General features: G+C 38.2%; 100 protein-coding genes and 1 tRNA gene. 48 read left to right on the plus strand and 53 right to left on the minus strand.

The features are described 5' to 3' along the window. Positions 1-196: 196 nt before the first annotated feature. Positions 197-2194, minus strand: coding sequence for a conjugal transfer protein MobC (gene mobC / locus DRF67_RS17195; RefSeq protein WP_115929630.1), 1998 nt, complete (start codon positions 2192-2194; stop codon positions 197-199). A gap of 179 nt (positions 2195-2373) precedes the next feature. Here mobC and DRF67_RS17200 point away from each other — a divergent pair, with 179 nt between their 5' ends. Beyond that, positions 2374-3381, plus strand: coding sequence for a PDDEXK nuclease domain-containing protein (locus DRF67_RS17200; protein ID WP_115929538.1), 1008 nt, complete (start codon positions 2374-2376; stop codon positions 3379-3381). A gap of 18 nt (positions 3382-3399) precedes the next feature. Here DRF67_RS17200 and mobB read toward each other — a convergent pair whose 3' ends face one another. Together mobB and mobA are read right to left on the minus strand one after the other, a co-directional pair. After that, on the minus strand, positions 3400-4683 hold the full coding sequence (mobB, locus tag DRF67_RS17205; protein ID WP_115929539.1) for a conjugal transfer protein MobB: 1284 nt from the start codon (positions 4681-4683) through the stop codon (positions 3400-3402). Positions 4684-4690: 7 nt separating this feature from the next. Continuing rightward, on the minus strand, positions 4691-5122 hold the full coding sequence (gene mobA / locus DRF67_RS17210; RefSeq protein ID WP_115929540.1) for a conjugal transfer protein MobA: 432 nt from the start codon (positions 5120-5122) through the stop codon (positions 4691-4693). Between the two features lie 608 nt (positions 5123-5730). Between mobA and DRF67_RS17220 the strand changes: the two genes are divergently transcribed. The 3 genes from DRF67_RS17220 to DRF67_RS17230 are packed head-to-tail and all read left to right on the plus strand — an operon-like array spanning position 5731 to position 7521. Next, complete coding sequence (locus DRF67_RS17220; RefSeq protein ID WP_115929542.1) at positions 5731-6498, plus strand: ParA family protein; 768 nt, start codon at positions 5731-5733, stop codon at positions 6496-6498. A 10-nt stretch (positions 6499-6508) separates the two neighbouring features. Further along, entirely contained in the window at positions 6509-6907 is a 399-nt protein-coding gene (locus DRF67_RS17225; protein WP_115929543.1) for a DUF3408 domain-containing protein, read from the plus strand. A gap of 2 nt (positions 6908-6909) precedes the next feature. After that, complete coding sequence (locus tag DRF67_RS17230; protein ID WP_115929544.1) at positions 6910-7521, plus strand: conjugal transfer protein TraD; 612 nt, start codon at positions 6910-6912, stop codon at positions 7519-7521. 1 nt (position 7522) lies between these two features. Here the strand turns inward: DRF67_RS17230 and DRF67_RS17235 are convergent, their stop codons facing one another. Together DRF67_RS17235 and DRF67_RS17240 are read right to left on the minus strand one after the other, a co-directional pair. Beyond that, the gene (locus DRF67_RS17235) at positions 7523-9265 is read right to left on the minus strand and encodes a UvrD-helicase domain-containing protein (RefSeq protein ID WP_115929545.1); all 1743 of its coding nucleotides are present in this window, start codon (positions 9263-9265) and stop codon (positions 7523-7525) included. Then, entirely contained in the window at positions 9258-11384 is a 2127-nt protein-coding gene (locus tag DRF67_RS17240) for an ATP-dependent nuclease (RefSeq protein WP_115929546.1), read from the minus strand. Before DRF67_RS17240 ends, DRF67_RS17235 begins: the two co-directional genes overlap by 8 nt. A gap of 197 nt (positions 11385-11581) precedes the next feature. Here DRF67_RS17240 and DRF67_RS17245 point away from each other — a divergent pair, with 197 nt between their 5' ends. The 11 genes from DRF67_RS17245 (at position 11582) to DRF67_RS17295 (ending at position 20551) form a co-directional block, all read left to right on the plus strand. After that, positions 11582-11887: a DUF4134 domain-containing protein gene (locus DRF67_RS17245; protein WP_115929547.1), complete on the plus strand. Its 306-nt coding sequence runs from the start codon at positions 11582-11584 to the stop codon at positions 11885-11887. Positions 11888-11898: 11 nt separating this feature from the next. Further along, positions 11899-12231 carry a DUF4133 domain-containing protein gene (locus DRF67_RS17250; protein ID WP_115929548.1) on the plus strand — a complete coding sequence of 111 codons (333 nt, stop codon included), beginning with the start codon at positions 11899-11901 and terminating at the stop codon, positions 12229-12231. Continuing rightward, complete coding sequence (locus DRF67_RS17255) at positions 12228-14738, plus strand: TraG family conjugative transposon ATPase (RefSeq protein WP_115929549.1); 2511 nt, start codon at positions 12228-12230, stop codon at positions 14736-14738. Before DRF67_RS17250 ends, DRF67_RS17255 begins: the two co-directional genes overlap by 4 nt. A 20-nt stretch (positions 14739-14758) precedes the next feature. Next, a complete protein-coding gene (locus DRF67_RS17260; protein ID WP_115929550.1) occupies positions 14759-15391 on the plus strand; it encodes a DUF4141 domain-containing protein in 633 nt (210 codons plus the stop codon). Position 15392: 1 nt separating this feature from the next. Beyond that, entirely contained in the window at positions 15393-16385 is a 993-nt protein-coding gene (gene traJ / locus DRF67_RS17265; RefSeq protein WP_072960872.1) for a conjugative transposon protein TraJ, read from the plus strand. Between the two features lie 15 nt (positions 16386-16400). Continuing rightward, the gene (traK, locus tag DRF67_RS17270; RefSeq protein ID WP_115929551.1) at positions 16401-17024 is read left to right on the plus strand and encodes a conjugative transposon protein TraK; all 624 of its coding nucleotides are present in this window, start codon (positions 16401-16403) and stop codon (positions 17022-17024) included. Positions 17025-17034: 10 nt separating this feature from the next. Then, positions 17035-17313 carry a hypothetical protein gene (locus tag DRF67_RS17275; protein WP_123912771.1) on the plus strand — a complete coding sequence of 93 codons (279 nt, stop codon included), beginning with the start codon at positions 17035-17037 and terminating at the stop codon, positions 17311-17313. After that, positions 17310-18602 (plus strand): conjugative transposon protein TraM, encoded by a 1293-nt coding sequence (gene traM, locus DRF67_RS17280; protein ID WP_115929553.1) that lies wholly within the window; start codon positions 17310-17312, stop codon positions 18600-18602. Before DRF67_RS17275 ends, traM begins: the two co-directional genes overlap by 4 nt. Positions 18603-18623: 21 nt before the next feature. Beyond that, on the plus strand, positions 18624-19523 hold the full coding sequence (gene traN / locus DRF67_RS17285) for a conjugative transposon protein TraN (RefSeq protein ID WP_115929554.1): 900 nt from the start codon (positions 18624-18626) through the stop codon (positions 19521-19523). Positions 19524-19587: 64 nt separating this feature from the next. Further along, a complete protein-coding gene (locus DRF67_RS17290; protein WP_165851823.1) occupies positions 19588-20079 on the plus strand; it encodes a conjugal transfer protein TraO in 492 nt (163 codons plus the stop codon). 13 nt (positions 20080-20092) lie between these two features. Then, complete coding sequence (locus DRF67_RS17295; RefSeq protein ID WP_115929556.1) at positions 20093-20551, plus strand: DUF3872 domain-containing protein; 459 nt, start codon at positions 20093-20095, stop codon at positions 20549-20551. Positions 20552-20818: 267 nt separating this feature from the next. Here DRF67_RS17295 and DRF67_RS17300 read toward each other — a convergent pair whose 3' ends face one another. The 3 genes from DRF67_RS17300 to DRF67_RS17310 all read right to left on the minus strand — a co-directional run bounded on the left by DRF67_RS17300 (position 20819) and on the right by DRF67_RS17310 (position 22849). Continuing rightward, on the minus strand, positions 20819-21262 hold the full coding sequence (locus DRF67_RS17300; protein ID WP_115929557.1) for a JAB domain-containing protein: 444 nt from the start codon (positions 21260-21262) through the stop codon (positions 20819-20821). A gap of 63 nt (positions 21263-21325) precedes the next feature. Next, positions 21326-22399 (minus strand): DUF932 domain-containing protein, encoded by a 1074-nt coding sequence (locus DRF67_RS17305; RefSeq protein ID WP_115929558.1) that lies wholly within the window; start codon positions 22397-22399, stop codon positions 21326-21328. 39 nt (positions 22400-22438) lie between these two features. Then, on the minus strand, positions 22439-22849 hold the full coding sequence (locus DRF67_RS17310) for a single-stranded DNA-binding protein (protein ID WP_115929559.1): 411 nt from the start codon (positions 22847-22849) through the stop codon (positions 22439-22441). Between the two features lie 380 nt (positions 22850-23229). Here DRF67_RS17310 and DRF67_RS17315 point away from each other — a divergent pair, with 380 nt between their 5' ends. Together DRF67_RS17315 and DRF67_RS17320 are read left to right on the plus strand one after the other, a co-directional pair. After that, a complete protein-coding gene (locus tag DRF67_RS17315; RefSeq protein WP_115929560.1) occupies positions 23230-23499 on the plus strand; it encodes a helix-turn-helix domain-containing protein in 270 nt (89 codons plus the stop codon). Positions 23500-23501: 2 nt separating this feature from the next. Continuing rightward, complete coding sequence (locus tag DRF67_RS17320) at positions 23502-23780, plus strand: hypothetical protein (protein ID WP_115929631.1); 279 nt, start codon at positions 23502-23504, stop codon at positions 23778-23780. 79 nt (positions 23781-23859) lie between these two features. On the opposite strand, the gene DRF67_RS17325 is transcribed toward DRF67_RS17320, so the two are convergent. Further along, a complete protein-coding gene (locus DRF67_RS17325; protein ID WP_165851824.1) occupies positions 23860-25089 on the minus strand; it encodes a site-specific integrase in 1230 nt (409 codons plus the stop codon). A gap of 271 nt (positions 25090-25360) precedes the next feature. Beyond that, positions 25361-25445 (minus strand) — tRNA-Ser (locus DRF67_RS17330). A gap of 460 nt (positions 25446-25905) precedes the next feature. Here DRF67_RS17330 and DRF67_RS17335 point away from each other — a divergent pair. After that, complete coding sequence (locus DRF67_RS17335; RefSeq protein WP_123912772.1) at positions 25906-26730, plus strand: pepsin/retropepsin-like aspartic protease family protein; 825 nt, start codon at positions 25906-25908, stop codon at positions 26728-26730. A gap of 166 nt (positions 26731-26896) precedes the next feature. Here DRF67_RS17335 and trxB read toward each other — a convergent pair whose 3' ends face one another. The 3 genes from trxB to holA all read right to left on the minus strand — a co-directional run bounded on the left by trxB (position 26897) and on the right by holA (position 29988). Further along, entirely contained in the window at positions 26897-27838 is a 942-nt protein-coding gene (gene trxB / locus DRF67_RS17340; protein ID WP_115929562.1) for a thioredoxin-disulfide reductase, read from the minus strand. Between the two features lie 194 nt (positions 27839-28032). Next, positions 28033-28848: a hypothetical protein gene (locus tag DRF67_RS17345; protein ID WP_115929563.1), complete on the minus strand. Its 816-nt coding sequence runs from the start codon at positions 28846-28848 to the stop codon at positions 28033-28035. 102 nt (positions 28849-28950) lie between these two features. Continuing rightward, positions 28951-29988: a DNA polymerase III subunit delta gene (gene holA, locus DRF67_RS17350; RefSeq protein ID WP_115929564.1), complete on the minus strand. Its 1038-nt coding sequence runs from the start codon at positions 29986-29988 to the stop codon at positions 28951-28953. 7 nt (positions 29989-29995) lie between these two features. On the opposite strand from holA, the gene DRF67_RS17355 reads away from it, so the two are divergent. The 3 genes from DRF67_RS17355 to DRF67_RS17365 all read left to right on the plus strand — a co-directional run bounded on the left by DRF67_RS17355 (position 29996) and on the right by DRF67_RS17365 (position 32009). Further along, on the plus strand, positions 29996-30427 hold the full coding sequence (locus DRF67_RS17355) for a type I restriction enzyme HsdR N-terminal domain-containing protein (protein ID WP_115929565.1): 432 nt from the start codon (positions 29996-29998) through the stop codon (positions 30425-30427). A 172-nt stretch (positions 30428-30599) separates the two neighbouring features. Continuing rightward, the gene (locus tag DRF67_RS17360) at positions 30600-31220 is read left to right on the plus strand and encodes an HAD family hydrolase (protein ID WP_115929566.1); all 621 of its coding nucleotides are present in this window, start codon (positions 30600-30602) and stop codon (positions 31218-31220) included. A gap of 144 nt (positions 31221-31364) precedes the next feature. Continuing rightward, on the plus strand, positions 31365-32009 hold the full coding sequence (locus DRF67_RS17365; protein ID WP_115929567.1) for a dienelactone hydrolase family protein: 645 nt from the start codon (positions 31365-31367) through the stop codon (positions 32007-32009). Positions 32010-32135: 126 nt separating this feature from the next. On the opposite strand, the gene DRF67_RS17370 is transcribed toward DRF67_RS17365, so the two are convergent. The 9 genes from DRF67_RS17370 to DRF67_RS17410 form a co-directional block, all read right to left on the minus strand. Next, a complete protein-coding gene (locus DRF67_RS17370; RefSeq protein WP_115929568.1) occupies positions 32136-32516 on the minus strand; it encodes a peptidase associated/transthyretin-like domain-containing protein in 381 nt (126 codons plus the stop codon). 261 nt (positions 32517-32777) lie between these two features. Next, positions 32778-33149, minus strand: a complete 372-nt coding sequence (locus DRF67_RS17375; RefSeq protein ID WP_115929569.1) for a cupin domain-containing protein — start codon at positions 33147-33149, stop codon at positions 32778-32780. Beyond that, positions 33146-33673 (minus strand): GNAT family N-acetyltransferase, encoded by a 528-nt coding sequence (locus DRF67_RS17380; protein ID WP_115929570.1) that lies wholly within the window; start codon positions 33671-33673, stop codon positions 33146-33148. Before DRF67_RS17380 ends, DRF67_RS17375 begins: the two co-directional genes overlap by 4 nt. 3 nt (positions 33674-33676) lie before the next feature. Continuing rightward, the gene (locus DRF67_RS17385) at positions 33677-34279 is read right to left on the minus strand and encodes a DUF2911 domain-containing protein (RefSeq protein ID WP_115929632.1); all 603 of its coding nucleotides are present in this window, start codon (positions 34277-34279) and stop codon (positions 33677-33679) included. Between the two features lie 29 nt (positions 34280-34308). Next, the gene (locus DRF67_RS21990) at positions 34309-35352 is read right to left on the minus strand and encodes a bifunctional transcriptional activator/DNA repair enzyme AdaA (RefSeq protein WP_115929571.1); all 1044 of its coding nucleotides are present in this window, start codon (positions 35350-35352) and stop codon (positions 34309-34311) included. A gap of 2 nt (positions 35353-35354) precedes the next feature. After that, a complete protein-coding gene (locus DRF67_RS17395) occupies positions 35355-36119 on the minus strand; it encodes an isocitrate lyase/PEP mutase family protein (RefSeq protein WP_115929572.1) in 765 nt (254 codons plus the stop codon). A gap of 90 nt (positions 36120-36209) precedes the next feature. Then, the gene (locus DRF67_RS17400; RefSeq protein WP_115929633.1) at positions 36210-36722 is read right to left on the minus strand and encodes a methylated-DNA--[protein]-cysteine S-methyltransferase; all 513 of its coding nucleotides are present in this window, start codon (positions 36720-36722) and stop codon (positions 36210-36212) included. Between the two features lie 41 nt (positions 36723-36763). Next, the gene (locus tag DRF67_RS17405) at positions 36764-37312 is read right to left on the minus strand and encodes a DinB family protein (protein WP_115929573.1); all 549 of its coding nucleotides are present in this window, start codon (positions 37310-37312) and stop codon (positions 36764-36766) included. Between the two features lie 55 nt (positions 37313-37367). Beyond that, complete coding sequence (locus tag DRF67_RS17410; protein ID WP_115929574.1) at positions 37368-37886, minus strand: Crp/Fnr family transcriptional regulator; 519 nt, start codon at positions 37884-37886, stop codon at positions 37368-37370. A 67-nt stretch (positions 37887-37953) separates the two neighbouring features. Between DRF67_RS17410 and DRF67_RS17415 the strand changes: the two genes are divergently transcribed. Beyond that, positions 37954-38808, plus strand: a complete 855-nt coding sequence (locus DRF67_RS17415) for a hypothetical protein (protein WP_115929575.1) — start codon at positions 37954-37956, stop codon at positions 38806-38808. 25 nt (positions 38809-38833) lie between these two features. Then, positions 38834-39859 carry a hypothetical protein gene (locus DRF67_RS17420; RefSeq protein ID WP_115929576.1) on the plus strand — a complete coding sequence of 342 codons (1026 nt, stop codon included), beginning with the start codon at positions 38834-38836 and terminating at the stop codon, positions 39857-39859. A gap of 154 nt (positions 39860-40013) precedes the next feature. On the opposite strand, the gene DRF67_RS17425 is transcribed toward DRF67_RS17420, so the two are convergent. The 5 genes from DRF67_RS17425 to DRF67_RS17445 form a co-directional block, all read right to left on the minus strand. Further along, complete coding sequence (locus DRF67_RS17425; protein ID WP_115929577.1) at positions 40014-40511, minus strand: hypothetical protein; 498 nt, start codon at positions 40509-40511, stop codon at positions 40014-40016. 238 nt (positions 40512-40749) lie between these two features. Further along, positions 40750-41466 carry a hypothetical protein gene (locus tag DRF67_RS17430; protein WP_115929578.1) on the minus strand — a complete coding sequence of 239 codons (717 nt, stop codon included), beginning with the start codon at positions 41464-41466 and terminating at the stop codon, positions 40750-40752. Between the two features lie 70 nt (positions 41467-41536). Beyond that, complete coding sequence (locus tag DRF67_RS17435) at positions 41537-41962, minus strand: DUF1801 domain-containing protein (protein ID WP_115929579.1); 426 nt, start codon at positions 41960-41962, stop codon at positions 41537-41539. A gap of 103 nt (positions 41963-42065) precedes the next feature. After that, a complete protein-coding gene (locus DRF67_RS17440) occupies positions 42066-42905 on the minus strand; it encodes a carboxylesterase family protein (RefSeq protein WP_115929580.1) in 840 nt (279 codons plus the stop codon). A gap of 139 nt (positions 42906-43044) precedes the next feature. After that, the gene (locus DRF67_RS17445; RefSeq protein WP_115929581.1) at positions 43045-43839 is read right to left on the minus strand and encodes an SMI1/KNR4 family protein; all 795 of its coding nucleotides are present in this window, start codon (positions 43837-43839) and stop codon (positions 43045-43047) included. Between the two features lie 274 nt (positions 43840-44113). On the opposite strand from DRF67_RS17445, the gene DRF67_RS17450 reads away from it, so the two are divergent. Beyond that, positions 44114-44701 carry a DJ-1/PfpI family protein gene (locus tag DRF67_RS17450; RefSeq protein WP_115929582.1) on the plus strand — a complete coding sequence of 196 codons (588 nt, stop codon included), beginning with the start codon at positions 44114-44116 and terminating at the stop codon, positions 44699-44701. Positions 44702-44795: 94 nt separating this feature from the next. Here DRF67_RS17450 and carB read toward each other — a convergent pair whose 3' ends face one another. From carB to DRF67_RS17470, 4 genes are all read right to left on the minus strand, one after another. Then, positions 44796-47978, minus strand: coding sequence for a carbamoyl-phosphate synthase large subunit (gene carB, locus DRF67_RS17455; protein WP_115929583.1), 3183 nt, complete (start codon positions 47976-47978; stop codon positions 44796-44798). A 55-nt stretch (positions 47979-48033) separates the two neighbouring features. Beyond that, positions 48034-48384 carry a four helix bundle protein gene (locus DRF67_RS17460; RefSeq protein WP_115929584.1) on the minus strand — a complete coding sequence of 117 codons (351 nt, stop codon included), beginning with the start codon at positions 48382-48384 and terminating at the stop codon, positions 48034-48036. Positions 48385-48445: 61 nt separating this feature from the next. Beyond that, the gene (locus DRF67_RS17465; protein ID WP_115929585.1) at positions 48446-49519 is read right to left on the minus strand and encodes a carbamoyl phosphate synthase small subunit; all 1074 of its coding nucleotides are present in this window, start codon (positions 49517-49519) and stop codon (positions 48446-48448) included. Between the two features lie 211 nt (positions 49520-49730). Next, positions 49731-50621, minus strand: a complete 891-nt coding sequence (locus DRF67_RS17470; RefSeq protein WP_115929586.1) for an aspartate carbamoyltransferase catalytic subunit — start codon at positions 50619-50621, stop codon at positions 49731-49733. A gap of 242 nt (positions 50622-50863) precedes the next feature. On the opposite strand from DRF67_RS17470, the gene DRF67_RS17475 reads away from it, so the two are divergent. After that, positions 50864-51325 carry an Lrp/AsnC family transcriptional regulator gene (locus DRF67_RS17475; protein ID WP_115929587.1) on the plus strand — a complete coding sequence of 154 codons (462 nt, stop codon included), beginning with the start codon at positions 50864-50866 and terminating at the stop codon, positions 51323-51325. A 304-nt stretch (positions 51326-51629) separates the two neighbouring features. Here the strand turns inward: DRF67_RS17475 and argH are convergent, their stop codons facing one another. The 8 genes from argH to DRF67_RS17515 form a co-directional block, all read right to left on the minus strand. Continuing rightward, on the minus strand, positions 51630-52934 hold the full coding sequence (gene argH, locus DRF67_RS17480; protein ID WP_115929588.1) for an argininosuccinate lyase: 1305 nt from the start codon (positions 52932-52934) through the stop codon (positions 51630-51632). Between the two features lie 273 nt (positions 52935-53207). Beyond that, a complete protein-coding gene (locus DRF67_RS17485) occupies positions 53208-54290 on the minus strand; it encodes a M20 family metallo-hydrolase (protein WP_115929589.1) in 1083 nt (360 codons plus the stop codon). Then, a complete protein-coding gene (gene argB / locus DRF67_RS17490) occupies positions 54265-55059 on the minus strand; it encodes an acetylglutamate kinase (protein ID WP_115929590.1) in 795 nt (264 codons plus the stop codon). The genes DRF67_RS17485 and argB overlap by 26 nt, the downstream gene beginning before the upstream one ends. Positions 55060-55088: 29 nt before the next feature. After that, positions 55089-56060 carry an N-acetylornithine carbamoyltransferase gene (locus DRF67_RS17495; protein ID WP_115929591.1) on the minus strand — a complete coding sequence of 324 codons (972 nt, stop codon included), beginning with the start codon at positions 56058-56060 and terminating at the stop codon, positions 55089-55091. 36 nt (positions 56061-56096) lie between these two features. Further along, a complete protein-coding gene (locus DRF67_RS17500) occupies positions 56097-57236 on the minus strand; it encodes an aspartate aminotransferase family protein (RefSeq protein ID WP_115929592.1) in 1140 nt (379 codons plus the stop codon). 118 nt (positions 57237-57354) lie between these two features. After that, positions 57355-58320 carry an N-acetyl-gamma-glutamyl-phosphate reductase gene (gene argC, locus DRF67_RS17505; RefSeq protein ID WP_115929593.1) on the minus strand — a complete coding sequence of 322 codons (966 nt, stop codon included), beginning with the start codon at positions 58318-58320 and terminating at the stop codon, positions 57355-57357. Between the two features lie 52 nt (positions 58321-58372). Continuing rightward, entirely contained in the window at positions 58373-59569 is a 1197-nt protein-coding gene (locus DRF67_RS17510) for an argininosuccinate synthase (protein ID WP_115929594.1), read from the minus strand. Beyond that, complete coding sequence (locus tag DRF67_RS17515) at positions 59541-60137, minus strand: GNAT family N-acetyltransferase (RefSeq protein ID WP_228435842.1); 597 nt, start codon at positions 60135-60137, stop codon at positions 59541-59543. Before DRF67_RS17515 ends, DRF67_RS17510 begins: the two co-directional genes overlap by 29 nt. 160 nt (positions 60138-60297) lie before the next feature. On the opposite strand from DRF67_RS17515, the gene DRF67_RS17520 reads away from it, so the two are divergent. From DRF67_RS17520 to nhaA, 12 genes are all read left to right on the plus strand, one after another. Then, the gene (locus DRF67_RS17520; RefSeq protein WP_115929595.1) at positions 60298-60714 is read left to right on the plus strand and encodes an IS1/IS1595 family N-terminal zinc-binding domain-containing protein; all 417 of its coding nucleotides are present in this window, start codon (positions 60298-60300) and stop codon (positions 60712-60714) included. Between the two features lie 286 nt (positions 60715-61000). Further along, positions 61001-62380: a porin gene (locus tag DRF67_RS17525; RefSeq protein WP_115929596.1), complete on the plus strand. Its 1380-nt coding sequence runs from the start codon at positions 61001-61003 to the stop codon at positions 62378-62380. A gap of 185 nt (positions 62381-62565) precedes the next feature. Continuing rightward, positions 62566-64146 carry an MFS transporter gene (locus tag DRF67_RS17530; RefSeq protein ID WP_115929597.1) on the plus strand — a complete coding sequence of 527 codons (1581 nt, stop codon included), beginning with the start codon at positions 62566-62568 and terminating at the stop codon, positions 64144-64146. Between the two features lie 43 nt (positions 64147-64189). Next, a complete protein-coding gene (locus tag DRF67_RS17535; protein ID WP_115929598.1) occupies positions 64190-64417 on the plus strand; it encodes a DUF6814 family protein in 228 nt (75 codons plus the stop codon). Positions 64418-64496: 79 nt separating this feature from the next. Continuing rightward, the gene (locus DRF67_RS17540) at positions 64497-64691 is read left to right on the plus strand and encodes a hypothetical protein (protein ID WP_115929599.1); all 195 of its coding nucleotides are present in this window, start codon (positions 64497-64499) and stop codon (positions 64689-64691) included. Further along, entirely contained in the window at positions 64684-67386 is a 2703-nt protein-coding gene (locus DRF67_RS17545) for an ATP-binding protein (RefSeq protein WP_165851827.1), read from the plus strand. The genes DRF67_RS17540 and DRF67_RS17545 overlap by 8 nt, the downstream gene beginning before the upstream one ends. 9 nt (positions 67387-67395) lie before the next feature. After that, positions 67396-67755: a response regulator transcription factor gene (locus DRF67_RS17550; protein WP_115929601.1), complete on the plus strand. Its 360-nt coding sequence runs from the start codon at positions 67396-67398 to the stop codon at positions 67753-67755. Between the two features lie 77 nt (positions 67756-67832). Further along, a complete protein-coding gene (locus DRF67_RS17555; RefSeq protein ID WP_115929602.1) occupies positions 67833-69719 on the plus strand; it encodes an AMP-binding protein in 1887 nt (628 codons plus the stop codon). Positions 69720-69776: 57 nt separating this feature from the next. After that, the gene (acs, locus tag DRF67_RS17560) at positions 69777-71684 is read left to right on the plus strand and encodes an acetate--CoA ligase (protein ID WP_115929603.1); all 1908 of its coding nucleotides are present in this window, start codon (positions 69777-69779) and stop codon (positions 71682-71684) included. 373 nt (positions 71685-72057) lie between these two features. Beyond that, complete coding sequence (locus tag DRF67_RS17565; RefSeq protein ID WP_115929604.1) at positions 72058-72423, plus strand: hypothetical protein; 366 nt, start codon at positions 72058-72060, stop codon at positions 72421-72423. 111 nt (positions 72424-72534) lie between these two features. Further along, positions 72535-74745, plus strand: a complete 2211-nt coding sequence (locus DRF67_RS17570) for a RelA/SpoT family protein (RefSeq protein WP_115929605.1) — start codon at positions 72535-72537, stop codon at positions 74743-74745. Between the two features lie 2 nt (positions 74746-74747). Next, positions 74748-75926: a Na+/H+ antiporter NhaA gene (gene nhaA, locus DRF67_RS17575; protein WP_115929606.1), complete on the plus strand. Its 1179-nt coding sequence runs from the start codon at positions 74748-74750 to the stop codon at positions 75924-75926. On the opposite strand, the gene DRF67_RS17580 is transcribed toward nhaA, so the two are convergent. Both DRF67_RS17580 and DRF67_RS17585 read right to left on the minus strand, forming a co-directional pair. Then, positions 75923-76936: a YihY/virulence factor BrkB family protein gene (locus DRF67_RS17580; RefSeq protein WP_115929607.1), complete on the minus strand. Its 1014-nt coding sequence runs from the start codon at positions 76934-76936 to the stop codon at positions 75923-75925. The genes nhaA and DRF67_RS17580 overlap by 4 nt on opposite strands. 245 nt (positions 76937-77181) lie before the next feature. Beyond that, on the minus strand, positions 77182-77631 hold the full coding sequence (locus tag DRF67_RS17585; RefSeq protein WP_115929608.1) for a DUF1569 domain-containing protein: 450 nt from the start codon (positions 77629-77631) through the stop codon (positions 77182-77184). A 118-nt stretch (positions 77632-77749) separates the two neighbouring features. Here DRF67_RS17585 and DRF67_RS17590 point away from each other — a divergent pair, with 118 nt between their 5' ends. Together DRF67_RS17590 and DRF67_RS17595 are read left to right on the plus strand one after the other, a co-directional pair. After that, positions 77750-78736, plus strand: a complete 987-nt coding sequence (locus tag DRF67_RS17590) for a GlxA family transcriptional regulator (RefSeq protein ID WP_165851825.1) — start codon at positions 77750-77752, stop codon at positions 78734-78736. Positions 78737-78820: 84 nt separating this feature from the next. Beyond that, positions 78821-79294: a 23S rRNA (pseudouridine(1915)-N(3))-methyltransferase RlmH gene (locus DRF67_RS17595; RefSeq protein WP_115929610.1), complete on the plus strand. Its 474-nt coding sequence runs from the start codon at positions 78821-78823 to the stop codon at positions 79292-79294. Positions 79295-79341: 47 nt separating this feature from the next. On the opposite strand, the gene DRF67_RS17600 is transcribed toward DRF67_RS17595, so the two are convergent. From DRF67_RS17600 to DRF67_RS17615, 4 genes are read right to left on the minus strand one after another with little or no spacing between them, the layout of a single operon-like run. Continuing rightward, positions 79342-79917 carry a hypothetical protein gene (locus DRF67_RS17600; RefSeq protein WP_115929611.1) on the minus strand — a complete coding sequence of 192 codons (576 nt, stop codon included), beginning with the start codon at positions 79915-79917 and terminating at the stop codon, positions 79342-79344. Positions 79918-79950: 33 nt separating this feature from the next. Beyond that, positions 79951-80763 (minus strand): tetratricopeptide repeat protein, encoded by an 813-nt coding sequence (locus tag DRF67_RS17605; RefSeq protein WP_115929612.1) that lies wholly within the window; start codon positions 80761-80763, stop codon positions 79951-79953. Further along, positions 80760-81326 carry a phosphatase PAP2 family protein gene (locus DRF67_RS17610; protein ID WP_115929613.1) on the minus strand — a complete coding sequence of 189 codons (567 nt, stop codon included), beginning with the start codon at positions 81324-81326 and terminating at the stop codon, positions 80760-80762. The genes DRF67_RS17605 and DRF67_RS17610 overlap by 4 nt, the downstream gene beginning before the upstream one ends. A gap of 3 nt (positions 81327-81329) precedes the next feature. Beyond that, positions 81330-81665, minus strand: coding sequence for a Sec-independent protein translocase subunit TatA/TatB (locus DRF67_RS17615; RefSeq protein ID WP_115929614.1), 336 nt, complete (start codon positions 81663-81665; stop codon positions 81330-81332). A 238-nt stretch (positions 81666-81903) separates the two neighbouring features. Between DRF67_RS17615 and DRF67_RS17620 the strand changes: the two genes are divergently transcribed. After that, complete coding sequence (locus tag DRF67_RS17620; RefSeq protein ID WP_115929615.1) at positions 81904-82848, plus strand: hypothetical protein; 945 nt, start codon at positions 81904-81906, stop codon at positions 82846-82848. 72 nt (positions 82849-82920) lie between these two features. On the opposite strand, the gene DRF67_RS17625 is transcribed toward DRF67_RS17620, so the two are convergent. The 5 genes from DRF67_RS17625 to secD form a co-directional block, all read right to left on the minus strand. Further along, positions 82921-83721, minus strand: a complete 801-nt coding sequence (locus DRF67_RS17625) for an arylamine N-acetyltransferase family protein (protein WP_115929616.1) — start codon at positions 83719-83721, stop codon at positions 82921-82923. A gap of 99 nt (positions 83722-83820) precedes the next feature. Further along, positions 83821-85041 (minus strand): TCR/Tet family MFS transporter, encoded by a 1221-nt coding sequence (locus tag DRF67_RS17630; RefSeq protein WP_115929617.1) that lies wholly within the window; start codon positions 85039-85041, stop codon positions 83821-83823. Positions 85042-85269: 228 nt separating this feature from the next. Next, complete coding sequence (locus DRF67_RS17635) at positions 85270-86529, minus strand: hypothetical protein (protein ID WP_115929618.1); 1260 nt, start codon at positions 86527-86529, stop codon at positions 85270-85272. A gap of 80 nt (positions 86530-86609) precedes the next feature. After that, a complete protein-coding gene (locus DRF67_RS17640; protein WP_115929634.1) occupies positions 86610-87182 on the minus strand; it encodes a hypothetical protein in 573 nt (190 codons plus the stop codon). 249 nt (positions 87183-87431) lie between these two features. After that, on the minus strand, positions 87432-90326 hold the full coding sequence (gene secD / locus DRF67_RS17645) for a protein translocase subunit SecD (protein ID WP_115929619.1): 2895 nt from the start codon (positions 90324-90326) through the stop codon (positions 87432-87434). Between the two features lie 217 nt (positions 90327-90543). Here secD and DRF67_RS17650 point away from each other — a divergent pair, with 217 nt between their 5' ends. Beyond that, positions 90544-91914 carry a PQQ-dependent sugar dehydrogenase gene (locus DRF67_RS17650; protein ID WP_115929620.1) on the plus strand — a complete coding sequence of 457 codons (1371 nt, stop codon included), beginning with the start codon at positions 90544-90546 and terminating at the stop codon, positions 91912-91914. A 250-nt stretch (positions 91915-92164) separates the two neighbouring features. Here the strand turns inward: DRF67_RS17650 and hemN are convergent, their stop codons facing one another. The 3 genes from hemN to DRF67_RS17665 form a co-directional block, all read right to left on the minus strand. Further along, the gene (gene hemN, locus DRF67_RS17655) at positions 92165-93523 is read right to left on the minus strand and encodes an oxygen-independent coproporphyrinogen III oxidase (RefSeq protein WP_115929621.1); all 1359 of its coding nucleotides are present in this window, start codon (positions 93521-93523) and stop codon (positions 92165-92167) included. A 175-nt stretch (positions 93524-93698) separates the two neighbouring features. After that, positions 93699-94712, minus strand: coding sequence for a WD40/YVTN/BNR-like repeat-containing protein (locus DRF67_RS17660; protein WP_115929622.1), 1014 nt, complete (start codon positions 94710-94712; stop codon positions 93699-93701). Positions 94713-94755: 43 nt separating this feature from the next. Then, the gene (locus DRF67_RS17665) at positions 94756-96273 is read right to left on the minus strand and encodes an amino acid permease (RefSeq protein WP_115929623.1); all 1518 of its coding nucleotides are present in this window, start codon (positions 96271-96273) and stop codon (positions 94756-94758) included. A 166-nt stretch (positions 96274-96439) separates the two neighbouring features. On the opposite strand from DRF67_RS17665, the gene pnuC reads away from it, so the two are divergent. The 7 genes from pnuC to DRF67_RS17700 form a co-directional block, all read left to right on the plus strand. After that, positions 96440-97102, plus strand: a complete 663-nt coding sequence (gene pnuC / locus DRF67_RS17670) for a nicotinamide riboside transporter PnuC (protein ID WP_115929624.1) — start codon at positions 96440-96442, stop codon at positions 97100-97102. A gap of 5 nt (positions 97103-97107) precedes the next feature. Next, the gene (locus DRF67_RS17675; RefSeq protein WP_115929625.1) at positions 97108-97773 is read left to right on the plus strand and encodes a hypothetical protein; all 666 of its coding nucleotides are present in this window, start codon (positions 97108-97110) and stop codon (positions 97771-97773) included. A 93-nt stretch (positions 97774-97866) separates the two neighbouring features. Next, positions 97867-98634, plus strand: coding sequence for a diaminopimelate epimerase (gene dapF / locus DRF67_RS17680; RefSeq protein WP_115929626.1), 768 nt, complete (start codon positions 97867-97869; stop codon positions 98632-98634). 32 nt (positions 98635-98666) lie between these two features. Further along, the gene (gene mltG, locus DRF67_RS17685; protein ID WP_115929627.1) at positions 98667-99692 is read left to right on the plus strand and encodes an endolytic transglycosylase MltG; all 1026 of its coding nucleotides are present in this window, start codon (positions 98667-98669) and stop codon (positions 99690-99692) included. A 132-nt stretch (positions 99693-99824) separates the two neighbouring features. After that, positions 99825-102431, plus strand: a complete 2607-nt coding sequence (locus DRF67_RS17690; RefSeq protein ID WP_115929628.1) for a TonB-dependent receptor domain-containing protein — start codon at positions 99825-99827, stop codon at positions 102429-102431. 22 nt (positions 102432-102453) lie between these two features. Next, positions 102454-103026, plus strand: coding sequence for a helix-turn-helix domain-containing protein (locus DRF67_RS17695; RefSeq protein WP_165851826.1), 573 nt, complete (start codon positions 102454-102456; stop codon positions 103024-103026). Between the two features lie 41 nt (positions 103027-103067). After that, the coding region (locus DRF67_RS17700; protein ID WP_133297683.1) for an IS3 family transposase at positions 103068-103289 on the plus strand (222 nt) is incomplete at its 3' end.

Below are 103289 nucleotides of genomic sequence, written 5' to 3' on the forward strand. Positions count from 1 at the left end.
TGTACTCAACCAATTTATGCTTATTTTTGAAAAAAGGCTCAGATTATAAAATCTAAGCCCTAACTTTTTAACTTACACACTTTACGGGATAGTGTCAAAAAAAAATTATTTACAGTAAATTTGCATCTGATTCTCATGTTTAATTTGAGTTTTCATGGTTATTAGTTTTTATCCCCGGAGACCGGGGATTTTTACTTTATTCTTTTGGTATTAAATGCTGTAGCTCAGGGTGAGCTTTTATACGCTCAATTTCATTTTCAATGATCCTCATAACGTCCTGTTTAACATTTCTGTAATTCTCTTCAATAATTGATGTGAACCGGTCTTCTCCACTATCATCTACAAATGATAAAATCTCCGGTATCCGCTGATAGGATTTAGTTTCTTCAGCTACTTTTTCATTATCCACTACTATTTCTGCATGAAACATTTTTTGTTCAATTCTTTCATCAAAATTATCAGATACAGCCCCTACAAACATTCCCTGACTTAACGTTGAAATTTTGGAAGCCGGTATCAGACTATCCAGCTGGGTGGATATAGAAGTGGACGTATCATTTCTGTTGATGGTCATACTTTGTCTTTTCTGCAGGACTTTTCCAAAACGTTCGGAAAGATTTTTAGCCGTGTCTCCCACGACCTGACCACTGAATATATTCCCCACTGTATTCTGAATCACTTTACTTTCTTTATCTCCATAATCTCTTGTCAACTGGGAGAAATCCTGAAACCCTAAGCAGACAGCTACTTTATTACTTCTTGCGGTTGCAATCAGATTATCCAATCCCCGAAAATAAATCGTGGGTAGTTCATCAATAATCACTGAACTCTTTAGTTGTCCTTTTTTATTGATGAGTTTTACGATTCTGGAATTATAGAGCCCAAGTGCTGCTGAATAGATATTCTGCCGATCCGGGTTATTTCCTACACATAATATTTTCGGTTCTTTCGGATTGTTGATATCCAATGAAAAATCATCTCCGGTCATGACCCAATATAGCTGAGGAGATATCATTCGTGACAAAGGAATCTTAACAGAGGCGATCTGCCCCTGAAGCTGGTCCTGTGCGCCACCTTGCCACGCGTCCATGAAAGGGGAAAGATAGTTCTCAAGATCAGTATAAGAAGTTAAAATCCTGAAAACATCAGAGTATTTTTTATTGAGCAGTTCAATGGCATGAGGAAAAGTACAGTATTTACCATTTTCATATATTTTCAGGAACCAGATAATAGCAGCTAAAAGAATAATGGGAGATTCCACGAAGAAGTCTCCTTGCTTTTGAATCCAGGTTCTGTTTAAATTGAGCATGATGGTATAGGCTGCTTCATAGGCATCTGAAATATCCGTCATAAAATCAGGATTTAAAGGATTGCACCGATGGCTTCTTCGGGGATCATCAAAATTAATAACATAAAACTTCGGTTTTACTTTGTATTTATCCTGGTGTTTCAATACATGATTATAAGCAATTGTTGAAAGATCATCAAACTTAAAATCATAGATGTACATGGAGAAACCCTTCTCAATCTGCTGTTTGATATAATTATTGACAATAGCATATGACTTTCCTGATCCCGGAGTTCCCAGTACAATGGTTGCTCTGAATGGATTGACAATATTGATCCAGCCCTGATTCCATTTCCCTCTGTAATAGAATTTAGTGGGAAGGTTCACAGAGTATTCATTTTCCATCAATTGGGTTTCCTGCATAAAACTTTCATTCTCATTATTGAATACATCATCCATCAGATTATGTTTTAACAAACGGCTCATCCATACCCCTGATACCATTAGGAAGATATATCCTACCGACATTGAAAGCATATATAAAAGAATGCCTGTCCCGCCCCATCTCAGCAAAATAGTATTGAAGAAAAACAATAATGTTCCGACTGTCATGAAGCCGATAATCTGAGACCAGGTTATCTTCTCATCTTTTACTCCTTTTGTTCCCAGGCAGCTTAGAGAGAGTAATACAATGGTGAAAACTTTTGTATAGAGACTGTGAGAGAACAACCCTGCTGTTCTTTGGAAATTCAGCAGTATTCTGTTAATGATTTCCAATGTCCATCCTTTTTCATGAAAAAATGGATAACAATACCAGTAATAATGCATCAGTACCATTAAAATACTGACGGCACGCATAAAAGCCATAATTTTAGCTAAGCCCCGTAGATCATCTTCACCCTGCATATCATTTATTTTTAGAGTTAGGATGATGAATTTATCGGGTAACAGAAGTCTGCTTTCTACACTGGCAGTGTCAGGCATTATAAGGAAGCATTTGGCACAGTACTGAAACTTATTTTCTCATGAATCATAGCAGTTGTTGACCAAGGAATTTTTTACATTTGTCTTATAACAAAATATCAATGAAACCTGTACAATCAAAATACACTGAATTACTGGACAGTATCGGATCCGCTATTGAGGTTGCAAGACAAAATGCGGTTAAGGCTGTTAATACTGAGCTGGTGAAAGCCAACTGGGAAATTGGCAGGCATATCGTGGAATACGAGCAGCATGGTGAGGAACGTGCAGAATACGGAAGTAACTTACTGGCAACACTTTCCAAAGATCTGAGGCAGCGTTACGGCAAAGGATTTGGCAGGCGTAATATTTTAGATATGCGCAGATTTTATCTGACCTATCAGAAATGGCAGGCAGTGCCTGCCAAATTAAGCTGGACTCATCTGGTTACTTTGCTCGGTATTTCTGATGATACGGCAAGGAAGTTCTATGAAAAACAGGCCGTGCTGGAAAATTGGGGCTATCGCGAACTGGAAAGGCAGATCAACTCTTCCCTTTTTGAAAGACTGGCATTGAGCAAAGATAAAAAGGGCGTACTGCAACTTGCGGAAAAAGGTCATATCGTGACCGATTCCACAGAGGCTATAAAAGATCCATATGTACTGGACTTTCTCAAATTACCTCAAAGTCATCGTGTTACCGAAAAAGCATTGGAACAGAAGATTATTGACAATCTGCAGATGTTTCTTTTAGAACTGGGAAAGGGTTTTACATTTGTCGGAAGACAGTATAAGATATCACTTCGTAACAGGCATTTTTATATTGATCTTGTATTCTATCACCGTATCTTAAAGTGTTTTGTGCTGATTGATTTAAAAATAAAACAGGTTCAGCACAATGATATAGGACAAATGAATTTATATCTGAACTACTTTAAATCTGAAGAAAATGTTGTGGATGATAATGAGCCTATAGGCATAATCCTTTCTGCGGAAAAAGATGAAGTATTGGTGGAATATGCAACAGGTGGTATTTCTAATAAAATATTTGTTTCCAAATACCAGTTGTATTTACCTGATAAAAAGGAATTACAGCAAAAAGTACAGGCAATTATGCAAAAAGAAGGCTAAGGGTAAGAAATCATCAGACTATCTTTTTCTTTTCTTTTTCCACTTTCGCATTTGCTGTGAAAAAATCTGTTCTTCATCGTCTTCTCCCTGCACTGTTGGCAACAATCCGGGAAATGAGTCCACTGATTCAGTGTCACGTAAATCATCATTGTCATCATTTAAAAATCCAAATAAGGGATGAAGTTGAAGGGATAAAAATTGATTTCTTGGGAGTGATTTCGCTTCTGCCTGTTTTGCATCAGAGGATTTATTTAAATGCTCCTGGTTCTTCCATAAATCATTAAAAACAGCAGCGGAATATTCTTTTCCCAAATTTGAACCATTCCATACTGTTCGGGTGTTATGATCGATAAACGTGATTCCATAAATCCGTCCACCTTCATTTCTGCGGATTACCGTATTAACACCCACAGACTTTAATTTCTCCACAAAATCTTTTTCATGATGACTCACTTTGAGGGCATTATCAATCCAGCCCTTTATTTCAGTTTTATTCGATTGAGGAATAGATTCTTTACTTTTAAAAAAATGAGATTCCAGTGCAGGTAAGAGTGCAGCTTTTCCAATCCTTGAAGCTTTCAATGGGTTTCCAATTTTATGTTTGTTTGTATCCAATGCAAAATATACCAACCCCCGCTGTGGTTTTCCATGCAATTCACCTTCAATTTTTTCAACTGCTATATTGAAAAGTGAAAGCAGCGCATTGTACTCTCCAAGTGTTTTAAAGGAATACACATCAGCTATATTCCTGATGACAGAGGCGATCTGATGTCTAATATTTCCGGTCTGATAATCAACCGGTTTGAAAACCATGTTATTTTTCACCTTCTGCCCTTCTGCAGCTGGCCATAAATCATAGGTATTTTCGAGTTGTCTGCACATATTCATCGATCGCCTTTTCTCAAATCGATCTGATATTTTCCTGCCATTTTCATCAACACATACAGACACAATATGAATATGGGTACGGTCGATATCAGTGTGTTTAAAAACTATGTAAGGCTGTTCACCGTACCCCATTCCATTCATATACTCTTCTGTCATCTTCACAAAATCCTTATCACTGACCTTATCATTCGGATCTGGATTAAGCGATATATGTAAAGTATGTTTTTCCGTCTTTTGATTGGCAGCAAGATAAGGATCGAAAGATCTCATGAGCTGGGGTATAGTATATTTCCCATCTGTGGATTCCACCATTTTATTCATCAACAAAATTTGTCCTTGTCCCTTTTCCACCTTATGATGATTATAGGCTAAGGCTCCATATAAATTACTGCTTCTGCCAATTTTTACAATCATTGAACCATCATTTTTCTATATTCCCGTTAGTAAATTCATTAGCCAATTCAATAATTTTCCGGCATAAAGCTGAAAGTTCAGCAGTATGTTTCTCCAATTGATACAGAAATGCCGCAGCTTTTTTTTCGGTAAAATGAGTATATAATAACTTAACTACCTGATTGTAATTCACGCCCACTGCTCTGAACTGGGAATAAAAGGAAGTCAGCCTCATGTAAAAATCAACAGTACCTTTATCAATTTTTACTGTTTTTATTTCTTTTGAAAACAATACAGAAGTTATAAATTTAGCTTTATTATCTATTCCAGAGGCTTCAAATAAAGACAGAAATTTGCTATTGTCTTCATCATCCAGCCTAAAAACATACCGGTGATTACAAGGGTTTATCTTTGGCTTTCGCCCACCTTTACTTCTCTTATTATTTTTCTGATCATTCATTAGATTTCGATTTAAAGTTTATAAACCTCGACTTCGGAGAGCGTTTCAAAGCTCCCGGCAGGGCAAGTTGTTTTGAGGCACAAAAAACAGTTATGAGGCACTCAAAACACAACTTGCCGTGTTCAGGTGAACACCATATTTATCGTATTACAAAAACTATTGTAACAAGAGATCAACATCTTTCAGATGTTATAATAAACACCAACTCTTCTTAAAATTGTATACAACAAGATAAACAGAAACAACCGGATATCTACAATAATCCCCCCTTCCAATAACTGCCAAATAACACCAGGTATCACCTGAAGATCAGCACTGGTTTTAAAAACTCTTTCCTTTACAGCAACACATAAAGTTGGTGATGGAACGGGTAAATCATAAAAATGTAAAGTTTTAAAACTATAAAAGCGCAAAAGCAGAAAAGCAGTTACAGATATTCAAAAAAAGGTATTCTTTCAACAAAGCAGTTGCAGATATGCCCTGTAAAAATGATGTAAATGTATACATCTTTAGATTTTTAAGATAATACAGGAGTACACCTAAATACAAATCAACTTATACAGATTCTTACCATTCAACATTATAAAACAACAATAAATACATGCATCATGAAAGCAACAAAAAAAACTTTAAAAGTAAGTTTCTCCACTCAAAAAGGAGGTGTGGGAAAATCGACGATTACCATATTACTTGCCGGCGTATTACATTACCGATTGGGATACAATGTTTTAGTCATGGATTGTGATTTTCCACAATACAGCCTAAGCAATATGAGGGAACGTGATAAAAAAGCAATTATGCTGAACGAGTACCATAAAAAAGCTGCTATGAAACAATTCCAACTGATCAATAAGAAAGCATATCCGATTATACGCTGTAAGGCAGAAAATGCAATAGAAGAATCTACCCGATATATTAAACAAACTACCCTAGTTCCGGATATTATCTTTTATGATCTGCCTGGTACCGCCAATACCAAAGGGGTGTTGACGACCTTGAAATCCATGGATTTTATTTTTGCTCCCATGACTGCTGACCGTTTGGTTGTAGAAAGTACGTTAGGATTTACCAAAGCTTTTATGGCGCTTCCTTCCGGTGAGCATGATTTTCCGCAACAAGCGTTATGGCTATTCTGGAATCAGATTGATGGACGGGAAAAGACAGGGTTATACGAAATCTACGAAAAAGCGATTGCGACTCTTCAGATGAATATAATGGATACGCGAATCATGGACAGTAAACGATTTCGTAAGGAATCCGACCATATTGGAAACAGTATTTTCAGATCAACACTTCTACCAGCAGACTATCCGCTTTTAAAAGCGACAAGAATGGATCTGTTTGTTAAAGAATTTCTAAGAATCACAAACTTATAAAACCCGAAAGATGGCTACAAACAATGACAACAAAGATTTAGAAAAGACTACCGTTGATGAAGAATATTTAATGCAGGTCATCAGTGGTGAACAAACCGCTCTTGATGAACAAAATCATGTAACCAAACAAGTCGTTCAAAAATCTAAAGAAAAAACCAAAACCAATTCTTCTAAAAAACTGAACTATGAAGAGATCTTTTTAACGAATCGCTTTCCTTCAGGACGTAATGGTAAAGTGGTCTACATACGTCCAGAGTACCATGAAAGATTATTGCGAATTGTACAGCTTACCAGAAAAGAAAGGACAACTCTCTATTCCTATATTGACAATATTCTCGAACAGCATTTTCTGGAATATGGAAACGAGATTACGGAGTATTTTAACAATCATTTTAAACCCATTTTATAACTATGGAAACTCTCATCATCATTTGTCTTCTGGCCATAATTCTGCTATTACTCCATGACAAAATTATCCGAAAACAATCCCATTTTCACAAAACTGAAGACCAAGTAAATAATAAAAACCAACCCAATATTATGGGTGAAGCAAAAACTTCACTCCATTCTATGACAATGACTTCCTCTGAAAGACAAGAAAATGAACTTGGTTTTGATCCCTCTAATTTAGACATAGAATATGATATCAGCGAAAATATCAGTCTATTAAATCCGCAGGAAGAGCCGGAATATGGTTTTAATAGTGAACATGATTTTATTGAAGAGGAAGAAGAATGGAAAAAGTATAGAATAATCGGTGAGGATAACAGTTTAGCCCAAGGGGTTACCTTTGAAGAACTGAGCTCTGTGGAGATGTTTGTGAAACAAAAAAGTTTTACCGCATCTCAAAAGGAAACAGCAGCAGCGATCGTTCAGAAAACTTATGGAACCGAATTATATATCTTACTTGAGAATTCTATCGAAAATGCTTCCCATAAAATAACTGAACTATTGGATAAGAGTTTTGACAGCACAGGAACAAAAGGTTCGACAAGTAATTTTAACATTAATGGTTTGCTATGAACTAGTCGTAATTATAGACAACCGTAGTCAATTGATTTGTTGGACAGTACTGTCTACCGGACTGTGTAGTTCTTCCTGTTTCCGAAAATAAATATAAAGCTCTTTTAGATCTTGAACATATTACATATAATAGCTTTTTTGCAGCAATATCATTATTTTCATTCCAATTAGGTACTTTACCATGCAGTAACCCAAATGCAATAACAGTATCGAACTCTTCTCCTTTTATACCATGACAGGTATTTACGACAACACCTTCTTCATGTTTAAACATTTTACGAAAACTATGAATATCTTTAGCCATATCAAAGTCAGGATTATTCAATCTTTTTTTTGCTCCGTCAATAAACGAAGTAAGTTGCTCATTTAGCAATTTATTGGAAACTAAATTAATTTGTAATCTATCAAGTAGCTGACTAAAACAATCTTCAAGATGCTCTATACCATCTGTATTAGTAGAAGAAATAGAATTAATAACTTTTAATAATTTCTTTGACCTAAAGTTAAGATTTTCAAATAGTGTTATTCCAAAACTTTCCAGTTCTAGTAACAGTTCACTGCTCCATCGTTTTCTTATAATAAAGCTTGTGGGTGAAGGAGAAACAAGAAAAAGTCTAGCAATTTTAAACCAAATATTTTCTCTATTTTTCTGCAATGGCGAAAGACCAACCGCATCAAATTTCACATTTGGCAATAAAGTCTTTAATCTTCTTCCCATTGGTATTACTAAATACCAATTGGGTGCAAGTACGCAGATTTCATTTTCTGGTATACCTTCACCTATTTTCTCTTCAATAATACGAGCAATTTCTACTACCAGATTGTCTTTATCTATTTCTGTATCATATTTTATGATAGCTCTATCTTGAGCATTTGATCCTAGTGCAAGAATGTCGACATCAGTAATTTGAAAGTTTTTATTATAATTTATTATTTGCTGATTTGAGCGATAATTTCCCGTTAATTCTTTACTGAGAAAAGTTTCTTGGAACTCATATTCTATTTCCTTGTGATTTTTAGCAACACCTCCTAAAGATCCGTATATTGCCTGATCAGAATCTCCAACAATAAACATTTTACAACTTCCTCCTTCTGCTTTTATTATGCTGCTAAGAATTGAGTATTGTAATTGCTGTGTATCTTGATACTCATCAACACAAATTAAATGAAACATTTTTTTTAAAATCGAAGCAATTTTTGGATAGCTTGAAATTAGCTTATATGAATAATGTAAAATTTGATCAAAATCAATTAGTTTATCCTTAGCTAAAATTTCATGATATTCATCCAGTAATTCTCTAAAAGTAACTTCTTCCTTTTCTCCAGTAGGCAAATATCTCGTAGAAACATTATCAAAAAAACGCAATCCATATTCTGTCTTCAGATTATTAATAATTCTCTCTGAATTATATTCATCAGATATTGAAAATCCATTTTTAAGTTCATCTAGATAGCACCTATATGGTCGTATTATCCATTCCAAACAAAACGCATGAATTGTACCTGCCCATAAAGTACGATCATCCATATTAAAATCCCTAATTCTTCTCTGAATTTCTTCAGCAGCTCTATTGGTAAATGTTACAGCAATAATAACTTTTTTAGACTCAACACTTTTTTCAAGTTCGTACGCAATTTTGTGTGTTAATGTTCTTGTTTTACCACTTCCTGGACAAGCTGTTAATAAAATATTACCTACAGCTTCAATAGCTGTAACTTGTTGTTTATTTAATCCCTTAAGCATTTTTTAAAACCAGTATTTCTGATAAAACATCATTTGGTAATTCTTTTTTATAATAGTTTAATGCTTCTGTTCCATCATCAAAAGCATTAAAATTTGCAAAAATTTCAGAGTAGTTTAAATTATCAATATTGACATTTATTAGTTTACTAATTCTGTATTTTGCGATATAAATAAGAATAGATTTTTTAATGTCTGGACAAGCAAATATCAATGCTTCCAAGATATATTGAGGGATGTATGTGAGATGATTTATATTTTCTGAAATCATAATTGAAAACCATCCTTTCCCAAATTTTTTCGCAAGTCTTAAAATCTCCTTTCCTGAAATTGCAACATTATCATTAACAATAAGAGACCCAATACTTTCAATACTCTTCTTTTGTTTATAGGCTTTTTTAACCGTCTCTTTTATTTCATGAGAATTATACTCCAATAAAAAATCAACCTCAAATGTATGTTTTGCATAAAATGCTTTAACATAATCATTATTTTCACAGAAACTATCTAGATCTTGCTTTCTATTTTTTCCAGAAATCTCTGAATTACGACAATCTCTCTGATATTGATCATCATCTTTTTCATCTTTTGGTAAAGGAACTATAGAAATATCGTTATCTGTCAAAATACTACATCTTCTTCTTACCCTCTCTTCATGAAAAAGTTGAGCTACATTTTCAAAACCAGTACTTCCAATATTTATTATAGAGATTCCTAATTCATCTAAACTTACACCTAATACCTTCTTTATTAATACCGGAATTAAAATATGTTCGGCGTCACCTTCAACCAATATAACTCCTTTTGCAAATAACAAATTAGTTCTATTTGCGTCCAAATATCTTTCTAATTTGATAACCTCATTAGGTTCAAGATTATTAGAAGGATTAAAAACTTCAGCCTTTTTCTTACCCCTTGCGAGAATATTTATTGAACTAATTGCTGATACAGAAGATATATGAGTTGAGTGGGTCGAAATAAATACCTGAGTGCTTTCCTTATCTAACTTTTGGAAAAGTGTTTTTTGAATATGATTGTGAATATGTGCTTCAGGTTCTTCAATCAGAATAAAATTTGCAATTTTCTCATTTTTTTTTATTCTTTCAAACTCTAATAATTTAAGCGATATATATATTAAATTAGCTCCACCTAAGCTCAACTCTCCAAGCCTTCCGTCATAATCTTCTTCATCTGGGTCTCCCACCCAAAGTTTTAGAGACTGTAACAACCTCTCCATATTGGCAGGAAGTTCAGACTTGATATTTACATTTGGAGCATAAGTTTCTCCAACAGTATCCCTCATTGTTTGTGAAATACCTGATGACACACTTTTAACCTCATCTAATGCTGAAATTGACTTATTCAACTCTTCAATCTGATTTTCTAGTTCGCTTTTTTTCTCAATTGGAATATTCTTTTCTTTATCTCTTAAAAGATTTATAAGGGGATTATCTTTAAATGATCTTAAATCTGCCTCAACATCTCTTAAAGCCTTAGCAAAAGTGCATGCAAACTCATTAGGTATTGATATTCCATAGATTTTAATTCCATAAATGTCCACTCTTTCCTCATCAGGATCTGGAAATGTCATCGATTCGAAGTCTCCAATATAGGACGAATAATTATCATCTATTGAAAAATCAATATTTCCTCTTCCCGTATAGACAGTTTCATAATCATTTAAACTTATCTGTGACAGAATTTCAGATAATTCTTCTTGCGTTTTAGCTTCTTTTTCTGAAAATTCAAACAAACTTCGTCTAATGTCAATTCTGGGACGAAAAAATAAAGAGTAAGTTCCCCTTGAACTATCAAAGTTTTCAGCATCTGCCATTTTATGCATTGCAATTGATTGAGCCTCCTCACCATTGTCTAAATCATCAAAAATTATTTGAATTACTATCCAGTGTCCAGCCCAATCTCCGATAGAACGATTGAAATCATTTTCGTAAAATCTGATTGACCTAGGCATACTATCATCAATCATTATTCTTAATGCATGGAAAAGATTTGATTTTCCAGCTCCGTTTTCACCGATAATAGTGTTGACTCCTTTTGTAAAACCTAATGATGCTGAATTAAAATTTCTAAAATTTCGAAGAGAAAGTCTCGATATGTACATGTGTTTTTAGTTTTTTAGCAAAAATAAAGTTTTATAAAGTACATCACAACATGAATTTTACAATATAACATTCAGAGAATTTTAATGCCAAATACTTCCCTAGAACCTCATTTCTTTAATTAACTCTGCTCTTCCAAACACCTTTGTCTCAGAACCCGTAAAGCACGGGTTTTCATAATCATAAAAATCTATTCATTATGAAAAGACAAAGAAAAAAAATCGTCTTAACAGCATTGCTTCTGTTAATCGGATTGAGTACGAATGCCCAGGGAAATGGTTCTGCAGGAATCACTGAAGCTACGCAAATGGTTACTTCCTATTTTGACCCTGCAACGAAACTGATTTATGCCATTGGTGCGGTAGTAGGCTTAATTGGAGGGGTCAAGGTTTACAACAAATTCAGCAGTGGTGACCCTGATACCAGTAAAACTGCTGCCAGCTGGTTTGGAGCTTGTATTTTTTTAATAGTTGCAGCTACCATCCTACGTTCATTCTTCCTTTAAAATCATTGATGATGAATACCTATCATATCAACAAGGGAATCGGAAGAACGGTTGAGTTCAAAGGATTGAAAGCACAGTACCTGTTCATTTTTGCAGGAGGATTATTGGGAATACTTGTATTTATCATGATCATGTATATGGCTGGTGTCAATACCTATATCTGCTTACTTCTTGGAGGAACTATTTCTGGTCTTCTCATTTGGAAGACCTTTTCTCTCAACAGAAAGTATGGAGAACATGGATTAATGAAATTGGGAGCAAAAAAGAAGCATCCAAGGTACATCATCAGCCGAAAATCCATTTTCAGGTATATCAAGGTACACTCTAAAAAAGCTACAGCATGAGAAATCAATCCAAAGCGACAACGCTGGAAAGCAGATTTCCACTGCTAGGTGTAGAAGAGAACTGCATTATTTCAAAAGATGCTGATGTTACGGTTTGTTTCAGGGTAAAGCTTCCGGAACTGTTTACGGTAGCGTCAGCTGAGTATGAAGCTATCCATTCGGCTTGGTTTAAAGCCATAAAGACATTACCTGATTACAGCATCGTTCACAAACAGGATTGGTTTATCAAGGAAAATTACCGTCCCGATTTATCTAATGAAGATCAAAGTTTTCTGTCCAAGTCTTTTGAAAGGCACTTTAACGAAAGACCCTTCCTGAATCATTATTGCTACCTCTTTATTACGAAGACTACGAAGGAAAGGATGAGGATGCAGAGTAATTTCTCATCGCTTTGCAAAGGAGTCTTGATTCCGAAAGAAATCAGGGATAAGGAAGTGATCAGCAGGTTCATGGAAGCGGTTGATCAGTTTGAAAGGATTATGAATGACAGTGGATATGTTTTCCTTGAAAAAATGACCGCTGATGAAATTACGGGAATAGCAAAACAATCGGGATTGTTAGAACAGTATCTGACTCTGTCGAGAGAAATTAAACCATCTCTTCAAGACCTCAACTTAGCAGCAGAAGAAATGCGTATTGGTAATAACCGTATCAGCATGCACACTCTTTCGGATACGGATGATCTTCCGGGTATAGTTTCTTCGCACAGCCGATACGAAAAGTTAAGCACCGACAGAAGTGACTGCTTGCTCTCATTTGCATCTCCGGTTGGGCTGCTACTCAGCTGCAATCACATCTACAATCAATATCTGTTTATTGATAACAGTGATGAAAACCTAAACAAATTTGAAAAGTCTGCTAGAAATATGCATTCCCTGGCAAGATACAGCAGAGCCAATCAGATTAACAAGGAATGGATTGAGAAATACCTCAATGAAGCGCATTCTTTCGGACTACAGTCTATTCGCGCCCATTTTAATGTCATGTGTTGGTCTGATAATCCTGCTGAGCTTAAACAGCTAAAAAATGACACAGGAAGTGCTTTGGCATTGATGGAATGTAAGCCACGGCATAATACAACAGATACTGCCACATTGTACTGGGCAGGAATTCCCGGGAATGCAGGAGATTTTCCGAGTGAAGAAAGTTTCTACACGTTTATAGAACCTGCCTTATGTTTTTTCACTGAAGAAACCAATTATCAGGATTCCCCTTCACCTTTTGGGATAAAGATGGCAGACCGATTGACGGGAAAACCTATCCATCTGGATATTTCAGATCTTCCGATGAAACAGGGAATCATTACCAATCGAAACAAGTTTATTTTGGGACCTTCGGGGAGTGGGAAATCTTTTTTCACCAACCATATGGTGAGGCAGTATTATGAGCAGGGAGCCCATGTTCTGTTAGTCGACACCGGAAATTCCTATCAGGGGTTATGCGAACTGATCAAAGGTAAAACAAAGGGTGAAGATGGAGTTTACTTTACTTATACAGAAGACCATCCGATTGCTTTCAATCCATTCTATACTGATGATGGAGTTTTTGATATAGAAAAACGGGAAAGCATCAAAACGCTTATTCTCACACTATGGAAAAGAGATGATGAACCGCCAACCCGCTCCGAAGAAGTTGCTTTATCAAATGCAGTCAGCGGCTATATTGATCGAATCAAAAATAATGAGCAGTTCCCATCATTTAATGGCTTTTACGAGTATGTAAAAAATGATTATCAAAAAGTATTAGAGCAAAAAAAAGTCAGGGAAAAAGACTTTGATATTGCCAACTTTCTGAATGTTTTAGAGCCTTATTATAAAGGCGGAGAATATGATTACTTATTGAATTCAGAAAAGCAATTAGATCTTCTTTCTAAGCGATTTATCGTTTTCGAGATTGATGCGATCAAGGATCATAAAATCCTTTTTCCCATTGTAACCATTATCATCATGGAAGTTTTCATTAACAAAATGCGAAGACTGAAAGGAATCAGAAAACTGATCCTGATTGAAGAAGCCTGGAAGGCAATTGCTAAAGAAGGAATGGCTGAATACATCAAATATCTCTTCAAAACTGTAAGAAAATTCTTTGGAGAAGCCATTGTTGTTACACAGGAGGTGGATGACATCATTCAGTCTCCTATTGTTAAGGAAAGCATCATCAACAATTCAGACTGTAAGATCCTTTTGGATCAGCGGAAATACATGAACAAGTTTGATGATATTCAGTCTATGCTGGGTCTTACAGACAAAGAAAAAGCACAGGTTCTTTCCATCAATATGAATAATGATCCGAAAAGACTGTATAAAGAAGTCTGGATCGGATTAGGAGGAACGCACTCTGCTGTATATGCCACGGAAGTTTCCACAGAAGAATATCTGGCCTATACCACAGAAGAAACGGAGAAAATGGAAGTTATGCAGCTGGCCTCTGAACTTGATGGCAATGTAGAGCATGCCATCAAGAGGATTTCTCTTAAGAGAATCAAATCGAATACAAAAGAAACTTAAATCATTAAAATTTTACAACAATGAAAAATTCAATCATTACAACAGTTATGGTTATTGTATTAGCTATAACATCATTTGCAAAAGCACAATTTGTGGTTACGGATCCGGCTAATCTGGCTTCAGGAATACTCAACTCCGCCAATGAAATTGTACAGACCTCATCGACTGTTTCGAATGTAGTTAAGAACTTCAATGAAGTTAAAAAGGTGTATGAGCAGGGTAAGGAATATTATGACAAACTGAAAGCAGTAAACAATTTAGTAAAAGATGCCCGTAAAGTTCAGCAGACTGTTTTATTGGTGGGTGATGTTTCCGAAATGTATGTCAATAATTTCGGAAAGATGCTGAATGATCCCAATTTCAATGCTCAGGAGTTGACCGCTATCGCTAACGGTTATTCAACACTATTGAACGAAAGCACTGAACTGCTTAAAGAACTAAAACAGATTGTCACTTCTACCAATCTATCATTGAATGATAAGGAAAGAATGGAAATTATTGACAGAGTATATAAAGAGGTGAAAGATTATCACAATCTGGTAAGATATTACACCAATAAGAATATCTCTGTCAGTTATCTGAGAGCTAAAAAGCAGAACAACGCGCAGAGAGTTCTCAACCTGTATGGTACTGTTAATCAAAAATACTGGTAAGATGGAACCTACTAATTTACATGAGGTGCTTCGTTCCGTGTATGAAGAGATGATGCCGATGTGTGCTGACATGGCAGCAGTAGCAAAAGGAGTTGCAGGACTGGGAGCATTATTTTATGTGGCCGTAAAGGTTTGGCAGGCTTTAAGCCGTGCCGAACCGATTGATCTCTTTCCTATGCTCAGACCATTTGCCATCGGAATCTGCATTATGTTCTTTTCAACAATTGTCTTGGGCAGCATCAACGGAGTATTAAGTCCGGTCGTTCAGGGCAGCCACTCCATGCTGGAGGGTCAGGTATTAGATCTTAATGAACTCCAGCAGAAAAAAGATCTGCTGGAAAGGGAGGCTATGCTTCGAAATCCTGAAATGGCATATCTCATTTCTGATGAAGAATTTGACAAAAAATTGGAAGAACTGGGATGGTCACCTTCTGATTTGGTGACGATGTCTGGAATGTACATAGAGCGGGAAATGTTTGCCATTAAAAAAGATATCAGAGACGGTTTCAGAGAGTTTCTGGAAATACTCTTTCAGGCAGCGGCTTTAGTGATTGATACAATCAGAACTTTCTTTCTCATTGTGCTTTCGATCCTTGGTCCTATTGCATTTGCCATATCGGTTTGGGATGGTTTTCAGTCTACGCTTACCCAATGGCTGACCAGATACATCAGTGTGTACTTATGGTTACCGGTGGCTGATATGTTCAGTGCTATCCTGGCAAAGATTCAATCCCTTATTATAGAAAGGGATATTGAAATGCTGGCAGATCCCAACTTTATTCCAGATACTTCCAATACGGTCTACATTATCTACATGATCATTGGAATCATTGGCTATTTCACTGTGCCTACCGTTACAGGCTGGATCATTCAGGCGGGCGGAGCCGGAAACTTTATGCGTAATGTTACCCAGATGGCACAAAAGTCAGGAAATGTCGCGGGTGCTACTGCTGGCGCAGCGGCAGGTAATATATCAGGACAACTCCTTAAATAATCAAAAAACAAAAAAATGGAATTTAAAACCTTAAGAAATATAGAGAACAGTTTTAAGCAAATCAGATTGTTCACCTTTGTTTTTGCCATCCTTTGTTTTGGAGTTGTCGGCATTGTTGTGTACAAATCGTACAGTTTTGCAGAAGAACAAAGACAAAAGATATATGTCCTTGACAATGGTAAATCACTGATGGTTGCCCTATCCCAGGATATGTCTATCAACAGACCTGTAGAAGCCAGAGAACATGTAAGACGTTTTCACGAACTCTTTTTCACAGTAGCTCCTGATAAAAGTGCTATTGAGAGCAATGTAAAAAGAGCTTTTAATATGGCCGACCAATCTGCATTCAATTACTATAAGGATCTCTCTGAGAAAGGGTATTACAACAGGATCATCAGCGGAAATATTCAACAGCGCGTTGAAATTGACAGTGTAGTAGCAGATTTTAACAACTATCCCTATGCTGTAAAGACGTATGGGAAGCAATTCATTATCCGCGCAAGTAATTTAACGATCCGAAATCTTGTAACGAATTGTCAACTGGTCAATTCCGTCAGGTCAGACAGCAACCCTCAGGGGTTTACGATTGAAAAATTCAATGTCATTGAGAACAAAGATGTTGAAACTGTTAACCGATAAAAACAGTTATATGAAAAAAATAAGATTAAAAATAGAGGAATTCGTTAAAAAAGCAGAACGGAAATGGAAATCCTTATCTACCAAACGACAACGCTCTTTGACCAAGATATTTTTTGCAGGGTATGCGATAATGACGATTTTAACGGTTATTCATCTATGGTCAAAAGATTCAAAAAGTCGAACCATTCTTTCAGTTGGACATATCAATAACATTCCAAAGATGATAAAGATGCAACATCAGCCGCTTGAAAACCCAGCTAATTATTCACCCCATAAAACATCCCCATGAAAGAGACAAGTCAAATCAGAATCACTGAAGGAAGTATACATTCCTCAGAAGAAAATGAACCTTTGGATCGTAAGCCAAGGTGGGAAAAATTTAAAAAGCCGATCATTTACTTTTTAATGTTCATTGCTTGTATGGGATCCTTGTATCTGATTTTTAAACCAAAAGATGATAAAACAACTAATCAAGAGGTAGGTTTAAATGCTGAAGTGCCACAAGCCGCGGATGACAAATTACAAGCAGATAAGCAGAAGGCGTATGAGCTAGAATTGTTGGAGCAGAAAAATGAAGAAAAAAGAAATGCTATGACAAGCCTCTCAGATTATTGGAGTGAATCAAACGGCTCGAATCAGCTGACCGCTCTATCTCCAGAATCTTATAACAATACGAACGCAGATCAGAATGCTTTAAACAGCTACCGTAATGCACAACAAACATTAAGCTCATTTTACAGCAAAGACGACCATGAGGTTACCCAATTAAAAAGGGAAATTAACAGGCTTAAGAATGAAATTTCACATAAGGATGCAGTTCCAAGTACTGTAGGAATTAATGATCAGTTAGAATTGATGGAAAAGTCTTATCAGATGGCTGCAAAATATCTACCTGCGCCAAAACAGCAGGAAGAACCTGAACCAAAGAAAACCTCTGAGGCAAAGCCTGAAGAAAACAAAGTTAAAATAACGGCAGTACAACTTCAAAAACGCAACGTCGTATCCAGTTTGTATCGAGAACCTTCAGACAGTACGTTTTCAGCATCCATCAGTCATAATCGATTTGCGGGGTTACAGAATGAACAGGAAAATACTGTATCCCAAAATAACAACAGTATCCATGCAGTAATACATGAAACCATGACATTGGTAAATGAAAGTATGGTTCCCTTACGACTAACACAAGGTTTGCTCCTTGGAAAGACAACCATTCCTTCAGGTACTGTGTTAAAAGCAGCAGGAAAGTTTCAGGGAGGAAGACTGTTACTCTCAATTTCAAGCATTGACTACAAAGGCACGATAACCCCTGTTGAGATTAATATTCATGATAACGATGGGCAGTTGGGGCTTTACATTCCCTACTCTTCAGAACAGACCGCTATTAAGGATATAGCATCCAACATGAGCCAGAATTCCGGCACCAATATTATGATGACCCAATCGGCAGGACAACAGGTTGCTGCCGATCTCACCAGAGGTTTGGTTCAGGGAGTTTCAGGATACTTTCAAAAGAAAGTAAGACAGCCTAAAGTTACTGTTAAGGCAAGGCATCAGGTGCTTTTAGTTTCAAAAAAATAATTAACCTTTAAATTAAAATTAATGAAAATACGACTTAATATATTTTTCTCGGTTCTGTTGATACTCTTCGGTATCTGCAGATTAGCAGCTCAGGAAAATTCAGGTTTCGCATCGCTTTCTCAGGCCAAACTGGAACCTTACAAGATGGAAGTTACGTACAATAAAACAACACATTTATTATTTCCATCCCCCATACGATACGTGGATTTGGGAAGCGAAAATTTGATTGCCAATAAAGCGGAAGATGTAGCGAATGTTCTCAGAATAAAATCTTCAGTAAGAGATTTCGAGGAAGAAACAAACTTTTCGGTTATTACTCAGGATGGTAAATTTTACAATTTTGATGTTTTTTACAGTTCTTATCCAGACACTCTGAATTATGACCTTCTGAAATTACAGCGAAATCAGAAAAAAGAATACTCTACAGATGTCCTGTTTGAAGAACTTAAGGGAGAATCTTCATCATTGACTGAATTATTGATAAAAACCTTGTACGAACTTCCCAAAAGAACAGTAAAGCACATTGGTTCAAAAAGTTTTGGAATTCAGTTTCTGTTAAAATCTCTGTATGTACATGAAGGAAAGTTTTATTTTATTTTTCAAATTAAAAACAAGAGCAATGTTTCTTTTGATGTTGATTTTGTCACTTTTAAAATTACCGACAAAAAGAATCTAAAAAGAACTGTCGTTCAGGATAAGGTATTATCTCCTATCCGGACTTATTCTCGTAACTCTACAGTCAACTACCAATCCGACGGTGAATTTCTTTATCTCATGGACCAGTTTACGCTTTTAGAAGATCAGATAGTAGAGATTGAATTGATGGAAAAAGATGGTGGACGACATCAGAAGATTCAGATAGAAAATTCAGATTTGATCAGTGCCAAAGTGGTCAATGATATTCAATTAAAACTAAACTAACATGAAGAGTTTAATATCGTTAATAACAGTGTTTTTATGTTTTTACGCAGTCAAAGCACAAAGAATGTTACCGAAGCAAAAAAGTATCGGAATCAATACAGGATTACTGTTGAAAAAGTCATCCGGAAATTATTTCGTCAATACCGATTTTATTATCTATTCAAAAAAAGGGAACTATTCCATTTATTCATTTGAATACAGCAGACAGACCATTCCGTATAAAACGATTGATGTTCCAGTCGAAAACTACAGTCTTGAAGTCGGTTATAGTTTTAATTTGATTGCGGGTCTGACAAAAAGCTTTTTAATCAATTCTACATTTTCCGCCACCGGAGGATATGAGAATATTAATAAAAGTGAGACACTACTCTATGACGGAGCCGTACTTTTGAATGAATCATCGTGGGTGTATGGGGGAAGTGTAAAACTTAGTGTTGAAACCTATCTGTCTGATAGGATTGTTTTAACAGGCTTTTATAAAGCAAAAATAGTATGGAATACTTCACTTGAAAACATAAGACCTGGCGTTGGTCTTGGAATCAGATTTAACTTATAAAATAAAGATTATTATGAAAAATGTAATCAATATCAAAAAACATTTTTTTGCCACTATGTATGTTTTAGCAACCTTATTTGTTGTAGAGTTTTGTTTTTCATCTTGTTCAGAAGATGAATTACAGGTACAGAAAAATTTTCCCTTTGAAGTCCAGGTAATGCCTGTTTCGAAATACATTGCTAACGGAGAAACTGTGGAGATCAGATGTCGCATTATTCCTATTGGAAACTATAGTGAAACTGAGTATTTCTTCAGGTATTTTCAATTTGATGGAAAGGGTACATTACGCTTATTCAATGAACCTCCTTTTTTACCTAATGATTCATATCTTCTGGCTGAAAAGGAATTTAGGTTACATTATACTTGTGAATCAACCGTAACTCAAAGTTTTGATATTTGGATTTCGGACAATATGGGTAATGAAAAAAAGCTGACCATACAGTTTAGTCCTCAAAATGCAGGAACTGTATAGATAGAATTCAATGTAAAATATAATGTATTAGGCTATTTCACCAGAAATAGCCTTTTATTTTTTTTCCATTACAGGCTATAAGAAGTAGCCTTTCGAAATAACCGTAACCTTTTTGAAAAAATTTAAGTGAGAAAATTTTTATCAATGGGGTTACTCTTAATGACTTGCGAAAAGACGTTTCCGACCACAGGAAGGAATTGTCTTTTCGCCGAAAATTTTAAATAAACGACAATTCAATATTGTCGTTTATTTTATTAGTTAGAAATTTTACAAATATCCGTTATCAGCAAAAGACAGATAATCTGTCGATGTTAAAATGCAATGATCTAGTAATTTAATATTTAAGAATTCGGACGCATTTTTTATATTCTTTGTAATTTTTAAATCTTCATTAGAGGGTTTTAAATTTCCAGATGGATGATTATGTGCTACAATTATGGAAGAAGCATTACAGAGAAGGGCTGTTTGCATAATTATCCGAACATCCACTATAGTTGAAGAAATTCCGGATTCAGAAATCTTTCTTATTCCTAAAACCTTACTACTCTGATTTAAATATAAAGCGAAAAAAGATTCTCTATAATCTATTTCATCAGAATCAAAATGTTGTCGAAATACCTCTGCCGCATCATATGAATTACTGATTACTTTGTCGGAATTACCTTTTCTTGAATAGCTTAATTTTATTTCATTGACAATATTGAATTTCATTTGATATGCTCCTATACGGTGGAGACTTGCATTTACCGTATGTTTTAATTAATAAATTATTTTTCAGTTCATTTTTAAAATGTCTACTCCAAAATGAGCAACGTTTTCACAAAGCTCAAACGCTTTTTGAGACTTCATTTGAGCTGTTCCGCCCATAACTATGGATTGTAATTTGGCTTCGTCATCTTTGTAAGTTTTTACATTCTGATAGAAACCTGTTACCGCATTGTAAGCACCGAATAAAGTTCCTTTCGTGGTTTCCATTTGTTGGGCATCACTCATCATTGCATAGGCAAATGCATCCTCCACCGTGTTTTTAAAAACCGTAGACAATTCTTCAGCATTTCCTTTCTGCAGATGGTTTAAAGTTTCTTTATTGGGGCAAAGTGCCAATTGAATTAATTTTTTCATTTCAGCGTCACCAATCTTAATTTTTGCCCAATAATTAAAAGATTCCTCTAATTGATTGCTTAGTTTATTTGCTAACCCCATGACTTTGTGAGCATCTTCCAAACGTTGTTTTGCGCCTGATGTATGTCTTATCCTTACGACATTACTCATATTTTTGAGTGAAGCATTCAAAGTATTTTGGCAAACAATACGAATGGGAGTAAATGCAGCGGTAATACTTCCGCTTCCGTCATGTGAGGTCGTCAAAAAAATGTATTTTTCTGTAATGTCGTCCCCGTTTCCTACGCGGATATAATCAGGAAGTTTAGCGGTAATAAAAATTCGCTCTCCATTTCCCAATGCTCCCGCAGTTTCGTACAGAATACCATTACCACCTCCTACAATAGAATCGAAGAAAGAAAATGCTTCACGGTTTTGTACAATATGATAATCTTTACCGACTACACCTAATACAGTATTATTATCAGTGCGGATATTGGCAAAATAGTTTGGAACTTCCAATTCGGAATCACTCACTTTTAGTCCATCTTGAGATTCTACTAGCCTTGTACCTTTCGTAAATAGAGGAGATTTTTCTACCTCGTAATCAAGCCCCGCAAATTTAATGGCTTCTTCACTTGTCGGATGTTCTTCTACAATCTGCCCTAAGTTGTGCCATACTTTTTCTTTTACGCTGAAAAATGAATATTTTCCTGTTCGGTTGTTGAAATTTAAATTATGTGCCATGATATTGTTATTAAATGTTATAAAATTGTTTTGATTGACTTAAAATGGAAGGTCATCATCCTTATCACTTTCGTTGGATTTAGGTTGACCGATTTCCTTATCATTTCTCTTGTTGACGGGTGTAGACTCACCTTCAGTTCTTTTGTGACTACTGTGTAATTTAATTTGTGATGTATGGAAGTTCAGGCCAGCGTGTGCTTGTCCATCTTGTCCAATCCATGCTCTTGTGTAAACTCTTCCAATAAGCTCCACTAATGTCCCTTTCTTAAGTAATTCAGCTACTTTTGAAGAAATCCAATAAGAGCAGTCGAAAAAAGTTGTCTGTTCGATTCGCTCGCCTTGTTTGTTGCGATAATTGTCATTGGTAGCAATAGAGAAATTGACTACTTGTTTTTTGTTTGACAGAGTACGGACTTCCGCATCTTTTGTCAGTCTTCCGATAATGTTCATAACTGTTTTTTTTGATTATACATTAAAATCACTTCTTCTCTTTTCCAATCTCCAAAGCCTCTCAGGGCTTCGCTGAATATTTTTCAAAAGAAAACCGGAAAAAAGAAAGCAGATATGAAGTGTTGACAATGAACAAGAGCAAAAGGAAACGGAATAATTGGAGGGTACCTTTAGGGAGGAAACCGTTTATGCCGTAGTCTTTTGCTGGCAATAGGAATGGCTGTCAACAATACCTTAGCTGCCTTTTTACCGGTTGATTATGAAAAATGTAAACTTTTCAACTAAACAATAAGACAGAAGCAGCCAAAGTACCCCTTGAAAGTGAAATATCCTGTATTTACGAACTTTAAGAAATAATTTTATTGAAAAATATCAATAACATGGAATATTTAACAAAAGATGATTTAAGTGAATTTAAGAAGGAACTGTTTGACGAATTACAGAAAGTATTTGTAGAAAACAGTAAGAACTTAGATAAAAATGAAAATAAATGGGATTGGCTTAGAAGTAAGGAAATTCGGAAATTACTTGCAATCTCACCTGCAACCTTGCAAAATCTTCGTATCGGTGAAAAAATCAGGTATAAAAAAATACTGGGATCTTATTACTATAACAGAAATGATTTAGAACTATTATTTAAAACAGAATGATAATGGATAAGTATTGGAAAATATTTTTGAAAAGAATTTCGGAAGACAAAAGACTCAATGTCTGGCATCTTGTTCTTCTCATGGCGATTATGCAATTAGGTATAGATCAGCATGAAACAAAAACCATTAGAGTCAGCAGAAGTATACTTATGAAGAAATCACACATCTTAACTTTACCCACGTATCATAAATATTTTAAAGAACTACAGGCAATCGGCTACATCACCTACTACCCTTCCTATCATCCAAAAGTGAGAAGTTATATACGAATGCAATCTTGACGAATTCGGATATTCTATTTCAGCAAATAAAAAAGAGAGCTTTAACCATTAAGCTCTCTTTCGTTTAGGCATTAGCTCCCTATATTTTTTCAGTCTTAAGTTTTTCTTTTAAAATTTGCATTTCTCTATTGATCATTTCTTGGGTTGTAATCGCATAATCTTCAGTTTGCGTAACTGAGTGATGCCCCATCATTTCCTTTACAACATGAATTGGAACACCATTTTTCAAGGTCACTGTGCTACCAAATGTTCTGCGTGCTCTATGGGTATTCAAATCTCCTTCAATTTCACAAATCGAAGCAATTTCTTTCAGGTATTCGTTCATTTTTTGATTTGATTTTACAGGAAGGACTAAATTAGTTTCTAAACAAAAAGGGTGTTTTCTATACTTATTTATAAGTGAGACTGCTTTTTCAAGCAACGGGATATCTGTTCGAGATTTAGTTTTCTGACGTTTAGAAATAATCCACATCGATCCATCAATTCCATCTTTAATATCAGTTTTCCTAAGTTGTTTTACATCAATATATGCAAGACCTGTATAACATTGAAATACGAAAACATCTCTAATAGTATTTAATCTGTCTGTTGAAAAAACTTTATTCTCAATTTTGCTTAACTCTTTACTAGTTAAAGGTTTTTTATCAAGTTTTGTTTTTTGAGATTTAAACAGTTTAAAAGGATCTTTAGTTATAATTTCCTTGGCTATGGCCCGCAAAACTATTTTTTTAAAATTTGCAATATATTTCAGTGTTGTATTATTAGAACACTTTCTTGTTGTTTTAAGGTAAAATTCATAATTGATGATAAAACTATAGTTTAAGTCACGGAATTCAATATCGTCACATTCATAGTGATGTAAAATAAAATCCTTCACATGGGATCTTGCCGTTACATAACGATCATGTGTTCCCTTAGCATAGTCACCAACTTCAACTAAAGCTAACATATCGTCATTATGTTTTTGAAATTCTTGCAGTACAGTTGTCTTAGCTATTGTATTTCCCTGAATAAAATCAATAATAGCCTTTGTAGTAATGGATTTTCCATTATTTATCAATTCTGTTCTAAAATTACTGATTCTTAGGATAATTGAATCTAAATATTGATTTAAAGATCTAGCATCTTCCTTGTTACCTATTGCTCTCTCAACATTCTGATTCCATCGCTGGCTATCCCACTTTCTTTTTGTCGAGATTTCTTTTGGTACGCCATCAACTGTAACTCTTAGATACACAAATCGGAAACTATCACCTTTTTTCCAAGGCGTCTTTAAAAAAAAAGAAACGCCTAAACTTTTTTCTAACATAATTCGAAAATTTTGGATTATTAAAATTCGAATTAAATTACCATAAAGTCAAGTCGTTAACTACCTTAACCAGTTCATCTACAGACATTTGAACTCAATTCTATGGCAGTTTTTGGATCGTATTTAAACTGCCACGATTCTGCCAGAATATTTATAAGCAATTTTAAAAATTATGCACATATAAAAAGCATAAAAAAAGCTGTAATTAATTAAATTACAGCTTTTTAATAGATTTTTGAGCGGTTTTGAAAAATTTACTTTTCCTACTCTGCGGAGAGTGAGGGATTCGAACCCCCGGACCTGTTACAGTCAACAGTTTTCAAGACTGCCGCAATCGACCACTCTGCCAACTCTCCCTAAACTCCGGCTATACCGTCGTTTTCAGTGGTGCAAATATAGAACGATTTTTAATTTCTGCAAAACTTTTATCTCACAAATTTTAACAAAACCTAATAATAGACTAGAAATCAAGGGAATTATTTTTAGCAGAATAGTATAATTGGGATAAGGCTGTGCATAAAGCATGAGTCATAATTATATGTCAGCAACTGAAATTCAAAATCTGTCGGATGATATCATTGTAACAGCCGTGTTTATATGCCTTCTTTCAGGGATTGTCTGAAAAGATTTTAATTAGCTTTACTTACATTTCTTTCCTTTCACTTCTTCGAATAAAGATCAAAATGGTTCCTGTTTAAAGCGATATATGATTTATGATTACCAAATAGATTATATTTGCCTGGATTTATATCCAATGTAACAAAAATCAACACTAATAACACTTTTCAAATGTTTAATCTGTCTTTTATAAAAAGCATGGCTATTACAGCCTCCTTAGCGTTCTCTTCTCTGACTTTTGCGCAGACAATGCCTATGACCGTTCTTCCGTCAGGCCACCTGATTGTAGGAGCTGAAGTAGACGGTAAAAAGGGAAATTTTGTTTTGGATACCGGAGGAGGAATCAACCTGTTCCTGGGAAACTTTTCCAAAAGCCTTGGAAAAAAGGAAACCTATAATTACCTGACGGCTTTTCGGGCCACAGGTGAACCCATGACTGTTCCCTTGTTCAAATCTAAAGAAATTCTTTTTAACGGTAAAAAATTTAAAGATACCTGGTATGCCACCTATGACATGGAAATGAATGGAATCGACGGTTTAATTTCGCTTCCGATGTTGTATGATACTGAGTTTATCATCGATTATACGACCAAAGAGCTTATCTTTCCCAAAGAAAAGCTGAACAGCAAGAAAGTAATGGATATCCAGCTGTCTACCAATGCCGACCAGTCGATGGATATAACCACATATGTCGTTTTGAATAATAAGTACACAATCAATGTTCTTCTGGATTCCGGTTCCGGTAATGATTCTTTCTGGTTCAGTGACCGCCTGATGAATACCCTGAACATAAAAAAAGAAACGCTGAAGATCGATGAGAGAAAAAGTGAATTCAATCCCGCTCTGACAACCAAATTTTACAAGGGTAATATTGGCTCCGTTTCTACTCCGTTTGCGACCGTTGAAAATCCTAAAGTGTCTTTTGTGGAAGGCCTTATTTATGAAGGGAAAACAAGCATCAACTGGCTGGGTAAAAAACTGGGATTCAATCTTAAAGATAAAAAAATCTATATTCTGGATTAGACAGAATAATACACACAATGAAACGGTTTTCTATCGAAAGCCGTTTTTTATTTGTTATACCCTCCAGGTAATACTTTATCTTAAGTTGGAAAAATTTTGTGCATTACCCCTCTTCAACAAAAAAGCGCACCCGTGGGTACGCTTTATGTTTGTCAACTGAAAGGTATTAATGTAATTCAGCTAAATATTTTTCTGCATCCATTGCTGCCATACATCCGCTTCCTGCAGCAGTAATCGCCTGTCTGTAGATGTGATCCTGAACGTCACCTGCAGCAAATACTCCAGGAAGATTCGTTCTTGTGGATCCTTTTTCCGTTAGGATATATCCGTTTTCGTCAAGATCAACCTGACCGACAAAAATGTCCGTATTCGGTTTGTGACCGATCGCGATAAAGATTCCTTCAACATCTACCGTAGATTTTTCCTGGGTTTGGTTATTGATGATCACAGCTCTTTCTACAAGACTGTTTTCTCCCTCAATCCCAATTAATTCATGGTGAAATTTCACTTCAATATTCGGCGTATTTTCTACTCTGTGGATCATTGCTTTTGAAGCTCTGAACACATCTTTTCTTACCAGCATCGTTACTTTTTTACATAGCTTGGCAAGGTAAGTAGCCTCCTCCGCAGCGGTATCCCCTGCTCCTACTACCACTACATCTTTTCCTCTGTAGAAGAATCCGTCACAGGTAGCGCAAGCCGAAACTCCTCCCCCTGCATATTTCTTTTCATCATCAAGACCCAGATACTTTGCAGTAGCTCCGGTAGAAATAATAACTGTTTTTGCAAGGATTTCTTTGTTTCCCGCATATAATTTATGAACACCACCAACTTCTTTAGAGAATTCAGCTTTAGTGATCAATTCATAGTGTACTTTGGTATCAAATCTTTCTGCCTGTTTTTGCAGATCCATCATCATTTCAGGACCTGTAATTCCGGCTGGATACCCTGGAAAGTTATCAACTTCTGTAGTGGTTGTTAATTGTCCGCCCGGCTCCAAACCTGTATACAATTCAGGTTTTAAGTCTGCTCTTGCTGCATAGATAGCAGCTGTGAAACCAGAAGGTCCAGATCCTACGATCACACAATCTAAAATGTTTTGCTCCATAATTTACTTTTGTTCGAAAAGATTTAATCAAATTAAGACCGCTAATTTCGGAATTTTTAATTTCTTTTTAAAGTTATTTTAATGATACTTGTCAATATGAGATATGTGGATTGTCAATAAGGGGTATGAGATTCGGTTTTTGGGGTGGTGAGAGTTGGGCTAAACTCCATTTGATCTCTTCGTCTCTAATCTCCTTACTCCAACATCCACTGTACCAGCCCTTCCTGTTCCACAATATTCCAGGAATGAGGATGTCTTTTACCGTTAGCCCTTATGCCACGGTTCTTTGTTTCGATATATTCTGTCGTATGGCTTCCCAGATTAAATAAGGTTTCATTGGCTTTTTTAAGAACAAAAGCATTAAGATCTTCAAACTTTCTGCCCTTGTTTTCCTGCTGCCAATCCAGATCCGGTTCACAATAGAATCTTGTCTTGATATTTTTTAAATACCGGATATGTTCCACTGAGCCGGAGGCCATCAGGTAGGGTGAAGCTATTCTATATTTTTCAGGATTTTTATCTGCGTTTCCCAGTTCTTTATCCAAAAGCCGGATAAGAAATTTCCCCTCTTCCACCGCCTCAGGATCCACGTTGGCAGCCACCTCTTTCTCCGCATTATGATACAGCTGTTCCAGATCAATGGGTGAATCTACCACCAGAAGACCTTTAGGCTGAACAGCGTTTTTATTTTTGATTAAATAGGAAGAAAGCAACATAGCTACATTACCGCCTCCGGAAAATCCTCCGATAAAGACATTGGTCTTATCAATATGATGCTGATCAAATATAGAGTTTAAAGAAGCTGCATATTCCTGCTTTTCAGATTCCTTTAAAAACAGTTTCTGATTATACCCTAAAAGTATTGTTGTGATTCCTTGCTTTTCAATATGGTCCAGGAAACGGGCCTCAGCTTTTGTATGTTCGATATCACACGGAAAACAGGGAAATAAAACAAGTACCGCTTTTTGATTGCCAGAACGAGTTACTTCATAATGACTGGTACTCACCATGTTTTTCCCGACTTTCGCTGACGTGCAGTTTAGTAAAAATAAAGATAGGAGCAACAGGACAATACTTTTTCGCATCAATAATTATATTAACAGACTTAAACCCTACACTTTCATCTTGATCTTATCCACATGAATAATCTTATAGACCAGTTCCTTGATCAGTTCTGCTTCTCCCATATTCACAGCTCCCAGGCCTTTTCCCTTCAGGTCAAATTCTCTCAGGATAGAGATCACTCTCGTGGCATGCTTCAGTGGATACAATCTGGCACTTTCTGCATAATCTTTGATAAAATATGGATTCACGCCCATCTGTGATGCAATGGTCTGGGGCGGCTGTCCGGCCATTGTCTGATAAATAATCACATTGGAAAAATAGTTATAAAGACTCGCCAGCATCATCACGAAAGGATTATTCTTTGGATTTTTCCCCATAAAATGAGCGATCTTAAAAGCAGCATTGGCGTTTTTGGTCCCTAAAGCTTTTTGAAGTTCGAAAACATTATATTCTTTGCTGATTCCGATATGATTTTCAACAATGGTCCCATCCAGAACTTCCCCATCTTTAAGGATGATTTTCAGTTTATTGAGTTCATTGGCAATTCTTGAAAGGTCATTTCCAAGATATTCTGCCAGAAGATGAGAGATATTGGGAGCGGTATTAATTTTAAGTTTTACACATTCGTCCGAAATCCATTTGGGAAGATTACTTTCCCTTACAGATTCACTCAGGAAAAGAGCTTTGGCTTTATCCAGGGCTTTAGCTGCCTTCTTCCGGCTGTCCAGTTTTTTATGCTTGTGGGCGAAAACCAATACGGTAGAAGGTACCGGATTTTCCACATACGCTTCCAGAATTCTGTTTTCCTCTTCATTCAACCGTAAATCCTGGGCTTCTTTCACGATAATCACCTGCTTATCCCCCATCATTGGAAACTGTCTTGCCAGCGAAAGAACTTCCTGATAAGAGGTATCTTTGCCATAGGTAACCGTTTGGTTGAAAGCTTTTTCATCTTCTTCCAAAAAGTTATGTTCAAGGGCTTTTACCGCAACATCAATAAAGTAAGCTTCTTCTCCGTGGAAAAAATAAATAGGTAAAACTTCTTTATTTTTAATATTTTTGAGGATTAAATCTAATTCTTTCATCTTATAAATGGAACTTCCAAAACTGAATTTTCAGGAAACTTTTGATTTTAAATTCAAGAAAGACAAAGATAAGTTTTTTATTTATGATCTGGTTCGTAAAACTTATCTTCTGCTCACTCCTGAGGAATGGGTAAGGCAGCACTGGATACATTATTATCTCACGGTAAAATCCTATTCGACATCGGCCCTGATCACCGAAAAAAAGATCGTTTTGAACGGTCTTACCAAAAGAGTAGACCTTCTTATCACTGTAAAAACAGAGCCTGTCATCCTGATCGAATGCAAAGCGCCTCAGATCAAATTAACGGAAAAAACATTTGAACAAACGGCAAGATATAACTCCATTATCGGAGCCAAAGAAATTATTCTTACCAATGGACTGCATCATATCAATGCCTATTATGAAAACGGGCAATATCAGTTTTACAGACCGGAATAAAGATTGAAATAATAAATAAAATGAGAATAGCGGTAAAGTAAATAAAAAAACATATTTCCCGTGTTCCAGCCTTAACGGAAGGTGAAAATTCCACTTCTCTGCACAAAACGGCGAAAAGTTTTTAACACAGCGGCCCTTAAAAAATCATGGCTTCACCATAATAGCAATGAGTATGAAAATAAAAAACATTATATTCGATTTCGGAGGGGTTCTGATGGACTGGAATCCCAGATATTATTTCCAGGATTATTTTAAGGATGATGAAAAAATGGAATACTTCCTTGAACATATTGCACAGGATGAATGGAATATTGAACAGGACAGAGGAAGAAGCCTTGCCGAAGGAACAGACATCCAGGTGAAAAAATTCCCGGAATGGGAAAAAGAGCTCAGGGCTTATTATGACAACTGGACCGTCATGCTGAAAAGTGATATTCCGCAGAATGTAGACGTACTCAGAAAGCTTAAAAATACCGATTATCATTTGTTCGGCCTGACCAACTGGTCGGAAGAAACCTTTCCGTATGCATTGGAAAATTATGATTTCTTCCAGATCTTTGAAGGGAAAATTGTGGTTTCCGGAACGGAAAAGCTGATCAAGCCAGACCCTGAAATCTGGCATGTGCTGTTGGAAAGATATAACATCAAAGCTGATGAATCCGTTTTCATTGATGACAATCCTAAAAATATTGAGATGGCAAAATCATTAGGTTTTAAGACCATACAGGTATTTCTTGATACAAACTTAATGCAGGAGTTGAAAAAAATTGGGGTTGACGTTGAGACCGTTTAATTATTTTCTTAATTTTAGTACACACTAATTCACAAACCATTACTTATGATACGTTCCATCTTATTAACCACAATGATTATGGCTTCATGAACCCTTTTCAGTCAGAAACTTAAGACCGTATCCTACCAGGACGGCTCGCAGAAACTGAATGGCTTAATCACCTCCAATGCAGGAAAAAAGCTTCCGGGAGTATTGATTCTTCCTGCCTGGAAAGGCATTGACGAAGAAGCTAAAACGGCTGCTCTTGAGCTTGAAAAACAAGGATACATTGCATTTATAGCCGACATTTACGGTGAAGGAAAAATTCCTGCAGACAGTGAATCAGCTTCTAAAAGTTCGGGATATTACAAACAGAACTATCAGGAATACCAGAAAAGAATTTCGCTGGCATTGGAACAGCTGAAGAAAAACGGGGCCATTGCTGATAAAACTGCCGTAATCGGCTATTGTTTCGGAGGTACCGGGGCTTTGGAGTCAGCAAGAGGTCATTTACCTGTTGCTGGTGTTGTTTCTATCCATGGAGGCCTGTCCAAAGATCAGAGCAGAAAAAATGAAATGCTAACCGCTAAAATCCTGGTTGAAAATCCGGCAGATGACAAAGGGGTCACCCAGCAGGATTATGACAATCTCATCAAAGAAATGAACGATGGAAATGCAGACTGGCAGATCATTACGTACGCCCACTCGAAACATACATTTACAGATCCGAAATCACCGGACTACAATGAGGTGATGGCTAAAAGAGCATGGAACCATACCCTGATGTTTTTGAAGGAAATTCTGAAATAGATTTTAATGTAACAATGTACCAGTTTAGCAATGTACCAATAATACGGGCAACCCCCATTGTTACACTGTTATACTATTACACTGTTACATTGTTACATTGCTACATTGCTACACTAATTAATACTATTACGGCTTCGCCTCCAGTTCAACTTCATAATTCTTTGGAGAATACTTTGTTAGCGAACCTGTTGCGGCATCAATTCCTACCCCTATTGCTCCACCCAAAAGGATATTCAGCAATGTGACAGGATTGAACGTTTTAGTAAGCTTTACTTCTTTATCCGTAAAGCCTTCTTTTTGAAAGGTTACAGTCTGTTTGCTCAAGGATCTTGGAATTTCAGCAGTACATGGTGTCATGCATTTTTCAATCCCCTTATGAAATACTTTAGCTCCCTCCGGGCTCGTACTGAATGAGATTTTATCCTTGGTACCCGTAAACATAGATGCACAAGAAGTTGCTGTTAACGAGATCCCCAGTAATAATACGATTGATAGATTGTTTTTCATATAAAGTTTTTTAAGTCCGCGAACTTAAACAAAATAATTGAAAAATAACCTGTTCAATGTAACAATGTACCAGTTTAGCAATGTACCAATTGAAAAATGAACTGTTCAATGTAACAATGTACCAGCTTAGCAATGTACCAATTGAAAAATAAACTGTTCAATGTAACAATGTACCAGCTTAGCAATGTACCAATAATATGGGCAACCCCATTGTTACACTATTAGATTGTTACATTGTTACATTGTTACATTAATATCATCCTAATCCACCCCTTCCTCTTCCCTGTTCACCAGTTCCATAGAAAAGGCAGGCAGGCAGATGGCAAGGTATTCACAGGCTTCTGAGAATGGATTGCTGTACCGGATACGGGCTCCCTTTTCAATCAGGATGCTCTGTCCTTTTTCCAGGGTAATGATTTCACCATCAATCTCAAACTGTTTTTTCCCTGAAATAATATAGGTAAACTCATCAAACTCCGGAGTCTGATGGGGCTCACTCCAATCCGGAGGCGCCACCATATGGGCAATAGAAACATTGGCGTTTCCGGTAGAATTTCCCCAATGTTCTTCAATCAGTTTTCCGTCTGTGGTAGGAACGATCAATGGAGACTGCTGGATTTTGTATTTTTTCATTTCCAATCTTCTTTTCTGATTTCGTAAACAAAATTCGTTCTGGAAGGCTCCGCAAAATAGGCGACTTCCTCTTCGGCAATTTTTTTACCACCGAGTCTTTCCAAAGCAGTCTGAGAACGGAAATTCTCTTTACCAATATGGAAATGTACCTTATCTACATGTTGAAATATATAATCCAGCATCAGCTTTTTCACCTTCGGATTGATTCCCTTTCCCCATGATTTTGTTCCATAAAAGGTATATCCTACAAAAATATGGTTGTCATTTTCGTCAAAGTTGTAATAGCGGCTGCTTCCGAGTACATCTCCGGTAGATTTCTCAATAATTTTGAAAGCACCTTTACTCTCTATAGCTCCTTTGAAAAAGCTTTCAAACACCTCTCTTTTGTAACGGTCTTTGTTGGGGTGTTGTTCCCAGACCTTAGGATCGGAAGCCACTTCGTATAAAGATTCAAAATCCCCTTGCTGTAAGGGGATCAGTTGAAATTCTTCATTCTCTAAAATAGGCTGAACAGAAAAATTCATAGTTTAGCTCTTTTTAGCAGAATCAGATTCTATTCTTTTAATTTCTTTCAGTTTATCAGAGATTTTGATAACCGTATCGAGTTTTGAAGGCTTCAAGGGTACTTCAGCCTGTGCCATATCCCACTTGATCACCAGGTTTCCGGAATTTTCGTCCGTAGGGTTCAGCGTAATCTCAAACCATTCCTGCTTATCTGCCAGTTTGCTGACAGGTACAGTAACATCTACTACATCCTGTTTAGGGTCATAAGTATAAGCACCCCATTGCTGGAAGTCCTTATTCAGAATCACTTTCCATTCTTTCTCTGTAGGAACGATAAACAGTCCATACGTTCCTGCCGGAACTGTTTTTCCGCCAAAATTAACGGCCTGGCCGAAGGTAATTTTTGTAGACGAGTTAGCTCCTGCTCTCCAAATCTGGCCATAAGGAACCAATTCTCCGAAAATCTTACGTCCTTTTACGCCGGGTCTTCCGTAGTCGATAGAGATTTTGGACATTGAAAACTGTTGTTCAACTTTCTGACGCGGACTTGCTGCCGGCACGGAATAATCCTGGGCAAAAGTAACCGCTGAAACTGATATGCAAACTGCTGCTAATAACTTTTTCACGTGTAAATTTTTGCTTAAAATTACAAAAATCAAAATAAAATAGCCTTCTCGAGCTCCAATAATTTTTGCTTTCTCCAGATCCCGCCACCATAGCCTGTTAGCTGGCCATTACTGCCTATCACACGATGACAGGGTATGATAATTGATATGATATTGCAGCCATTGGCATGGGCCACAGCCCTCACAGACTTTGGGTTTCCCAGAATATCGGCCTGCTCCTGATAGCTCCTTGTGGATCCGTAAGGAATTCCTTTCAGGATTTCCCACACCTGTTTTTGAAAAGGCGTTCCTATCATAGAAAGTGGAACAGTAAATGCCGTTCTTTTCCCTTCAAAATATTCGGAAAGTTCTTTGTCTAGAGTACTAAAATGAGGATTTTCTCCCTGGACAATATTGGCATTCAGACGCCTGGAAATATTTTTAAGCTCTGTAGGGAGCGCTTTTCTGTCGGAAAATTCAAGAAGGCAGATGCCATTCTCATCGGCACAGGCAATCATCGTTCCCAGCATGGTTTCAATTCTTTTGAGATCAATAATCTTCTCTGTCCCGTTATTTTTGGGGGATACTCCGAAAATATTCTTAAAGCTTTCATTGAAGCCGCTGAGGCTTTCATATCCCGTATCAAACGCAACTTCTGTAACGGATTCTCCCAGTTGAAGCTTTTTAAATGCAGCATTTAACTTAGACATTCTCTGAAAGGCATGAAACGTGATGCCATGATGTTTCAAAAACCACCGGCGAACGGTTGCAGGCTCCAGGCCTCTTATTACCAGATCATAATCTTTGAGCTTCAGCGAGGGATCATCGGAGATTTCCTGTAACAGGTTTTTGATATGCTCCGGGGTAACTTCAGGATTTTCCAGCGGCTTACACACTTTACAGGGACGGTATCCTTTTAGTATTGCCTCTTTTGTAGTGGCAAAAAATTCCACATTTTCAAATTTGGGCTTGCGTGCTGTACAGGTCGGGCGGCAGAAGATTCCGGTGGTTTTTACGGCCGTCCAGAAAATTCCTTCAAATGAAGAATCTTTATTAAGAGACGCTTCATACATGATGTGTTCTGTTATTTCCATGATTATGCAAAAAGAGTGGCAAAACTTTGACTATCAATGATATCTTCACTTATCCTTTCCAGTTCCTTGTAAATATATCTGTTTAGAAAATCACCGGAACTCATTCTACTCACCCCCAATTCTTTAAGGACCTTAAAATCGGGAAGCTCCGGCACTGCCATCACGTTTAGCGGAAGCGTGGTAGAATGTACAACTGCCTTTATATCACTTTCATTGCTAATGCACGGTACAAAGACTCCATCAGCCTTAAGTTCTTCGAAAAGCTTTACTCTTCTTAAAGTTTCCTCTAATGCATTGTCAATTCCAAGCAAAAAAGGATCAGTTCTTATATTGACAAAAATCTCTGCCCTTCGTTCTTTCAGTTTTGAGAAAACATCCTTCAATTTTTCAAAAAACACGTCTCTATCCAAAAGTTTTCTTTCGCCATCCACAACATAAGAATCCTCTACATTGATTCCTGCAACGCCTGTTTCCAGAAGTCTTATAATATGAGAAACTACAATCTCATTCGTATTTCCGTAGCCGGATTCAAGATCTACAGATAAAGGAATAGAAACCGATTCTTTGATTCTTTTAATCACATAAAAGTACTCTTCAAAGCTTATCTGCTCACCATCTTCGTACCCCAGACTCAATGCCACTGCCGAGCTTGAGGTAGCCAGTGCTTTATAGCCTGCTTTCTCATATATCCGGGCACTTTGTACATTCCATACGTTGCCCAGTAATAAGGGCTCGTCACTGTGATGTAATTCTTTAAAACTGCTCATTGTTATTTTTCTTCAAAGATATTGATATCGCCAGGCGGCAAACAACCGAAAAATGAACAGGTATTTTTAAACTATGGAAAAATTCAGCTTTTAAAACAGAATAGCCTTCTCCAGTTCCAATAGTTTTTGTTTTCTCCAGATTCCTCCGGCATAGCCTATGAGTGCTCCGTTTGAGCCAATGACACGGTGGCAGGGAATCAGGATGGCAATTTTATTGATCCCATTGGCAGTCCCCACTGCGCGTATCGCTTTGGGATTTCCCAAGAATTCCGATTGCTGCTTATAGGTTCTTATCTCACCCATTGGAATTTCACGAAGAAGCCTCCATACTTTTTCCTGAAACTCAGTTCCGGTCGTGAATAAGGGAATATCAAACTGTTTTCTTTTGCCTTCAAAATATTCCCGGAGCTCTTTTTCCAGCTGGCTGAAGAGGGCATGCTCTTTTTCCACAATTTCAGCATTCAGTACTTTTGATAATGACTTCAACTGTTTCTCAATATTTTTCCGGTCCGTAAATTCAAGCAGGCATATGCCTCCGTTTACAGCGCACGCAATCATCTCTCCAAGCGGTGTATCTATCGTTTTCTGATGTATGATTTCCATTCGTTTAAAAGTAATCATTTTTTGACATCATCACCTACTTTTCACAAAGCTTTTAACGTTCTCTGTACCTGAATGATATGTCTTGCATTATGATAAATCACGAACCGGAAGGTATCTCCTAGTTTCAGATGGACCCATTTGGAAAGACTGATGCTGGTTTTTGTCTTTTCTAAATTAACATTTTCCGCTTTTTCCAATAGATCAAGTAATTGCTGTTGCTGTCTGATAAATGTAGTGACCACATTTTTGTTCAGGCGGCTATGAATCGGATTCATTTCTTTCATCGTTTTCATTGCTTTCAGCTTTTCTCCGGGAAGCATCATTTTAGCAAAATAGTTCCCGATAAATCCAGGGTTGAAATCCGGTTTGTAGGATGTCTCAGATTGTGTAATCCTACGGCTGATTTCGGGAATATAAAAATCACCATACCGGTTGAGATGTTCAAGACATTCCAATGTACTCCACCGGTCTGCTGAAACTCTGAAATTCAAATCCTCTTCCGGCTTTAAAAGAAGTGTTTCGGCATATTGCAAATGCTGCAGGGTTTGGGTTTTTAATTCATCCAGTAATTGGGAGGTTGAAATTTTCATAGCCGCTTTTTTATGCAAATATCATGATCAGATTGTTCCCAGATCTTGACTGAGCTCAAGATTTTTTGAGTCTGGATAAAGTTTCGGGCGACATTCTGAGGTAATTGGCAATATACTTGCCCGGGACTTCCTGAAATAGTTGGGGACTGCGTTTTAATACTCTATCAAACCGTTCTGCCGGGGAATTTATCAAAAGGTCTTTTTCTCTTTCCAGCTGCTGCTGAACAAGGTCTTCCAGTGTAGCCATCCAGAAAGCCATAGGCTCTTCACCGGATCTTACAAAGGTATAAAAGTCCTTTTTTGAAGCAGTATGTACAGTTGTTTTTTTAATCGCCTGGATATAAAGATCTGAAGGCTTCCCTGATAGAAAAGAATCTAATGAAACGATCATATTTCCAGTGTATCCGAAACGTATAATTCTTTCTTCATCCCCGTCCATCATGAAAATTCTGACACTGCCTTTCTCTATAAAATAAATCTGAGTGTCTGTACTTCCCGATATCTTCAGAAATTCGTAGCGTCTGAATTCCTTCTTTTCCCAGTGGAGTCCGCTTTGAAGCAATTTTTCAACCATTTCATTTTAGTTTTTGCTGTTCCAAAGATAATGGGTAATTTTAGTGTTTTTAAAACTAATCACAAGAATGCTCAAAAAAACAGGTCTTTTCCTATTGCTTGCCATTGGATTTTTCAGTTCAAAGGCCCAGCAGACCATCCCTTTCCGGATTACAAAATACCATACTATTATTGTAAAAACAATGGTCAACAAGAAGGATTCACTTGATCTGATGTTCCAGATTGCAATGAAAGATGCCTCCATTTCCCCGGACCGCCAGCATAAAGCAGATCATATTATTTTTAATAAAGAGGAGATCAGCGACGAAAACACGGTGGATATCGGAAAATTATCTCTGAAAAACATTCGCTTCACAGACAATCAGCTGGCTGGCCACGAGGCAGATGGAAAGATCGGCACAGTCCTTTTCGCCGGAAAATCTTTTAAAATCGATTACGATAACAACCAGTTTGTTATGTATGACAAATTACCGGATGTAAAGGGATATCAGCCTATTCCTGTCCTTTATAATAATGGTGCTTTTTACATTGTGGCGGATAACATTATTGATGGCGACAGACAGCAGGAAGCATATTTTGCACTTCAGTCCGGCTATTCGGGGGGAATATTATACAGCAATGACTTTGCGGAGGAAAAGGAGCTTGATAAGAAGCTGAAAATTACCGGCGAAAAAACATTGAAAAACTCGCAGGGACAGCGTATCATTACAAAACAGGGAATCCTTCCCTTTTTTAAACTGGAAAATTTCGTGTTTAAGGACTTGCCAGTAGGTTTTTTTGCCGGCGAGCTTAAGACCCAAAACGTAAGCTATTTTGGCGCAGATATGCTTCGACGGTTCATCTGGATCTTTGATGCTGACAGAAAAACAGCGTATATCAAACCGAGCATCTATTATTCTGAACCTTATGAGCAACTCAAATAAAACCCTATCAATTACATAAAAGAATATGAAGATCAAAGCAGCCTTAGGGCTTTTACTTATTCAGCTGGCTGTTAGCAGCTGTCAGAAAGAGCATAAAACAGCAGGGAATGAATCTGCAGCAGTAGCGGGTGACTCTATAACAGTCACAAAGAAAGCAGATAGAGAAGACAAGATCGATTATACAAATTTCAACATTTACAGCATCAGCATTATTTCTTCTGCACAGAAAGATGTACTGGCTGATGCTTTTATCTCTGTATCTGACATCTACACAGATCCGCATTCGATCCAGGAAGATATCTTTAAAAACCAAAAGAATACGCCTTTCGAGCAGATGCAGCGTATAGAACTGGATTCAAAGCACAGACAGAAGATGTTGGATGGCCTGCATCTTTCTGAAAACGATTCACTGTATCTGTATAATTATCAATCCAATACCCTTCGGAAGACGCCGCTTCATAAGCTGAAGGCTGTTGCCTATTTGGATGCTTATTCTTTCGACAGTGACGAGTTGGAATCCAGCTATTATATGGTGGGATTTCAGGTTGCCACCCAGGAAGGAAATGATGTCGATGACAAATACAATAATGCCGTCGCGTATTTCGGGAATAAGAACCCTTTCGTTGAAGGGAAAATGAAAGCAATTCCATGGAAAAAAACAGGAGCGGACATTGCAAAAAAATACTTTACGAATTCCAAACTGAAATCCGGAAACTCGTACCAGGCTCAATATGAAAACATGACGTATTACCTGCAGGATTATCTTGAGGGAGAAATTCTTATGGAACGGAAGCTGGCCATCGTCAATGACCGTCATGAAAAGATATTCGAAAAAACGATTAGCATGGCCGGCACCGATGGTGCAGAATTCTCCCCCCTCAACGGAATAGACACGGATGAATCTAATGGCATGCAATGGACCGGTTATCTTTTCAAAGGAAAACCACCTGTTGTTCTTGGATTTCTGGCCCAGTCTTTCGGGTGTCCTTCTATTACCTTTTTAGATAAAAATGAGAAGCCCATGGTGATCAATTGTGACAACAGGCACTAGATCGTAATGAAACGGAATTTTTGATATTTCCATCCTGTCTCCTTTGATCCTCCCATAAAATCATGGAACTATCTTTTAGAAAATACAATAAACAAAGGGCTTCCGAAAGATCGAAGGCCCTTTTAATTTATTATCTTGTCCGGCAAGTCTTGGGTTATATGATCGCAGACATCATCATCGACATATAGTAATTGGCACAATGCAAGGAATTGATTAATACCGTTTCTTTATCAGGATCTGCTTCAAAAGCATCTGTGGTAGTGATATCATATTCGTAATTAAGGGCACTCCATTTTAGGGTGGGCTTTATCACCATAAGTTCCGTTCCTTCAGGATCCGTGAGAACAAATGATTCTTTAAAAATACCCCGGTGCTTAAAAAGATAGCCTTTTTTGACACCGCTAAAATAGGTTTGTACCACAATTTCACCATTCCAGTTCATTCTGAATTTCAGGAGAACACGTTCCCCGTCCTTCAGCTCGATAGTTGTTCCCCAGAAGCCTTTTGGCTCTATCTGATAATGATGATCTTCAGTTTCTACTACAGCATTAAATGTAAACCAGTTGGTATAGATGAGTTTTCCTATAAGCCTTTCTCCTTTTGTAATTTCAAAAGATAATGAGTGGGTTGATTTTGCATAATATTCTGCCATGGTTGTTTTTTAGTTTAATCAAATTGGATCAGTTCTGCTATCGTGTAAAAAATTTGTTTTTATGACCCTCTAATTTACAATCTCTTATAGAAATCAGCAAAAAAAATTAACCCGGTTTAGATGTACAGATAAAAATAATTTTTTGCCTATGCTAAGTGACATCCGTTTTATGAATTCCCCCCAATTTCAAAAGGTAGAAGACAGCTATTTTCATGATCTCCAGCCTGGCAAACATTCTTTATTTGATTCTTTTCCAATCTCTGTCGTAGAGTTTTTTTAATTTTTCTTTCAGTTCCGGCTGAAAAACTTCTTGTGGTGCTTCGGACTGATCCAGGGTAGCTTCAAACGTTAAAGTTTCATCATTGTCATCAAACAATTTATTTTGGTTACTATCTTTAGTTGCCGTCATGACGATCTTGTTGGAGGCCTGAATATATTTCCAGCTGTTGAGACTATAGCCCTCCGGTGAAATCTGGCGTAAATTTTTGCCGAAGCGGTCTGATACATACAGGTAAATGGGATCAATTTCATTCAAAAGCTTGTCATTATTATAATCTTCGCTTCTGATGTTATAAAAAATATGCTCTGTTTTTTTTGAAATATTGATTCCATCCGGAGCATTGTATTTGTAATCATAATTCAATATCAGCACTTTCTTTTCTGTAAGAAGATGGTATTCATTGGTATTGGAATTCAGAAAAATAATATTCCAGTATCCATTATCAGGCATTTTCTTATAAGAGTAACTGCCGTCTTCTCTTTTATTCTGTCCCATTTGTAAGGGAAAAATAAGAACCCCGGTACTGTCTATTTCGCTAAAAGATGTGGTTTGAATATTTAAATTTTCTATGGGTAAATCCGTATTGGTGTGAGCGCCGCTTTCTGCACGTTCAGGATTTTTCTTACAGGATAGCAGCCCCAAAAGCATCACTGAAAATAATATACTGTTTTTCATGGTGTATGTGTATTAATCTTTACAAAGATGGAAAAATATGACGAAAATTATTATAAAATTATTCCGGATATCATCTCTTTTGCGCTGCCCCGTCCCGGATTGCTGCTTCAAGAATGTCGATATGGATATCTTTCAATGTTTTGAATTTAATGCAGTAGCCGCTCACTTTTGCCTTCCCGATTGTCCCATCATACATGTGAGCCAGATAAGTCTTGTCTTTAAAGCCCATGATATACATTGAAATTCCCGTTGTATTGGCACTCATTCCGATCCGGTAGAATTCTCTTTCTGTTCCGTCAGCATAGCGTATGAAATAGGACCCATAGCCAATATTGGGATTGGAAACGGTCTTATGCTCATCATTTTTCCCATCCAGGAACCATAATTTACAATCCGGTAGTGCTTCCAGTATGCGGATATGAAGCTCCTCCATATCACTACGTTTAGATTGCGGTTGACTTTTAATATAGTTTTGAATATGTTCCAGCGTATTCATATCAGTTATTTTTCACGATTCAAAATAATAGCGAGCTTAATTCCTTAATCCATAAATTTCTGTTCTCTAACCCCTTTACAAATGACAAATAACACATAGTATCTTATTGATGCTTTTCAAATAACCATTTCGGAATTTCCTCTGTTAGTAAAAACGGAATGGTAATGTTGTTGTGATTGAGATTCGTAAAGGTTGTAAAGATAAGATTGGGATCTGATGAAAGTTTATTAAATAATTCAACGCTTCCGGCGTAAGGATTTTCATTGTCTTTTGCTCCATGAATCAGCCAAATATTTTTCCTGCTTAGTTTCTTAAGATTGGAAAGATCAGGAACAGCCGCTATAGATACTTCAGCAGCAAATCGGTCCGGGTCCAGACTCATCAAATTCTGGGCTGTGGAAGCCCCCATCGAGTACCCTGCAAGATACATTCTATTTTTATCAATATCCGGATATTCTTTTCCTATTTTCTTTATCAACTCAAGTATAGCAACAGCTTCATCTGACGGTTTTGAAATCAGAATATTTTCATGATTACTTTCATAGTCTGAAGAACGCTTACTGAATTGAGGGGCTATTACGTAACACGGGTATTTGCTATAAATTTCATCCTTCAGCCATATTCTTGCCAATGGTTCCAGCTGATTTTCGTTATCAGTTCCTATCCGGGTTGAATTGTGAAAAGTAATCACTAACGGATATTTTTGTCCTTTAGTCTTATTTTTTGGAGTCAAAAACCTGTAAGGAATCTGAATATCACCTTTTGAGAATATTTTCTTCAGAAAAAGGTCTGTATTCAGGTTGTTTAGAATTTTCCGATTGTGGGCAAATGTTGCCGTATCAACCTGGTCAGTACGGGTTTCTATCTTTTGGGCAAAACTGTATTCTGTTGTTAAAAAGAAAAAAAAAGTGATCAGAACGAATGTAAAGATTTGTTTTTGCATAGTGTTTTTGTGGTGGCTTGTTTGTATGTTTACAAGTCTTGCTTGATTTAAATATAATCGTTTAGTCCTCCGCGATTCTTTTTTTAAATCATAGATCTATATTTGTGACCTGTTTTCAATATTGTTTAGCATGGATGAGTTAAGAAAACCATCTCTTCAAAGCAGTCCAAAAGCTTTGTTTATCTGTTATTTTTACAGGTTCTGGCACTACCCTCTGCTGACTTCTTTTTGTAGATTTATGCTTATATTTCTTCAATTCTTCAGTCGCAGCTTTTTCATTTTCAGGGCTGAAATATGTACTAAATCTTTCGTATAATTCAATCACAAAAGGATTATCGGTATTTGCTGTTCTAGTCCGGTCCTTTAGTTTTACATTCGCTTCAAACCATTTCAAGTATCGGTCTCTCACAACATTTTCATTTCTCTCGGTCTCTTCCTCTGATACCCAATGGAAGCCCGCAGTTTGATTGGTCAGGGCCTGGCTAAAGAAAATCAATATCATCTGTACAAATGTCTGTCCAGATTTTTCAGTATGTTCACCGTTCTGGGGATATTCATCGAAAAACCAGATGTCAGGGTTCTCGGATTCATTCAAATAAAAAAATCTAAAATAATCATACCTTCGGTGAGATATAGGAAAAGCTTCTTTTTCAAAACTAAAACCGGTTTCCATCAAAGTTTCAGTGACATATTCATTGATGTCTTCATAATCTTCAAATGACATCTGTTCCGCATCAAAAAATTCAAAAAGAAATTTCTTACCGATACTTTTAAGGTATTCTTTATACGCTTCCGGCAGTTGCGTTCCCAGTCTATCTTCTATTGATAAGATCTCAGTATCGGAGCATCCGGCAATTTTCTGTTGGTCTATGCCTAGTTCCGTGAGGAAATATTTTAATTCTGAAAAGAAATCTTTATAAATATTCTCAGCCATGGTTAATTTTATGAGATTGAAGGTTGTTGTTATGGTTCCCAAATGTACACATTTCAGCAATCAACCTTCAAGTTGATGGATGAATATTTAGTTTCGGTAATCTGAGGGTTGTATTTTCTCATTTCTACATCATACAATTTTCAAAATCAGCTAATATTTTTTATCTTTAAAATCCACGATTAGTAAACTTTTACCCGCACAAATGGATCTCTGTCATACTGATCCAGACCAGCGAAAAAACACACGTATTGGTATTCTCTAAAATAAATAAATTATGAAAAAAAATGTTGCGATTCTCCTTTTCGACAATGCTGAAGTACTTGATTTTGCAGGTCCGTTCGAAGTATTTTCGGTAGCTTCACAATTAAAGGATTTTGAACTCTTTAATGTATTTACTGTTGCAAAGGATAGCGGTGCAATCTCTGCTGTTAATGGCCTTTCCGTTAATCCAAAATATAATTTCCAAGACTGTCCACCTGTTGATATTCTTATTATTTCCGGCGGTGTCGGATCCGGACAAGCAATGATTGATAAAGAGATTTTAACATGGGTTGAACACATTCACCAAAATACGCTGTATACGGTAAGTATTTGCTCCGGCTCCCGGATTCTGGGGACTTTGGGCTTACTGGACAATAAAAAGTACTGTACCCATCATGGTGTTTATGAGCATATGGCAGAAATGGTCCCTTCGGGATTACCTCAAAAAGAAAAAAGATTTATTCAGGACGGTAAAATTTTTACTTCGGGAGGCATAAGTGCAGGAATAGACCTTTCTTTCTATATTGTATCACTTATCTATGGCAATGACACCGTACAAGCAACGGCAGATTATATGGAATATAACCTTATGCAAGGATAACTGACCGGTTTTCAAAACCGTTATTTGGTTGCTCTTTATACAACAAAAACGCATCTTAAAAAAGATGCGTTTTAAAGAATATTTTAAATCGAAATTACATCGTCTCCATTTTGAAGCTCATGCTTTCAATTACTTTCAGAATTGCTTCTACCGTATCCATTGAAGTTAAACAAGGAACACCGTTTTCCACACTCATTCTTCTGATCTGGAATCCGTCTCTTTCAGCCTGTTTCCCTTTTGTAGTGGTATTTACCACATACTGCACTTTTCCTTTCTGGATCAGGTCGATCAGATTAACATCTTCTTCTCCGATTTTGTATCCTATTTTGCAAGGAATTCCTTTCTCTTCAAAGAACTTCGCTGTTCCTTCCGTCGCCCAGATTCTGAATCCTACTTCATGGAATCTCGCAGCAAGATCTGCCGCTTCCTGCTTATGCTTATCCGCTACTGTGAACAGGATTGAACCGTGCATAGGAACTTTTCTGCCCGCAGCAACCAATCCTTTGTAAAGTGCTTTTTCAAGAGTCGTATCTTTCCCCATAACCTCACCTGTAGATTTCATTTCAGGGCCTAAAGAGATGTCCACTTTTGTTAGCTTAGAGAAAGAGAATACCGGTACTTTTACAAATACTCCTTCTTTGTTTGGAACCAGTCCGTTTTCGTACCCAAGATCTTTCAGTTTCTGTCCCAGGATTGCCTTTGTTGCAAGGTTCGCCATCGGAACTTCTGTAATTTTGGATAAGAAAGGAACCGTTCTTGAAGAACGAGGGTTTACTTCGATTACATATACATTTCCTTCAAAAAGAACGTATTGGATGTTCATTAATCCGATAACTTTTAATCCTTTTGCCAATCTCTTAGTATAATCGACCAAAGTATCAATCTCACTTTGAGAGATATTCTGTGGTGGATATACTGCAATAGAGTCTCCGGAGTGAACTCCTGCTCTTTCGATATGCTCCATAATTCCAGGAATCACCACCGTTTCCCCGTCGCAGATAGCATCTACTTCAATTTCTTTTCCTACCATGTATTTGTCAACCAAAACAGGGTGTTCAGGGCTTGCGTCTACCGCGTGCTCCATATAGTGAGCCAGCTCAGCTTCTGCATATACGATTTCCATTGCTCTTCCTCCAAGAACGTAGCTTGGACGAACCAATACCGGATAACCGATTTCGTTAGCAATTTTTATAGCTTCTTCTTTGGAAGTTGAAGTTCTTCCCTTTGGCTGAGGAATTCCCATCTCCTGAAGTGCTTTTTCAAATTTATCTCTGTTTTCAGCTCTGTCAAGATCTTCCAATGAAGTTCCCAGGATCTGTACTCCATGAGAAGCCAGCTTATCTGCAAGGTTGATTGCCGTCTGTCCTCCGAACTGTACCACAACTCCCTTAGGTTTTTCAAGATCGATGATGTTCATTACATCTTCTTCCGTAAGCGGCTCGAAGTATAATTTATCGGAGATCGAGAAATCTGTAGAAACTGTTTCCGGATTGTTGTTGATGATAATCGCTTCGTAACCCATTTCTTTAATCGCCCATACAGAGTGAACTGTTGCGTAGTCAAATTCTACCCCTTGTCCGATTCTGATAGGCCCTGAGCCCAATACGATGATCTTTTCTTTGTCTGAAACCACACTTTCATTCTCTTCTTCGTAAGTTCCGTAGAAATAAGGTGTTTCACTTTCAAATTCAGCAGCGCAGGTGTCTACCATTTTGTAAACCGGCATTATTCCGTTTTCTTTTCTGAAGTTGAAAATTTCACGCTCTTTAACATCCCAAAGAACTGCGATGTTGATGTCTGCAAAACCTAATCTTTTAGCTTCAATTAAAGTTTCTTTATCAAATTTATTTTCAGCGATTACTTTTTCGAAGTCGACTAACTTTTTCAGTTTCCAGATGAAGAATTTATCAATTTTACTCCATTCTACAATCTGCTCCCAGTCATACCCTCTTCTTAATGCATCTCCAATGATGAATAATCTCTCGTCATCACATACTCTGATTCTTCTTTCGATCTCTTCAGCAGTAAGAGCCTGAGCCTGTTTTGTTTTTAACCCAAGGTGTTTGATTCCCGTTTCCAGTGAGCGTATTGCTTTCTGCAAAGATTCTTCAAAGTTTCTTCCGATAGCCATTACTTCACCAGTTGCTTTCATCTGTGTGGAAAGTCTTCTGTCCGCCGTTTCGAATTTATCGAATGGGAATCTTGGAAACTTTGTTACCACATAGTCAAGAGCCGGCTCGAAGCAAGCATATGTTTTCCCTGTTACCGGGTTCATAATTTCATCCAGGGTCAATCCTACAGCGATCTTAGCAGCAATCTTGGCAATCGGATATCCTGTCGCCTTACTTGCTAACGCTGATGAACGGGAAACCCTCGGGTTTACCTCGATAATATAGTATTCAAAAGAATGTGGATCTAAAGCCAGCTGTACGTTACATCCTCCTTCAATTCCTAATGCTCTGATGATCTTTAAAGAAGCATTTCTCAGCAGCTGATATTCTCTGTCTGAAAGTGTCTGAGAAGGTGCTACTACGATGGAATCACCGGTGTGAACTCCCACCGGATCGATATTTTCCATGTTACAAACCACAATCGCGTTGTCGTTTGCATCACGCATTACCTCGTATTCAATTTCTTTGAAACCGGCGATTGATTTTTCAATAAGACACTGAGTAACCGGGCTGTGCTTTAATCCCAATTCAGCAATCTCTTTCAATTCAGCTTCTGTGGAAGCGATACCACCTCCTGTTCCTCCCATTGTAAAGGCAGGGCGAACAATAACAGGATAACCGATTTCATCTGCAAAAGCAATTGCTCCTTCTACCGTATTCACGATATCAGATTCCGGAACCGGTTCGTTCAGTTCTCTCATCAGCTCACGGAAAAGATCTCTGTCTTCTGCTCTGTTGATGGCAGAAAGCTTCGTTCCCAAGACTTCCACTTTGCATTCTTCAAGAATTCCTGATTTTTCAAGCTCTACCGCCATGTTCAGTCCTGTCTGACCTCCCAGTGTTGGCAATAATGCATCCGGACGTTCTTTTCTGATGATGTGGCTTACAAACTGTAATGAAATCGGCTCAATATATACTTTATCAGCGATTTCCACATCCGTCATGATCGTTGCAGGATTTGAGTTGATCAAAATTACCTTGTAGCCTTCTTCTTTCAAAGACAGACAAGCCTGCGTTCCTGCGTAATCAAATTCAGCTGCCTGACCAATGATGATAGGTCCTGAACCGATTACTAAAATTGTTTTTATATCTGTACGTTTTGCCATTTTTCTTTTTTATTAGAGTCAAGAATCTAGAACCAAGAGTCAAGATTACCAGACTTTATTTTAAATTATTTTTGAATGAGTAAATCATTCTTTGAATTTCGGAAACTTTTTTTAATAAGATGTTTGCTTTTTCTTCTGGTAAAAGATTTAACTCTTTAACCAAAATCAATTGAGTTTGTAATTCAAACGCAGAGCCTAAAGCAATAGCAAGAAAATGATTAAACTCTTTATTACTATTTCTTCCAGAACCTTCAGCAATATTAGACGGAATAGAAACGGTACATCTTTTAATCTGTGAAATTAAACCATACTTTTCATCACTACTGATCTCCTGACAAATAATGTATATATTTTTTGCCAATGCAATAGATTTTTGCCAGAAAAGTAAGTTTTCAAAGTGGTGCATATATTTTCTATCCTAAGTCTTGATTCTTGATTCTTGGTTCTTGGCTCTTAACTCCTGAATCCTACCTTTTAAATTCTTCCATTAAATCGATGAACTCATCAAACAAATAGTTTGCATCTTCAGGGCCGGGGCTCGCTTCAGGGTGGTATTGAACGGAGAAGCACGGATGGATTTTATGCTTTAATCCTTCATTGGTTCTGTCGTTCAGGGCGATGTGTGTTTCGATAAGGTCTGTTCCTTTTAAGCTTTCCTGATCTACAGCATAGCCATGGTTTTGAGAAGTGATCGCAACTGTATTTTTCTCTAAATCTAGTACAGGATGGTTTCCGCCTCTGTGCCCGAACTTCAGCTTGAAAGTTTTGGCTCCGCAAGCCAGACCTATCAATTGGTGTCCCAGACAGATTCCGAAAATCGGAACTTTTCCAAGCAATCCGCGGATCATATCTAACGCGTGTGGAACATCTTCCGGGTCACCGGGACCGTTTGACAGCATGATACCGTCCGGATCCATCAGTAATATTTCTTCAGCAGTTGTATCCTGAGATACTACAATAATATCACAGTTTCTTTGGGAAAGCTCTCTGATGATTCCCAGTTTTGCTCCAAAATCTACCAGTACAACCTTGAAACCTCTGTTCGGATTAGCGTAAGGCGTCTTGGTAGAAACCGCTTCCACCTGATTGATCGGGAAAGTGGTTGATTTCAGTTCTTCAGCAGTAGCTGTTTCATCTGCGTCTGCGTTCACAATTTTTCCTTTCACTACTCCGTGGTTACGAAGTACTCTTGTCAATCTTCTTGTATCGATTCCTGAGATTCCTGAAAGGTTTTTCTTTTTAAATAATTCATCTAAAGTGATCTGAGTACGGAAGTTGGAAGGAAGATCGCAAAGTTCTTTTACGATAAGCCCTTTGATTGCCGGCTCGATACTTTCATAATCATCACGGTTAATACCATAATTTCCGATAAGCGGATAGGTCATACAAACTATCTGACCGCAATACGATGGGTCAGAAATCAATTCCTGATATCCTGTCATTCCGGTATTGAAAACTACTTCTCCTGCAGTTTCCAATTCTGCTCCGAAACCTTCTCCATGAAACACTTCACCGGACTCCAGTATTAATTTTTTCTTCATTTTTTCTATTTAGATTTTCTATTATTTTATTAACAGGTCGCCTCTACGAGGCTTTGGATGGTTATATCCTCTTATTTCCATGGGTTTCACCCATTGCTATGATCAGGTCGCCTCTATGAGGCTTTAGATCGTTATATTCTCTTATTTCCATGGGTTTCACCCCATTGCTGTGATCAGGTCGCCCCTCCGGGGCTCGTTGCCTTTTTAGTTTCTACTTAAAAACAAACCCTTTTCCTTCTAAAGCTTCTTTCAGAATAGCCATTCTGGCGAAGACCCCGTTTTGCATTTGTTTGAAGACTCTCGATCTTTCGCACTCAACCAGGTCGGAATCTATTTCTACTCCTCTGTTGATGGGTGCCGGATGCATGATGATCGCTTCTTTTTTCATTGCTTTTTCTCTTTCCTTCGTGAGACCATATCTTTTATGATATTCCGAAGCAGTGAAGCTCATAGCCGCATCATGTCTTTCGTGCTGGATTCTCAATAACATGAGAACGTCCACTTCAGCGATTAGCTCGTCTACCGAGAGATAGGTTCCGTTGATCAGAGCTCCTTCATCAAACCATTGTTCAGGGCCTGAAAAATATACTTTGGCGCCCAGCCTTCTTAATGCCTCTGCATTTGAGTTGGCAACACGGCTGTGTTTTACATCTCCAACAATTCCTACCTTCAGTCCCTCAAATTTTCCGAATTCCTGATAGATCGTCAGCAGATCCAGCATACATTGAGATGGGTGGTTTCCCGTTCCGTCTCCTCCATTGATCACCGGAATGTTAATATTTTTCAGTTCTTCAAAGTATCGGTCTTTTTTATCCCGGATGACCACCAGGTTTACGCCTATACTTTCAATTGTCTTTACCGTATCATAGAGACTTTCACCTTTGTTTACCGAACTGTGTGATGCATCAAAAGGAACTACCTGAAGTCCCAGCTTTCTTTCTGCAAGATCAAAACTTGTTTTCGTTCTTGTACTGTCTTCGAAGAAAAGGTTTGAGCAAAAAACTTCTCCTTCAATTTTAGCAGTTTTACCGTTCGCAAAAGCCAGTGCTTCTGTCAGTATACTGTTGATTCTCTCCGTGCTTAGTTCTGTAATCGTAAACATAATTCTTTAATTTTTGAGCATAAAAAAAGCGAAGACAAGATCTTCGCTTAATAACAATAAATATCGTAAAGGGCGCTTTCGCCCGGTAAATCTAATGATATAAATGCTTTTTTATTCATTAGGTGCAAAGATACAAAAATTTCACGAACCTACAAAAACAAAGTTTGAAATAAATTAAAAACCTCAGTATTTCCTTATTCTCATTTTAAATTAATATTTTTGTTAAATCTCAAATTTATTTTATGGATTTAAAAGACAAAATGATTCTAAGCATTATTCAGGAGGATTCTACATTATCTGTTAAGGAAATTTCCGAAAAGATTGGTCTTACCTTTACTCCTACGTATGAGCGCATCAAGCAGTTGGAGAAAAACGGAATCATTGAAAAATACGTTGGTCTTTTAAACCGTGAAAAGCTGGGCCTTAATATTATCGTTTACTGCAATGTTCGTCTGAAAGAGCAATCCAAAAAAGTACTGGAGACTTTCGAGAAAAACATTTCAAAGTACGATGAAGTCCAGGAGATCACCAGTCTGTCCGGAGAATATGATTATATGCTGAAAATTGTTGCAAAAGATATTAATTCCTACAATGATTTTGCGGTGAGTGTTATTTCAAACCTACCCAATATCGGACAATACCACAGCTCCATTGTCCTTCATGAAGTAAAAAAATCCACCAAGTTTAAAATTGACCTGGAATAAGTTCCTTTATTTTTAAACCATTAAGAACCTTTAAGAGGTGAAGAATAATTAAGGAATTCGCAAGCGAATTTTAAAACGATGCGGCTAAAAAATCGCAGCTATTCTTTAACTTATCTTAAAGGCTTCATCTCCCTTAGCGGTTCAGTATAATCAATCATCAAATTCAAAGAGCGGAATAAAATCTAACCATTAAGATCACTCAGGCAACAAGATTTATTAAAGATTCACAACGAAAAGGGCGCAGACTAAAGTAATTTCATTCTGCTGATAAGCCTTAGTGTTTATCACCTTAATGGTTTAGATTCTAACCCAATAATTTATTCTTCAGTTTATTGAACTGGTATTCTATCTTATCCAGACAAAGGTTCCCGATGCTCCCCTGATGGGTATGATCAAGTCCTCCCGGTTCAAATTCAAACTCATTATTTTCAATTTCCTGCCCCACTTTTACATAGGCATCCCGGAAAGAGCTTCCGCTTTTCACTTCCTCATTGATTTTCTCTACACTGAAAAGGTATTTGTACTTTTCATCTTCCAGAATTCCGTCTTTCACTTGAATATTAGGCAGTGTATAGCTTAAAATCTCCAGACATTCTTTCAGAGAGTCAATTGCCGGAAAGAGAATCTCCTTTGTCAATTGTACATCCCGATGATATCCGGAAGGCAGGTTATTCGTCAGTAGGATCAGCTCATTTGGTAAAGCCTGAATTCTGTTGCATCGTGCACGGACAAGCTCAAAAATATCCGGATTCTTCTTGTGCGGCATAATGCTGCTCCCTGTCGTAAATTCTTTGGGAAAGCTGATGAAATCAAAATTCTGATTCAGGTACAGACAAACATCGTATGCAAACTTACCAAGGGTTCCGGCTAATGTAGCCATCGACATTGCCAGTAGTTTTTCAGACTTTCCACGGGTCATCTGAGCGTACACAGAGTTATAATTCATCGACTGAAAACCTAGATTATAAGTGGTACTCTCACGGTTTATTGGAAAAGAAGAACCATATCCCGCTGCCGATCCCAATGGATTTTTATTGAGGATATTCTTAACCGAAAACAACATTTCCACATCATCCAGAAGAGCTTCAGCATAGGCTCCAAACCATAATCCGAAAGAGGAAGGCATCGCGATCTGTAAATGGGTATATCCCGGAAGCAAAACATTTTTATGCTGATCTGCCAGTTGAATCAGAATCTGGAAAAACTCATCCGTAAGGGCTGTGATCTCCCGGATCTCATCCAGTAAATACAGCTTTATGTCCAATAAAACCTGATCATTTCTCGATCTTGCCGTATGGATCTTCTTTCCTGTATCGCCCAGTTTTTCAATCAGGATCGATTCTATCTGAGAATGGATATCCTCAGCTTCTTTATCAATTTCAAAAACCCCATCTTCAATTGTATTTAAAATTTCGTTTAAAACAGACAGCATGTGCTCTGATTCTTCACCGGAGATGATTCCAGTTTCTGCAAGCATTGTACAATGTGCCATTGAGCCTTTAACATCATATTTTGCTAAACGTTCGTCGAAGTCAAGATCTTTCCCTACGGTAAAGTTATTGACTAATATATTGGTGGCAAGGTCATCCTTCTGCCATATCTTTTTCATATGTAATGATTTAAAATATTAATTGGTTTTGACATGCCCGGCAAGGCATTCCTTAAAATTATTATTAACTATAAAAAAACATTTCCTTATTTAAAAGTTTCGTTTCTAATCTTTCTTTTTGCATAAATCCTTATTAAAAACTTAAACTTCTTGCCTGCCAGGCGCTGTCAAAACATTTATTTGGAAGTTATAAATTAATGATTAGAGGTTAGTTATACCCTTTATTCGGTCTTTTTGCTACTAACTTCTCCTATCTAACTTCTAGCTTCTCTCTTATAACACTTTTTCCAAAATCCGGATATAGATATCAATCCCTTCCTCTATTTCGTTAATAAAGATGAATTCATCCGCAGTATGAGAGCGCCTACTGTCTCCAGGCCCTAATTTTACTGAGGTACACGGAATAATTGCCTGATCTGAAGAAGTGGGTGAACCATAGGTTGTTCTTCCGATTTCTATCCCTGCTTTTACAAACGGATGTTCCATTTCAATTTTTGATGAATTCAATCTGAAGGACCTTGCAGTAAGGGTAGATTTCATTTGTGACTGAATGATCTCAAAAGTTTCTTTATTGGAATATTCATCGGTCACCCTTACATCCAGCGTAAAGTGACACGACTCAGGAACTACATTGTGCTGTACCCCGGCACGAATTCCGGATAGTGTAATTTTCACGGCTCCCAGGTATTCTGAAACCTTTGGAAAGGTAAAGGATAAAATATGCTGCAAATCCTTCATGCATTTCACAATCGAATTGTCCTCATTGGGATGAGCAGCATGAGAAGGAGTTCCTTTCATTTCCCCGTCTATCACAAGCAGCCCTTTTTCTGCAATCGCCAGATTCATCTGCGTGGGTTCTCCTACAATGGCGAATTCTATATTAGGGAGCTGTGGAAACAGAGCCTCAATTCCGTCAAAACCTGAAATCTCCTCCTCTGCCGTCAAAGCAATCACTAAATTATATTTTAAATCTTCTCTTTCATAAAAATGTAAAAAAACCTGTGCCATGGAAACCAGCGAGGCACCGGCATCATTACTTCCCAACCCATACAACTTTCCGTCTTTCTGCAAAGGTAAAAACGGATCCAGTGTATAAGCTTTATTGGGCTTTACCGTATCATGATGGGTATTCAGCAGGACAGACGGCTTAAATACATCAAAGTTTTTATTGACCGCCCAGATGTTATTTTTAAAACGCTTGGTCGGAATCTGATGTTTCTTGAAGAAATTCTCGATTTCCACCGAGGTATTGAACTCATCTTTGCTGAAAGAGGGAATTTCAATCAGATTTTTAAGCAGCCCAACGGCATTGTTCAACAGTTCTTCTTTATTATAAACAGATTTCAGTTCCTGCATGATGACTTTCTATATGGTTTTTCAGTTCTGTTTCCTTGATCAGAAACACCTTATTTACATTATTTTTTATCGCGCCAAGCGCATTTTCAAGTTTGGGCAAAATTCCTTTATGCAGTTTTCCTTCTTCCTTTAATACTGCAAATTCTTCTTCGGAAACCCTTCTGATCACAGATTCAGGATTATCCACATCTTCCAACACCCCTTCTTTATCAAAACAATACAGCAACTCAATTTCATATTTCTCCGAAAGAGCCTGCGCCATTACGGACGCTATAGTATCCGCATTGGTGTTGAAGAGATTACCTTTTTTATCGTGGGTAATGGCTGAAAATACAGGGATAAGATCAAGCTTAATCAATTTTGAAAGCAACTTTCTATTGATGCTCTTCTTATTGATATCCCCTACAAAGCCAAAATCAATTTCAGGATGTTGCCTTTTTGTAGCTTTGATCAGATTTCCGTCTGCACCGGAAAATCCTATGGCATTGCATTTTTTCTGCTGAAGCTTTTCTACAATATTTTTGTTGATTCCCCCGGCATATACCATTGTTACAATGTCCAGTGTTTCTTTATCCGTAATCCTCCTTCCATTGATCATTTTCTGTTCTACGCCAAGCTTATCAGCTAAAGTTGTCGCCAGCTTTCCACCACCATGAACAAGAATCTTTTTTTCCTTAATTCCGGAAAACTGATCTAAAAACTGATCCAGCAACCCCTCATCATCAATGAGCGATCCGCCTATTTTTACGATGTATAACTTTTTTTTCATTGTAACTTTTTTTAATGATCCTTGCAAGGTTAAAAACCTTGACAAGGATCATTCAGATCATCTAAAATTTCGCTGAAAATTGCTTGCGCAGAGAAAATACGGTTCTTTGCCTGCTGGTAAATAATGGAGTTACCTCCGTCCATGACCTCATCACTCAATTCTACATTACGACGAACCGGAAGACAGTGCATTACTTTAGCATTGTTGGTTTTTTCAAGCTTTTCATTGGTAAGCATCCAATCTTCTTTCACTTCCGGCATTGCGGCATAATCATCAAATGAAGACCAGTTTTTTACATAGATGAAATCTGCATCCTTCAACGCTTCTTCCTGATCATGGATTACTTTCACGTCTTTTGTGAAATTTTTATCCAGGTCATATCCTTCAGGATTGGTGATCACCAGCTCCACATCCATTTTCTGCATCCATTCTGCAAAAGAGTTTCCGACAGCATGGGCAATAGGCTTGATATGAGGCGCCCAGGTCAATACCACTTTGGGTTTGCGGTCTTTATTCCAGTTTTCGGTAATCGTGATACAGTCTGCCAGGCTTTGCAGCGGATGGCGTGTTGCCGATTCCAATGAAATCACCGGTACTTTGGCATGTTCTTCAAACTGGCTTAAGATGCTTTCATTCACATCATCTTCCTTGCTCTTCATTCCGGCAAAGCAGCGCACAGCAATGAGATCACAATATTGGTTCAGGACTTCAATTGCGTCCTTGATGTGTTCTACGGTGTCTCCGTTCATGACAGCTCCATCAGCAAATTCAAGATTCCAGGCTTCCTGTGCGGCATTTAAAGTCAGAACATTCAATCCTAGGTTCTGTGCCGCAATCTGACTGCTCAAACGGGTTCTCAAACTTGAATTTAAAAATACAAGTCCAATTGTTTTTCCCTTTCCTTTTTCTGTTTCAGTAAGGGAGTTTGCTTTTATTTGTAAAGCTTTTTTTATAATTTCCTGTAAGTTTTCTACATCGCTTACAGTGGTGAATTTTTTCATTTTAAAATTGATTTTAAAGATTTTGTTTTTAATCCTTTAGATCCCTTTCAATACTGTTTTCAAAGCATTGATAAAAAGATCAGTTTCCTCTTTTTTGATATTGAGTGCAGGAAGAATCCTCAGCACAGTTTTATCATTTGAGTTCCCTGTGAAAATGTGATGATCAAACAATAAGCTTTTCCTTATCTCCGAACAGTCTCTATCGAGCTCTATTCCGATCATCAATCCTTTCCTTCGGATCGATTTAATATGGGGTAAATCTTTAATTTCGTTTTCTATATATTCGCCCATTTTCTGAGCATTTTCGATAAGATTTTCATCTTTCATCACATCCAGCACCGCAATTGAAGCCGCACAGGCCAGATGATTTCCTCCGAATGTAGTTCCCAGCAAACCGTTGCTCGCCACAAATTTCGGGTGAATCAAAACTCCGCCAACCGGGAATCCATTTCCCATTCCTTTTGCCGTTGTAATAATATCTGCTTCAAGCCCGAATTCCTGATGCGCAAAGAAATATCCGCTTCTTCCGTATCCTGATTGCACCTCATCTAAAATCAGTACTGCATTATATTTCTCACATAGCTCTTTGATTGTAGATAAAAATTCCGCTGTCGGAATCATAATTCCTCCTACACCTTGAATCCCTTCAATAATAACTGACGAAATATTATTTCCCTGAGCAGCAAAGATTTCTTCAAGCTGCTGAATATCATTCCATTCGGATTTGATAAATCTTTCTGAGAAGTTGACCGGCGCAACAATCTTGGGATTATCGGTCACCGAAACTGCTGCAGAAGTTCTTCCGTGAAATGAACCGGTAAAGTATAATACTTTGCTCTTCCCATTATGGAAGGAAGCTAATTTTAAGGCGTTTTCATTCGCTTCTGCTCCGGAGTTGCATAAGAAAAGGTTATACTCTTCATAGCCTGACAATTTCCCAAGCTTGTCTGCAAGTTCCGTCTGCAATTCATTCTGAACCGAGTTAGAATAAAAAGAAATTTTTTCCAGCTGCTCTTTCAGCTTGCTCTGATAATGAGGATGGTTGTGTCCGATAGAGATTACGGCATGCCCTCCATAAAAGTCAAGGTATTGTTCCCCTTGATCATCCCAAAGAAAAGATCCCTGAGCTTTTACCGGATTTATGTTGAATAATGGATATACGTTGAATAAATTCATTTTGGTTGTTGGTTGGTTGTTGGTTGCTGGTTGTTTGTGGCTAGTGGCTAGTTTCTGGTTGCTAGTTGTTGTCATTTAGTGATTGGTGGCTGGTTGGAAGCTACCGATACATTCTATATTAAAATGCTACCGGCTTCAGGTCTAAACCTTTATTTTCCTCCCATCCCATGGCGATATTCATATTCTGTACCGCCTGTCCTGAAGCTCCTTTTAACAAATTGTCAATCGCCGAATGAATTACCGCCACATTTTCATTCTTTTCAATCTGAATCACACAGCGATTGGTATTGACAACCTGCTTTAAATCAATAGCCCTGCTACTCACCGTAACGAAAGGCGCCTCTGCATAAAAATCCTGATACAATTGTTCTATTTCTTTCTGCTCCAGATCCGTCTTCAGTGTTGAACTCGTAAAAATCCCCCTCGCAAAATCTCCTCTCCATGGAACAAAATTCAGGTTTACTTGTTTCTGATTGGATGATACCAGCTGTTGTAAAACTTCATCCACATGCTGATGGGTAAGTGTCTTATAAGCTGATACATTATCATTTCTCCAGGTAAAGTGCGTAGTGGCCTGCAAAGACTGTCCGGCCCCCGTAGAACCTGTAATTCCAGTTGTGAAAACCTCGTCCAGGAATCCCTTTTCCGCTAATGGCAGCAATGCCAGTTGAATTGCCGTGGCAAAACATCCCGGATTGGCAATGCTTTTGGATCCTTCCAGTTGTTTTTTATTGATTTCAGGTAATCCGTAGACAAAATTTCTGCTTTCGAAATTCTCATCCAGACGGAAATCATTCCCGAGATCAACCACTAAAGTTTCGTCACTCACAGGATTTTGAGCCAGCCAGTTTTGACTTTCTTTGTGTGGAAGACATAAAAAAAGTACATCCACTTCTTCCGGCTGATGGGTTAAAACCATTTCGCAAACCGTCGTTAAATCCGGGTACAAATCGGAAATCCGTTTCCCCGAATTCGAACGACTATATAAAAAACTCAATGTCACATGGGGATGAAAAGCCAGTAAACGGATCAGCTCACTTCCTGTATATCCATTCGCACCAACTATTCCTACTGTTTTTTTCATTTTAATTCTTGCAGGACCGTCTTCTGTCCTGGGTTATACATTCCGGTTGGAACTAATTAATATTCTGGTTAATCTGGTGGTATATATTGAGAGAATTGCTTACAATTTTTGTATACCCCTTAACATCATCGCCTGTCCACACTCTGTTGGCCTCTCCATAACTTCCGAATTTATCTGACATCAGATCATGATCAGACTCAATTCCATTCAGAATAAATCTGTACGGGTGAAGAGTTACAAATACTTTTCCGCTCACTGTTTTTTGAGAATCCGTCAGGAAAGACTCTATATTCCTCATCACAGGATCCAGGAAAAGCGCTTCATGAAGCCAGTTTCCATACCAGTCTGACAATTGTGATTTCATCATCTGCTGATATTTTGAAAGGGTATGCTTTTCCAGTAAATGATGGGCTTTGATAATGACTGACGCCGCCGCAGCTTCAAATCCTACTCTTCCCTTAATCCCCACAATGGTATCTCCAACGTGAATATCACGGCCAATTCCGTAAGCAGAAGCCAATTCTTCAATTTTTTGAATCGCATGCACAGAATGTTCAAAACCTTCTCCGTTCACACCTACGACTTCTCCATTTTTAAATTCAATTTCAAGGCTGGAAGGATGAGTTTCTTTAACCTGTGAAGGAAAAGCCTCTTCCGGCAGATAATCTTTTGAAGTAAGTGTTTCTTTTCCTCCAACAGAAGTTCCCCAAAGTCCTTTATTCACTGAATACTGTGCCTTATGAAATTCCATTTCATATCCATGGCTTCTCAGGAATTCTATTTCGTCCTCACGGGATAAAGACAGATCACGGATTGGAGTAATGATTTCAATATTCGGGCACATCACCTGGAAGATCAAATCAAAACGAACCTGATCATTTCCAGCTCCTGTACTCCCATGGGCAATCGCATCTGCCTTCACTTCCATGGCATATTTTGCAATTTCCTGCGCCTGAATCGTACGCTCAGCACTTACAGAAAGAGGATACGTGTTGTTCTTCAATACATTTCCGAAAATTAAATACTTTACACAAGAATGATAATAATCCTCCTGAGCGTCCACGCACCTGTACTCCTTAACCCCAAGGTTTAAAGCTTTTCTCTCCAACTCTTTTTCTTCCGCCTTAGAAAAACCTCCGGTATTTACAGTAACTGCATACACATCATACCCCAGTGTTTCACTAAGATATTTAGCACAGTAAGAAGTATCCAAACCTCCACTAAACGCTAAGATGACTTTTTTCTTCATAATACTTATTTTCAGGTTGATTATTGACAACCTCATTTCCTTTTATATTATCCGGAACAAACAGCATGGCTGTACACAAGCAGTTTTTACGTTCCTTTTTCATTAAAATTTCATAGTTTACACAGTTTTTGCAGCCGTTCCAGAATTCCTCATCCTGAGTGAGTTCAGAATAAATGACCGGCTTATATCCCAGATCACTGTTGATTTTCATGACCGCAAGCCCTGTAGTTAACCCAAATACTTTTGCTTCGGGATATTTTTCTCTAGATAACTGGAAAACTTTATGCTTGATCTGAGTCGCTATTCCCCCATTCCTGAATTTCGGAGACACAATCAGTCCCGAATTGGCAACAAACTTCCCATGCGACCAGGTCTCTATATAGCAGAAACCCACCCACTCTCCGTTTTCAGTAGCCACCACAGCATTGCCCTCTGAAATCTTCTTACTCAAATATTCGATGGAACGTTTTGCGATCCCCGTTCCTCTGCGCTGTGCAGAATCATACATTTCCTGCTGTATTTCACCCACATACATGAGATGTTCGCATGAGGAAATTTCTATTTCCATTTATTTATCTAATTTTTTTGGCAAATTTAAAATATAATTTCTTTTAAATCCAAATAAAAAAGATATTTTTTTTGTTTTATAGAAATACACAGGTAAAATTATCTTTACAGAAAAATGTATATTTGCTAATTTATTATATATTTGCTAAAATATTATACATATGGAAAACGCCTGCCCTAAATGCAACAGCACCAAGATCGTAAAGAGCGGAATCATCAACAACAAACAAAGGTTCCTCTGTAAAAACTGCAGGTATTATTTTACCGTTAAAAAGTTGGGAAAACAGATTGATGATTATTATGTCACTAAGGCTCTCCAACTGTATCTGGAAGGGCTGAGCTATAGAGAAATTGAACGAATCATCGGAGTTTCCCATGTCACCATCAGTTCATGGATCAAGAAGTACAACATCACAAGACCTCCACACTCCGAATTCCATCCAGTCTATAAGATCTTAAAACAAAATGAGCTGATAGAATACATCGCCCAGGAAGAAAACATTAAAAATTCCGGAATTATTATTACCCAGTTCGCCGATAAATACATGCTTATCAAATGGGAAAGGTTTAAGAAGTAGTGTGAGAAGCGAGGACTAAGAACAAAGAACCAAGAGCCAAGAACCAAGAGCCAAGAACCAAGAACCAAGACTTTAGATTTCAGGCAGTACATAATCGCTATAAGCTAATTGATTGATAAATATTTACATATCATCAGCAAGTAATAAACTGAACCCACATCAATATTTAAAAAGTAATTATCTGATGAAACTATACTGTTACCACTAATATATATTAAATTTTCATAAACAAGTTATTAATTCCAATTTGGTATTCACAAAAAACAACGCCAAAAATTGATAATTTATGAAGAAATTACTTACATTCATAGGAGTAGCCTTAATCAGCAGTTCGCTCTATTCTCAAGGCTCTCCGGATTACGGCAGTGGATTAAAATTAAACCTCAATCAGGAAGGGGATAAATTCGTCAGGTTTATTTTGTGGGACCAGCTTTGGCTGAGAAATACGTCAATGAACCCTGGAACCATGGTAGGTGGAGAACCTACAGATAACACATGGAACATCGGAAACAGAAGATTAAGAGCCCTGGCATATGCCCAGATCTCAAAAAGATATATGATCCTCCTCCATTTCGGAATCAACAACCAGACATTTATTAACGGCGGCGCTACGGGGACAACAGGAACAGGCGGCTATGGAAACGGCAAGAAAACCCAGCTGTTTTTTCATGATGCCTGGAACGAGTATGCAGTTCTTTTACCCGGAGAAGCAGGAAAATTCAGTTTATCCTTAGGTGCCGGACTTCATTACTATATGGGCCTTTCGAGGATGACTATGGCTTCAACGCTGAACTTCCTGACTGTAGATTCCCCAGTCTTTTCATGGCCGCTTATTGATAATTCCGACCAGTTTGCACGACAGCTGGGAATGTTCGCCAAAGGTAAGTATGGAAAGCTGGAATACCGTTTCAGTCTGAATAAACCTTTCGCCACGGATTTAACTCCAGTAAATACTACAGATCCTTCCAGAGCAGTTGCTGTAGATAACAACGGAAATCCAAGCTTTTCAAAAGCTGGGTATCTGGAATACCAGTTTCTTGATGAGGAATCCAACACGCTTCCCTTTAAAGTAGGCTCTTATCTTGGGACTAAAAAGGTTTTCAATATAGGTGCAGGGTTTTATCATCAGGCCGACGGAACAAGAACTTCTGTGAATTCCAATATTGAAAAACATGATATCAGCCTTTTTGCCGTAGATGCTTTCGCCGATATTCCTCTGGGTGAGGCTAAAAACAAAATGGCAGTTTCAGCTTACGCAGGGTACTATAATTACAATTTCGGACCTAATTACGTCAGAAATCTGGGAACAATGAACATCGGTGCTTCTGATCCTAATTTCATCGGGAACAAAGCCATTGCGGGACCAGGAAATCTGCAGCCCACCATTGGAACAGGTAATATTATCTATGCACAAGCAGGCTTATTATTGCCAAGCCAGGCAGAGAAGCCTAAAATCAGAATACAGCCTTTTGCCGCGTATACTCATAAAAATTTCGAAGCATTTGATAAATCCTCTTCTCAGTTTGATGTAGGAGCCAACTGGTTCATTGATGGACATCATGCAAAAATCACCACTCAATACTCAACAAGACCCGTCTACACCAACCCTACTGAAAAGCCTTCTTCAAAAGGAGAATTTATTGTACAGTTTCAAATCTACCTGTAAAATGTAAACCATTAAGAATAATAAATAAAGTAAGATCAGTGAAGCCTCATCAAAGATGGACAGGAAGAATGCCGCTTAATACAATAGCTTTAGTTTTAGTCTTACTTATTCTTATCAACTTAAAGCCCTTAATGGTTCAAAAAAGACCAAACATCCTATTTAATTAACATCAAAAACCAATCAATATGAGCGAAAACCATCACGAAAGCTACGAAAATATGACCGACCGGCAGAAGAACCGCACCATCTGGAGCGTGATCACCGCCTCATCCCTCGGAACGTTGATCGAATGGTATGACTTTTATATTTTCGGAAGCTTAGCCATTGTGTTAGCTACCAAGTTTTTCCCTGCAGATAATCCTACTGCTGCATTTCTATCCACGCTGGCCACTTTTGCAGCAGGATTTGTCGTTAGACCATTCGGAGCTCTATTTTTCGGAAGACTGGGTGATATCATCGGAAGAAAATACACGTTTCTTGTCACCCTGCTGATTATGGGATTCTCCACTTTCCTTATCGGCTGTATCCCAAGTTACGAAACCATTGGATTTTTAGCTCCAGTTCTTGTTCTTATTTTAAGATTATTGCAGGGACTTGCCCTGGGAGGAGAATATGGAGGAGCAGCTACCTATGTTGCAGAATATGCCCAGCCACACCGTAGAGGTTATTGGACTTCCTGGATCCAGACTACTGCCACTGCAGGACTTTTTATTTCATTAATTGTTATTCTGATTACCAAAAATACCCTTTCTGCAGAAGAATTTGATACCTGGGGATGGAGGGTTCCTTTCTGGATTTCCATTTTAATGGTGGGCGTTTCGTATGTGATCAGAAAAAACATGAAGGAATCGCCACTTTTTGCAAAGGCTAAAAGCGAAGGCAAGACCTCAAAAAACCCATTAAAAGAAAGCTTTGGCAACAGATATAACTTTAAATTCGTACTGTTGGCTTTATTCGGAGCCGCCATGGGACAGGGGGTGATCTGGTACACCGGACAATTCTACGCCATGAGCTTCCTGCAGAAAGTAATGAATGTGGAATCTGCCCAGGTTGATTCACTAATGGCTACAGCCTTGTTTTTGGGGACCCCATTTTTTGTATTCTTCGGATGGCTTTCTGATAAAATAGGACGAAAAGCAGTGATGATGACCGGAATGCTGGTTGCGATATTAGCGTACAGGCCTATCTACGACAGCATGTTCAAAAGTGTAAATCTGGAAAGCAAAACCGTAGCCGCCAATGGAATTACAGAAAAGAGGACCGCTAAAATACACAACGATGTTGCCACTGACAGCCTGGTTACTTTTCACAAGGAAACCCTTTTTACAGACGGAACCCTGATTAAAAAAGACAGTATCGTTCACTGGTCGCCCGCCGGACCTGTGATGAAAGAAGGAAAAGCTGAAGAGCCAAAAGTCTCACAAACAGTAAAATTGGGTGATAACACAAAGTGGTATCTGATCTTCCTTGTCTTCATCCAGGTGATATTTGTAACGATGGTGTATGGTCCTATCGCCGCATTCCTGGTAGAGATGTTCCCGGTAAGAATCCGTTACACCTCTATGTCCCTTCCTTATCATATCGGAAACGGAGTATTTGGAGGGCTTCTCCCGGCTGTTGCCACCTACCTGGTAACGACCGGAAAAGATGCAGGGCACGCTACCTGGTACCTGGAAGGACTCTGGTATCCGATCGGAGTTGCTACAGTCTGTCTGATCATCGGATTGTTTTATATTAAAAACAAGAACAATAATCTTCATGATTAAGCATTGAATCACTTAAATTTTTATTAATTTTAAAACTACTAAAATGAACGGACTAAAAAAAATATTAGGCATCCTCTGGATTGCAATAGCCCTGGTGGTTGGATATTTCGGAATTACCGTGCTGGGAATTCCAAAAATCGCCTCAGGAAAACAGGAAGATCTGGTTTTCGGCATCATCATTCTTTTTGTACTGATGCCCATCATTTCCGGCGGCCTGGGTATTTTCGGATATTATGCCTTGAAAGGGGAATATTCTGACGATAAAATATAATTAAAAAAAGACCACGATAATTGATGAACGATGAACCACATCTGTTCATCAATTATCTTTTATTAATGAATCATCATGTATGAAGAAGAGACACGAACAAAAACTGATTATCCTGAGCATTGGACTGATGATCGCTTTCAGCATTCCCATTTCGCTGCTTTTCAACAGCGAAAAAGATGTTTTTGGTTATCCGATGATCCTGATCTACCTGTTCGCGGTCTGGCTCATTTCGATTGTGATTTCTTTTGTAATCGTAAAAAGATATGATGAATAGTTTTGCCCTGTTTTTTGTAGTCCTGTTTTACCTGGCGCTCCTGTTTCTGGTTGCCCATCTGGCAGAGAAGAAAAGAAGTAAGCTATGGATCAACAACCCCTATATTTACGCGCTGTCTTTAGCGGTTTACTGTACTGCCTGGACGTATTACGGAAGTATTGGAGTCGCGGCTACCAGTGGATTAAACTATCTGCCCATTTATATCGGCCCTATCATGATTATTCCAGCCTGGATTTATATCAATACACGGATTGTAAGGATTTCCAGGGTAAATAAAATAAGCAGCCTTGCAGACTTTATTTCTCTGCGATACGGGAACAGCAGAAGTTTCAGTGCGATCATTACCATCGTCTGTCTGCTTGCTATCGTTCCCTATATCGGGCTTCAGATCAAAGCAATCTCGGAAACTTTCCATTTGGTAACGGAAACACCTATGTCCAAAGACATTCTGACGGATAATGCCACATTTGTTGTTGTTTTAATCGCTCTGTTTTCATCGTATTACGGAACCCGGTATGTAGACGCCTCAGAAAAACGACTTGGAATTATTTCCGCCATTGCCCTGGAAAGCTTTTTAAAGCTCTTTTTCATCATTATTCTGGGCTTTTTCGTGATTTATTACGTTTTTGATGGATTTTCAGATATTTACCAAAAGGCCAGCCAGTTTGAAGATTTTAAAGAAAAAAATACCTTTAACGGAATTGAAGGTGCTATGAACTGGATGGTTCTCTGCATGATTTCCGCCACAGCCATCTGCATCCTGCCCCGGCAGTTTCATACCGCTATTATTGAAAACCGACAGGAAAAGCATATTCGCACAGCGATCTGGTTTTTCCCTCTTTATCTGCTTATTTTCACCATATTCATCTTTCCGATAGCCTGGGGAGGACGATTGATTTTTGACGGTCAAAAGGTGAATCCGGAATTCTATTCCATTTTAATTCCGCAGCATTTCGGCAACACGCTTATTACAGTTTTGGTTTTTCTGGGTGGATTAAGCTCATGCATATCCATGATTATCATTTCAGCCATTACCCTTTCTATTATGCTTTCCAACAACCTCATCATCCCGTATGGCCTGCTTGGTAAATTTAAGTCTGAAAGTGAGGAACAAAATACGAGAAACATCACCAACATCAGGAAGTTCAGCATTTTTGCTTTAATTATTATGGCTTTTGCCTTCTACAAATATTTTATACTGAAAACATCACTGGATTCTGTAGGACTCATTTCATTCGTTGTCATTGCCCAGCTGGGACCTGCTTTTTTTGGTGCTTTATTCTGGAGAAGAGGAAGCTACAAGGGAGCTGTTACCGGACTGGCTGCAGGGCTTGCCATCTGTTATTTCGGGCTGATCATTCCCCAATATTATTTTTCTTACAATCAGGAGCTCAAAGGAATTCTGAGAGATATGTATAATTCTTTTGGATTTTTCACCATTCCTTTTCTGGGAAGAATTCCCCAAATTTTCTTTTGGTCGATTTTGGTAAACACGGGGTTGTTTACGATCATCTCTGTGAGCACGAAAGGGAATTACAGGGAGAGAAATTTTGCAGAACTCTACGTTGATATTGATAAGTATATTCAGAATCATGAAAACGCATTTATCTGGCGCGGAACCGCATATATCTCTGACATCAGGAACATTCTTGAAAGGTTTTTGGGCAAAAATAAAACTGAACAGGCTTTAAGGATTTTCAACCTTAAATATAACATCGATTCAAAAACAGAAACTGCTGATTCCAGGTTTATTAAGTTTTCCGAAAATCTTTTAGCCGGAAGGATTGGCACCGCTTCCGCCAAAATCCTCATCGAAGGCGTTACCAAAGAAGATAAAATATCCCTGAAAGAAGTGCTGAATATCCTTGAAGAATCTCAAGAAAATATAAACCTCAACAAGAAACTCACCGAACAGTCTGAGGAATTGCAAAAGCTTTCCGATGACCTTCGCACCGCTAATGAAAGTCTGATTGTAAAAGACCGCCAGAAAGATGACTTCCTGGATTCCGTAGCTCACGAACTGAGAACACCCATTACCGCTATCCGTTCAGCAGGGGAAATCCTGGCTGATGACGATGATATTCCACAGGAAATCAAGCAGGAGTTTCTAAACAACATCATCACAGAATCTGACAGGTTAAGTGAAATCATCAATGACATCCTTTATCTCGACAAGCTTCAGCATGGCGAAATTTCCCTTACCATCAGGCAAAACAACATTATTGAAACCTATAAAAAAGCTCTGAATCCTCTTCTTCACCTGATCCAGCAGAAAAATATTCATCTCAGCGAAGTAAATCTTTTAAATCACCATATATTTTTATACGATGAAGCAAGAATGATCCAGTTGTTTCAGAACATCTGGGGCAACGCCTTAAAGTTCACAGATGAACAGGGAACCATACAAACCAAGATTTTTGAGAAAGACACCGATCTGATCATTACCATTTTCAATACCGGCAAACACATCCCGGAAGAAGACCTGGAAATGATTTTTGACAAATTTTATCAATCGAAAAACCAAAATATTTTAAAACCTATAGGAAGCGGACTGGGTCTGGCTATTTCAAAAAAGATTGTAGAAGCCCACCAAGGCAGGATAAAAGCTGAAAACAGCGGACTGGGAGTTACTTTTACTATCACCATCCCCGGAAAAGCTGTAGAAAATATTACAAATGATGTTGAACACCATTAAACCCACTTTATGAAAAAGATTATCATTGCAGATGACGAACACAAAATATTAATGTCTCTGGAATACAGCTTTAAGAAAAACGGCTATGACGTATACATCGCCCGTGACGGAACGGAAGTTCTGGAATTTCTGAAAACAATGGTTCCGGATGTGATCCTTCTCGATATTATGATGCCCAATCTTGACGGTTACAGCACGTTGGACCTCATCAAGCAGGATGACAAGCTTAAAGACACCAAAGTGATTTTTCTGAGTGCCAAAAACAATCCCAGAGATATTGAAAAAGGCCTGGAAATGGGAGCCGATGCTTACATCACCAAGCCCTACTCGATCAAAAAGCTGATGCAGCAGATCGAGGAAATGTTTTAATCTGGCCTTGCTGACCTTGTCAAGGTTCTAACCTTGACAAGGTCAGGCTAAAAACCCCAAAAAACACGACTATTGATATGGATACAGATACATTATTTAAACAAAGCATAGAAAACAAAGAGGATTTCTGGAAGGAACAAGCCAAAGCAATAGAATGGTTTGAATTTCCGCAGCAAATTCTTTCTAAAGGAGACAACGATTATCCACAGTGGTTTTCCGATGGAAAGCTCAACATGTGCTATTTATGCATCGACAAGCACATTGAGGACGGTTTTGGCGATCAGATTGCCATTGTCTACGATTCACCGGTGACTCATCAAAAGAAAACCTATACATTCAGTCAGGCAAAAGAGGAAATTTCAAAACTGGCAGGTGGACTGACGTCGCTTGGCTTAACCAAAGGAGATACCGCTGTTATTTACATGCCCATGATTCCGCAGACGCTTTTTACCATGCTTGCCTGCGCCAGAATCGGGGTCATTCATAATGTGGTTTTCGGAGGTTTTGCTCCCCAGGAACTGGTGGTAAGGATTGATGATTGTAAGCCAAAAGTATTGATTACCGCCACAGCCGGAATTGAAATTGCCAAAAGAATCCCGTACCTCCCGTTGGTGGAAAAGGCCATTGAGCTTGCCCAGGACAAAGTAGACCATATAATTGTTTATAACAGGAAGCTGGTAGATAACCAGCATGAAATGTTTGACGGTCTGATCGATTATGAGGAGCTGGTTCATAAATCGGAACCTGCCGGCTGTATTTCCCTGGAATCCACTCATCCGCTCTACCTGCTGTATACTTCGGGAACAACCGGAAAACCTAAAGGAATAGTCCGCGATACCGGTGGTTATGCTACGGCACTGAAGTTTTCAATGAAATACATCTATGGCGTGGAGCAGGGAGAAACGTATTGGGCGGCATCGGATTTCGGCTGGGCAGTAGGACACAGCTATTCGATCTACGGCCCTTTGATCAACAGAAACACCACCGTTATTTTTGAAGGAAAACCCATCATGACCCCTGACGCAGGAACTTTCTGGAGGATTATTTCTGAATACAAAGTTTCTGTCATGTTTACCGCACCTACCGCCATCAGGGCGATAAAAAAAGAAGATCCTCACGGAGAACTGGTCAAAAAATATGATCTTTCCCATTTCAGGAAACAGTTCCTGGCAGGCGAACGCTGTGATGTTGCTACGCTGGACTGGTTTGCAGAGCATATTGGAGTTCCCGCCATCGATCACTGGTGGCAGACGGAATCCGGCTGGCCTATGCTGGGTTTGATGACTTATGACGAGAATTATACCATCAAAAGGGCTTCCGCAGGAAAACCTGTTCCGGGCTATGATATTAAAATATTTGATGAAAACGGATATGAGCTGGATGCTCATCAGGAGGGCTATCTGATTATAAAGCTACCACTTCCTCCGGGAGCTATGCTGGGGATCTGGAACGATTATGATCGCTTCCAAAGCAGCTACCTCTCGCAATACAATGGATATTATTTCTCCGGAGATGGTGCCATTCAGGATGAAGACGGCTATATATTCATTACGGGAAGGGTTGATGATGTCATTAATGTGGCAGGACACCGCCTCTCTACGTCAGAAATGGAAGAAATCGTCTCCTCACACCCCGACGTAGCGGAATGTGCCGTAGTAGGAATTGATGATGATCTGAAAGGTCAGATTCCTTTTGCAGTCATTGTTTTGAAGAACGGAACCACTATTTCTGAAAAGGAAGTTGAGAAAGATATTATCCAGATGGTCCGCAATACAATCGGCGCAGTGGCTTTTCTTAAAAACGCTATGGTTGTCAAACGATTACCGAAAACGCGCTCTGGAAAAATCCTGAGAAAGCTGATCAGAACGTTACTGGATGGAAAAGATTTCCAGATTCCATCAACAATTGATGACGAGAAAATCATCGAAGAAATTCAGGAAAAAATCAGGGAATACAGGGCTTAAACGACAAATTAGACATATATTTAAAATACAATTCAAATTTCAAAAAACGAAAGGGATATGAGAAATTACTTAATAGAAGATTTACCACAATACTTTGAAGATTATAAGAGATCTATCAAAAATCCCAAAAAATTCTGGGATAAAGTAGCAGACCAGAACTTTGTGTGGTATCAGAGATGGAGCAAGGTTGTTAAGTACGATATGAATGAAGCCAAAATCACATGGTTTAAGAATGCGAAATTAAATATCACCAAAAACTGCATAGACAGGCATCTTGCCGTAAGGGGAGATAAAACGGCCATTATCTGGGAACCCAACGATCCTAAAGAAGAAGCCCAGCATATCTCTTACAGCGAGCTGTATAACCGGGTGAACAAAACCGCCAATGTCTTACGTGAAATGGGAATAGAGAAAGGAGACAGGGTCTGTATTTACCTGCCCATGATTCCTGAGCTGGCGATAACGATGCTGGCCTGTGCCAAACTGGGTGCCGTGCACTCCGTGATCTTTGCAGGATTTTCTGCTTCAGCAGTTGCCTCAAGAGTCAATGACTGTGAGGCAAAAATGGTCATCACCTCAGACGGAAGTTACAGAGGAAGCAAAATTCTGGATTTAAAAAGCATTGTTGATGAAGCCTTGGAGAAAACACCCAGTATTGAACATGTTTTGGTGGTGAAAAGAACCCACAATGACATTAAAATGAAAGAAGGAAGAGACCATTGGATGGCCGACCTGTACGAAAAAGCATCTCCTGATTTCGTTACGGTAATTATGGATTCTGAAGACCCGCTTTTTATTTTATACACTTCAGGTTCTACCGGCAAGCCCAAGGGAATGCTTCATACCTGCGCCGGATATATGGTGTATACCGCTTATACCTTTAAAAATGTATTCAATTATAAAGAAAATGACATCTATTGGTGTACAGCAGACATCGGATGGATCACGGGCCATTCATATATCCTGTACGGGCCTCTATTGAATGGTGCAACGACCGTTATTTTTGAAGGTGTGCCTACCTATCCGGAACCCGACCGTTTCTGGGAGGTTATTGAAAAACATAAGATCACCCAGTTCTACACTGCTCCTACCGCCATCCGTTCTCTGGCCAAGGAGAGCGCAGAATGGGTAGATAAGCACGACCTGAGTACACTGAAGGTAATAGGGTCTGTAGGAGAACCTATTAATGATGAAGCATGGCACTGGTTCAACGATCATGTGGGAAAGAAAAAATGTCCGATTGTAGATACCTGGTGGCAAACTGAAACCGGAGGTATTATGATCTCTCCCCTTCCTTTTGTAACTCCTACAAAACCCACCTATGCCACTCTTCCACTACCGGGAATTCAGCCTGTTCTCATGGATGATAAGCGCAATGAGATTACAGGGAACCAGGTTACCGGAAACCTCTGCATCCGTTTTCCATGGCCAGGAATTGCCAGAACAATATGGGGAGACCATCAAAGGTATAAAGAAACCTATTTTACAGCCTTTCCGGGCAAATATTTTACAGGTGACGGGGCTTTAAGAGATGAAGTAGGATATTACAGAATTACCGGCCGTGTGGATGATGTCATTATTGTTTCAGGCCACAATTTAGGTACAGCTCCTATTGAAGACAGCATCAACCAGCATCCTGCCGTTGCAGAATCTGCTATTGTAGGCTATCCTCACGATATCAAAGGAAATGCCTTGTACGGTTACGTAATGCTTAAAGAATCCGGAGAAGGACGTGATAAAGAAAATCTGAAAAAAGAGATCAACCAATTGATTGCTGATCAGATCGGACCGATAGCCAAACTGGATAAAATTCAATTTGTATCCGGGCTTCCCAAAACCCGTTCCGGGAAAATCATGCGTAGAATTCTGAGAAAAATTGCAGAGGGTGACTTCAGCAACTTCGGGGATATTTCTACTCTTCTGAATCCGGAAATTGTAGAGGAAATCAAAAACCAGAGAATTTAAACCCATTTAAATCACGAAAAGAGATCATTTCCATGTGAAGTGATCTCTTTTTTTGTTTTCTGATGAAAGAATAATGTCACTGATACGATGAAATTTACACAGGATCAACAATCATAAAAACAGGGTGAGAATAGTGGAGTTAAATGCAATTGTCATTCATACTTTTCCCGGGCCTACAATAGTGACAGACACTAAAGGAATATAATATAAAATTACAGAATCCCCAAAACCAAACAGCTGTTCAATAGAATTTTTCAAACATTTTAACATTATATTATAGATAAAATATTAATTAATAAATTTTATTGAAAAATAACTATGGATATAAGGAAATTATTATTAACTTTAATCACAACTTTAAAACCCATTAATTATGTCAAATATATTAGCTGGGCTATTTGAGCACAACAGCGATTACAAAAAGCTCGAAAATGATCTGGAAACTTCGGGATTCCTAACATCAGATTATATCATATATCTTAGTAATGAACATCATAACTCCCAGTATCTGGCGAGTGTAGCCATTAAAGACAGCAGCCAGAATGAAAATGCACGGAGTATTTTTATGCAGAATGCGGTGCTGAAAACCTATCAGTTTGAAAATATGAGCATTGATCAGGCCAATTATGACACGATTAAAAAATACATTGATGCCAGAAACAGGGCTGAGATTCACAACAGCCCAGATATCAAAATCAAAACATCAAGTAACGGAATGAATTCCGAAGTTAAATTCTAATCGATATAAAACCTAATAACCAGGAATCCGTGGAAATATTCTGCGGATTTTTTATATTTGAAAAAGAGAAAAAATTTTCGTATTTTCGTTTAAATATAGGCATTAGCACAAATGAGTTACGACTTAGAACAGGAAAATAAAGAGATCCTCGCAAGATATAAGGATCTGATTTCTAATACATACAGAACACTGGATGAGGAAAACAACAGGCTCATCCGAAAAGCTTTTGATATTGCATTGGATGCACACAAAGATCAAAGGAGAAAATCTGGTGAACCTTACATTTACCACCCTATTGCTGTTGCTAAAATTGTCGCAACTGAGATAGGTCTGGGTGCTACTTCTATTGCCTGTGCCCTACTGCATGACGTGATCGAAGATTCTGACTATACGTATGAAGATCTGAAAAAAATCTTTGGGGAAAAGATTGCCAATATCGTGAATGGACTGACAAAGATCTCCATCATGAATCATCAGAATATCTCTGTACAATCTGAAAACTACAGAAAGCTTCTGTTGACCTTATCTGAAGATTTCAGGGTGATTCTAATTAAAATTGCAGACCGTCTTCACAATATGAGGACGCTGGAGAGTATGGCCCCGGACAAGCAGAAGAAAATTGCTTCCGAAACGGTTTATATTTATGCGCCTATGGCCCACCGCCTTGGATTGTATAACATCAAATCTGAATTGGAGGACCTCTCTTTAAAATACAACAACCCCGAAATTTACAACGAAATCACGGAAAAACTGGAACTTGCCAAGGAAAGCCGTGAACGATATATTGAAGAATTTAAAACCGAAGTATCAGAAAGGCTAAAGGATGAAGGTTTAAATTTTACCATTAAAGGCCGTGCAAAAGCTATTTCTTCCATCTACAGGAAAATGCTGAAGCAAGGTGTTTCCTTTGAGGAAGTTTTTGATAATTATGCCATCAGGATTATTTATAAATCCGATGCTAAAAACGAAAAATTCCTTGCCTGGAAGATCTATTCAATTGTTACAGATGTGTACCACAGCAACCCTTCGAGGATGAGAGACTGGATCACCCAGCCCCGCTCCACGGGATATGAAAGTCTTCACCTGACCGTTCTGGGACCTGACAAAAAATGGATTGAAGTCCAGATCCGCTCAGAACGTATGGATGAGATTGCTGAAAAAGGGGTGGCTGCGCATTACAAATACAAAGAAGGCTACAAGCAAAGCTCTGATGACCGTAATTTTGAAAAATGGGTTACAGAAATCCGTGAAGTCCTGGAACAGCAGCAGAATCTTTCTACGTCTGAACTTTTGGACAATATCAAGCTTAATCTCTACTCCAAAGAGGTATTTGTCTTTACCCCGAAAGGAGAAATTAAAATTCTTCCAACCAATGCTACCGCTCTTGACTTTGCCTTTGCAGTCCATTCTGACCTTGGGATGAAATGTTTAGGGGCAAAAATCAACGGCAAGCTGGTTCCTATTTCCTACATTCTTCAAAATGGTGACCAGATCGATATCCTCTCTTCACAGAATCAAAAACCAAAATCCGACTGGCTGGAATTTGTAGTAACTTCAAAAGCCAAGTCCAAGATTAAGAGTTACCTGAATTCACAGAAAAACCAGCTGGTAGAAGAAGGAAAAGAGATCCTGCAGAGGAAGCTTCGTCATGCGAAAATTAATTTTAATGATGAAGAAATCAACAAACTTCAGAAATTCTTCAATTTAAAATCTTCTCAGGAGGTGTTTCTCAAGTTCCAAAGTAATGAACTGGACGCAAGCAGCCTGAGAAAATATATTGAAAGTAAGAACGTATTCAACAATTTACTTTCAAGATTCAGAAAGTCACCGAGCAAAAATCAGCATTTCGAAGAACCGAAAGAGCAGAATCTTGATATGATTGTTTTCGGGAAAGATGAAGAAAAGCTCAATTATACATATGCCAAATGCTGTACAGTTATTCCGGGTGATAAAATTTTCGGATTTATTACCATTTCTGATGGAATCAAGGTGCACAGTGACAATTGCCCCAACGCCATCAATCTGAGAGCCCAATACGATTACCGTGTGATCCCCGCTAAGTGGGTGAATGCCGAAAGCTTCAAAAACAGGGTGAAAATTGAGATCGAAGGCCTTGACAGGATGGGAATGATCAATGATATTACCACCGTCATCAGTGGCAGTATGGGGATGGATATGAAAAGTATGTCCATTGAATCCAACAATGGAGTGTTCACCGGAAACATCAATCTTGAAGTCAAAAATAAAGGTCAGCTGGAAGAGACCTTCAAAAAACTTAAGAATATTAATGGAGTTTCAAGAGTGAGACGACTACAATCATAGATATGAATTTAACCCTTTATTTTAAAAAATTTTTCAACAACAGCCAGGCCTCAGGAATTATTCTTATTTTCTGTGTACTGGCATCATTACTTATTGCCAATTCATCAGCTGCAGAAAGCTTTCAACATCTCTTGGATAAAAATGTGGGAACCCATCTGTTTGAACTGGAATATCCGGTAAGCATCTGGATCAACGATGGCCTGATGGCTGTATTCTTTCTCCTGGTGGGACTTGAGATCAAAAGAGAACTTGTAGAAGGTGAACTTTCATCCTTTAAAAATGCATCTTTACCGATCTTTGCTGCTGTAGGCGGAATGCTTGTTCCCGCTGTGATTTACAGCCTGTTCAATTCCGGAACGGAATACAGTAACGGCTGGGGAATTCCAATGGCAACGGACATTGCCTTCTCACTGGCTATTATTTCCATGCTGGGGAAGAAGATTCCCAATTCGATCAAAATATTTCTGGCTGCACTAGCCATTGTTGATGACCTGGGAGCCATTCTGGTGATCGCCATTTTTTATACTGAGCAGATCCACTGGACCTACCTTTTGTTATCTCTTGGAGTTACCGTCCTTTTGTTTCTCTTGAATTTTCTAAAGGTGACGCGTATTGTATTTTATATAATTCCAGGATTATTTTTATGGTATTTCCTGCATCATTCAGGGATTCATGCGACAATAGCCGGAGTTCTGCTGGCATTTTCAATTCCTACCAATGTATCCAATGTAGAAATTTCGCCCCTGGAAAAGCTGGAGCATAAACTGCATATCCCGGTGAGCTTCCTGATCATGCCTGTGTTTGCATTGGCGAATACCAATATTACCTTTTCAAGTGAAATGGTGGCTGGCATCGGCAGTACTTTAGGACTGGGAATTATCTGCGGACTGGTGCTCGGAAAACTGATCGGAATCAATCTGTTTTCATTCATTGCCATCAAACTCAAGATGAGCTCTTTACCTCATAACAGCAACTGGCTTCAGATGCTTGGGGTGGGACTTCTAGCAGGTATCGGTTTTACCATGTCCATTTTCATTGCACTGCTCTCCTTTAAAGGTGAAATTGAAATCCAGGATGAAGCCAAATTTGCCATTCTGATCGCTTCGTTTATCGCTGCTATTACAGGGTTTATTATCCTAAGCATCAGTTCTAAAGAAAATCCGGAACTGGAAGAGGATTAATCCTTCTTCCGGTTTTCCATATTGCGGCGGTGGCCGGGATCATTCTCGTAATCCTGTTCTGTGATAGAATTTCGATAATGAAAAGTCTCCTTTTTGATTTCATCAGAAAGGAGTTTTTCTATTCTAAGCCTTCTGATGGCCAGGTTCAGTTCATTTCCAAAAAGCAACAGGTAGACGTTCACATTCACCCATACCATTAGCAGAATCATGCTTCCGATAGAGCCGTAGAGAACATTATACCGGGCGATATTTTTCACATATATGGCAAAGATATAGGTGGTCACCAAAAAGAGTATGGTGGTAAGAATCGCTCCCGGAATTGCCTGTCTGAATCTTGCTATTTTTACAGTCCCCAGCCAGTAAAATAAGGTAAGAAGAATAAAATAAAACAAAGGAAAAGAGACAAATCCTATAATTTTGGATAGATTATTGACCAGCCACGATATATCATAGGCCGGCGTGAAGGGTTTTATCACAACCTCTGCATAGTACACTCCGAAAAGTGCCAGGAATACAATGGTAATAAAACCTATGGTAATAAAAAAAGAAAGAATAAACTCTTTAACATCACTCAGCTTCTCATCCGAATTTTCATTGAATCCACTAATAAGGGAAAATGTACCATTTGTAGCGAAAATAAGTGCCAGCAGAATGGTCAGATTACTGATCCCCTTCATGTTGGGAATAATACTCGTTTCAATATATCCTCTCACGTCGTTTTCCATATTGGAAGGAAAAACATTATGCAGCAAGACGTTAAAAATATAAAACTCCAGCTTATCGTAAAGGGGCATGTAGGGAAGCACGGAAAGCAAAAACAGAATAAAAGGAAATAAACTCATGGTAAAGCTCCAGGAGATGGCGGCCGCCTTTCTTCCGATTTTATCTTTAAAAATTCCGGAGATATAAATCTGAAACATTTGCCAGAGTGATATTCCCAAAACCGGAATATGAATATCATCAAAAAACTCTTGAATCTTTAGGATAAATCTGGGAACTTTTATACTCATCTGTTGTTGTAATTTACTGAAAGATCACCATAAATGGCATCGTTTACAGGCCGCATTTTAAACTTATCGCTGATCTCTCCCTACAAATATAAACATTTTCCCTCTCCTTCTTGATTGCATACATTGCACAGAATAAAGACTGAGGAACAGAAATAATAAAAATTGTGATGTTTTCACTTGTATAGGTATAATGCTTTTATTTTAATCCCCAAATAATTACAATAATTCAATTAACCTTATTATTCCTATGCATTGAATTGTCTCAGATGATGATCCATATGTTTGTATACAAAAATACCCAGCTCTTCACGTTTCATGCTTCCGAAAAAATCATGAATAAATCCAGGATTCGAAAAATTTCCATAGGCAGCAATCTGTTCCAGCCATATTTTTTTCTGTCTTTCAATGTCCCCCCCGGATTCTTTAATCGTAAAACTACCGGCCGGAGAATTTCTTTTCATAGGTTTGTCGTCTTTTACCATTCCTTTGAGAACCATTTTTCCAAAGAGCTTTCCTAAAAAGTCCTGCCGGTACGTATGGTTTCCGTTTCCAAGTACCCAATCATTCCATTTGGTACAGTGCTTTATCATCTGATACAGGTTCATCTTCCCCCATTGGGCCGTATTATTCTGACCGATGGTATGGATTCTTGCGGTCAGCTCTTCTCTTGCTGTACGATCAAATATTGTTTTCATAACTAAATCTTTCTGTAAAATTACCTGACTCAGCCGAAATACCTGCTACGTTAAAATGACATCCAACAGTGTATTTTGTGCCAGAATTTATGTATTTTTAAAACACAACACCGCCATTATGAAGCATATTTCACTTATAGTATATGAAAATGTATTGTCCACAGCAGTTTCCAATACGGCATCACTGCTGGCCAGCGCCAATGAAGCAGCAGTGAGAAAGAACTTGTCGATACCCTTTCAGATTGAATTTGTTGGAGTGGGCTTAAAAGAAATATCGTCCAACCTGCCCATAGAATTCCACTGTGCCAAAACGATATCAGAGGAATTTGAAACAGATGTGGTCATCCTTCCACCAATGAACACCAATCCGGATCAAATCACCGGATTGCTGGCTGAAAATAAAACACTTATTTCTTGGATCAACGAAAAATACCATGAAAAAGCAGAAATCATCAGCCTGTGTACAGGAGCCTATTTTCTGGCGGAATGTGGTCTTCTGGATGGAATGCCTGCAACCTCCCATTGGGGAGCAATCGAAGATCTGCAGCAAAGATATCCGCGGATCGATTTCAAACCGGAGCATGTGGTTACTCATTCCAAAGCAATTATTACCGGCGGGGGTGGCTTCTCTTCTTTAAACGCGATGCTCTATTTTATTGAGAAGAATTCAACCAAAGAGATTTCCATTGAGCTCAGTAAATATTATGGGCTGGATTATGGCCGTACATCACAGAAACTATTCACAGTATTTTCGGGCCAGCGGCTTCATGATGACGATGAAATTCACAAAGCACAAAGCTATATTGAGAAAAAATTTAAAACAGATCTTTCTGTAGACCAGATTGCCAGCCAGGTAAATATGAGCAAACGAAATTTTATCCGGAGATTTAAAAATGCCACCAGGCTAAATCCTATAGAATATATACAGCGGCTAAAGGTAGAGGCTGCCAAAAAAGCACTGGAAACAGGTGCTGCCAATATTGCTGATGTTACTTATAGCATCGGGTATAATGATCTGAGGACTTTCAGAACTATTTTCAAGAGGGTAACCGGATTGACTCCTGTGGATTACAGAAACAGATTCAAAAGCAATTCGGTGGACTAGCAAAAAAGGATGATAAGATGGAGCCAGTCATGAGATCCCTTCATTTCAAAAAGTAGTATCTTTGCGGCCTGAAACTTATTATCAATGCGAATCAGTTTACTTTGTATCGGAAAAACAGACGACCGGGAAATTACTTCTTTGATCAACTACTATCTTAACCGCCTGCCTAAACACTGGAATTTTGAAATTACAGAAATTTCCGATGTGAAAAATGCAAAAAACCTAACTCCTGATCTTCTGAAAAAAGAGGAGGCCAAACTATTTTTAAATCATATAGATAAGAATGATATGGTCGTGATGCTTGATGAAAAAGGAAAACAGCTGACCAGTCGCGAATTTTCCCAGAAAATTGATACCTGGATGAATTCTTCCGTCAAAAAAGTACATATTCTGATCGGCGGGGCATATGGATTTTCTGACGAAATCTATAGCAGGGCTAATGAAAAAATGTCACTGTCTAAGATGACATTTACACATCAGATGATCCGGCTGTTTATTATAGAACAATTGTACAGGGCTGACCAGATTCTCCAGGGAAAACCTTATCATAACGACTAATTAAAAATGGTCCCGGCAGGACTATTTTTAATGATAAGCAATCGTTTTCACTTCTTTTTAAAACAGATTGTATTGATTCCGACATCATAACAGTAAGTCCCTCTTTTAAGTCCTTTCTTAACATCTGAGAAATGTTTTTTCAGGTTTTCTTCATGATCAATAATCTTTAGCCAGTTCTGAACTTTAAGTCTTAATGGGGTTGTTTCCATTTTTTGCTGATCGGACGGGTAAAGTTCGGGAAATGTAAAACTTTCTATTTTACCATTTCTCAGCAGTTGCAAAGTCAATGCATCACCATCCAGATAAGCCATTCCTTCATCATTATACGCCTCGTTTACGGAATCAATCCCTGCTTCTTTCAATTTTAAAATCATCTTCCTGGCTGTCCCTGGATACAGGGTTGTCTCTGACAGAATTTCAAGTTGGGTTCCCTTCTTTTTGAGATGAGTATTGATTGTCGCAGAATATGTATCATCCTTGTGATGTTTCAATGTAATGATCTGAGGTGAATCACAAAGCCCAAATTGATAATAGCTGAGATATTCCTCAGCCTTCTGACCTTTTGAAGATCCATAGAATAAAAGGGTCGTTATAAAAACCAGTATGATCGTTCCTGTATTCATTTTTTTATATAGAAAGACTTAAAGAAAGTCTCTTTATTTCTTGATACATTTGGTGTAATATTCTGCCAATACTGCTTTTTCATACCCTAAGGCAACGGCTTTATCAAGGTTTTCACAAGCTTCCTTAGGCTTGGCGGTATCGAACAAAACGAAGGCTTTGGTAATGTATGACTGTGCAAATTTCGGGTCTATGGAAACTGCTTTATTGATGTCAGCGAGAGATTCCTTATACTTTTTCATTTTAAAGTAAACATCTGCCCGCCCGTTATACAGTAATGACTCGGGTTTTTCGGCAATAAGCTGGTTATAATCCTTTAAGGCGCCGTCAAGGTCGCCATTATTTTTCTTTAAGTTGGCGAGCCCTGTTTTAGCATAAATATTATCGGGTGCAAAGGTGAGAATCTGATTAAGATCTTTGATCGCAAAATCTTTTTTACCCTGTCCATCATAAATTTTGGAGCGTGTAAGGTACAGATCAGCGTTTTTATCGTCCACCTGAAGTCCTTTCTGAATGTATTCCAGTGCTTTGACTTTATTTCCTTTCTGGCTGTGCAGCGACGCTATATTTGCGTATACTGAAACAGACATTGGATTTGCTTTTAAAGCAGATTCATAGGATTTAAAAGCGAGTGCTGTTTTCCCCAGCCTTCTCTGCGCCATCCCGAGATAATCATAATATTCAGACTGATATTTCTGGATCTGTTCTTTTTCCGCCAGCCTGGCGTACTGCTCTTCGGCACATTTATAATCTGCTTTTTTAAAGCATTCTTCAGCCAGTTTTTTATCCTGGGCATGGAGATGAAATAAAACAAAAAGGGAAGCCGGAAGTAATAATTTTTTTTTCATGAGGTTATATTCTGTTTGTTGATGACTTTTTTAGAAAGTGCAGCAAATACCACTCCCAATAAAGATCCAACAAACGCCCCCACCAAAATATCTATCGGGAAATGTACTCCTAAATATATACGACTATAGGAAACCACTATAGCCCATACCAATATAGCATAGGGAAACCACTTAAGCTTATTTTTTAATAAAATCCCTAAAAAGGCCGCCAAAAAAAAGGTGTTGGAAGCATGGGCAGAATAAAAGCCATACTGACCGCCACACTTCACAATTCTCATATAGTGTTCCAGAGTAGGGTCATGACATGGTCTCAGTCTTGCCACTCCATATTTGAACACACTGGCCAGCTGATCCGAAACGGTTGCTCCGATTGCTAAAAAAATAAGGATAAAAATTAAAGATTTTACCTGGTAATTTTTGTATAGGAAATAAAAAAATATGATGTAAAGTGGCACCCAGATCCACGTACTGGAAATCAGCATCCAGAACTGGTCGAAAGATGAATCTCCCAGATTGTTAAGGTATAAAAAAACCTTCTTATCTTCCTGAATAATCTCTTCCATACCCTATCTGCTTACCGGCCCTTCGTAGGTTTCATCATCGGCAGGCTTGGGTTTTGGAGGTTCATTTGATGCAGCAGGTTCATTCACGATATCTTTTTCGATATCTTTCATCGGATTAAAATCTTTGGCAGCATCTTTTACCTTTTCGATTTCACGTTTGATCTCCGAAACAGGATTATCTGTTTCTTTCATGATCTCAGTTTTGATATCTTCCACTGCACCACGCATTTTTCTAACGCCTGCCCCTAAGTCACGCGCAATCTGAGGAAGTTTATCCGGTCCGAATAATACAACAATTGCTACCGCAATCAGTGCCATTTCTCCAATGCTTAATTCCATGCAGTAAAATTACGAAAGATTATACTATTTATCTGCTGTAAACTAAAATTTTAAACAAATTTTAAGATTTGGGCGATTTAGGGTTACCCTATTCCGTTATAGTATCATTATCATATGGCACCATTCTAATCCTATATCCTCCTCGATTAATATCAATTAACAAATAATTAATTCAAAATATTGAGAATTATATAACATTTTGTTATATTTACTTCACACAACCAAATAAATATTTATTATGAAAAAACTAGTAACTGCCTTTAAAGTTATGGCTGTACTGTCGGTATTGTCGCTTAACAGCTGCCGTGATGAAAACAATGAAATCCTCCAGCAGGAAAATATTCAGTCCGGAACTTCTCTGGCTGACCTTAAAAAGGAAATCACTTCGCTTCCCTCACAGACTATCCCTGCTTCCGTACAAATCCAGCTTGATGAATCCAGGAAAAATCTTGAAAAGTATCTGAAAAGCGATCTACAGATCAGCAGCATTCATGTACTGGGAACACTGTCCACACAGAAAGGAATTGACCTGTCTACAGCTCTTGTTTCTGACCGGGATCAGTTTATTGCTATGGGAAATCTCATAGATCCGGCTTCTGTAAAAATCGGCAAAATTGGTGATTTGTATACAGGAGATGACCTGACCACAGCCCAGAAGGGACTAAAAGAAACCATCACTGAAGACGTAAAAACAGGAACCCAGATCATGGAAGTTACCTGGAACACCAAAACGGGGAGATTTACCACCTTATGTTTTTATAACGATTCAGGGATCATTTGGGACAATGTCTTCGGCGGACTGGTGATCATGGATACCCGAGGTAACGAAGAGGTTGCCGGGCAGGCTGCAAAAGTAGTCTCTAAATGGTACAAGCAATGGTGGACTGCCAACTGGCTTTGGGGTTCTAAAAGAGGAGAAACAGGATATCAGATCACCATCTACTATTCAGGATCTACGGTTTCCAATGCGGATGTAAGTGATTGGGGGCATATCAGTCTTGGGAAAGCAAAAAGTGAAAGCAAAATCTTAAAGAAGACAGGTGCTTACGGACAATGCAGATACGCCTTAGGGCTTTGTACACCTACCGGATCATTAAGCTTCAACGCAAGCAAATTTTCCGTATCATTCTCGGGATTAGGAAGCAATATTGTCAGCAATGGCACTAAATCTTTGTATCCATAGTTTTTACATATCATAGAATTTCAAAGAAGGGAAGCCCGCTGGGCTTCCCTTTATATATAGCCCATCAGGCAATTAATTTCCGATTTTTGCTTTTAGCATTTCTATCGCATTTTCTTTGAGCCTGAAAATATTTTTCAGCATTTCAAAGATTTCTTCCGGAGTCTCAATGGAAACAGACTCCTTCTCTCCGGTTTCTTTTCGTATGTTCAGGGTATGACCGGTGAACGTATAGCGGGCATGTTCATCTACTTTGGAAAGGACAAGGTTTTTCTTAAATCCTGATTCGGGGTGAGTAGCCACATACCAGTTTGCAATTTCCAGGTCTAAAGATTCCACAGATTCCAGATAAAACCGGTATATGGGCAGCCATTTTTCTTTCCAGATCCAAAGGGTGTATCCGCCTTCTTTCTGTGAAATCATAAACAAACCATTTGGGGTCTGCTGCGGTTGCTCCTCATTCAACCGTAAAGGAGCTGTGAGAGTTACTGTTCCAAAACCGCAGTCAACAAGATATTTCTGATCTTTTACCGTTACAATCAGCAAGAAATGTGTTCTGGCTGCACTGCTGTTTTCCTCTCTTTTCCAGACGACTCTGCCCAACTGCATTTCAACTTTAAATCCTATACATTTCAACATGCTTCCCAGCAGCAGATTTTGTTCATAACAATAGCCTCCGCGGGAGTCTGTCACCAACTTTCTGAAGACCTCTTCCGGGTCCAGAGATGGAACGGTACCGGTATAAGAATCTATATTTTCAAACGCAATATAATTGGGATGAAGTTGGTGAATTTTTTCCAGCGTTTCCAGATCCGGTGCTATGGCTCCGGAATAATGTATTCTGGCCAGATACTCTTGTAATTGTAACGGACTCATCGTTCTATTTTTTGTACTTCCTGATTCAGAAATTCCTGAGGGATAGTATTTTCATTTTAAATATACTGATTTATTCCTGGAAAAACCAGTGAGAAAATGCTAGATTTTATTTTTCTTCTGGAAAACGGAATAGGTAACAATAACACTGATGGTCATTAAAATGAATGCCAGGAAAAATGGCGCTCCTGAAAACTTGAACGGAGCTTCATCATGCGTAAAAAAGTAAAACAGATTGGTCATCATCGGCGGACCGATAATGGAAGTGGCACTCATCAGGCTCGTGAGCGCACCCTGAAGTTCCCCCTGTTCATTGGAAGGAACGCTTTTTGTGATAACCGACTGTAAAGCAGGTCCACAGATACCCCCCAGACAGTAAGGAATGAGGAAAACAAACATCATCCATCCTTTGGAAGCAAAAGCGAAAAGCAGCATCCCTATCGCATACAATGCCAGGCCGTAATAAATACTTTTCTGCTCTCCCAGCCGCGGAGTGGTCCATCTGATCAGGCCACCCTGCACCAATCCTACCAACAACCCGATTACTCCTAATGAAATTCCAACCATTCTTTCGGTCCAGTCGAACTTATACATCGTAAAGAAGCTCCAGTTACTCTGCACAGCATGACCTGCAATATATATTAAAATCAAAGCGAAAACCAGTCCTGAAATTTCAGCATGCTTACCTAAGAATTTGAACGATCCTACAGGATTCGCCCGCTTCCAGTCAAACGCTCTTCTTTTATCTTTACCCAAACTTTCAGGCAGGATGAAATACCCATACAAAAAATTAAGAAGACACAAACCTGCAGCAGCATAGAAAGGCACTCTTGCACCATAATGTCCCAGAACTCCGCCTAGAACAGGGCCGATGATAAATCCAAGACCAAATGCCGCTCCTATCATCCCAAAATTCTTAGCTCTGTTTTCATCGGTGGAAATATCTGCGATATAAGCGCTGGCAGTGGTAACACTGGCTCCCGTGATTCCGGCAATGATTCTTCCTACAAAAAGCCACCAGATTGTAGGTGCCAATGCCAGAAATATATAATCTACTGCAAATCCAAAAAGTGAAATCAAAATAATAGGTCTCCTGCCATATTTATCACTAAGGTTTCCTACAATCGGAGAAAATATAAACTGTGTAAAGGCATAGGCAAATCCCAGCCAGCCACCATATTTCGCCGCTTCACTGATATCTGCATGAATCAGTTCCTCAATGAGCTTCGGAACTACCGGGATAATGATTCCCCATCCTGTAATATCAATAAGCAGCGTAATGAATATAAAGCTTATTGCTGTATTTTTTTTTGATTTTTCCATGATGCTGCAAAATTAAACAAATCTTAAAAATAATGATTCTAAATTTCATTTTATAAAGAAGTCCCGTAGCTCACTAGTATAATAATCTTAAAAATATGGATTATCGCCAAAATAATTCTAAACTTGCTGTATGAAAAAATTAAAAGATTTCACATTAATATTCCAAAAAAATAACGTATTTCAGTATTGCCCGAAATACGTTATTAATACCTTCCCGTCATAAAGAAATTAATGGGTAAGTTTTGTACTTATCATCCGGTTCGACCTGATGCAATTGATCAGGCAGCTTTTTTTGACTTTAACCTCAATCGTATTACTATTTTGATACTCAGTAATATTCCCATTGAGAACAGACCTTACAGCACGTCTGTAATAGGTAGTCTGCGTGATGGGTGGAGCATCATATATTTCTGAGGTTGCATTGGCAATATTTACAAATGTAATATTATCAACGGAACGCTGCCATTGATATTCAGCAGAGCCCGTTACCTGTGCCATGGAAACCTGTGTAAATGCCGCAGGATCATTATTGATATCCAGACACAGCTCCTGATCAGTACCAATGATCCCGGGAGTATTGACTGAGTTTACAATGAGCCTGGCAGTATTGGAAACCGCCTGAAATGCACACGAAAAAAAACTGGATTTGGCCACTACCCTATATTGGTTGTTATTGAATCCGGCCGGAACATTGTTGAGACTAAGCGTAGACGTAGTAACGTTACTGTAGTTGGCGTTATTGGATAAATCCGTCCATGTTGCGCCATTCAGTACCTGCCACTGATAGGTAATATGATCAGGAGTTTCATCTGTCTTGTCGACAACAGAGGTCATCGTTACAGATCCTCCTGCAGCAACTGTCCGGTCTGATGGTTGCGATAAGAATTTCATAGGAGCCGTATAATACTCTGAAAGTATATTATAAACCCTCATCTGGCTAAATGCAAACCCGATCCCAATAAGTTCTCCAAATTCAAGCCGCACTTTATCCCATGTTGCTGTAGGAATTATTTTAATAATCCGCCGTTCCTGATTATCTCCAAAATCAAAAAAGAAATGGCCGTTGATTCCGGTCCGGTATACTTCTCTGCCGTTTTTATAAAATACAAAATTTCCAGCGTTAAAACTGGGATTAAAATTAAATCCATCTGAAGCAAAGTCAATGTAGATAGGCTTATTGGCTGGGAAATTGGCTCCTTTTGACTCCACACCGATATACATAGAACAGAAAGCTCCCACCCCTGTACCGGGTTTTAGAGAACCAAAAGAGTTTACGTCAGAATCAGTCATATTGGAAGGGTTAGCGGCTTCTTTTCCCACCCTGAAGCACAGAAAACCTCCATCACTCCTGCTTGCAGTATGGGCATCCAGTATTCTTCCGCAACCACCATTGGGCAGCGAAACCATTTGCTGAGAAAGTATTTTGTCTGATGCAAAAAGACAGAGTATCAGACCTATATAATGCAGAATAGAATATGTTTTCATCATCAATAATTTTAGAATTAATGTTACAAAAGACAGCTTATCTCAGATCAGAGATAAGGCTTATAAAGCGATGTCAATTAAAATTATTTGATGACAAATACGATATTAACAAACGAACACGCTGTAGCGGTTCCCACTACATCATAGCGTAAGATTCCGTTAGCATCAATACTCAGGTTCTTTAAAACAGTTCCATCAAAATCCGTTACATAATAATGAAGATCGGAAGCATTGGCAAAAAAAGGAATCGCAGCCGGTGACCCAGGACTGGCAACTTTAGGTTTTGAAAACTGTGCTTTATAGGTTTGATACAGATCAACTGTTCTTCCTGTTCCGACCGTTGAAGTATCAATATCGATGGAAGGCATGTAAAAGAATTTTACAACATTTCCGCTGATCGGAACCCAATTAGGGCTGGAAGGTGTTCCGATATTCTGGCTCAATGCCTGTCTTTTAAGATCGTAGACCAATAAGCCGTTGGCAGGGCTTGCTATGGTTGATACATCGGAAATTCTTGGAATAAGCAACCCTTTATCGGTTGAAGCCACATCTAATGCAGAGCTTTTATCGGGATTAGCATGACCTATCCCTATCTGCGCACTAATAGCGCCGCAAGCACACAGCATTGCAGCAATGAATAATTTTTTTAATCTCATTTTGTTTTTTTTTAAACAATTCAATTATTGATCACCTCTTGAGTTCAAAGTTTATAAAAAATTGATCCTCTGTATCAGCGAAATAATCTCATCGGTCCATATATTAGCAAATACGTTACCAAAAACAACATACCACAAAAAATAAGATTTTTTTCTTCATTTTCTTCGGGAGGCGGTGCATGCGAGAGAGGTTGTACTATAAAAAAAGCCTTTCTTTCGAAAGGCTTTACTAAATTTATTGTAGTCGTATTACTTTGAAGCAAGTACTTCTTTGTTGGAAGTGGTCTTCCCATGTACTTCGTCCTCTTTTCCTTTTTTAAGGAAGTCATAAGCAATTGCTGATGCAATAAAGATTGACGAATAGGTTCCGAATCCAATACCGATCAACATTGCAAACATAAATCCTCTCAGGTTATCACCACCGAAAATGAAAATCGCAAGGATTACCAAAATCGTAGTAAATGACGTGTTGAACGTTCTACCCAATGTACTTGAAATAGAATCATCAAACAGTCCTGCCAGCGTAAGAGATTTCTTCTCTTTCAGGTATTCCCTGATTCTGTCGAAGATAATTACCGTGTCATTGATAGAATATCCTAATACGGTAAGGATCGCCGCAATGAAATCCTGGTTGATCTCCATATTGAACGGCATATATTTGTGAAGCAATGAATAGGTTCCAAGGATAATAACCGCATCGTGGAACAATGCTGCTACAGCACCTAAAGAGAACTGCCATTTTCTGAATCTGAATAAGATATAGATAAAGATACCCGCCAATGCAGCAACAACTGCAAGGATACCGTGTGTCTGAATATCGTCTGCCACTGTAGGACCCACTTTTTCAGATGAAATGATCCCTGCATGGTCTTTATCCGCAGATTTGAAATCTGCCAATGTAATATTAGCAGGAAGGTCTCCTTTTAATCCTTCAAATAATTTCTGCTCAATGGTCTGGTCAGCTTTCAAAGACTCATCTTCAATAAGGTAATCGGTAGAGATCTTCAACTGACTGGAGTTCCCGAAAGTTTTAGCTTCTACAGAAGAGTTTTTACCATCCTCAGTTTTGAAAAGTTTTACTAATTTTTCTTCAACATCATTAGCATTTACTTCTTTATCAAATCTTACTACATAGTTTCTACCTCCTGTAAAGTCGATCCCGTATTTAAATCCGTGCGTAACCATAGAAACCACACAAATTACCGTTAAAACTGCAGAAATAATATAAGCGTATTTTCTTTTACCGATGAAATCAATCCATGTATTTCTGAATAGGTTTTTCGTAGGCGGAGTCCACACTGAAAGGTGCTTACCTTTGTTCAGTCTGCTGAAGATCATTACTCTTGAAAGCAATACAGAAGTGAACAATGTCATGATAATACCGATCATCAATGTCAATGCAAATCCTTTGATAGGTCCTGTTCCAAAGAAGAACAATACCACTGCCGTAAGCAATGTGGTGGAGTGACCATCAATAATTGCACTTAATGCATGTTTGAAACCATCTTTATAAGCTTCTAAGATATTTTTTCCTGCGAATAACTCTTCCTTGGTTCTTTCGTAGATAATTACGTTGGTATCTACCGCCATCGCCATCGTCAATACGATACCTGCGATACCAGGAAGCGTAAGGGTAAAGTCTCCGGAATCCATAATTCCGAAAATATAGAAAAGGTTAATTACCATTGCAATGACAGCGTATACCCCGGCACCACCGTAATAGAAAATAATATAAACAATGATAATAAGGAATGCAATAGCAAATGAAATCATACCGGCATTGATAGACTCCTGTCCAAGAGACGGTCCTACCTGAGTAGCCTGTACTACTTTCGCTCCTGCAGGCAATTTACCTGCTCCTAAAACGTCCACCAATTCTTTAGCTTCTTCCTGAGAGAAGTTACCTGAGATTTGGGTTCTACCGTTAGGGATTGCATTCACAACGTTTGGTGCAGTATACACTCTGTTATCAAGTGTTACCGCTACCGGTTTTCCAACGTTTTTCTCTGTTAATGTTTTCCACTCTTTTGCTCCTTTGGAATCCATCTGCATATCTACCACTACTCTTCCAAGTTCATCATAGCTGATGCTTGCAGTTTCTACAGCACCGTCTACAGGAGCTTTTTGGTTGATATTACTTCTGATCGCATACAATACCAGGTCGTCCGGACTTGTAGCTTCAGGTTTATACCCCCACATAAACTGTGTATATTTAATGTTTGCCGGACGTAAAGACTGACCCACTTTGCTGTTCAGAATCTTATTGACAGCAGCTGTATCAGATAATTTCACATTGGCAACACCGTTACTTCTTAGTTTATCCAGCTGTAAAAGATTCATGAAGTTTACATTTTTTGCAACTCCCATAGAGTCTCCTTTTGCCGAAACCATAGTTGTTAACGTCTGGAAATAAGGCGCAATTTCAGGGATCTGCTGTACTTCCCAGAATTGAAGTTTTGCAGACGTCTGAAGCATTTTCTTCACCTTATCGATATCTTTCATACCTGGCATTTCTACAGAAATTCTGGCGGTTCCAGGAACTCTCTGAACGTTAGGCTGGATTGCTCCAAGCTTATCAATTCTCGTTCTGATTACCTCGAAAGCTGTTCCTACAGAAAGATCTATTCTTCTCTTTACAATACTTTTTACCTGCTCATCAGTCGTATTGTACTTGATTTCAGATAAATTGGTATTTCCGAAAAGTTCCGGATCTGCAAGCTTAAGGTTGGCTCCTTTTGCTTTGTTAATCGCATCGAACTGCTCAAAGAAGTTGTCGATGTACGATTTTGTTGAGTTTTTCTGAACTTCATCAGTCTTGGTAAGAGCCTCAATAAGAACAGGATTGGTAGAATAATTGGTAAGATCATTCACCAGGTCTCTCTGGTTGATCTCCAATAGAACGTTGATCCCTCCTTTTAAGTCAAGACCAAGTTTCATTTCCTTGTCTTTAGCTCTCGAATAATAAAGCTTTGTATACCCAAGATTAAGAGTATCTTCCTTGATTCGTTTGATCTCTTTCTCGTTTCCTTTCGCAGCTTCAATCTGCGATTCAATTTTGCTGGCGTACCAGGTTGGCAATAGCTCGTTTAAGCAGATCAACCCCAGGACAATAGCAACAATTGTAATAAGTCCTTTTCCTTGCATTTTGTTATAACTACGTTAAATTAAGTCGGCAAATATAATGATTTTCTGGTATTTTATGAATTTTTAACAACAGAAATGGTTTATTTTCAGATATATTGGTATTCTGATTTCTATTTAAGATTTAACAATTTTTTCATGGTATCTTCATCAAGTCTTCAAAATTCGATTGGTATAAAATTTTCATTCACCAATTCAATCCACTAAATATCAAAATATTATGAAAAATTTACTTTTTAGCATCAGTATCTTTTCTTCCTCATTTGTCAATGCTCAGGGCATTAATCTGGAAGAATTTGCCACCGGACTTACCAGTCCCGTCGAGATTACCAATGCCGGCGACAACCGGTTGTTTGTTGTGCAGCAGAACGGTATTATTAAAATTATACAGCCAGATGGAACCGTTAATGCCAGCAATTTCCTGAATGTTACTTCAAAAATTGTTTATGGTGGCGAAAGAGGCCTTCTAGGACTGGCATTTCATCCACAATACCCTACGAACGGGTATTTTTTTGTGTATTATAACAACACTGCGGGAAATGTGGTGGTAGCGCGGTACAGTGTCAGTGCAACAGACCCCAACACCGCAGATCCCAATTCGGAAAAAATCCTGCTGAATATCCCAAAGCCTTTTACCAATCATAATGGAGGCAGTATTCATTTTGCTCCGGACGGAAAATTATGGGTGATCACCGGAGACGGCGGAAGTGGCGGAGATCCCAACAACAATGCCCAAAACAAAAACGCTTTATTGGGAAAAATGCTGCGGATTGATGTCAACGCCACCGGCCCTTACAATATTCCTTCAGATAATCCTTTTGCCGCAACCGGGGTGGATGGAGCAGACGAAGTATGGGCGTATGGGCTCAGAAATGCCTGGAAATTTTCTTTTGATCTGGAAACCGGGCAAGTATGGATTGCAGATGTAGGCCAGGGAGCTATAGAAGAAATCAATACAATGCCGATCACCCAAGCCGGGATCAATTATGGCTGGCGATGCTATGAAGGAAATGATGCGTATAATACAGTAGGATGCCCCGCCCAGTCTACCATGACCTTCCCGGTAGCCGTATATGATCATTCCGGTGGAAAATGTTCAATTACAGGAGGCTATGTCTACAGAGGAATACAAAACCCATCCCTTCAAGGGAAATATTTTTTTGCCGATTACTGCTCCACACAAATCGGAATTCTGGACAGCAGCAATGCAATAACCTGGACTTCTGCCTACAGTGGGAATAACTTCTCTACATTCGGCCAGGATTCACAAAAAGAGCTGTATGTAGCCGCAGTGAACAGTGGAAAGATTTTCAAAATCACAACGGGAACGCTCAGTACCCAGGAAAGCAATAACCTAGGAACCGTCAGAATATATCCCAACCCGGCTTCCAAAGAAATCTTCATTGATGGCGTGAAGGATCAAAAATTAACTGCAGAAATCATCAGTGCGGAAGGAAGAAAGGTGCTGGAAAAGGATCAGATCACTCAAGGCAAAGGCATTGATATTTCCGGAATACCTGCCGGAGTCTATTTTATTAATCTGAAATCCGGCGAGCTGAAATCTTACAGCCAGAAGATTATCATTAAGTAAAAAGAAAAATATTTTAAACATAAATGGGCGCTAAGTTCCTTGCTTCTTATGTAAAACAATCGCTAAGGCGTTCACTCGAAAAAGCTTTTGCTGAACAAAGTGCCCTGCGAAAGAAAATCATACGCAACACCAGTAATCTTGCAAACATTGCATTAAAAAAATAGATTCAAGCTTTACAGCTCTAGTACAAAGAGTAAACTAAAAATTTTAAAGCAAATAAAAAGCGGTTCTGTATTGAACCGCTTTTACTTTATATTGTCATCGAGAAAATTCTCGTTTCAGGCTTATTTCTCATCATCCTGAGGTCAAAAACCATGGCTACATTTCTTGTAAATGCCCGGCCCCCCTCGGTAATTTTGATTTCATGACCATTGATTTCCACCAATCCGTCGTTTTCCATTTCCTGAAGCATATCTAATGCATTTTCGAGCTCCGGAAAAGAATTCTGAGGAGTAAAAGTAGTTTCCAGCTGGCACATCAGATTCAGAATATGTCTTCTTACCATCAGATCCTCTTCATTCAGAACGTGTCCTTTCACTACCGGAATCTCTCCTTCTTCAACTGTTTTCTGATAGTCCTCCACTGTTTTTACATTCTGGGCAAAAGCATACCACGAGTCTGAAATGGCAGACATTCCCAACCCCACCATCAGCTGGGTGTTACTCGAAGTATATCCCATAAAGTTTCTGTGAAGCTTCTTATGGATCAGGGACTGATAGAGATCATCATGTTCCAGCGAAAAGTGATCCATCCCCACCTCAATATATCCCAGATCCTGCAACAGTTTTTTACCGTCTTCATACAAACGGCGCTTTTCTTCACCACTCGGCAGGTCATTTTCATCAAATCCTCTTTGCCCCACTCCTTTTACCCATGGAACATGCGCATATGAATAAAAAGCCAGCCTGTCCGGCTTCAGCTCCATTGTTTTTCTTATGGTGTGCTCCATTGCTTCCCAAGTCTGGTGAGGAAGTCCGAAGACCAAATCATGGCTAATCCCTCTGTAACCGATTTCTTTAGCCCATTCGGTTACATTTTTAACATTTTCGAATGGCTGAATCCTATTGATCGCCTTCTGCACTTTAGGGTCATAATCCTGAACCCCAAAACTCACCCTTCTGAAACCAAGGTCATACAAAGTCTGAAGGTGTTCCCTGGTCGTATTGTTCGGATGGCCTTCGAAAGAAAACTCAGGATGTTCTGCAATATCTACTGTGGTAAAAATCCCTTCCAACAGGGTCTTCAAATTTTCAGGAGAAAAAAATGTTGGAGTACCTCCGCCCAAATGAAGCTCTTTCAGTTTGGGTTTTTCGTTGAAAAGTCCTAGATAAAGCTTCCATTCTTTCAAGACGCTCTCCAGATATGGAATTTCAACGCTGTGCTGTTTTGTAATTCTCTTATGACATGCACAGAAAGTACATAAAGCCTCACAAAAAGGCAGGTGAATATAGATAGAAATTCCCTCTGCTGCGTTCGTCTCATGAAAAGACCTGATGACACTATTCTTCCATTTTTCCGGTGAAAATGTGGTTTCATCCCAATACGGAACCGTAGGATAAGAGGTGTAACGCGGCCCGGGAATATTATATTTATCTATTAAAGAGTTCATTTGAAAAATTAATTTATCGGATCATGAAATTTAACATCAATAAAATTTCATCTTACAAAATTAACCATTACTTGTGAATTATAACCTATGAAATATATTAGGTTGTATTTTATAATGAGTCTAAATACGTATGATCAGGCATTTGTCTTATAATGATAAATTCTATATCTTATATTTAAAATTTTAATTTCATGACCGCTATTCTTTTATTTCCTGCTAAAACAATCCTGTTGCCATCGATCCAGTTAAAAACAAAGAATCCTTTTTCATCAGAAATTTTCTTCCATGTTTTTCCAAAATCCGAAGAATAGCTGATATTCTGATCTCCCACTGCCATCATTTCTTTCCCTTTTGAGCCGGGCTTAATCTTCACACAGGTCATATAACCGGCATTCTGCCCCGAAGCCTGAACCTGCCAGGTTTCCCCTCCGTCATTTGTCGTTGCAATATTATTGATATTGGCATCCTGCTTTGTGTAATCTCCCCCTACTGCAATTCCAAAGCGGTCATCATAAAAATCTATTGAATACATTCCCTGTGATGATTCTCCCTGAATAAACGGAGTATTAAATATTTCGAATTTTTCGGTTTTCAGGTTCATTCTTAAAATCCTGGAAGCTTTACCGCCTGTTGCAATCCACAGGTATTTTGAAGCGGAAGAAATATTGGTATTACTGGCCGCAAAAGCAGCTTCACCTTCATTGAGCACTACATTATTTTTAAAGGGACTCCATTTTCCATCCCGGTATACGGCCAGCTTCAGAAGATGGTCCTTGCCTGAATCACTGAAGGTATAGGCCAATCTGTCGTTCACGAAATGCAGGGCATCATAGAAGGCCGTCTTCACGGTATCAGTAAAAACCACTTGTGATGTCAAGTTTTTTTTGTCAATTTTAAAGAATCTGGCCGGGCTTTCAATATTAATTGTGTAAAAAGACGTTTTGTCCTGTCCGAGGGTTCTGAACTGAAGCTTCTCTTCGGATACCTTAATCTGCTTTTGATTTTTAGGATTTCCGATATCCACATACCCCACCTTCGCCTCTGTTCCGGAATACCATATTGTATGGCCATCTGTTTCCAGAGCTCTGATGCTGACGTTATCGTTTAAAATCGTTTCCAAACTTTCCACCTGCTGGGAAAAAGCTGTGATTCCCACAGCCAAGAATACAATAGAGAAAATGTTTTTCATACTTATTCATTAAAAAAACCCGCCGAAGCGGGTTATATCATTATTAGTCTACATTATTATACTTTTCAGGGTTGTTCAGTTTACTATGTGATTTTCCATACATAAAATACACTAAACCACCAAAGAATAGCCAGATAGCAGAAAGCTCCAATGCATGAGCGCTAAGATTGAATATCAGATAGATATTAATAATAACACCTAATGCCACTACAATTTTATAGGCAGGAACTTTAAATGGTCTGATAAGATTAGGTTCTTTTTTTCTCATCACCCAAACAGCAATACAAACCAATGTAAAGGCAAACAGGGTACCAAAGCTTGTCATATCTGCCAGTGTCGAAATCGGTGTAAAGGCAGCAATTAATGCCACTACGATTCCCAAAAGGATAATCCCTTTGTAAGGCGTTCTTGTTTTTGGATGAAGTTCTCCGAAGAATTTAGGAATTAATCCGTCTTTGGCCATCCCAATAAAGATTCTGGACTGCCCCATCATCATGACCATCACCACAGAGATCAATCCTACCGTAGCTGCAATCGTTACAATATTACTTGCCCAGTGCTTCCCTGCAATTTCAAATGCATAGGCCACAGGAGCTTTAATAGCATCAGGATATTTTCCTTCAGGATTAAAGTCTGTATAATGCATCATCCCTGTTAATACAAGAGATACACAGATATAAAGAGCTGTACAGATCAGTAATGAAGTGATGATCGCAAAAGGAACGTCTTTTTTAGGATTAATAGCTTCTCCAGCCTGTGTAGAAACAGCATCAAAACCAATATAGGCAAAGAATATGGCTGCGGCTCCGGAAATTATTCCTTTGAGACCGTATGCAGAGACCATATCTCCTTCTGAATTTTTAATTTTTATGGCATCGGGGATGAAAGGGTTCCAGTTTTTAACTCCTTCTGTAGCGTTGTACAATTCCGGATTTGAAAAAACGATATAGGCTCCGGCGATCACCACAAAGATCACGGCTGAAGTTTTTAGCAAAACGATCAGGTTATTCGCTCCGGCAGCTTCTTTGGTTCCTTTTACCAGCAAAGCGGTAATAAGCAACACCAGGATAAATGCAGGAAGATTCATCGAAAAGCCTTCACCGGTATAACTTGCCGGGTCTGAGGTGAGATAGGAAGGCAGATGAATTCCGAATATTTTTAAAAATTTGGTAAAATAGCCGGACCAGCTCACCGAAACGGCCATACTTGCCATGGCATACTCCAGGATGAGACACCAGCCCATTGCCCATGCAAAAATTTCTCCTACGGTACCATAGGCATAGGCATAGGCCGAACCTTCAACAGGAATGATGGAGGCAAACTCTGCATAACATAATGCGGCAAAAACACAGGCAATACCTGCAACAATAAATGAGATTGCCAGTGCCGGACCTGCATGATAATATGCTCCGGTTCCTGTAAGAACGAAGATTCCGCCACCAATGATAGCTCCTACTCCAATTGCTGTTAAACTCCATTTTCCAAGGACTTTCTTCAGCTCACTTTTCTGCATATCTGCCTCATAGGCACTTAGCGGCTTCTTAACCCAAATTTTAGACATGTTTTTTTATTTATTTAAGGATTTACGAAAATATAAAAAATTTAGAAACTCTCCCATTTATCGGCAAACTTTCGTCAGATATTTTACATTAAAAACTCTAAAAACCTGACCAGCACGATATTCATATCATTTCATCAGGTCTTATTTTTTTATTATTTTTGATCGCATGAATTTATATGACCTTTTTGTAAAACCGTATGAAAATTATACGGCTTTACAGATCATACTGGAGGCCTGTGGGGCTATATTTGGAACCCTGAGTGTATATTTTTCTATTAAAAAGAATATCTGGGTATATCCTACCGGTATTATTTCCACATTGATCTATGTCTATATTCTTTTCAATTTCGGACTGCTGGGTGACTGCCTGATTAATGTTTATTATACTATAATGAGCGTATACGGATGGGTTCTCTGGTCGAAAAACTCCAAAGACCATATTCATGTAGAGGTGACCTGGGCCACACGGAAAGAATGGGTATATGCTGTCATTCTATTTATACTGAGTTTAGCATTTGTAACCCTTATATACTATTATAAACCATATATTGATCATATGGAAAGCAGCAGCTTCGGGCTGGATCATCTGGATTGGGCCAATTGGCTGGATGTTTTAACTACTTCCATATTTTTGGTAGGAATGTGGTTTATGGCCAAACAGCGCATTGAGAACTGGATTTTCTGGATTATCGGTGATCTTATTTGCATACCGATGATGATTTTTAAGGGACTTGGAATCACTTCGGTTCAATATTTGGTATTTACTATAATGGCTATCTTAGGATACCTCAATTGGAAAAAAAGTTTTAAAGAAAAAAAAGTACAATAAAAGTCATGAAAAATTTATTAAAAATAGCAGTAAGCATTTTTGCCATCTCTACTTTAACATCATGTATGGCATATAATGACGGATATGCGAACGGGGGCGGTTATGGCGACCCTTATTATAACAACGGATATTACTATGCTCCTTCCGGATATTACGGAAATGGCGGGTATTGGGGCAATGACGGCTATTATTATAGAAACGATGTCAATTATTATTATGACAATGGAGCTCCTTATTACTACTATAATTACAACAACTCACGAAGAAAAGTATATGTAGAAAGAAGATCTGGCAACAACACCTCTACATCCAGACCGAACGGATTCAGAGGCCAGACCAACAGTGGCAGTGGCTTCAATAATAACAGCGGCGGCTTTAATAACAGAAGCAACAACAGCAACCGAAATAATAATAACAGCGGTGGCTTCAGAAACCAGAACAACAACCAAAACAATCAAGGGAACAGAAATAACCAGAACAGCGGCGGTTTCAGACAAGGAAGCAGCACTCAAAACACGCAGAAAAATTCAAACAGCGGTGGCTTCAGAAACACTGAGACTAATACCACCCGATCTGAACCTTCAAGCGGAAGTGGATTCAGAAGTGGTTCTTCCGGTCAGAATAACAACTCCAACAATTCAAACAAACAGAATAGCGGCGGGTTTAGATAAAACGATTATAAATAAGAGAACGAACAGTTAACACTGTTCGTTTTTCATTTTAAATATATTAATTTTGTCTCTTTATGTAAGACAAAAAGAAATATGGAATTTTATAAATACCAGGGAACGGGAAATGACTTTGTAATGGTAGATAACCGTGATCTTCAGTTCCCTAAAGACAAAAATACGATTGAAAGGCTATGTGACCGACGTTTCGGAATAGGAGCTGATGGCCTTATCCTCCTGGAAAATGATCCTGATTATGATTTTAAGATGGTCTATTACAATTCTGACGGCGGAGAAAGCACGATGTGTGGAAACGGCGGACGATGCCTGGTTGCCTTTGCTTTTTTCCTAGATGTATTTGAAGACAAATGCAGATTTATGGCCATCGACGGGGAACACGAGGCTGAAATTCATAACGGAGTTATCAAGTTAAAAATGATCGATGTGGATACTATATCGAATGACGGTGATGATGCTGTTCTCAATACCGGCTCACCTCATTATGTAAAATACGTAAATGATTTAGCTGACTTCGGGGTCTATGCGGAAGGATATGCGATCAGAAATTCTGAAAATTATAAGGAAAAAGGAATCAATGTTAACTTTATGGAAAAAATTTCTGATGAAGAAATTTTTGTAAGAACCTATGAACGAGGCGTTGAGGACGAAACATACAGTTGTGGAACCGGAGTTACAGCTTCTGCTTTAACTTTTCTCCAAAATAACAATCTAACTTCTGTAAAAGTTAAAACTTTAGGTGGAAACCTTAAAGTATATGCAGAAAAAAACGGAAATTCTTTCCGAAATATATGGCTTGAAGGCCCTGCAAAACAAGTTTTTAGAGGAAAGGTAGATATCTTTTAAAAAAAACAGAACTTTTAATCAACGGTATAAGAATGAAAAAAACGATTCTCATTGTTATTCTGCTGGTCTTTGTTGCCGCAGGATTTTTTGGTTTGAGATTTTATAATAAATATTACGGAAACAATGTAGAAAAAGAAGGCTATGTTTTGATTCCCCATAAAGCAGGTTTCAAACAGATCCTGGATTCTATTGCTCCATATCTTAAAGATAGCGAATCATTTGAAACTGTAGCGAAAGACAAGGGACTGAACACTAGCTTTAAAGCGGGACGCTATCACATCCAGAGCGGGAAAGGGAATACAGACCTTGTGAATATGATAAAAGCCGGCAATCAGACAGCCAATTCGTTTAGAATCGGGGATTTTGGTGATATGTACCAGATGATTGGTAAAGTAACCAAAAAAACGGAACTCGATTCTCTGCATTTTGTCAATGATCTTGATGGAATTGCACAGGAGAAAGGCTATAAAAATGTTGAAGATTTAAAAAAGTATTTTTTCATAGATACCTATAATTTTTTCTGGACCGTAAGCCCCAGAGAATTTTTTGCAAAGTTTGAAGATCAGTATCATGATTTCTGGACAGCCGAAAGAAAAAATAAAGAACAGCAATCCGGTCTGACAAGAGAGCAGATCTATGCACTGGCTTCTATTGTATATAAGGAATCAGGAGGAAAAAAAGATGAAATGAAAACGATCGCAGGATTATATTTAAACCGTTACAGGAAAGGAATGAAACTTCAGTCTGACCCTACGGTAATCTATGCCATCAACAAGCAGACTAATTTTAAGGAACCGATTAAAAGAGTACTTTATAAGCATTTGTCTACGCCATCACCTTATAATACCTATGCTAATGCAGGGATTCCTCCGGGACCGATCTGTGTTGTAGATAAAAACTCAGTAGATGCCGTTTTAGAAGCAGAAAACAATAATTATATATTTATGTGTGCCGATCCTGCACGATTTGGATATCACAAGTTTACCGCAAGCGCTGAAGAGCATGCTGTAAATGCTAAAGCCTATCAGAATTGGCTCAACTCCAAAAATATAAAATAGGTTTAGCAGACACCACCAATTTAAACAGTTAGAAAAAATAATAAAGATCATAATTTTTTGAAAATCAATATTTTATTGTGATTCAAGAGATTAAGGGTTATCCTTTCACGATTTTATACAAAAAAATAACCTATGAAGAATAAGACAGAAATTGTCAATATTTTCACAAGAAAAGCTTTGGGACTTACCTTAGTACTATCGGCAGCAGCAATGGCTTTTGCACAGGAAAAAGCAGGCGTTACAGGTATTATTGTCAATAAGAAAAACCAGCCGGTTCCCTATGCATCAGTAACATTTACCAATAAAGCCAACAATGCTCTAAGTGATGCTGTGCTTACTGATGATAAGGGACAGTACCAACTGCAGATTGCCCCGGGAGACTATGACATCACCGTAGAAGCTATTGATTACAAAAAAAGTGTCATCAATAAAAATATTGCCGGAGCCGGAAACATCGGAGCTTTATCTCTAGAACCTGAAGCAACGACTACTCTGGATGGAAAAACACAGGAAATTCAGGGGGTGGTTATTACTGCATCAGCAGCAAAAGCATATAAAGTTGAGCTGGATAAGAAAACCTACGATCCTTCACAGGATATTGTGAGTAAAGGAGGAAATCTTCAGGATGTATTGTCCAATGTACCTTCTGTTTCCGTAGATACCGACGGAACTGTTTCTATGAGGGGAAGTACCAATGTCAAGTTTTTGATCAACGGAAAGCCTTCTTCCCTTCTGGGTATTGATGACGGAGCCAATGCACTTCAGAGTATTCCTGCCGATCAGATCGAAAGAATAGAAGTGATAACCAATCCATCTTCTAAATTTGAGGCAAGCGGGACATCAGGTATTTTGAACATTATTCTTAAAAAGAACAAAAAAATAGGATTCAACGGTAGCGTAGTGGGAACTTTGGGATATTTTCCAAGAACTGCTCTTAATACCAATTTAAGCTGGAGAAAAAATAACTGGACATGGTTCTTAAACGGCGGTGGCGGTTATACTGAAAACAGAACTACAAACAATTCGGAAACGACCTACCATAATGTTACCTTTCCTGATATTTTACCAGGACAACAACCCCGAGATCTTCCTGTAAATCAGGCACAAAATTCCATCAACAAAACCTTCAACAAAAACTATAATGTAAGCGCAGGATTTGTATATGATCTTTCTGAAAAAACTTCAATTAATCTGACAGGTTTAGTAAGAACGTTTGAAGGGGATGGTAATGAGTTATTAGACACCTATGACAGTTTTTACAGATTTTCCAGAGATTCATCTAACCCTCAAAGTACCACTGGAAAATGGAACCTCCTAAATCCTTATGGGCTTAGAGATTCAAAAACTACGTTTAATAACCTTGCGTTCCAAGGAGATGTAGGATTAGATCACAAATTTGATGATAAGGGGCAGAACCTCTCTGTATCATTAAGTTTACAAAGAAACCGAAATAACAATAATGCAGATATTCTGGAAACCAATGACCTTCGTCCCGCCGTACAGGATATGACTAAAAGACATTCTGTAAGTAAAACGATTATTGGTAAAGCTGATTATGAGTTACCAATAGGGGAAAAATCAAAGCTTGAAGCAGGATACAGGTTAGACGTTAATGATAATGCTTATGATAACTTCGTAAGCAGTACTTCCAACAACCCTTTTATTCCTGATTACAATAATAATACAGATTATAGGGAAATCTTCAATGCCTTTTATCTTCAATTCAGAAGTAAAATTGGTAATTTTGGCTATCAATTGGGATTAAGGGATGAGATTTCAAACGTTAAGATTAACTATATAAATCAGAATCCTAATACAGCTGCTTTAAACAAAACCAAGAATTACAATAACTTATTTCCAAGTGTATTTTTGAGTTATGATATATCTAAAAATAATCAGATTTTAGTAAATTATTCCCGTAGAATAGACAGACCTAGATCATTCTTCATGGTTCCTTTTCCAAACTATAGCAACAGTCAAAATATTTTTGAAGGGAATATTGATCTCAACCCATCTTACGTTGATTCTTATGAAGTGGGATATAATATTACCAGAAAGAAATTTACTATTAACCCTACTCTATATTATAGACATGCTACGGATGACACCAAAATGCTGGTATACAGACCTGATGAAAGTATGAGTGTATTCTATACAAAACCCATTAACCTTGGAAATGATGATCGTTATGGCTTAGACCTTAACTTTACTTATGATCCTTTAGCTTGGTTAAAAATAATGGGTAGCTTAGATATGTTTGGATATAAAACTACTGGGATCGCATATTACAATTCAAGAGATATAAATGGTATCGAAAAGACCGGGTCTATGGACTTCACGGGAAGCGGTTTTTCGACAAGAGCACGTCTTAATACTACGTTTAAGCTTGATAAAACTTTAAGTTTGCAGTTGCAAGGCTTCTACAGAGGAGCTCAAAAATCAGCCAACCAGAATACCGAAGATATGTATGCTCTGAATTTCGGGGCGTCAAAAACAATATGGAAAGGGGACGGAACGATATCGTTCAATATCCAGGATATCTTCAATACGAGAAGTCGAGAAGTTCTCAGTTTTAACAGTGATTATACACGAAGAAACTATATGCAATGGCAACCAAGACAATTCTCAATCTCTTTGACATACAGATTCAAACAAGGTGAGAAGATAGAGCAACCTAAAAAGAAAAAAGATATTAATTCTAATGAAGCAGGTGACGACCAACAAGGTGGTCCGATGTAATAGAGCAGAAAAAATCCCGAAAATGGACTGCCCCCAAAAAGTTAGACACTTTTTAGGGGCATTTTTTATGTATAAAAAAGAAAAATTTAGCGTTGCGTTCAAACTAGAATGTATTAAACTTCACAAAAACTCTCATCGTTCGATTGGATCTATAGCAAAAGAGAAGGGATTCAATGAGAGTAATCTGCGTAAGTGGATCGGTTTTTATAACAAGTACGGAATCTCAGGGCTACAAGCTAGAAAAAACAGGAATTATTCCTTGAAGTTTAAGGTTAAAGTTTTGAAAACTATCGCAACTGAATGTATATCACAAAGGGAAGCTTGTATTCGGTTCGATATCGCGGCGCAGTCTACCGTGTTGAGCTGGCAAAGAGAATACGAAAAAAATGGTAATTTAGGTTTAGAAAATAAACCCAAAGGAAGCCCCAGGATTATGAGCGATTACAAACGTAAGAAAAGAAAGTCTGATAAGCCATTGACCAGAGAAGAAGAACTTTTATTGGAAAACGAAAGATTGCGAGCTGAAATTGATTTTTTAAAAAAGTTAGACGCCTTAACTCTCAAAAAGAACAAGCAGAGGCCATCGAAGGATTAAGGCGAAAATATGATCTGTCGGTCCTGTTGGATTGTACAGGTATGGCCAGAAGCAGCTTCTATTACCATCAGAAAGCTCTTGAGAAAAAAGATAAATATACAGAAATCAAGGCTTTGATAAGGCATATTTATCATAGGCACAAAGGGCGGCTGGGATACCGTCGTATCACTTTAGTTATGAAAGAACGAGGGATTATTATTAATCATAAAACAGTTTTGAGGCTGATGAAAACTCTGGGATTGAAAAGCATTATTAGGGTCAAA

Origin of the sequence: Chryseobacterium pennipullorum (genome assembly GCF_003384725.1) — a bacterium.
GTDB classification, from domain to species: Bacteria; Bacteroidota; Bacteroidia; order Flavobacteriales; family Weeksellaceae; genus Chryseobacterium; species Chryseobacterium pennipullorum.

What these genes read in the sequence shown, in the direction of transcription:
- DRF67_RS17485 (WP_115929589.1), bottom strand. Translation starts at nt 54,290, where the DNA reads ATGCAGGAACTGAAATCTGTTTATAATAAAGAAGAACTGTTGAACAAT.
- DRF67_RS17440 (WP_115929580.1), bottom strand. Translation starts at nt 42,905, where the DNA reads ATGCAAAAACAAATCTTTACATTCGTTCTGATCACTTTTTTTTTCTTT.
- argH (WP_115929588.1), bottom strand. Translation starts at nt 52,934, where the DNA reads ATGAAAAAGATATGGCAGAAGGATGACCTTGCCACCAATATATTAGTC.
- DRF67_RS17545 (WP_165851827.1), top strand. Translation starts at nt 64,684, where the DNA reads ATGAATAGTTTTGCCCTGTTTTTTGTAGTCCTGTTTTACCTGGCGCTC.
- DRF67_RS17410 (WP_115929574.1), bottom strand. Translation starts at nt 37,886, where the DNA reads ATGGTTGAAAAATTGCTTCAAAGCGGACTCCACTGGGAAAAGAAGGAA.
- DRF67_RS17540 (WP_115929599.1), top strand. Translation starts at nt 64,497, where the DNA reads ATGAAGAAGAGACACGAACAAAAACTGATTATCCTGAGCATTGGACTG.
- DRF67_RS17275 (WP_123912771.1), top strand. Translation starts at nt 17,035, where the DNA reads ATGAAAAAAATAAGATTAAAAATAGAGGAATTCGTTAAAAAAGCAGAA.
- DRF67_RS17555 (WP_115929602.1), top strand. Translation starts at nt 67,833, where the DNA reads ATGGATACAGATACATTATTTAAACAAAGCATAGAAAACAAAGAGGAT.
- DRF67_RS17355 (WP_115929565.1), top strand. Translation starts at nt 29,996, where the DNA reads ATGGAACTTCCAAAACTGAATTTTCAGGAAACTTTTGATTTTAAATTC.
- DRF67_RS17660 (WP_115929622.1), bottom strand. Translation starts at nt 94,712, where the DNA reads ATGAAAAACATTTTCTCTATTGTATTCTTGGCTGTGGGAATCACAGCT.
- DRF67_RS17435 (WP_115929579.1), bottom strand. Translation starts at nt 41,962, where the DNA reads ATGAATACGCTGGAACATATTCAAAACTATATTAAAAGTCAACCGCAA.
- DRF67_RS17430 (WP_115929578.1), bottom strand. Translation starts at nt 41,466, where the DNA reads ATGAAAAACAGTATATTATTTTCAGTGATGCTTTTGGGGCTGCTATCC.
- DRF67_RS17570 (WP_115929605.1), top strand. Translation starts at nt 72,535, where the DNA reads ATGAGTTACGACTTAGAACAGGAAAATAAAGAGATCCTCGCAAGATAT.
- DRF67_RS17585 (WP_115929608.1), bottom strand. Translation starts at nt 77,631, where the DNA reads ATGAAAACAATATTTGATCGTACAGCAAGAGAAGAGCTGACCGCAAGA.
- DRF67_RS17315 (WP_115929560.1), top strand. Translation starts at nt 23,230, where the DNA reads ATGGAATATTTAACAAAAGATGATTTAAGTGAATTTAAGAAGGAACTG.
- DRF67_RS17345 (WP_115929563.1), bottom strand. Translation starts at nt 28,848, where the DNA reads ATGGTGAGTACCAGTCATTATGAAGTAACTCGTTCTGGCAATCAAAAA.
- DRF67_RS17625 (WP_115929616.1), bottom strand. Translation starts at nt 83,721, where the DNA reads ATGAGTCCGTTACAATTACAAGAGTATCTGGCCAGAATACATTATTCC.
- DRF67_RS17525 (WP_115929596.1), top strand. Translation starts at nt 61,001, where the DNA reads ATGAAGAAATTACTTACATTCATAGGAGTAGCCTTAATCAGCAGTTCG.
- argB (WP_115929590.1), bottom strand. Translation starts at nt 55,059, where the DNA reads ATGAAAAAAAAGTTATACATCGTAAAAATAGGCGGATCGCTCATTGAT.
- DRF67_RS17450 (WP_115929582.1), top strand. Translation starts at nt 44,114, where the DNA reads ATGAAAAAAAATGTTGCGATTCTCCTTTTCGACAATGCTGAAGTACTT.
- acs (WP_115929603.1), top strand. Translation starts at nt 69,777, where the DNA reads ATGAGAAATTACTTAATAGAAGATTTACCACAATACTTTGAAGATTAT.
- traN (WP_115929554.1), top strand. Translation starts at nt 18,624, where the DNA reads ATGAAAATACGACTTAATATATTTTTCTCGGTTCTGTTGATACTCTTC.
- DRF67_RS17630 (WP_115929617.1), bottom strand. Translation starts at nt 85,041, where the DNA reads ATGGAAAAATCAAAAAAAAATACAGCAATAAGCTTTATATTCATTACG.
- pnuC (WP_115929624.1), top strand. Translation starts at nt 96,440, where the DNA reads ATGAATTTATATGACCTTTTTGTAAAACCGTATGAAAATTATACGGCT.
- DRF67_RS17445 (WP_115929581.1), bottom strand. Translation starts at nt 43,839, where the DNA reads ATGGCTGAGAATATTTATAAAGATTTCTTTTCAGAATTAAAATATTTC.
- DRF67_RS17515 (WP_228435842.1), bottom strand. Translation starts at nt 60,137, where the DNA reads ATGGAAATAGAAATTTCCTCATGCGAACATCTCATGTATGTGGGTGAA.
- DRF67_RS17675 (WP_115929625.1), top strand. Translation starts at nt 97,108, where the DNA reads ATGAAAAATTTATTAAAAATAGCAGTAAGCATTTTTGCCATCTCTACT.
- DRF67_RS17225 (WP_115929543.1), top strand. Translation starts at nt 6,509, where the DNA reads ATGGCTACAAACAATGACAACAAAGATTTAGAAAAGACTACCGTTGAT.
- DRF67_RS17530 (WP_115929597.1), top strand. Translation starts at nt 62,566, where the DNA reads ATGAGCGAAAACCATCACGAAAGCTACGAAAATATGACCGACCGGCAG.
- DRF67_RS17325 (WP_165851824.1), bottom strand. Translation starts at nt 25,089, where the DNA reads ATGTTAGAAAAAAGTTTAGGCGTTTCTTTTTTTTTAAAGACGCCTTGG.
- DRF67_RS17495 (WP_115929591.1), bottom strand. Translation starts at nt 56,060, where the DNA reads ATGAAAAAATTCACCACTGTAAGCGATGTAGAAAACTTACAGGAAATT.
- DRF67_RS17535 (WP_115929598.1), top strand. Translation starts at nt 64,190, where the DNA reads ATGAACGGACTAAAAAAAATATTAGGCATCCTCTGGATTGCAATAGCC.
- DRF67_RS17405 (WP_115929573.1), bottom strand. Translation starts at nt 37,312, where the DNA reads ATGAAAATTTCAACCTCCCAATTACTGGATGAATTAAAAACCCAAACC.
- DRF67_RS17665 (WP_115929623.1), bottom strand. Translation starts at nt 96,273, where the DNA reads ATGTCTAAAATTTGGGTTAAGAAGCCGCTAAGTGCCTATGAGGCAGAT.
- hemN (WP_115929621.1), bottom strand. Translation starts at nt 93,523, where the DNA reads ATGAACTCTTTAATAGATAAATATAATATTCCCGGGCCGCGTTACACC.
- DRF67_RS17590 (WP_165851825.1), top strand. Translation starts at nt 77,750, where the DNA reads ATGAAGCATATTTCACTTATAGTATATGAAAATGTATTGTCCACAGCA.
- DRF67_RS17250 (WP_115929548.1), top strand. Translation starts at nt 11,899, where the DNA reads ATGAATACCTATCATATCAACAAGGGAATCGGAAGAACGGTTGAGTTC.
- DRF67_RS17420 (WP_115929576.1), top strand. Translation starts at nt 38,834, where the DNA reads ATGAAGATCAAAGCAGCCTTAGGGCTTTTACTTATTCAGCTGGCTGTT.
- secD (WP_115929619.1), bottom strand. Translation starts at nt 90,326, where the DNA reads ATGCAAGGAAAAGGACTTATTACAATTGTTGCTATTGTCCTGGGGTTG.
- DRF67_RS17690 (WP_115929628.1), top strand. Translation starts at nt 99,825, where the DNA reads ATGAAGAATAAGACAGAAATTGTCAATATTTTCACAAGAAAAGCTTTG.
- DRF67_RS17200 (WP_115929538.1), top strand. Translation starts at nt 2,374, where the DNA reads ATGAAACCTGTACAATCAAAATACACTGAATTACTGGACAGTATCGGA.
- argC (WP_115929593.1), bottom strand. Translation starts at nt 58,320, where the DNA reads ATGAAAAAAACAGTAGGAATAGTTGGTGCGAATGGATATACAGGAAGT.
- DRF67_RS17320 (WP_115929631.1), top strand. Translation starts at nt 23,502, where the DNA reads ATGGATAAGTATTGGAAAATATTTTTGAAAAGAATTTCGGAAGACAAA.
- DRF67_RS17240 (WP_115929546.1), bottom strand. Translation starts at nt 11,384, where the DNA reads ATGTACATATCGAGACTTTCTCTTCGAAATTTTAGAAATTTTAATTCA.
- DRF67_RS17295 (WP_115929556.1), top strand. Translation starts at nt 20,093, where the DNA reads ATGAAAAATGTAATCAATATCAAAAAACATTTTTTTGCCACTATGTAT.
- DRF67_RS17245 (WP_115929547.1), top strand. Translation starts at nt 11,582, where the DNA reads ATGAAAAGACAAAGAAAAAAAATCGTCTTAACAGCATTGCTTCTGTTA.
- DRF67_RS17415 (WP_115929575.1), top strand. Translation starts at nt 37,954, where the DNA reads ATGCTCAAAAAAACAGGTCTTTTCCTATTGCTTGCCATTGGATTTTTC.
- DRF67_RS17610 (WP_115929613.1), bottom strand. Translation starts at nt 81,326, where the DNA reads ATGGAAGAGATTATTCAGGAAGATAAGAAGGTTTTTTTATACCTTAAC.
- DRF67_RS17230 (WP_115929544.1), top strand. Translation starts at nt 6,910, where the DNA reads ATGGAAACTCTCATCATCATTTGTCTTCTGGCCATAATTCTGCTATTA.
- DRF67_RS21990 (WP_115929571.1), bottom strand. Translation starts at nt 35,352, where the DNA reads ATGGAAATAACAGAACACATCATGTATGAAGCGTCTCTTAATAAAGAT.
- DRF67_RS17425 (WP_115929577.1), bottom strand. Translation starts at nt 40,511, where the DNA reads ATGGCAGAATATTATGCAAAATCAACCCACTCATTATCTTTTGAAATT.
- carB (WP_115929583.1), bottom strand. Translation starts at nt 47,978, where the DNA reads ATGGCAAAACGTACAGATATAAAAACAATTTTAGTAATCGGTTCAGGA.
- DRF67_RS17605 (WP_115929612.1), bottom strand. Translation starts at nt 80,763, where the DNA reads ATGAAAAAAAAATTATTACTTCCGGCTTCCCTTTTTGTTTTATTTCAT.
- DRF67_RS17310 (WP_115929559.1), bottom strand. Translation starts at nt 22,849, where the DNA reads ATGAACATTATCGGAAGACTGACAAAAGATGCGGAAGTCCGTACTCTG.
- DRF67_RS17550 (WP_115929601.1), top strand. Translation starts at nt 67,396, where the DNA reads ATGAAAAAGATTATCATTGCAGATGACGAACACAAAATATTAATGTCT.
- DRF67_RS17640 (WP_115929634.1), bottom strand. Translation starts at nt 87,182, where the DNA reads ATGAGATTAAAAAAATTATTCATTGCTGCAATGCTGTGTGCTTGCGGC.
- DRF67_RS17400 (WP_115929633.1), bottom strand. Translation starts at nt 36,722, where the DNA reads ATGGAAATCATACATCAGAAAACGATAGATACACCGCTTGGAGAGATG.
- DRF67_RS17380 (WP_115929570.1), bottom strand. Translation starts at nt 33,673, where the DNA reads ATGAATTTTTCTGTTCAGCCTATTTTAGAGAATGAAGAATTTCAACTG.
- mobC (WP_115929630.1), bottom strand. Translation starts at nt 2,194, where the DNA reads ATGCAGGGTGAAGATGATCTACGGGGCTTAGCTAAAATTATGGCTTTT.
- dapF (WP_115929626.1), top strand. Translation starts at nt 97,867, where the DNA reads ATGGAATTTTATAAATACCAGGGAACGGGAAATGACTTTGTAATGGTA.
- DRF67_RS17475 (WP_115929587.1), top strand. Translation starts at nt 50,864, where the DNA reads ATGGATTTAAAAGACAAAATGATTCTAAGCATTATTCAGGAGGATTCT.
- traM (WP_115929553.1), top strand. Translation starts at nt 17,310, where the DNA reads ATGAAAGAGACAAGTCAAATCAGAATCACTGAAGGAAGTATACATTCC.
- DRF67_RS17305 (WP_115929558.1), bottom strand. Translation starts at nt 22,399, where the DNA reads ATGGCACATAATTTAAATTTCAACAACCGAACAGGAAAATATTCATTT.
- DRF67_RS17460 (WP_115929584.1), bottom strand. Translation starts at nt 48,384, where the DNA reads ATGCACCACTTTGAAAACTTACTTTTCTGGCAAAAATCTATTGCATTG.
- DRF67_RS17470 (WP_115929586.1), bottom strand. Translation starts at nt 50,621, where the DNA reads ATGTTTACGATTACAGAACTAAGCACGGAGAGAATCAACAGTATACTG.
- DRF67_RS17650 (WP_115929620.1), top strand. Translation starts at nt 90,544, where the DNA reads ATGAAAAATTTACTTTTTAGCATCAGTATCTTTTCTTCCTCATTTGTC.
- DRF67_RS17615 (WP_115929614.1), bottom strand. Translation starts at nt 81,665, where the DNA reads ATGGAATTAAGCATTGGAGAAATGGCACTGATTGCGGTAGCAATTGTT.
- traK (WP_115929551.1), top strand. Translation starts at nt 16,401, where the DNA reads ATGGAATTTAAAACCTTAAGAAATATAGAGAACAGTTTTAAGCAAATC.
- DRF67_RS17620 (WP_115929615.1), top strand. Translation starts at nt 81,904, where the DNA reads ATGAAAAAACTAGTAACTGCCTTTAAAGTTATGGCTGTACTGTCGGTA.
- DRF67_RS17335 (WP_123912772.1), top strand. Translation starts at nt 25,906, where the DNA reads ATGGCTATTACAGCCTCCTTAGCGTTCTCTTCTCTGACTTTTGCGCAG.
- mobB (WP_115929539.1), bottom strand. Translation starts at nt 4,683, where the DNA reads ATGATTGTAAAAATTGGCAGAAGCAGTAATTTATATGGAGCCTTAGCC.
- DRF67_RS17375 (WP_115929569.1), bottom strand. Translation starts at nt 33,149, where the DNA reads ATGAAAAAATACAAAATCCAGCAGTCTCCATTGATCGTTCCTACCACA.
- DRF67_RS17220 (WP_115929542.1), top strand. Translation starts at nt 5,731, where the DNA reads ATGAAAGCAACAAAAAAAACTTTAAAAGTAAGTTTCTCCACTCAAAAA.
- DRF67_RS17360 (WP_115929566.1), top strand. Translation starts at nt 30,600, where the DNA reads ATGAAAATAAAAAACATTATATTCGATTTCGGAGGGGTTCTGATGGAC.
- DRF67_RS17300 (WP_115929557.1), bottom strand. Translation starts at nt 21,262, where the DNA reads ATGAAATTCAATATTGTCAATGAAATAAAATTAAGCTATTCAAGAAAA.
- DRF67_RS17510 (WP_115929594.1), bottom strand. Translation starts at nt 59,569, where the DNA reads ATGAAGAAAAAAGTCATCTTAGCGTTTAGTGGAGGTTTGGATACTTCT.
- DRF67_RS17595 (WP_115929610.1), top strand. Translation starts at nt 78,821, where the DNA reads ATGCGAATCAGTTTACTTTGTATCGGAAAAACAGACGACCGGGAAATT.
- DRF67_RS17695 (WP_165851826.1), top strand. Translation starts at nt 102,454, where the DNA reads ATGGACTGCCCCCAAAAAGTTAGACACTTTTTAGGGGCATTTTTTATG.
- DRF67_RS17580 (WP_115929607.1), bottom strand. Translation starts at nt 76,936, where the DNA reads ATGAGTATAAAAGTTCCCAGATTTATCCTAAAGATTCAAGAGTTTTTT.
- holA (WP_115929564.1), bottom strand. Translation starts at nt 29,988, where the DNA reads ATGAAAGAATTAGATTTAATCCTCAAAAATATTAAAAATAAAGAAGTT.
- DRF67_RS17465 (WP_115929585.1), bottom strand. Translation starts at nt 49,519, where the DNA reads ATGAAGAAAAAATTAATACTGGAGTCCGGTGAAGTGTTTCATGGAGAA.
- DRF67_RS17255 (WP_115929549.1), top strand. Translation starts at nt 12,228, where the DNA reads ATGAGAAATCAATCCAAAGCGACAACGCTGGAAAGCAGATTTCCACTG.
- DRF67_RS17290 (WP_165851823.1), top strand. Translation starts at nt 19,588, where the DNA reads ATGTTACCGAAGCAAAAAAGTATCGGAATCAATACAGGATTACTGTTG.
- mobA (WP_115929540.1), bottom strand. Translation starts at nt 5,122, where the DNA reads ATGAATGATCAGAAAAATAATAAGAGAAGTAAAGGTGGGCGAAAGCCA.
- mltG (WP_115929627.1), top strand. Translation starts at nt 98,667, where the DNA reads ATGAAAAAAACGATTCTCATTGTTATTCTGCTGGTCTTTGTTGCCGCA.
- DRF67_RS17600 (WP_115929611.1), bottom strand. Translation starts at nt 79,917, where the DNA reads ATGAATACAGGAACGATCATACTGGTTTTTATAACGACCCTTTTATTC.
- DRF67_RS17635 (WP_115929618.1), bottom strand. Translation starts at nt 86,529, where the DNA reads ATGATGAAAACATATTCTATTCTGCATTATATAGGTCTGATACTCTGT.
- DRF67_RS17235 (WP_115929545.1), bottom strand. Translation starts at nt 9,265, where the DNA reads ATGCTTAAGGGATTAAATAAACAACAAGTTACAGCTATTGAAGCTGTA.
- traJ (WP_072960872.1), top strand. Translation starts at nt 15,393, where the DNA reads ATGGAACCTACTAATTTACATGAGGTGCTTCGTTCCGTGTATGAAGAG.
- DRF67_RS17395 (WP_115929572.1), bottom strand. Translation starts at nt 36,119, where the DNA reads ATGAGCAGTTTTAAAGAATTACATCACAGTGACGAGCCCTTATTACTG.
- DRF67_RS17520 (WP_115929595.1), top strand. Translation starts at nt 60,298, where the DNA reads ATGGAAAACGCCTGCCCTAAATGCAACAGCACCAAGATCGTAAAGAGC.
- DRF67_RS17565 (WP_115929604.1), top strand. Translation starts at nt 72,058, where the DNA reads ATGTCAAATATATTAGCTGGGCTATTTGAGCACAACAGCGATTACAAA.
- nhaA (WP_115929606.1), top strand. Translation starts at nt 74,748, where the DNA reads ATGAATTTAACCCTTTATTTTAAAAAATTTTTCAACAACAGCCAGGCC.
- trxB (WP_115929562.1), bottom strand. Translation starts at nt 27,838, where the DNA reads ATGGAGCAAAACATTTTAGATTGTGTGATCGTAGGATCTGGACCTTCT.
- DRF67_RS17500 (WP_115929592.1), bottom strand. Translation starts at nt 57,236, where the DNA reads ATGAATTTATTCAACGTATATCCATTATTCAACATAAATCCGGTAAAA.
- DRF67_RS17260 (WP_115929550.1), top strand. Translation starts at nt 14,759, where the DNA reads ATGAAAAATTCAATCATTACAACAGTTATGGTTATTGTATTAGCTATA.
- DRF67_RS17370 (WP_115929568.1), bottom strand. Translation starts at nt 32,516, where the DNA reads ATGAAAAACAATCTATCAATCGTATTATTACTGGGGATCTCGTTAACA.